The organism is Pseudoalteromonas sp. A41-2 (genome assembly GCF_015767615.1).
Classification (GTDB): Bacteria; Pseudomonadota; Gammaproteobacteria; order Enterobacterales; family Alteromonadaceae; genus Pseudoalteromonas; species Pseudoalteromonas lipolytica.
The window spans coordinates 2,240,374-2,355,716 of sequence record NZ_CP065231.1 but is presented as its reverse complement, the minus strand read 5'-3'; the positions used below and the strand labels follow the sequence as shown (position 1 = coordinate 2,355,716).

Here is a 115,343-nt window from a genome sequence, read left to right as displayed (position 1 = left end):
AAATAACGACTCAATAAATTAGCGATAATAGGGCTTGTTTCACTGAGGTCTCCCTGTTGCTGATACAGTAATTCGTCACTCGGTAAGGAGGCGAGTGTTCTCGCATACAGGGCAAAATCGATAGGCTTCGAGGTGTTGGTTAGCCTTTTAATCGTTACCGATGAGGTTGAAATAGGCACCGAAATCATAAGTGTTTGATAATGTTCGGTCGCTTTTAGGTTTATAAGCCAATTACGCTCACCCGCGGTTAACTGAAATTGGGTGTCTTGTTGTGTTTTTGCAATAAGGGTTAACCACGGCGTTGCACGTTGTTGAATGCTTAAATCGAACTCAATGGGTTGGTGTCCAAGGTAGGTTAATTCGCGCACTTGTTGATTAATACGTGGGTAAAACCGCTCATCAACGAGGCGTTGCTCCACTAATTCGCTAATGGTTTTGCTATGCATTTGTAGTGATGAATGCTCTGTGCTGCCTGTGAGTTTTGATTGCACTGTCATCATCGATAATAAGTTGTAATGACGTTTTATAGAAAGCGGGTTGTTTTGTGTGTACACATCATCGCTAAACACACTAAAAGAGTGTGTGTTATAAACCGATTCAATCGCTTCATTTGCGGTTGTTAGCCAATAGGGGAGTAACAGTTTTTCTTGTTCTTTTTCGGCTGCGCGGTCATCATAAATAGCGCGGTGGCTTTGCTCTATTTTAATATACGCATTGGTGTGACTTTTAAGAGTTAAATACTGCCCAGCCGCAATGGCAAGGTAGTCACTGTTTACAAGTCCAACATCGTATTCGCTAAATTCAAATGCTTGGCTATTTATGGTATTTACTCTGGCAACCAGTTCGTTATCAATAGATGCGTACACCACACCATTAGGATCGGGCTGCTGCATATTTTGACGTACAGAGATCGTTAGTTTTTTTGCGGCAGGAAAAAACAGCTTCACTTCTTCATTTTTTTTGAGCGCATAATACCGTTCATTTCCTTGGGCTGAGCTTAGTTGTATGGAAGGAGCGGCTATTTTTATGGCGCGCCTAAAGCTGTCTCTTGCGCCTTGGTAATGGCCTATCATGGCAGTAAATTCAGCACGCTCGTCGAGATGATTTTGTATGGCAATAATGCGGTTATGCCCAGTGGCTGGCAGCTGACAGCGTTTGGTATTACAAAGTAAGTCGCTGTGAACGCGTAAGCGTTGTTGTAAATACTGCGTGTTCCCTGCACTTAGAATAAACTGATTTAAAAGTGCGGGGGCTATTTCAAGCCAATGACCTTCTGGTAGCCACAAATAACGGTGCTGTTTGGCATCAAAAGTTAGGTGCTGCGTTGTCGCCAAAGGCGATAAGTGTGGTGATGTGTTTAACCAAGTAGGGGGCATCAGCACGGCGTGTTTTGGCTGTGAGGCTTTGGCTGGCTGACATAGCAGCAGCGTTATACTAACGAGAGCAATTACGAAGTAAGGCATTGTTTAAACAGCTTTAATAAGTGGTTATCAGTAATTAATTTTTCGCGAATTTCGCGGCTTAATTCAATATGGATAAATTGACTATTGCTTGGCGCAAGGGTTGTGAGTATATTTTTTGTTCCTCCAAGCTCATAAATATCTCGGCCATAGAGCATCACAGTAACGTTTAGTTTTTCATTTAGGCAGTCGGTGATATTACGTGTAAATAACGATGCATTTTCACGACCTTGACTGACAATAATGTCGGCTTTTCTGCCTTGATTAGTTTTACGTTTTTCTTTGGCGAATCCATGTAATTGGAAAATGGTAAAAGACTCAACGGTATCCGCATAAGCTAAAATAAATGCATTTGCAGCACTTTCTTTATATTTACCAAAGTCAATCAGCACGCCATTTGCGTCGCGACTTGTGCGGTGCTTGGTATTGGTAAGGAGTACCTGGCAGTCATTAAATAGGGAGCGTGCAATATCTAAAGTATGCAGGTCATAGAAGCGGTGTGGGGCATACGCAATACAGGCATATCCGGTTTCTTTAAAATGTATTTCACCGCCAGAATCTAATGATTCCTTTGCGTATAACCCCCCATCCTTTAACGTGAAATGGGAAGGGACGGCCTCGCTATTTTTTAACCACTGTTGAAAGTCGGTATGAAGTTCAGAGATGTTTGATTCAGCTTGGCATGCCGAGACCAATAACCCCATGATAATGATGATAAACTTAATATTCATTGTTCCACCACCTTACTTTTTGCTCCCCCAGCGGGTACTCCTGAAGTATCGATAACCAGACTGTCTCAGATGCGCTAATTGTCAGTGAGTGCAGTTTATTTATGTCACTTGATACCGTATGCGTGACGCTAGGGTAGCTATTTAATTGGCTATTTTTTGGATGAATTAGAAACGCGTTAAGTAATTCTGAGCTATGCAATTGAACACGCTGTTTAGCGATACTGTACTCGCTGGTTAATCCTGATTTGTAATTAGCTTTTTCAAGAATGTTAAACTCAATAGGCTGTGCACTGCGCGAACGAAACAGCTTAAAGACCACACTCATTGGTTGTTCTTGCGCATCAAAGTTGAGTGTTAAAGGCGTATTTTTATTGAGTTGATAGAGGCGTTGTTTAATCCACGGTCTCTCACCATGCCAGTTTTGATAGGTTGCCGTTGCTTTATTTTGTAATTGTTTTAACTCAGTCGCTGACACATCTGATGCATTACGTTCTTGAGCACGGGTATTAGACAACCTAAAAATCAGTTTGTTATCACCCGTATCAGAATAACTGGCTGGGGTCTTAGGTGTGTAAAGTCCAAAGTTAAAAATTTGTGCCGGTTGTTTAGGTATAAAGTAACGGTCAGGGCTAAGTGCGAGGGCCACATTTGAAATAGGCAGTAGAGTGTAAAGCTCTCTTGGCTGATAAAAGGTCGTCATTGGCTCAACTTCAGCAGGGGGCGTAAAGGTTCGAATATTGGCAAAACGTGCCTGCTGTGTTAATTCAAAGTGATTATTCGCGCGTAGTTCGTACCACGCTGCAATATCATAAAATTGATCAATCGGCGTTGTGATATTTTGATGAGCAACTACACGCTGATAATGAAATTGTGCGTAACGAGCGCGCAACAGGACATAAGCGTCTTTATTCGCGTTTATTTGTACTCGATACGCATTAGCTGGCGTGCGCAAATAATACGAGGTGAGTAAACCAACACGCTGTCTTTGCGTTGTATCGTCTATAAGGCGATCGTAGTGTGAGACGTCGCCTTTATGCGCTAAAGAGAAGCGTTCGATTTCTGTGTGTGTTTGATCAAATAATACGACTTCTAACTGGCTTGTTTCTAAAGCGCGTACATCTAGCTTTAAGTCACTTTTGGGGTCAATATCAAACTCGACATTGCCTTGCTCATTTATTAAATAACTGCCAGCATAACTTGTTAAAATTGGGGTGTCTGAGAGAGTTTGCCATTGAGTAAGTATCGCTTCATCACTACAAATACTCACTAATCCAGCTGCAATGAGCTGTGTTTGATAGCGGTTTTCAATATCGGTAGGAGCAAAGCTGACAGGCGTCGGCGCCGAGAATTGCAGTTTGTCATACCACATTAAATGTGGCAGTTTTGCGCCTTCTTTGACGGTGAAAATAAGGCTGTCGGGTTCATCTAAGCGAACGCTGGCGCATAAACCCTCTTCGGTAAAGTAAGCACCTAAATCGTGCTGCTCAGCACTAAAGTCATAGGTCAACACGTTATAGGGGAGGCTTTCGTAGAGAATATCAGATTTAAAGTCGATATCTGGAATACCTTGCGGGGCGATTTTCTGCCACCAATAAGCCATCGCATTACTGATTTCGTTACTGGTTAAGGCATTTTCACCTAACGTTAAATAGTTTGTTGCCCGTTGACGGCGATCTAATGGTCTTTTAAGCCATGTGTTCAGAGGATCAATACTTTGTTCAGGGGTTTTAGCATGCACACGAACGACCACTCCTTGAAGATTAGCCTGTTCGGGGATCATAGTCAGCTCTAAGCTGGTTGCATGTGGGTAATGAGCTATGGGTAAGTAAAAAGATTGTCCCGAGGCAACACTCAAGGATTGTTTGTTTTCAATAATTTGCTTAACTTTTTGGCCGTCTAAGTCGGTGTACAGCTTAGACGCATGATGATAAACATCGTCTAAAATCACACGCTCTTGTTGGTCATACAGAACATACTTAATAGCGTAGTTAACCGGTTGATCAAAAGAAATCGAGTTATCAAATACGGCATTAGAAAGAATGCGCAACGAGTGGGTCCGCTGATTCGAAAAATTGAATCGCAGCGGCTTATCGCTACTCAACCATTGCACATTAGAGCGTGTTTCTTCGCCTGTGCTGGCACCAATAGGCTCAGCTGAATCGAGCCAAACAAAAAAGTGTCGACCAAAGAACAGTAGGGTGAATACCACACTGACAATAACCAGTAGCGCAAGCAAGCGTTTAATTAAATACACTGTCGCCTCCGCTCATCATAAGATTAAACCCATCTAGGTCAAATAGCTGATTTTTAGTGGGGTAATATATGGCTGTGATTTTGCTGTTGTGTTTGAACATCAAAGCATATTTATTGACATGCTCTAACTCAATTGTGTGCAGTGAACATTTATTCATTTCGTTGCATAATCGTGCCAAAGACGTGAGACGTTGGTTCGCGGCGTAGCTATCAATAATGCTCTTCATATTTTGCTTATCAAGGTCGCTTAACGCTTGCCAGTTCGACGGTGACAAAGTGGCGAGATTGATCACTGTTAGTGTTGGGGTGTTCGAAATAGCCAGTAAACGCTGTAACAAACTGCTTTGGCTTACTGAAAATTGCGTTTTGAAATCAGACGCTAACCACAAGGTTGCCAGCTCGCTATTCGCATTAAATTGTTGATAGCCCGCTTGAGGAGAGCTACCAATTTCAAGCCCTCTGGTTGCTGTTTGTCCTTCAACAACTTGATACTTAATCCCCAAAGCCGTTAACTGATTACTCAGTTGATTCATCAGTGGTGTGGCAAGCTCATTAATCTGTGTCGTCGAGAACGCGATAGCATTCGGGCGCACCCAAGAAGGCGCGCTGTGGCTTCTTATCTGAATATTTAAACTGGGTGTCATTTCATTAAAGCGTAAGTAGCTTTGATGAACGATATTAAATAACGACTCTACATTATCGACGGCTAATACATTCGCTTTTGGATGTGCATACGGATGAGCACCCGCAATTGCTAAGTAAGCTGCATTGGTTCGGCTGAACAACTCGCTGGTAACAGCCAATGTATTACTTTCAAATAAAGGGCGGGGAACACTGAGAGTGATAGACTCATGTTCACTTAACTTAAAGATATATAAGCCCTGACCTTGCTGATACGCTTGGTTTTTGTCCTGAGGGCTCAATAGTAAATAGCGGCCGCTCATTGTCTGGACGTGTTGTAATTGGTAGTTAAGTAACTCAGCAGTGCCATTAATTTGTTTTAACTGATTTAGGTTATTCTCATTGAGAGGATTATTTCCTATCTGTGCAATTAATTTATACAGTGGTTTGAGTATTTCGAACTCCCAAAGGGCCACCTGGTTTTTAGACAGCGGTTGATATTTAAAACTGCCTTTTTCACTGATATGCACAGAAAAATCATCAATGATTTGGTTAATGTCTCGTTCTAATTTATTAAACTGAAGTGTGCTGTAGCGTTTATTATCGCGATAAGCATTGGCTAATATACTCGCGTAGTTGTCGCTATCTAAAAACACCTCAAGCAAGGAGCCCGAAAATTGTGAGGTGGGTAGACTATTTACTGTTGCGCTACCAAAGAACGTTTCTTCAGACCCCATAAATTGGTGAATTTCTCGTTGGCTTATTGATGCAGGAAGTTGATTATAAATCCAATATTGGCTCTGTGATTTTGCTGGAGAATCAGTTAAAGAGACTTTAGTAAAGTGGTTAGACTCACGTACCTGCAATACTTCATCAGCGTTAAGTGCTGTAATAAATGCTTGATAGAAAGGACTTTGTTGATTCTCTTGTGCTAACGTTTGTTGTGGTGTCTTTGCGGTACCATAAACCAGCGCTTTGCTTTTGAGGTGCTGAAATATAAGCCCTGCTGAATCACTTGCTAAACTTTCGGTGATAGGAAATGGTACGGTGATCAATAAAGGCGCTGATTGCGGATTTTTATTTAATACGAAAAGACCGCGCTGCTGATCTTCAAACGTGTCTATTATATAAATATAGTCTTCATCACTTTCAAGTCTGAATCCTATCGGGTTAAACAGCGCGTTAAGACTGGCTATCGATTGATTATCTTTAATCGCCTGATTAACTTGGTAAACCCCATATTTAAAATCAGTGACAGCTTGATTTGCTTTATAGCTACTCACGGTGACTTTGTTTGACTGTGCGGTATATAAATAACTTTTGTAACGGCTGATTTGCTGGTCAAGGGTGAATACGTGGTGACTTTGAATGTCTGAAGTCTCAGTGTGTTTTGACAGCATTGACGGAACAAGCATCACAATAAAACCAACCAAAATGGCAAATGCCCCCCCAACGACTGAAGTTTGAAACGTTGCCCTGATCACCAGCCCTAATGCGTTTTTTTGGTAAATTTTGAGTGCAAGTAAGGTGGCAAGCATATAACCAAATGCAAACGTATCGGTGACCTTTATAGCGGGGAAATACCACACCACAATGTAGTTGAGAATAAGTTTATACACGAAGCCAATAGTGAAGAAGAATAGCAGTAATCGAGCGCCTTCAATATTGGCGTGCTTAAGGCGAGTAAAGTGAATTAACGAGCCGCCTAACACTAAAATGACCGCTGTTTCAGCGAAAGAGGTCAACAGTTTACTGGGTTGAGTTAACTGAAGTGCTAATAAGGCGGGTAGCATTATTCCGTTAAATTCCCAGCCGTATTTTATGTTTGCTCTTGAGGCAATAAAGGCCGTGATCACTAAAATAATATAGGCCTTGGGAGCGGCAATAATGGATGCCGCAACGGCTTCGTACATAATACCTAAATTAGCAATACTGAAATTAGTAAACGGCATCAGTACGAAGCGAACGAGCACAAAGGTGATCACAAGTTGAATAAAGGTGACTTTTAGACCGTATTTGAAGCCGCCATTCCACATTACATTCGCTGTTAAAGCAATAATCACAAGACCCAAAGAGTACAGTTGTGACGCGTAGTCTAGGGTAATATCCCACTGACTTAATTGATTGGCAACGGGAGGCCACACTAACGTGTCCATACAAACACGTACTAAAATACTCAGCAATATAATGGCAAAAAACCGGTCACGACCAAACATCTCGCCATAACCACATTTTTCCATTATGTAATGGGCGCTAAATCGCATTAAGCCATAAACAACGATTGCTTCAATAATGATAACGACGGCAGATGTGGGACTGATGATGAGCAAAGGCACGATATAACCTGGCACCACAAGCCCCGTTAATGGGAAACCAAAACGTAAGTTCAATAGACAAACAACGGCCGTACCCACCCACACGGTGGTAATAACTGACTGTCCAAGGCCACTGCCTGCAGGAAAGAGAGCTAAGACAAAGTCCATTATTGCTCACTCAGGGTTTCATCAAAACCGTCGTCGAGTTGTGGCTCATTCTCAAAGGTATCGAGAAATTCAAATAAAATACCCGATACTTGAAATGGTTCACCCGAAGCGGTTTGCGATCCATCGGTATGAATCGCTTTTATATTTAAAACATAATGTTGATTATTAAGGACTGCCGGTAAATGAATATCCGCCTTATTTAATGTGACATAGCGCAATTTACCTTTGGCTACTTCGCTATCAAGGGCGCAGCTATGACATAACAAATCTAAGGCTGTCATTTCAAAAATGGTAAGCTGATGTTGTTTAGCAAAGTGTTCTAACGCTGCATTTGTTTGTACGACTTGACCGAACAGGTTAAAGAGAACTGTTGCGCAGCGTGTATGATTAAACACCAACTCTAAGGTTGTTAACTTTTGCTCCATGTCATTGAGCGAACGTTTAACTTGCTGATCGATTGGTTCATGTAGTTTGAACGAGACAAGTCTATTGAGTAAGTTCTGATTCTTCGCCTGAGTTGTTTTATAAATATGATAATGAAAGAGCAGTTCAGCGACTTGTGCTGCAAATTTGTTCACATTTTTCTCAAAGGCGTGTCGATCAAAAGTCTCATTTGGAATAACCGATAAAGCCCAAAAACCCCGAACATCACCCGCGTATACGAGGGGGACCATAAACTCTATTTCAGTGTTGAGCACATTTTTAAAAAAAGGTCGGCTAATCTTTACAATACCCAGTGCTTTTAATGCGTCACTGTACGGGGATCGTTTGTAGTCACGGCGCATTTCTTGGATATTGTCGAGTTCGCAATTGATCGCTCTTATTTCAACAATGCGATGATCATCTTCTTTTCTCGCCAAAAAAATTGATTTTTCGAGATCTAATTGCTGGCTTATTAGTTGAATTATTGGATCCCATGGAGAGGCTTGCTCAATAAAGGTTTGCGGAAAAAAACGGCCCATCATTTTCTGTTGGATATTATTTACAACCCCCGTTAGCGCTTTATCTTCAGATAGTTTTCGTACAATCAAAGCCGAAAAAAGGGTCGAAAAGATAACAATAATGTATTGGCCAACAGGGATATAAACAGCAGCAAACACGATACCAAGGTAACTGACCACGACCCAGAAAAGGCAACTTGCCAAGGCAATGACAAATGAGTAAATAACAGCCAGTTTTTGAAAGCTAAACAGCAGGCTAATTACCAGAGCAAGTTCAATGAGGGCGCTATAACTAGGTTTAAGCTCTATCACCGTGGTTGTTTTTTCGATACTGTCTGCGGCATAGGCCATAAGCAGGAGAGGATCGTTCAATCCCGTTAACTTAGGAGCATGAATATTTACATTAAACGCAGAACTTGTTTGGCCAACAATAATGACTTTATTCTTTAATTGTTCACTCATAACATCAGAGCTTAAAACCCGCTCAGCACTGAATTTAGGGAGAGCACTGACCGCTAATTTAAAATCAATTAGCCGAGGTTGCTGACCTTCATAGCCAAAAACAGTTTGCCAGATGCTATTACACAGAGACTCTTTATCATTGGCTGGGATTCGCATGTGGTAACTTGACCACATTTCAACACGTGGTACACAGTATTCGCTTTGCGTTATAGGATAATAAACACGGTTGGTAATTGAAGGTGTTATATTTTGGTTTGATAAAACGATAACGGCCTTGGGGTTATATTCAGTTATTTTTTCAATAAGTTCTGAATGGTTTTTAGCCAAGTTCTTACTTGTTATAAGTACGATATTGGTGTGCTGTGTTTCACCAAACGATGCTAACTTTTGATAGAAATAAGCATTGCTAGCTTGAAAAAGATTCAAAACATTATTTATCACCACTAAAGCAAACAAGCCAAGCGTAAGCCAAAAAATATGGTGATTCTTTAATAACAATAATCGTTGAGCGACAGCCACGCTTCTTCCTTAATCAAGTGAAGTAAAAGTGAGTGTTAAGCTTGCTGTATCATTTACAGAGACTTTTAAAAAGTCATATCCGTGCATTTTATCTGTGTTCCACTGACTGTTTTGCAGTGCAACACTTTTTTGCCATGAAATCATCGCAATATCATCAAAGCGAGTCATGGCCTCTCCCTTATTAGGAGCATAGTGCCTAAATTGTAGTTTTACACCCCGAGGTGGTTGTTTTTTTTGATCTAATGTAAATTCATCAGATGGTAATGTGAAATCGTGACTAAAGGATTGCCATGCTCTGTCACCACCTTCACTAATTAAGACCTGATGTTGTGAAAAAGCCAGATCATCTACCTCTGTGGTATAGGTGAGTAAGCTTTCTAGCTTGCCGCCGTTTTCAGATTGAATGTAGCCAAATAAAGAAAACTGCTTGCTAAGCATTGGTTGAAAATTTTCATCAGTTAGTTTCATCACACTCATTGTGTGTCTGAAGGGAATGATTGAGGGGGTATTATCAAACTCATCGCGTGTTGAGCATAAAGCTTGAATGCCATTGTGCGGGTTTTCAGTGCACGGTAAAACGCTATTACTGCTATGATCCCAGCGGCTAATTTCAAATGCATCGCTGTCGTTATCCCAATCTTCAAAGTCCCCAAAAATCATTAAATCTCGCCCAAAAGTAAGCTCATTTAAAGTGCCATTGGTGACTTCTATTGCCGATAGATAGGCGGCAGAAGAGGGAGCATACTCACGTAAATCAAGGATAGGAGTCTGTGAATTTACTTCAACGCTGACCTTGTGATTGCGTTTGGTTGCGTGTGCTTTTTTAAAGTACACCTCAGCATAATTATCGCGGGGGATAAGCGTAATATTATCGTCTGAAAATTCGGCTAGGCGCCTTAATAAATAGTGACTTAAAAAGCCCGTTGTAAAACGTGGTTTGTAATCTTCAATAAAAATAGGGTAGGCAAATGCACGCTGAACGGTTTGAGTTTGTGAGTCTAGTTCGACCATCACCGTTACCCCTAATAATGTATCGAGGCGAGCTTGATCAAACACGAGGTTACCTAACCCTAAAATGGCAGGCACATTATTATATACTGCAAAACCTTGTGCTACATGAGGATGGTGTGCAATGAGTAAGTCGGTATTTTGCGTTGATAAATCAACTAAGTGACTTGAAATAAAGCGCGAAGGAGAATAGGTGTATTCCTCACCACCATGTATTTGCGCAATAACAAAATTACTTGGGTGTATTTTTTCAAGCGTTTCTTGCACGTACTCTGCATTTGTTAAATCTGCGGCACCGCCTTTCATTGCATCGGTGACGTAAGTAAGTTCGTGTTCTTTTCCGGTAACTGTTGTAGCGGCAAAGAGTACTAAGTTGAATGTGTCGAGCTGAGCTGTAATAGGGCTGAATGCAGCAAATTCATCAAGACCTGCACCACTATACAGCAGCCCTGTGTTTGATATTTCAAGTAGTGTGTCTTCTAAACCTGTTTGTAAATAATCGTAGATATGATTATTACCAAGTCCCACGTAATCAATCCCAATTTCTGTTAAGCCTTGTAACGAATCAGGTAACGAAAAAAAGCTAAATTCTTTGGTCGGATGAACGACAGCAGGGTTACTGGTAATCGGTGACTCTAAATTGACTGAAGCAAAATCTGCGTATTTAAACAGGGAAGCAATATCTTTAGTAATTGCGATGCTATCAGCTGCGGCTGTCGCTGGACGAATGAGTGCGTCACTCACATTGGGGATTGTGGTGCCCATTGTTGCGAGACTCGGGTCTAAGTAACGACGTCCAAACATTGAATCACCCCCAAATACCAGGCTTTTACTCGTTGCAGGTTTGGCATGGAGTTTGATTTGTGTGGTTGTCGAGTTTGGGTGATTTACAAGAATACCTACTTTGGTAAAGTAACCATTCTGTTGAATTGTAATGGCATGATTACCGTAACCCAGCTTATCAATGAATACCTGACCATCATTGTCAGTCGTATATTGTTGCTCTGCAATAGTCAGAGGAATGTTACTTAAGGGAGTTAAGTCGTCATTAACTATAGTCAGCGAGACACTAGCATGGCCTGTTAAAAGTGATTCATGTGCGTCGATCACATCTTGCTTTTGTTGTTGAGGTTTATCTTCATTTGGATCTTTTACTTTGCATGCCGCTAAACCAAGACAAACAAATAAAAGCAAAAAACTCACAACTACTTTAAACAAATGATCCTCGTTTTTACTTTATTTACATTTCTTTAGGGCAATATTTACTGCGGACGCATTCTATCGACGTTAACAGATTGGAACAACCAAACATTGACTCTGAAAATTCAGATATTGTCCTCATAAATGCAACATGCCATCTACTTTTATAACCAAAACTGTAATTTTAGTGCTTTGTTTGTGCACCGAGTGTTAAGTGTAGTTTAGATTTAATACTTCGCAGATTTTTACTTTTAATTTTATACAACTAGCGCTGTGAAGAAAGGAATAAAAAGACAATAAAAAAGGCCTTTGCGGCCTTTTTGTGCGTATGGGCTTTTACAAAATGAAAGTTAGAATTTGTATTTAACACCAAGCATAGTAACAACTGGATCGATTTCTACCGTTGATGTGAGTGCTTTTGCGCCATCTGCATACACGGTTGCATCAGTATCGATATCGATTAATGCAACCATACCGTGTAGACCCCAGTTTTCATTCATCATGTAGTTGAAACCAGCTTGTGCTGCAAAACCAAATGAATCATCTAATTTTACTTCTACATCGTTTGTACCCAGCGTTGCTTTTAACGCTGCTGAAGGCTGCTCATCAAAGAACGTTGTATAGTTGATACCGACACCCACAAATGGACGGAATTTGTAAGTTGAATCTAAAAAGTGATATTGCGCGATCAACGACGGTGGTAATTGTTTAATGTCAGCAATCTTGTTGCCTGCTAAGCCACCCGTGCCTTGAACATCATGACTAAATGGGGTTGCTGCAACTAACTCAAGTACCCAATTATCATTAAATGCGTAATCGATAGTGATACCCACTTGTGTATTGTCATCACCACGTAAACCTAAAGTAGGTGCTTCGTTGATTTTTGAACTGTCGTTATCAGGGTTAACATTAATCGCACCGACGTTGACGCTTAAGTTAGCGTTTGCAACAGGAGAGAGTGCTAATAATGAAGTCAGTAATGCAATGCTTAATTTAGTTTTCATGCTGTTCTCCACGAACTACTTGTCTTGTTTGGTTGAGGCTATTATTACCGAGTCGACACAGCTAAAACCTGTTCTAGATCAAAGTTTCAAAAATGTTTGAACGAAGTGAAGCTTTTTTTTGATTTAGATTAAGTTTTTAACCAAGAACAGAAAAAAAGTAATTGACTTTTATCGGTTTTTTGAACCTCTATAGCCGCTCTTTTTTATTGTTTATTTGTATTTAGTACATCTTAATCATTACTAAAAAAGGGCCTGCAATTGTGCCCTTCCTTGGCAGAGAGGGGCATTATTCATCATGGTTTTCGCAACAGTAACGTGCTGTGCAAAGTAGGCTTATTAATGAATGCAAATGACGATAATGCATGGCGAACAGTCATTACTTTCACTTTCACATTGCGGTAATAAAAGCGCGCTGTAATACCCTTACTTATCTCAGTGGCTAGGGTTATTATGAACTGCGTACTAAATTCACACGTTGAGCAACATTTATCTGCCTATGATGAGGTGGTTGATGTTTTACAAACCTTAATTCGATTTAAATCTGTCACACCCGCACAAGCAGGAGCGATTGATTGGTTAGCAAAAAAATTAACCACGGTTGGTTTTGAGTGTGATGTGTTTAGCGATAATCAAGTAACGAATCTAATCGCTAAAGTCTCATTTGGTGATGGACCTGTAGTGGCTTTCTCAGGGCATATTGATGTTGTTCCTGCTGCACAGGGGGATTGGAAAGTTGATGCGTTTTCGGGTGACATTGTTGATGGCGCTGTGTATGGACGCGGCGCCGCAGATATGAAAGGCGGTGTAGCTGCCATGTTATGTGCAACACAGGCGCTGCTGCAACAACGCAAAAACGTGCGAGGAACCTTTTATTGGTTGATCACCTCAGATGAAGAAGGCGAAGCCGAGTATGGTTCTCTTTTAATTGCACAGAAACTGGCTCAACAAGGCGTCATACTGGATGGGTGCCTCGTGGGTGAGCCAACCAGTCATTTGCATGTTGGTGATACGATTAAAAATGGTCGCCGCGGAGCGCTTTCTGCACGTTTATTTATAAAAGGGAAAGCGGGGCATGTTGCTTATCCTGAGAACACCGTGAATGCGGCACATATTAGCGCAGAGGTCGTAAAGCGACTCATCGCCATTAACTGGTTTAAAGATGAACCAAGCTCAGAAACGACATTACAAGTAACCGGTATTAATATTGCCAATGTGGTCGATAATCTTGTGCCTGCACAGTGTGAATTAACGTTTAATGTACGTTACAGCCATGGCTATAAAAGTACCGATATAAAAAATGAAATTCAGGCTGCCTTGGCTGACTTTTCGCAGCACCTACAGGTGCAGTGGGAGCGCCCATGTGAGTCTTATTACACCCCCCATAAATCAGGCGGCTGTTTGCTCAAACAGGTTGAGCAGGCGATACATCAAGTAACAGGCACATTTCCAGTCTTAAGCACTCACGGTGGTACATCAGATGGCCGTTTTTTTGCGAGTGAGCATACGCAAGTAATTGAATGTGGTGTGCGAAACCACACTATTCATCAGGTGAATGAACATGTTCCTGTGGCCGACTTACAACTCATTGAAAAAATTTACAGCGAGCTGTTGGTTAATATCTTTAGCAATGTTAACACCTAAAAAGCTTAGATAATCGGCCGATTGGCCGATATCCACTGTGTGTTTTAGCGAGACTCGCCCAAATAGCGTTTAGCTTTACTGGCCTTTACTTTATTAAGATCAACCAGTACAAGACCATCGATACAATTATTAAACTCAGGATCGATACTAAAGCTGAGAAATTGTACGCCGCCGGGTTCGCATAATTCGGTATATTGTTTAAACAAAGTGGGGACTTGAGCGCCAATATTAGCCAGAATATGCTTCAGCTCTACAAAATCCTCTTTAATATCATTTCCTGAAAATAACTGAGTACATTGTTCACGCTGTTGTTCAGTATGACGAAATTCATTGTTGGGTATCGCTAATGTTTGCTGCGCACCGTAATAATGCTGATAGTAATGAACGAGTAAAGATTTTGCTTGTTCAGGTAAGGCATTTGATACACTAACAGCACCAAATAAATAGCGATATTGCGGGTACCTATTTACAAATGCACCAATACCAAACCATAAGTAATCGAGGCTTTTTCTGCCCCAATATTTGGGCTGTACAAAACTGCGACCCAGCTCAATACCTTGTGCGAAATATGGCGCCATTTCGTCGCTGTAACTAAATAAGCTATCGGTATACAGTCCCTTTTGGCCATGTTTTTCTATAATATCTTTTGCACACGCAAGACGATATGCACCAACTAGTTCCAGTTGTTTTGCATCCCACAGTACGAGGTGCTGATAATCCATATCGTATTTATCAATATCACGTCGCTTACCACTGCCTTCACCGACAGCACGAAAGGCTATTTCGCGTAAACGACCGAGTTCACGAAAAATCGGAGAGCTACCGCTATATTGATAAAGATAAATTTTCATTCCGTCTGATGTTTCACCGAGCAGTTCGCACTGTTCAATGGCTTTCTTTAAATCCTTAGTGGCCTCTGGGCTTGCGATTGGCGTTTGTGTTTTTAAAGGTAATGGCTTTTTAGTGATCAGGCGATAAAGCTGCTTTCTGATTAATTGCGCAATTTCTTTATCTTTTAAATTCTCAATTAAATATGACTCAGGCGGTATTGATGCACCAATTTCAAACTCTAACGATTTTTGTCGTTGTTTAAACATTTCTTTGACCAATAACAAGCTTGCTAATGGTTTGTAGATCATCGAAGTGCCATAAAATAGTGGGCTGTTTTTGGCTTTAATATAAATTGGCAAGATCGGCGCGTTGGCTTTTTTTGCCATGCGTAAAAAGCCGCTGTTCCACTTACAATCTTTGATACCTGTAGGGCTTAGTCGTGACACTTCACCAGCCGGAAATATTAACAATGCGCCTTCTGATTTTAAATGCTGTTGAATATTGGCCAGCTCTTTCTTTTTACTTGTCCCCGATAAGTTGTCGACGGGTAATAACAATGAGTGCATTGGCGTGATTGACATCAGCATGCGGTTAGCAACGACTTTAAGGTCGGGTCTAATGCTGGATAGCACTTTGATTAATGCTAATGCATCGAGCGAGCCAATTGGGTGGTTCGCAACAATAACAACATGGCCCTCACTGGGGATGTGTTCCATTTGTTTTGGTTTGTAACGTGTATCAAAGTCAAGTTCATCGAGTACTTGCTCAACAAACTCGAGTCCCTGTAAGTGAGGGTAGGCATCGCCAAAGGCAACAAACTCTTGTTCATGTAATAAATAGCCTAACCCCTTTTTTACCAACCCTTTTACTTTTGGTGAATTTTCTAACTGTGGTAAATTTGCTTCTATTACTTTATCAACACTGATCATACACACCTCAATCTTAAACGCATCTAGCGATATAAGTAGGGTAAAAGCTCGCTGTGACAGTTAAGTTGCAGTTGTGTGACTTTTTAAAGAGCGCTAACGATAAGCGGAGAACAAAATGATTTTACTTGTGGCAATCACTGGCCGAGATTGCAGTCAATTAATTGAACGATTACGTACTTTATTACCCGAAGTGGAAGTACAGTTGTGGTCAGAATGTACAGATTATAGCGCCGTTGAATTTGTATTGGCGTGGAATGCGCCTGCAGACTTATGGGCGAAACTCCCTAATTTAAAAGCTGTGTCGTCGTTTGGTGCAGGCGTAGACAGCATTGACTTAACGGCGATTGCACCCTCTGTTCCTGTGGTACGTATTGTCGACGAGGCCCTTGCCAGCGATATGGCTGAATATGTGTTGACCCATGTATTAGCGCAAAAATTAAGATTGAAAGAATATTTTTTAAAACAATCACAAGGAGCATGGAAACCCAAACGAGCCTATGCACATCAGCATGTGGGTATTTTAGGCTATGGTGAGCTTGGAAAGGCATGTGCCAAACGTTTAGTGGCGAATGGTTTTACGGTAAGTGCATGGTCAAATAGCGAAAAACAAGAACAACAGGTTACTTGTTACCATACAGAAAATGGCTTGAATACAATGCTAAAACAGGTTGACTACTTGGTGTGTTTGTTGCCTCTTAATCAACATACTACAGGCATTATTGATGCTGCATTATTAAGTAAGCTGCAAAATCATGCGGTGCTCATTAATGTCGCCCGTGGTAAGCATGTCGTTGACGCCGATTTGCTGGCGGCTTTAGATAACAATTCCTTACGTGGCGCAACGCTTGATGTGTTCGCTGAAGAGCCTTTACCTGAAGGGCACCCATTTTGGTCTCATGATAAAATTACACTCACTCCTCATTGTGCTGCTTTATCGGATATAAACACGGTAACTGAACAAATTGCAGGTAATGTAAAAAGATTACTAAATGGGGAATGGCTAGTAAATCTGGTTGATAGAACAAAAGGTTATTGACATCTAATAAATTATTTTATTAAACAGCTTGTTAACATCTGTAACTTTGCTATGCTGTTGGTGGACAATAAACCAACAACAATAATAATAAGAGGTGTTATGAAATCTAATCAAGGTGGGGCAAAACTTAGCTTAGTGGTGGTGTCTGTAATCGTATTAGGTATATCTGCATGGTTTAATCAAGCCAATGCTGCAGGTGTTGACGTACCAGAAATTGTACAAAGTCAATCATAACGTTTTAAGAGGTGCTTCGCAAAGTGAGCGTTGCACCTGATTACATCTAAATTATGTTATTAACTTCTCTTAGAATGGCGCTCTCTATTCTCGTGCTTTTTCTCATCTGACTTTTTGATCATTACATAGGTAGCACCGTTGCCACCATGCTGCTTAAGTGCGCTGTGAAACGCAAGTACAGCGGGTATTTCTTGTAGCCACTTATTGGTGTAGCTTTTTAAGATACCCGGTTTTGATTTATTTTTAATACCAATTCCATGGCGAATTAACACCACGCGAATATTGCGCAGGTGGCAATCATTAATAAAATTGAATAAGGTGCTACGGGCATGTTGGAGTGCCTGTCCATGCAAATCTAGGGTTGCATCAAGCTGATATTTCGCTAAGCGAAGATTTTTATAAACTTGGGCTTGAACGCCATCTTTCTTGAACGCTAAAACTGCGTGTGGATCAAGTAATTCAACGAACTCACTGCGAAGGTAGTTTTCATCGATTGCGAGATCAGACTCAGCGGCTTTACGTTTTTCTTGTTGTGACAGAGAAGGGCCTTGCTTGGTGGTATCGAGTTTTACAGTATCGTGCTTGAGAGGCTTTACATCTTCCATAGAAGAGAGAAATAAGTCGAAGTCGTTTAATGACATAAGGCACCTCTAAAATATCTTTATACGGAATATATGGTATCTCAGTTCAGTCATATTGTAAGTAAAAAAAAGCCCAAACATAGCGATGTTTGGGCGTAAAGGATGATAGAAGCGTTAAAGTGTTCTATCAAATAATCTTGGGAGAAGATTAACCTTGATTAATATTCAATTGGCCAAAAGTGTAGACCTTGAATAAATAAAATGTGTTGATCAACACTAAGCTCATATTTGAGATCACACTTGATGACATCAGATCTAAACTAAACGATAAAAATAATAAACTACACGCGCTAATAGCAGCAAAACGCAATAAGGTTAACTGATTAATAAAAAAAGCACCTAATCCTAGTGCAAGTAACGTAAAGTTTAAAAGCCAATCTAGCTCGTTTAGCATGGTCGTATCTAATAGTGTCTGTGTTGAAAAAGGAGCGCCATTATGGTGATCTTTTACACAGCTTTCAACCAAGTAATTTTTTATTTTCAGATTAGATTTTTTAATCCATTATTAGCTTTTTCATTGCCGCAAAAAAACCGCTTTGCTCTGTTACACGGTATTTTTGGCAGCTCGCAGGGTCGCGTTTATCTTGGCATAAGTAAATCACATTACGGCTAAGGTCTGCACGGGGTATAAGGGTTGAGTCAAAGAGGTTTGCCCCGAAGCCAAAAACACCTGGCCAATACACGCTTTGAGATACCATCCCTAGTTTTTCATAGGTAATGAGAACGGGCTTGGGCGTAATTAGCATAATTAATACAACAGCGGCAATTGCATACCAACGGCTTGCACTTTTTTTAACCGGTTCGGAGGCGCCAGCCTGCTGCACCGTTTGGGGGGGGACACGTTGCGGGTTTGCAGGTCGTCGTTTTGTTGTCGATGTTGGTTTTTTTCGTGCTGGTGTTTTACCTAACAGCGATTGTTTTTTTATTTTATTAGACATAAAGCTTATCTGGCCTTTTATACATAGCTCTCTATAATGAGATTATAACGAAGTTTTTGATATAATAATCAAATTCAGATCATATAACACTGATTGTCTTATTGCGTCACAGAGTTACATTCAATTAGTGTGAACCTTTATTGCTTAAGAGGAATAGTATGGATACGCAGCTTTCAATTCTTATTGTTGACGATGTGGGAACAGTCCGTAGCTTTTTAAATCAAACGCTCATGCACTTGGGGATTGATGACGTGCGTGAGGCTTCAACGGCTGCGCAGTGTTTAAGTGAATGTAAAGAGAAAGAGTTTAATATCATTTTTTTAGATATTGAATTGCCAGATGGCGATGGTAAAGAAATTATTTCTCATATTAACGACATTTCACCAGAGGCGAATGTGGTGATGGTGTCAGCCCATTCAACAGTTGAAAATGTGAAAGATGCAATTGATAAAGGCGCTAAAGGGTTTGTTGTTAAGCCGTTTACACCGAAGAAAATTGCGGCAATGTTGAAAAAGTTCTACCCAGAGCTGGAAATTGTGTAACGTCAAATTTCAGGTAAAAAAAAACCGGCAAAAGCCGGTTTTTTTATATCTTTCAAAAACAAATTATAGCGCTTTGATTTTAGCTGCTAAACGGCTCTTATGACGAGCTGCTTTGTTTTTGTGGATTAGACCTTTAGTTGCGTAACGGTCTAGGATAGGTGTTGCAACAGCAAATGCTGCTTGTGCAGCTTCTTTGTCGCCCGCTTCAATTGCAGCAACTACTTTTTTGAAGTAAGTGCGCATCATTGAACGACGGCTTGCGTTATGTTGACGATTTTTTTCGCTCGTGATAGCGCGTTTTTTTGCAGACTTGATGTTAGCCAAGGTTTGCTCCTAACAATCTTAAAATAAGCTTAATTTAAAGGCCGTGGAATATGCCTGTTTTTATCATGAATGTCAATGAATTTTTGACAGCTCAAGAAAAACTGCTCCTTATAACGAACATCAATTTGCCGCTTTAGCAGTTAATATCGCCATTGTAACAAAGCGTCGTGTCCGAGCCTAGTGCTTTAGAGATATTTTAGGCATAATCGCCCATCTTAAAGGTTTTTTGATAATAGGTTTAAGGTGGCAAAAGGATTATTTCGTTCCGGGATGATTGTCAGTGCGATGACGATGATTTCGCGTATTTTAGGGTTAGTTCGCGATGCGGTTGTTGCTAACTTGCTGGGTGCAAGTGCGGCAGCTGATGTGTTTTTATTTGCTAATAGAATCCCTAACTTTTTACGACGTCTATTTGCCGAAGGCGCATTTGCACAGGCATTTGTGCCCGTATTGTCTGAAATAAAAGAGCAGCAAGGTGACGACAAGGTTAGACTCTTTGTCGCGCAGGCTGCGGGCACTTTGGGCACAATTTTGCTGCTCGTCACTTTATTTGGTGTGATAGCCTCGCCAGTGATTGCCGCTTTATTTGGTACTGGCTGGTTTATTGATTGGTGGCAAGGGGGAGAGGATGCCGCTAAGTTCGAATTAGCGAGTGCGTTATTAAAGCTCACGTTTCCGTACTTGTTTTTTGTGAGTCTTGTTGCTCTTAGTGGCGCAGTAATGAATGTGTATAACCGCTTTGCCGTGGCCGCATTTACCCCTGTATTATTGAATATTTCAATTATTGCCTGTGCTATTTTTCTGCATGATAAATTTGCAGTAGGTGCTTATGCATTAGCAATTGGGGTGTTCATTGGTGGCTTGGTGCAACTGATTTTTCAGCTGCCATTTTTGTATCGAGCGGGCATGTTGAGCCGACCTAAGTGGGGGTGGCAAGACGAAAATGTCGTGAAAGTACGAAAGTTGATGTTACCGGCCTTGTTTGGTGTATCGATTAGTCAAATTAATTTATTGCTCGATACCATGATTGCCTCAATGCTTATGACAGGCTCTATTGCGTGGCTTTACTATTCAGACAGATTGATAGAGTTCCCTCTTGGGTTATTCGGTATTGGTATTGCAACAGTGATTTTACCGGCACTGTCTAAACTACATAGTACGAAAAGCACGCTTGATTTTCAGCATACGCTTGATTGGGGGGTGCGATTTGTTATTTTCTTAGGTTTACCAGCCATGTTTGGTTTAATGGTGATAAGCCCGGTGATCATCACGGTGCTTTTTGACCATGGTGCGTTTCAAGACGGTGAAATTGATCACGTTCAAGCGGTTAGTTATGGCGTGATGGCGTACTCGGTAGGGTTAGTCAGTTTTATGTTAATCAAGGTGTTAGCGCCTGGTTTTTACTCGCGACAAGACACTAAAACCCCCGTGAAAATAGGCATAAAAACCTTGGTTCTAAACATGGTATTTAACATCATGTTAGCGCCTTTTATTGGTTATTTAGGGTTAGCTTTAGCCACGTCTATGTCGGCCAGCTGTAACGCGTTTTTACTTTATCGGCAGTTACGCAAAGAAGGGGTTTATCAGTTTTCTTCAATGAGCGTCGGTTTTACATTTAAGTGTTTGTTTTCGAGTATTTTGATGGCGACTGCGGTATGGTATGCAGGTCAGCACTTTGCATGGCGAAGCTGGCACTTTAGTGAACAAGTTATGTTGTTGGCAGGGCTGCTTGTGCTGGCTGTATTGGTATACTTTGTTGTGCTCTTTATTTTAGGAATACGACTAAATACGATAAAAAGTGTTGCAACTACTGAATCCAACTAAAAAAAAGATTATAATCGGCGCTTCAAGCCCGATGAACATGTTTTGGGCGTGCTGACAAAGGCAAATAGGTGGCATGGAGTTAATTAGAGGTATTCATAATATTCGCGCACAACACTATGGTTGCGTGTTAACGATTGGGAACTTTGATGGTGTGCATTTAGGCCATGCTGAAGTGATTAAAGGCTTGCTACTTGATGCGCAAAAACATCAGTTACCCAGCACTGTTATGTTATTTGAGCCTCAGCCACAAGAGTTTTTTGCTAAAGATAACGCACCCGCTCGATTGACACGTTTGCGTGATAAGCTTCGATTGTTAGCAGAGCTGGGTGTTGAACGCGTAATTTGTATTAGTTTTAATCAGCAGTTTGCTAACATGGAAGCAGAGCAGTTTGTTAACGAAGTCTTGGTTGATAAGCTCGGCGTGAAAGCGCTCACTGTCGGTGATGATTTTTGTTTTGGAAAACGTCGCAGTGGTGACTTTGCGTTGCTAAAAAATATGGGTGCAGCGCTGAATATAGATGTTAAAAGTACGGCCAGCTTTCGTCGTCTTAATGACAGAGTAAGTAGCACACTAATCCGCCATGCGCTAGCAGCAGGGCAATTAGAAGAGGCTAAAACGATGCTGGGTCATGGGTATGCGATTTCTGGACGTGTTATTCACGGTTGGGCAAAAGGCCGTGAGCTTGGTTTTAGAACGGCAAATATTGCCTTGAAACGTCAAGTATGCCCAGTAAATGGCGTATTTGCGGTGAAAGCGACCGTTGGCAATGAACAGCTGTTTGGGGTTGCAAATATTGGCAACAAACCCACATTTAACGGGACACGCGCATTATTAGAAGTTCACCTTTTTAACTTTGCGCAGGACATTTACGGACAATTTATGCATGTGGAGCTTGTAAAAAAGCTTCGCGATGAGAAAAAATTCGAGACATTAACACAACTGACGGCGCAGATTGCAGATGATGTAACCGCCGCTAAGCAGTGTTTTGGTTTAAATTAGGTAGCCGATACGGAAAGTAGGATTAATGAGCGACTACAAACATACTTTGAATTTACCGGAAACAGCGTTTCCAATGCGCGGCAATTTGGCACAACGTGAACCAACTATGCTTAAAACATGGTATGAAGACGATCTATATGGTCAAATTCGCAGCGCTAAAAAAGGTAAAAAAACCTTCATTTTGCATGACGGCCCTCCGTATGCAAACGGTGACATCCATTTAGGCCACTCTGTAAACAAAATTCTTAAAGACATTATTGTTAAGTCAAAAACCTTGTCTGACTTTGATGCACCTTATGTGCCTGGTTGGGACTGCCATGGTCTACCTATTGAATTAATGGTTGAAAAGAAAGTTGGCAAGCCTGGTGTTAAAGTGTCAGCGGCTGAGTTTCGTGAAAAATGTCGCGAATATGCTAAAAAGCAAGTTGAAGGTCAAAAAACAGACTTTAAACGCTTAGGGGTATTTGGTGATTGGGACAAGCCTTACCTGACCATGAACTTTGACTTTGAAGCGAATGCAATCCGTGTATTAGGCCGTATTATTAAAAATGGTCATTTACACAAAGGTGCTAAACCGGTTCATTGGTGTACAGATTGTGGTTCAGCACTTGCTGAAGCAGAAGTTGAGTACCAAGACAAACAATCACCTGCTATCGACGTACGCTTTGAGTTTGCAGATCAAGATGCCGTTATTAACGCATTTGAACTTGCCGATGGTCATCAAGGTACAGGCGCTGTAAGCACTGTTATCTGGACAACTACACCGTGGACACTTCCTGCCAACCGCGCAGTGGCTGTTCATGAGAAGCTTGAGTATGCATTAGTTCAAGTTGATGACGAGGGCGCGCAACAGCGTTTGATCTTAGGCTCTGAACTCGTTAAAGATGCGATGGATCGTTACGGTTTCAATCATTACCATGTACTGGGTTATGTTAAAGGTGCTGCCTTAGAAAACTTACACGTTGCTCACCCTTTTTATGACTTTACAGTGCCTGTGATTGTTGCTGATCACGTAACGACAGATTCGGGTACGGGGGTTGTTCACACTGCACCTGGTCATGGTCAAGAAGATTTCGCGGCTGGTCTTGCATATGGTTTAGAAGTAGCAAACCCGGTGGGTGCAAATGGTGTTTATTTACCTGATACGCCACTGTTTGCAGGTCAACATGTATTTAAAGCCAACGCGAGTGTTATTGATGTATTAACAGAAAATAACGCGCTGTTGCATCATCATGCACTCAATCATAGTTACCCACATTGCTGGCGTCATAAAACGCCAATCATCTTCCGTGCGACACCACAATGGTTTGTAAGCATGGATCAAGCGAACCTTCGTCAAGATTCATTGAGTGAAATCAAAAAGACAGAGTGGTTACCTGAGTGGGGTGAAAGCCGCATTGCGAACATGGTTGAAGGCCGACCTGATTGGTGTATTTCACGTCAGCGTACATGGGGTGTACCTATTGCGTTGTTTGTTGATAAAGACACAGGGGCGTTACACCCGAATACGCAAGCATTAATCGAAGAAGCGGCTAAGCTAGTTGAAAAATCAGGTATTCAAGCGTGGTACGATTTAGACCCCGCAACATTACTTGGTGATGACGCTGATCAGTACATGAAAGTACAAGATACCTTAGATGTTTGGTTTGATTCAGGTGTGACTCACGCGTGTGTTGTTGATGCACGTGAAGACTTGACGGGCCCAGCAGATCTTTACCTTGAAGGGTCTGACCAACATCGTGGTTGGTTTATGTCGTCAATGATGACATCGGTTGCAATTAATGGCCATGCACCTTACAAGCAAGTGTTAACGCACGGCTTCACCGTTGATGAAAACGGCCGTAAGATGTCTAAGTCACTGGGTAATGTTATTTCACCGCAAAATGTGATGAACAAGCTGGGTGCTGATATTCTTCGCTTATGGGTTGCATCAACTGACTTTACCGCAGAGATGACGGTTTCGGATGAAATCTTCAAGCGCTCGGCAGATCGTTACCGTCGTATCCGTAACACGAGCCGTTACTTACTTGCTAACTTAAATGGTTTTGATCCAAAAACAGATCACGTTGCTATCGACGATATGGTTGAACTAGACCGCTGGATTGTTGGTCGTGCTGCCGAGTTACAAGATGAAATTTTAGCTGCTTACGACAAGTACCAAATGTTACTTGTAACGCAAAAATTAATGAATTTCTGTACGGGTGAGCTTGGTTCATTCTATTTAGATGTAATCAAAGACCGTCAATACACAGCGAAAAGCGATAGCCATGCACGCCGCTCATGTCAAACAGCGCTTTATCACATTGCAGAAGCAATGACGCGTTGGATGGCACCAATCTTAAGCTTCACTGCACAAGAGATTTGGGAAGCATTACCGGGCGAACGTGATAAATTTGTATTCACATCAGTGTGGTACGATGGGCTTAAAGCCTCTACGCAAGGTAAGTTCAGTAACGATGATTGGCTCACAATTCTGAATGTACGTGATGAAGTGAACCGCGTATTAGAAGCGGCGCGTAAAGAAGACATCATTGGTGCGACTTTACAAGCAAATGTCAGTATTTATGCAACTGAAGCGTTAAGTTCAAAACTTGCCGCATTAGGTGATGAATTACGCTTTGTATTATTAACTTCTGGTGTCACTGTTGAAACGGTTACTGAACAACCACAAGGTAGCCAAGCAACTGAAATTGATGGCTTGTTCATCAACGTTACAGCAACAACGGCAGAAAAATGTGAACGTTGTTGGCATTACTGTGATGATGTAGGTGCTGAGCCTGCTCATCCTGAAATATGTGGCCGTTGTGTTAGCAATGTTGATGGCGACGGTGAACAACGTCAGTTCGCATAGGAGTTGTTTGTGAGCAAACTAGCCGGAAAAAGTGGCTTAGTATGGTTATGGCTGAGTCTACTACTTTTAGTAGTAGACCATGCGACAAAAACACTTGTTGTAAATACTATGACCTACAAAGAATCTATTGAAATTTTGCCATTCTTTAATTTTACCTATGTGCATAACTATGGTGCTGCCTTCAGCTTTTTAAGTGATGCTGGTGGTTGGCAACGCTGGTTTTTAAGCTTAATTGCTGTGGTTATTAGTGTGCTTTTAACATGGTGGTTAAAACGTTTACCTGCCAGCAATAAGGTGTTGTGCTCTGCGTATGCACTTGTACTCGCGGGTGCGATTGGTAATTTATACGATCGTATTGTTTATGGTTATGTCATAGACTTTTTGCATGTGTATTATGAAAATTGGCACTTCCCAGCATTCAATATTGCCGACAGTGCAATTTGTATCGGTGCAGCATTACTTTTATATGATGCCTTTACAGGCGAAAGTCCTAAGGAGCAAAAAGCATGAGCCAAGCAGTAATTGGTGAAAAGTCTGAAGTGATCTTCCATTTCTCAATTAAATTAGAAGATGGCTCAGCAGCTGATTCGACGAAGGTGCACAATAAGCCGGCAAAATTAAGAATGGGCGATGGTAGTCTAACCGCCAACTTTGAAAAGTGTTTGTTAGGCCTAGCCGCAGGCGAGAGTAAGTCATTTGAACTTGAACCTGAAGATGCCTTTGGGCAACCAAACCCAGATAATATTTACTATGTAGACCGCAGTAAGTTTGGCGCTGACACTCCAGCTGAGGTGGGGAACATTATTGCCTTCACTCAACCTGATGGCACTGAATTACCAGGACTTGTCCGTGAGGTACAAGGTGAGTCTGTAACGATTGATTTCAATCATCCACTTGCTGGCCAGCGTTTAACCTTTGAAGTCGATATTTTAGAGGTAACAGGGTAATGGATATTTTATTAGCTAACCCACGTGGTTTTTGTGCAGGTGTTGACCGCGCAATCAGTATCGTTGAGCGAGCACTAGATATCTTTGAAAAGCCTATTTATGTGCGACACGAAGTGGTGCATAACCGCTATGTAGTAGACGGTCTTAAAAACCGCGGTGCTGTATTCGTTGAAGAACTTGATCAAGTTCCTGATGACAGCATTGTTATTTTTAGTGCTCACGGTGTATCTCAAGCGGTACGCAGTGAGGCTAAGCGTCGTGAATTAAAAGTTTTCGATGCAACCTGTCCGCTAGTTACCAAAGTACATATGGAAGTAACGCGCGCGAGCCGTAAAGGCATCGAGTGCATTTTAATAGGTCATCATGGTCACCCTGAAGTAGAAGGCACCATGGGGCAATATAATAACGAAGCAGGGGGGATCTACTTAGTAGAAACACCGGAAGATGTTGCAAATCTGACGGTTAAAAATCCTGACAATTTATTTTATTGCAGTCAAACAACCTTGTCGGTTGATGACACTGCCGATGTTATTGATGCTTTACGTACAAAGTTTCCTGCAATTGATGGTCCGCGTAAAGATGATATATGTTATGCGACACAAAACCGTCAAGATGCGGTGCGTGACTTAGCAGATAAAGTTGATGTGTTACTGGTTGTGGGAGCTAAGAATAGCTCAAACTCAAATCGTTTACGTGAACTTGCAGATAAAATGGGCACTAAAGCGTATTTAATTGATGATGCAAGTAACGTTGAAGCTGATTGGTTTAACAACGTCAATGCCGTAGGGGTTACTGCGGGCGCATCTGCACCAGAAGTGTTAGTGCAGCAAGTAATTACTCGTCTAAAAGAATTGGGTGGAAACCAAGTTGTTGAAAACCCTGGCGAAGAAGGGAATATAGTATTTGCCGTTCCTGTTGAGCTACGCTAATCTAAACGAGTAGTTAACAACAGATACTAGGAGAGCCCATGAGCACACAGCCAAATCAAAACGGCTTGTTGATTGCGGCTCTTTTTCAATCCCGAGGTGTGCTTGCTACACTCGTGGTAAGTCAAGTTATTGCTATTTTACTAGCGTTTGCCCCTGCAACCGAAGGCGATGTATGGCTTCGTCTTGCCATTTTCAGTTTCTTTTTGCACTTAATCTTTCTGACAAGTGTTGCCGCACTGTATATTTTTAGAAAATACTTGGCACGCTGTTCTAATAATTTCCAACTACTTATCCTGACTATTTCATTATTGCTATCAACGTGTTTTTACAGTGTGGCTGTATTATCTCTCTTTGCAGATATTTATTATATTGAATCAGCAGGCTATTTTATCGCGAGTAATGTACTCATAATCTTTTTAGTGGCGGCATTATTTAGTCAATTTGTTGTTATACAAAACCAAAAAGAGCTACAAACCAAAGCATTAGCGCATGCTGAGTTAGATGCGTTACAAGCACGTATTCGTCCACACTTTTTATTCAATAGCTTGAACACAGCTGCCGAGCTAACGCATTATGATGCCGAAGCCGCCGAGCAAGCTATTTTGGCTTTAGCTGCGTTATCACAAGCTGCAATGAAAAGCGGTAAAGCGATTTCTTTGCAAGACGAGCTGATATTATGTGAGCAATATATTGCACTTGAGCGTTGGCGTTATGGCGAGCGATTAACGGTTAATTGGCAGATGCCAGCGTGCGTCCCAGACGTTGAAATTCCGTGTCTAACGATACAGCCTATTATTGAGAACGCGGTGTATTATGGCCTTGAACCGGCTTCTGAGGGCACAAAAATTACCATAGAGATGCATATAACCGATAAAAGCTATACGTTTATTATTATTAATCCTGTGGTTGAAAATGCAGAGCAGCGCCGCGCTGGCAATGGCATGGCACTTGAAAACATTCGCCAAAGGTTGGCGCTGTTTTATCACTATCGCGCCAAGCTAACCACCACACATCGCGATAGTGAGTTTAGAGCTAAACTCGTTATTCCAAGGCAGGAAATTACATGAGCAATGTTTTGATTGTTGACGATGAACCGCTCGCTCGGGCACGTGTTAGGCGTTTATTAACCATGCATCCTAACTACCATGTTGTTGGCGATGCAGACAATGGTGAGCAGGCGGTAAAGCTGTGTAAAGAGTTGCAACCAGATATCGTGTTATTAGATATTAATATGCCAAAATTAAGCGGCTTAGAGGTCGCAAAGGCATTAAAGCTGCTTGCTATACCTCCGGCTGTGGTGTTTTTAACGGCCCATTCTGAACATGCTCTAGAAGCATTTGAGTTAGCGGTAGATGGCTATTTAGTAAAACCTGTAACCGAGCAAGCACTTACAAAAACCTTACTGCAACTTAGCAAACTAAATCGTACACAAGTTAATAGGCCTGTTCATTCACATATCACTTATCAGTTAGCGGGTGCTATGCGCCGAGTCAATATCGACGATGTGGTGTGCTGTGTTGCAGAGCAAAAATATACGCGACTCATTTTTGTTGGCGGTGAAGCTATTATCGAGCATAGCTTGAAACAGCTTGAAAGTACGTACTCACAACAATTATTGCGTATTCATCGTAATACCTTGGTTAATAAGCTGCATATACAGAGCCTTCATTGCTCTGTGTCAAGTGGTCATCATTTAAGAGTGCGACATTATGATGAACCTCTCACCATTAGCCGCCGAGCACTTAAAACCGTAAAACAAGCGATGGGTGAATAGTTTTATCACACAGTTTTACGGTGCCAATTTTCGATGCTTTTTAGTCGGTATGTACGGACCGCTTATCAATTAATTTGACCGTTCATCTAAACCCTCATTGCTATTTATTATTGTCCTTTTATGCTTATTGTATGGAAATCTATGAGCTGATTTTAATATGACACGGCATTCACATGTTCAAGGCTTTACCTTAGTTGAAGTACTTATTGCTTTTGTGATTTTAAGCTTTGGGTTGTTAGGCGCTGTAGCGCTGCAGGCAAAAGCTAAGCAAGCTAGTTTTGATTCAATGCAGCGTGCTGCAGCGGTGGCGTTAGGGAACGATATTATTCAACGGATGCGAGCAAACGATTCCACAGGATTTGCAGCCCTCTATAATGGCACTTTCACAAGTGACACTGCGTTAAATACCAATTTACAATGCTACAACGCAGCGTGTAATGCTCAGCAACTTGCAGCCCTTGATAAACAGCAATGGGTGCGGGCTATCCAAGCGCGTGAAAATACCGGGGCGCTAGATGATGCAACGGTGTGTATCAAGAGCACGCCTGTCGCAGCGGGTAATGCAAGTGAATTTAATATTAACGTGGTGATCAGTTGGCAAGGTCGACAAGCAATTAAAGCAAATGCAGGTACGTCGGCAATTGAATGCGGTGCAGCCAATGATAAGCGTCGTTTAATTGTACTTGAAAGCTATATTTACTTAAGGTCTTGATATGAGAAAGCATGCAGGATTTACGTTAGTTGAAATGATGGTTGCGCTATTTATAGGCGGACTTGTTTTAGGTGGCGTTATGTTCACCTATATTAGTATGAAAGTGACCACGCGTGACACCATGACAATTGGTGAGTTACAAGAAACAGGCCGATTAGCGATTAATATTATGCAACGTGATATTGAGCAAATAGGCTTTTGGGGAACGTTTTATGAAGACTCGTTTTCGCCAGCAAATACAGAGTCAACCGCTAATCCTACTCCCGATTGTTCTCAGGGGCTTAACAATGGCAGTTTCCCGGTTAAAACAGCTACGAGTAACTTTCGCTCGGTGTATGCAGTGTTAACCGCGACTGGTGATGCATTAGGCTGCATAAAAAACGCTAAAAAAAATACAGATGTTCTGCAGTTAAAGTTTCTTGAAGGTTTGCAAATTCGACCTGATGATACAGGTGCTGGCAGTTATTACTTTGTTGCCGAACAAGAAAGAGCTCAGTTTGTACAAGGGCCAATTGATGGTGCCTCACTTAATGTTAACGCGACTGTGTGGCGTTATCGTCATCACGTTTATTATATCTCAGAGCAAAATTACACAATAAATGACCAACCTGTCACTGTGCCCGTTTTAATGCGCAGACGTTTAAAACCAGGCTCAGGCATGGTTACAGAAACGATAATGGAAGGTGTTGAGGACATGCATTTTGTATTTGGTCTCGATACAACCAATAATAGTCGTGTTGATACGTATAAAAGTATTAACCAAATGACGAATACTGATTGGGAAAACCGTCATGGCATCTTAACTGTGCAAGTTTTCCTATTAGTCAGAGCGCTTACCCCAGATGGCGATTTAAATATTCAAAATCAAACGTATACCTTGGGTGAAGATCAAAGTAGTAGAGAGCTAACTTTTACTGATAATTACCGTCGAGCATTGTTTACCACGACTATTCGCTTAAATAATGTGGGAGCTAATTTATGGCGTATATAACGTTAGCAAAAAGACAACAAGGCGTTGTGTTAATTGTTGCTCTTATTATGGTTGTCGCGGTTACAGGCATTGCAGTTACTCTCATGAGTAGCAGTAGTATTGACATTAAAATCACCAATGCAGCACAAGAACGTGAAGCTGCAGAAAATGAGTTAATTGGCACGGTACAGCGCGTAATAGCCAACCAAGCTGCTGCAGGGGCAAATAGTGCCTTTTTTAAAAGAGCATCAGCAATACCTGGCGGAGTTCATGATTTTGGGAATATTGGCGATGCATCAAGTTCGATGGTTAATTTAAATAACGGCCCGAGTGATATTCCTTGTCCACGCAAGTTTAATTTTACAGCGGGTGTGTCATGCAACATGTTGCAAATAGATACGTCAATTACCTATGGCTCTAAAAGTAATCACACACTCACAATCACAACGGGTGTTGCTCAAGAGATGGTAGGCCGTAATTCAGGCCGTTAACGGAGACTCATGATGAAAATGAAAACGTTAGTGCGCAGTATACTGACTGGTTTTGTAACCTGTATGGTTACTGCAGTGTATGCTGAAGACATTGAGCTATACGTTAACTACAATGTTAGCAAAAATGAAAAACCGCGTGTTTTACTTATTTTTGACACCTCTGGAAGTATGGCATTTTCCTCTACAACAGGTGATGATTGTGGGCAAGATCGTAATGGCTGGATTGTCTGTAGTGATAGCCGTTTGGCTGCAGCAAAAAATGCAATGAATCAATTAATTGATACAAATCCGGATATTGACTTTGGGTTAATGCGTTACAGAGAAGTAAGTGGTGGTTATGTATTAAAAGGGATTGGTAGCCCTGCATCTGAAATTAAAAATTCTATTTCGAACTTACCTGCCAACGGAGGCACGCCACTGGCTGAAACACTCTGGGAAGCTTACTTATATATAACAGGCAAAGACTTGTTATACGCACAAAATGTAAATGGTAGAGACACTAGCATTGAATCAGCAATAAATAATCCGATAAAAAAGCAGGAGTGTAGATGGACTTGGTCAGGATATCGTTGTAAAGATGTCTGGATAGATAATTTTACTTATTCATATATCTCTCCCTTTGCTGATAGCGTCGCAGAAGCCAAACGATGTGATAACTCCGTTAATATCATTTACATGACTGATGGAGACCCCTCTACAGATAATGACAATGACAGTGATACAGATATTAGTAATCAACACAACTCATTATTTGGTAATGCTTTGGGGAGAAATGATTATATTTACAATAATTATCTTCACCAATTAGCCAAGGTGATACATGGTACAAAAGATATAAAAGTAGATTTATATCCTGCCACACCTGATATTCATGAAACAGGGCGTCTTTACACCATTGGTTTTGGCTCTGGTATGAGTGCTGAGGGCCAAAATTTATTGAAAGCAGCCTCAGAAACCTACGGTGGAGGCAAACATTTAGTGGCAGGCACTCCTGAAGAGTTGGTAAAAGCGTTGAATCAGGCTGTTTCGGCTATAAGAAAAGTGAATGATACTTTCACATCACCGTCCATTGCCAGTAATAATGTAGACCAAACACGTAGTCGTGATGGTATTTATTACGCGATGTTTTTTCCTAAAGAAGGCGCTCGTTGGCGAGGAAACCTCAAAAAGTTAAAAGTATCGGGTGATGAAATTGTTGATTTAAACGGTAAACCAGCACTTAATGAAGATGGCCTGATTGACGATGAGGCAAAAACGTTTTGGTTGCCTGTAAATGAAAGTGCAGATGGGAATAGCGTAGAACAAGGTGGGGCTAATTTGATGCTCTCTAACCTTTCATCGCGGACCATTTATACCGATGCCGGGAGCGCTGGATTAGTTGATTTTACTAAATCTGCAGTTTCCTCGGCACTAGGTGGCGACTTAGCGGCAGCGTTAAAGTTTAATTTAACTACAGCAACAAGTGTCAATTCGTTGACTCTTGGGCTCTTATCGACCGAGTTAGATAAAACGATTAAGTGGAGCCGAGGAATAGATGTGGATGATGAAGACGGTGATGGCAGTACCAGTGATCAACGACAAGATATTTTTGGTGATCCTCTGCACTCAAAACCTGTGACAATTGATTACGGTAATGATGATGTGCGCATTTTAATTGGCACCAATGCAGGTTACCTACACTTTTTTCAAGATAAAAATGATGTATTAAAAGAAAGCTGGGCTTTTATACCCAGTAGCTTATACAAAATTATTAAACCATTACGAGAGAATCAAGAAAAATCAAAGGTCTATGGTGTTGATGGACCTATTTCTGTGTTCTTTGATGATAAAAATGGTGATGGAGTTGTAAATGGCACTGATCGTGTTTGGGCGTTTTTTGGCTTAAGACGTGGCGGCAATAATTATTATGGACTGGATATTACAAACCCAGATTCACCTCGACTCATGTGGGGGGGACCGATTATTGGTGGAACGGGAGACTTTAAAGAACTTGCGCAATCATGGTCTAAACCTACGGTGACATACATTAACTTAAAAGGGTATGAAAATCGACCACTGCTTGTTTTTGGTGCAGGGTACGACACCAATAAAGACAATGTTCTGCGTACTGAAGACACAAAAGGGCGCGGTATTTATATTGTTGATGCACAGAGCGGCAAAAAAGTGTGGGCTTTAACGTCGAGTGAAAATGGCTTTGCAGGTAAACACAGTATTGCTTCTGATATTAGTGTTTTGGATTCTGATTATGACGGTTACACTGATCGATTATATGCATCCGACACAGGCGGTGATGTATGGCGTATTGATATGCCTTCAAATAGCCCAACGAGCACAGAAAGTCCTTGGACACACTTTAAACTTGCGAGTTTAGGCAGTGCACTTGCATCTCAAGATCGTCGTTTCTTTTATAAACCGATGGTTGCGAGAACAATGTTTAGTAAGGTCTCTGAAGCACAGACGTAAATGGTAAGTCGGTTAAAACACGTATTGATACCCCCTTTGATGCAGTATTACTAGGTAGTGGGAATCGCTCTAAACCAACGGGCACCACAACGAGTGATCAATTGTTTATGATCCGCGATATCAATACAGTGACGCGCTCATTCCAAAGCGATGAGATTCCAGCGGCGATCACCCAGGCTAATTTAATGAATATGGATGCTGACCCGTTTGGTAATGCACTTGATAGTGTAGATAAATTTACCGATTTAGAAGTTGAATTAGGTCAATACCATGGTTGGTATTATACCCTTCCAATGGCTGGTGAAAAATCACTGGCAGCAAGTACGGTTATTGGAGGAGTCGCTTATTTCACCAGTTACGCACCCGCTTCTTCAACAGAAACAGCGAATCAGTGTTCATTAACGGGAGGCTCAGGGGGATTATATGCGTTCCACTTACACTACGGTACAAAAGTGTATGATAGTCTAAAATTTACGACCTCAAATGATGTACCTGATACACCTCAGCTTTATTTCGGTGTTGGTGATAGCTGTGTTGATAGTAATAACAATGGTTTTTGTGATGGAAGCCCGGATGCTGATAACCCAGATGAGATTAAGGATACAGACGAAAAAGTCAAAGAGATGAGTCAGTTCTTAACCATAGGACCAGGTCTTAAAGGCGAGCAAAACCCCTTTAAAGTGAAAGAAATACAAGGTCCGGGTTTAACGGTTAAAGATGGAAAAATACAACTGGTTAATGATGCAACTCCGATTGGTTTTGGTTTTAAAACACAGCAAACCTATATTTATAAGCGAGAAGTAAATGACAAGAGTAACTAATAAAGTAAAAGGGTTTACCTTAATCGAACTGATGATTACCGTGGCAATTTTAGGCATTATAGCCAGTATTGCGTTACCAAGTTACTTTGAGCATGTTAAACGCACTGCCAGAACAGAAGCCATTACTGCATTACTTGATGCTGCCAATAAGCAAGAGCAGTTCTTTGTCGATAACAGGCAGTATACAACAACTTTGGCTAACTTAGGGGTCAGTGCTACAACTGAGAATAATTTTTATAAAATTTCAGTTGTTGTCGATAACAGTGCCGGTACATTCGCGTTTACTGCCACACCTGCAGCAGGACCCGTTTTGCAAGATGGTGAATGTGCAACATTAACTATTTCAGATACAGGATTAAAAACCTCAACGGGCTCTGCGAGTGCGAGCACCTGCTGGGGTAAGTAATCCCTCATTGAATAATTGAAATATCAGGATTGGCATTTGTTGGTGTCTTTTAGCCGAGTACGCCCAATAGAGCTTATTGAAATAGCAAGCCCTTTAAGGCTTGCTATTTTGTATTCAGGGCAGTACACAAAGGTGCCATTATTAAATCCCACAGGCATGCCATCTGAACGAAATGTGATTGAATGGCGGGGGTAAGTTAGCATATCAAGTTTATCGACTGCTTCAAGTTCCCAAATAATAGTATCACCTTCATCAAGCACTCCAATATCGCCCCTGTCGACAAATACGGTGAGTGCTTTGTGCCAATGCTCTCGATTGCATTGATTTTCTTGTAGCCCACAAAAAGTAACGTATGTGCTGTGGGTTTTTGCGTTATGGCGGCTTACGCTTAATGCGCGTTTAACTAAGTGAGTGCGGTTTTCTAGGCGACTTTTAGCTAGATAAGGCTTATATTCAAACAGCGCAATATTCATAAGTATTGCGACTATTGATAGCACCACTAAGCTTTCAATGAGTGTTGCACCATTTCTATGGTGCAACGTGTTTAAGGTCTCCATCCGTGAAGACTCCAAATTGTGACAGTTTAATTAACTATAGCTGGACCTAAAATGGTGTCAAATTATGGGGCTTAATCACAGGTATTTGTTGTATCACCTAGGTATAAAGCAGTGCCAGATTTAAATACCTGCAATGCTTTGTTGTTATCATTTGCGCCAGAAGGACAAAAAGTAAAGGTACCTGGATCAGAGGTGATCATACCGCTAGTATCAAAGATAAGTGCGTTATTGCCACTGAAACTCAGTTTACTCGTTTTAGGGATTTCTTGGAGGACTCTCAAAGTGGTATCGCCATTAGCAGGGTTATAACTGCCATTCTGATCTGAATCAAAAAATACAAAGACCGTGCCTTGGTCCCAATCATTAGAGCAATTCATTTCTGTATTACTCTCAATATTAGCTGTTGCTCCACTACAGACTACAACAATTGCATCGCTACTGGTGGCTTTTGCCCGTGCAAAGCTAATACTGCGCTTTAATTCTTGTAAGTAGCTTTCGGCGCGGTCATTTTCTAGCAAATCAGAGCTATCCCACAGTGCTATGGCAGCCACAATGCCCACGATTGCAATGGTGACCATCAGTTCGAGGAGTGTAAAGCCCTTTTGTAATGATTTCATTGTTGTCTCTACTTTTAATACTTTATTTAATAATATCATGATTGTTGATTTTATCACCGTATTTCATAGCTTTGTTTGCTATAGAGAGCCGTATTGTCTAAAATCGAGGCAATCAAGAAATAATAAGTAGCCTTAAAATGAAAAAAATCGAAGCAATTATTAAACCATTCAAGCTTGATGATGTTCGAGAAGCATTATCAGAGGTAGGCATCACCGGGATGACGGTTAGTGAAGTTAAAGGTTTTGGCCGTCAAAAGGGGCACACAGAACTTTATCGCGGTGCTGAATACATGGTTGATTTTTTACCCAAGGTAAAACTAGATATTGTACTAAGTGATGAAGACGTAGATAGAGCCATTGATGTGATTGTTAAAACGTCACAAACGGGCAAAATTGGTGATGGTAAAATATTTGTCACAGATGTTGAGCGTGTTGTGCGTATTCGTACCGCAGAAGAAGATGAAGACGCAATTTAACGAAATAGCAGTCACACACACTGTAAAAAAGGCGCCAAATTTGGCGCCTTTTTAATGCTTATTCAGCGCTTAGGTTATTTACGCTTATTTGCTTCGCGCGTTTCTTTAGCATGCGCACTTAGCCCAGGTAAACCTAGCTTCTCGTAGCTTTTCTCCATGATCTCTAATGCTTGATCTAGATAACTGCTTTGCGAGTAGTGTTCAACGACATATTTACCTCGGTTTGCAGCGGCAAGATAAGCTTCACGCTCGTAATAGTACTCTGCTACTTTTAGTTCATAACGCGCCATTTTGTTAAGTAACCATACTAAACGTTTTTTCGCTTCTGGCGCATAAACGCTATTTGGGAAACGTTTCAGTAAGGTTGATAAATCGGTAAATGCAACCCGAGTGCGATTTGCATCTCTATCCGCACGGTCTACACCAAAGTATTCTTGGAATGCGTTTTTGTCTGCTTTGATATTAACCAAGCCACGCATGTAGTACATGTAATCTAAATCTTTGTGATTTGGGTTTAAACGAATGAAACGGTCAATTGTTGCGAGAGCTTGTTCAGTATTGCCTGCTTGATAATGTGCATACACGAGATCCATTTGTACTTGTTTTGATAGTGGACCAAATGGATAGCGTGAATCAATAGCGCTTAATAACTCAATAGCTCGTGCATAAAGGCCCGAATCTAACGTTTGTTTCGCATCTTCATATAAAGCTTGTGCAGATTTATTCGGAACGCGTTGAATATCTTCTTGATCAGGAGCAGATGAACAGGCTCCTAGGCCAAGTAATGAAACTGAAAAAACAATGGCGAACGCACGTTTCCCTATTTTATTTATCATTTTATTTATTACCTTCGATGTCTTCGGCTAGGCCAAGTGAGGAAAACCGAGTAAACTATACATACAATGCTAATTAAAGCGATTCTAACCCAGTCGAGCAAAGCTTGCACTGGTAAATTGGGTAAAGTTACTAATGTCAGAGCAAATTTCTCTCCAAGCCGAGGTTCCAATTGACCTTGGCGGTAAACGTCTAGACCAAGTATTGGCGCAATTGTTCCCTGATTATTCTCGTTCACGTATAAAAACGTGGATTTTGGATGATAAAATCACCGTGAATGGTGAAATATTAAACACCCCGCGTGAAAAATTACTCGGTGGTGAACTGGTCAGTGTTGAAACAACCATTGAAGCACCGCGCGAGTACGAGGCACAAAATATCAAATTAAACATCGTTTATGAAGACGATGATATATTAGTAATCAATAAACCGATGGGATTAGTGGTACACCCAGGGGCTGGTAATCCAGACGGTACAGTATTGAATGCCTTGCTTCATCATTACCCCGATATAATTAACGTGCCGCGTGCAGGTATCGTGCACCGTCTTGATAAAGACACCACAGGTTTAATGGTGGTAGCAAAAACAATTCCTGCGCAAACGCACTTAGTGTCTGCACTGCAAAAGCGTGAAAACTTCACACGTGAATATGAAGCAATTTGTAATGGCACTATGACGGCAGGCGGTATGATTGAAAAGCCAATTGGCCGCCATGCAACAAAACGTACTCACATGGCTGTTCATGAAATGGGCAAACCTGCGGTGACTCATTACCGTGTTGCTGAAAAGTTTCGTGCACACACACGCTTACGTTTACGCCTAGAAACTGGCCGTACTCACCAAATTCGTGTGCACATGGCGTATTTAAACCATCCACTGGTTGGTGATCAGTTATATGGCGGGCGCCCACGTCCACCGAAAGGCGCAACGCCAGAGCTATTTCAAATGCTGAGAGACTTTAAACGTCAGGCATTGCATGCGGTTAAATTGTCAATTGCGCACCCTATTACAGGTGAGTTAATGACATGGCAGGCACCTATTCCAGACGATATGGCCGCTATGACAGAAGCATTGCGAGCTGATACGAAAGCCAATCCAAATATTGAGTATTAAACACTATGATTACGCCAACATGGACTGCCCCTGACACTATTGGAGCCCTCAGTACAACTCGTGAAAACGGGGTATCTAAGGCGCCGTTTAATAGCTTTAATGTAGGGTTTCATGTTGGTGATGATGAGCAAGCTGTGCAGACAAATCGCACTGCTTTAACGAGGCAATTGCCAAGCCCTGCTGTGTGGTTAAATCAAGTACATAGTGCGGATGTGGTGGTGGTTGATGAACGCGTTGATATTCATTCAGTAAGTAGCGCAGATGCACTTTATACTCGCCTAAAGCAGCAACCGCTTGCCATCATGACGGCCGATTGTTTACCCGTGCTATTGTGTTCAACGTCAGGGGATGAAGTTGCTGCGGTTCATGGTGGGTGGCGCGGATTAGCGAAGGGAATTCTTGCCAACACACTGAGTAAGTTTAAGGCTGAGCCTGCTGACATCATTGCCTGGTTTGGTCCTGCTATCGGGGCTTTGCAGTTTGAAGTCGGGCAGGATGTTAAAGATTGTTTTTGCGATCAAAACCAGATTCATCAGCATGCGTTTACTGCCCAAGGTGAAAAATACTTAGCGGATATTTATTTACTTGCCAAGCAGCAACTCAGTCAGCTTGGTGTTGTGGGTATTTATGGCGCAGAGTATTGCACCTACTCACAGCCATCATTATTTTTTTCGTATCGACGAGATGGTCAAACAGGGCGAATGGCAAGCTTGATCTGGCGCAAATAATCGCACTTTTTAGTGATTAAATTTTCATCTCTTACTTGAACAAACTACATATCATACCCATTAATTAAGCAATTAGTTTTTTTAATAGGTAAACCTTCATGCGTTTAGATAGATTTACAAGTAAATTTCAATCTGCGCTTTCAGATGCGCAGTCATTAGCACTTGGGCGCGATCATCAATTTATTGAACCCGTGCACTTAATGTATTCATTACTTCAGCAAAGTGGCTCTAGTGTTCGTGCACTCCTTGCGCAAGCTGGCGTGAGTGCAGACGAGTTAAATACAAAATTATCACAAGAAATCGAAAAGCTTTTTAAAGTAGAAGGCGTTGGTGGCGACGTACAGCTATCGAATAATATGGTTTCGTTAATTAACTTATGTGATAAATATGCTCAAAAGCGTAAAGATAAATATATATCGAGTGAACTTTTTGTACTTGCTGCGTGCGATGATAAAGGCCCGCTAGGAGATATATTTAAAGCGCTCAATATTACTTCAACAAAAATTGAAGCGGCCATAGAGGCTATTCGTGGCGGTCAAAAAGTGGATGACCCGAATGCGGAAGAAACCCGTCAGGCATTAAAAAAATTCACCATCGACCTTACTGAGCGTGCCGAGCAAGGTAAGCTTGATCCTGTGATTGGCCGCGATGACGAAATACGCCGTACCATTCAGGTTTTACAACGTCGTACGAAGAACAACCCCGTGTTAATTGGTGAGCCAGGCGTGGGTAAAACAGCCATTGCTGAAGGCTTAGCACAACGTATTATTAATGGTGAGGTACCCGAAGGGCTCAAGAGCAAACGCGTGTTGTCGCTTGATTTAGGGGCATTAGTTGCGGGTGCTAAGTACCGTGGTGAGTTTGAAGAGCGTTTAAAATCAGTTTTAAATGAATTAGCCAAAGAAGAGGGCCAAGTAATCCTCTTTATTGATGAAATTCATACCATGGTTGGTGCAGGTAAAACGGATGGTGCGATGGATGCAGGAAACATGTTAAAACCCGCTCTTGCACGTGGTGAGCTTCACTGTGTGGGAGCCACAACGCTTGACGAGTATCGCCAATACATTGAAAAAGATGCAGCACTTGAACGTCGCTTTCAAAAGGTATTCGTAGCAGAGCCATCGGTAGAAGACACCATCGCGATTCTTCGTGGTTTAAAAGAGCGTTACGAGCTACATCACTCTGTTGATATTACCGATCCGGCAATTGTTGCAGCGGCGCAGCTATCGCACCGTTACATTAGCGATCGTCAGTTACCCGATAAAGCGATTGATTTGATTGATGAAGCGGGCTCGTCAATTCGTTTACAAATTGACTCTAAACCAGAGTCACTTGATAAACTTGAGCGTCGTATTATTCAGTTAAAACTCGAAGATAATGCACTTGCCAAAGAAAAAGATGAAGCAAGTCAAAAGCGTCGTACTGAAATGCAAGAGCTAATAGCTGAACTTGAAGTGCAGTATCGTGAGCTTGATGAAGTATGGAATGCCGAAAAAGCTTCTTTGCAAGGCACACAAGTGATTAAAGCGGAGCTTGAACAAGCTCGTTTAGACTTAGAAGTCGCGCGCCGAGCAAGTGATTTACAACGGATGTCTGAATTACAGTATGGCCGTATTCCTGAACTTGAACGCAAGTTAGATCTTGCATCGCAAGCAGAAATGCAAGAAATGAGCTTACTTAAAAACCAAGTTGGTGAAGATGAAATTGCAGAAATTTTATCGCGCTGGACAGGTATACCCGTCTCTAAAATGCTGCAAGGCGAGCGAGAAAAACTACTGCAAATGGAAGATCAACTTCATCACAAAGTCATTGGCCAAGATGAAGCCGTGGTTGCTGTAGCGAATGCGATTCGTCGGTCACGTGCAGGGCTTGCTGATCCAAATCGCCCAATAGGTTCTTTTTTATTCTTAGGCCCAACAGGGGTAGGTAAAACAGAGCTTACTAAAGCGCTTGCAAGTTTTATGTTTGACACTGAAGATGCCATGGTGCGCATTGATATGTCTGAGTTTATGGAGAAACACTCAGTAGCACGCTTAGTGGGAGCACCGCCGGGTTACGTTGGATATGAAGAAGGTGGCTATTTAACAGAAGCTGTTCGTCGTCGTCCATACTCTGTTATTTTACTTGATGAAGTAGAAAAAGCGCACCCCGACGTGTTCAATATACTTTTACAAGTGCTTGATGATGGCCGTTTAACTGATGGACAAGGTCGTACCGTTGATTTTAAAAATACGGTGATCATTATGACCTCAAACTTAGGATCAGACATCATCCAAGAGCAAGCTGGTTCGAACGACTATGCAACGCTAAAAGAGAAAGTGATGGGAGTGTTGGTAAGCCAATTTAGACCCGAGTTTATAAACCGGATTGATGAAACGGTGGTATTCCATCCACTTGCGAATGATCATATTAAAGAAATTGCCGATATTCAGTTAGGTAAACTGCGTGAACGCTTAACCGAAAAAGGCTATCTTCTTGAGGTAACTGATGCTGCCCTTGACCGTATAGCACAAAGTGGTTTTGATCCTGTCTATGGTGCACGACCGTTAAAACGTGCAATTCAACACACCATAGAAAACCCGCTAGCGCAGCGCTTGCTTGGAGGTGAATACCTACCTGGCGCTATTATCCATATTGATGCAGATGAAAACGGGTTGGTTTTTTCAACCCGTTAATATCGGCAAATAAAGAAGCCGCATCAAATGATGCGGCTTTTGTGTTTGATTAAACAATTTAAATAAATCGCTTATTTAAGAAACACTAAACTTTAAACGTTAATAGCATATCGTTTACTTTGCGCGACCCCTCAACGAGTCCTGCGGCATCTTTAGCTACGTTATAGCTGAGCTTTAAGTTCTCTTCGCTGTGTCCTTTAATACTTTCAACGTTTTCACGTATATCTGCACTGACAACTTGTTGCTCTTCGGCTGCGGTAGAGATTTCGGTCGCCAAACCAGAAATTTCATTTATCTGTGCGAATATACTCGCAAGCTCAGCTTGAGTATGTGTGGTTGTTTCAACACAACTATCAGCTTGTTGTTTAGTTGACTGCATTACTTTAGACCAACTAAATAATGTATCTTGAATTTCTTTAATTGAACTATGAATTTGCGCAGTGGCATTCTGTGTTCGTGAAGAAAGTGCACGCACTTCATCGGCAACGACAGCAAAACCTCGACCATGATCACCTGCACGGGCAGCTTCAATTGCGGCGTTTAAGGCAAGTAAGTTTGTTTGCTCAGCTATACCTTCAATTTCAGTCATCACTTGGCCGATTTTATCGGCTTCACTGGCTAATGAATTAGCGGTTGTTGCTGCTTGTTCAACTTGGTTAGCAAGGTCTGATACCATCGCGCTATTGTCTTCAATATGCAGTTTGATATCTGTACAGCTTTGGTATGTATCATTTACTTTTTCAGCTGTATGGTGCGTATTTGCTGATATTTCACCAATGGTTGCGCTCATTTGTGTCATTGCAGTCGCAATATCACCTAAACGCTGACCTTGTGCCGCTATACCCTGCTCAGTAAGCGATGACTGCGTATCTAAGTTTGTAGCGATATTCTTAAAGGAGTAGGTCGAGTCTTTAACGCGACCCAGCACTGTTCGTAATTTTGCAAATAGCATCTGCTGGTTATATTGCGCAATACTAAATGGGTGTGCACCGCAATACACATAGCGTGACACAGAATCAAACTCTGCACGCTGTGATTTAAGTGCTGAAGGAGTCACTATTAACTCATCATAATTAAGCGCAGCAAGCAGTAAAATAATGGCAAGTGTCGCTAATACAGCCATCAACGATGTGGTTAAACCAAGTGCAATAACCCCCGCAAGAATAATAATCAAAGACACTATTTGTCTTAGTGACACATTTTCGCGAAACGAGGCGATTGATTTGCCATCATTAATCTTTTGATACAAAGCCGTAGCGCGTGTTTTCAAGTGTTCAGAGGGTTTTGTACGCACTGATTGATAGCCGACTAATTGTCCATGTTCGTAAATGGGTGTGACAAAGGCATCAACCCAATAATAACGTCCATCTTTACAGCGGTTTTTTACCATGCCTCGCCAAGAGTGGCCTTGTTTAAGCTTTTCCCACATTTCTTTAAATGCGGCTTTAGGCATATCAGGGTGGCGCACTATGTTATGGTTTTTACCTAATAGCTCATCTTCGGTATAGCCCGCTATGTTACAAAATTCTGTGTTTACGTAGGTAATTACCCCACGTAAATCGGTTGTCGAGACAAGCTCCTGTTGTTCAGAGTATGTCACTTCTTGATTAATGATTTCTTGCCCACGACGCATATGAGTCCTTGAAATATACTTTGTTACGGTGTGCGGATTATAATCTCAGAAAAATGTAAGGGAAGAGGGGACAAGCTGATTACTGCTAAAGTTTTAGAAATTTTATTCATCCCTTGATCTAAAACAATAACTTGTCTGATAAATTATGCTTAAACTAACCCTTTTGTATTGCATGAAATGAATGTCAAAAATAATCGGTCTTCCTGATGGGGGTGATGAAGCAATTTAGCATCAATGAAGTGCCCTCAAACCAATTGTATAATAGTATTCACAATGGCAAGATGAGCTATGAGTGACGGAGCATAAAATCAAACAACTATTTACTCTTGAGTATTTATTTTTTGCCCCCATACACTTAGGATTAAAGCCACGCGGCTCGAGGAAGCATTTTTGATAAAACATAATTTAAATAAAACGCTAGAAGCGTTAAAAGCACATTTTCCACACGCAATAAATGGGATTAAACGTGGCATCGAGCGAGAAGCATTAAGGATTAAACCAAATGGTGTTATCTCAAAACAGGGTCATCCACAAGGAGTGGGAAGCGCTTTAACCAATGACCATATCACCACTGATTTTTCTGAGTCTTTATTAGAATTCATTACGCCTGTTAGCACATCGGCTGAGCAAACATTAGCGCAGCTTAAAGATTTGCAAAAGTTTACCTTGTCACAGATGGATGATGAGCTGCTATGGCCTATCAGCATGCCATGCTTTATTGATAATCAAGATGACATTGTGCTGGCTCAGTTTGGTGACTCAAACATAGGGCGCATGAAAACGTTGTACCGAGAAGGGTTAAAGAATCGGTATGGCAGCATGATGCAAGCTATTGCTGGTGTGCATTTTAATATCTCTTTTCCTGATGAGTTATGGCAGAGCTTGCACGCGTTGAGTGCCAGTGAGCAACCACTTAGCACCTTTATTTCAGATGGTTATCTGGGGCTTATTCGAAACTTTAAGCGTGAGCTTTGGTTAATAAGTTACTTATTTGGTGCGTCACCTGCATTATGTAGCTCATTTTTACAAGGGCGAGAAACTGATCTGCCATTTAAAAAGTTGGGCAAAGGCACATTGTACCTTGAGGTTGGCACCGCACTGCGATTAGGTAATTTAGGTTACACAAACAGCGCTCAATCATCGTTGCGAGTGATGTATAACTCGCTTGAGGAATACGTAGCAGGTTTGAAAGCTGCCATTCATACGCCTTCTGATATTTACGGTCATATTGACGACTATACCCGTGCTGAACCAAAGCAGCTTAATAAAAATATCTTACAGATAGAAAATGAGTTTTACTCGCCAATTCGACCAAAACGTAATGCTACATCAGGCGAAACACCGACAGATGCCCTATTACGAGGGGGCATTGAGTACATAGAAGTGCGTGCACTTGATGTAAATCCATTCAGTGAAACAGGGATCGATTTACAGCAAATCCGTTTCCTCGATGTCTTTTTAACGTATTGTCTTTTAAGCGAATCTCCAACAATGGATTGGCAAGAGCAACAGTTAAGCACACAGAACCTTGATGCGGTAGTTAATGAAGGGCGTAACCCTGAATTACAATTAACAAAACAAGGTGAAGCAGTTAGCTTGGTTGATTGGGCATCGACTATTTTTGAGAGTCTAATCCCTGTTGCGCGTTATATGGACAGTGCGTATGGCGTAAGTTACTACAGCGAAACAATTCATGAGCTGTCGAGCTGGGTAACTGAGTCAAGTAAAACGTTTTCAGGGCGTTATGTTGCAACACTTGCAAAAGAAAACCAAGATAACGGCCAGTTTGCTTTAGCACTTGCACAGCAATATAAAGAAAATCATTTAGCCGCGGATTATCAGTATTACGATCCGGCTTTTTTAAGGGAACAAGCCGTCAATTCGATTGCAAAAGAGCGTGAAGTAAAAGCAGCAGATACGCTATCTTTTACGGCCTTTTTAAATGATTACTTTGCTAAAGCTTAGCGGCTTTTAGGCATAAAAAAACGCAGCCTAGGTTGGCTGCGTCAAAGATTCTTCAGGGATGAAACAATGCTATACTGCTGCATTCATAAAGTCAGACTGACTCAATAAGAAAAAGTTCAGCGAGATATTAAAAAAAATGAAAAAAAATTTAATTATTTTATCGCTGGTCGCTTCTATGGCGGGTTGTGCCACGGCTCCACCAGAGCAACCGCATGATATTTGTAAGATTTTCGAAGAAAAACCTGATTGGTATTATGATGCACGTGATGCACAAGAAAAGTGGGGCTCGCCAAAACATGTGCTGATGAGCATGATGTATCAAGAAAGTTCATTCCGTCATGATGCCGCTCCACCGATGGAATACTTTTTATGGATCATTCCTATCGGCCGAGCAAGCTCTGCCTATGGTTACTCGCAAGCAAAAACACCTACGTGGTCAGACTATATTCGTGAAACCGGCAACAGTGGCGCTGACAGAGATGACTTTGATGATGCCATCGATTTTATGGCTTGGTTTGTTTATAAAACACATAAAGTGAATGGTGTATCAAAGTGGGATGCTTACGCACAATACCTAAATTACCACGAAGGGTGGGGCGGGTATAAGCGCGGTACCTACAAAAGCAAAAAGTGGTTAATGAGTGTAGCTAATAAAGTAAAACACCGTGCGAGCCGGTATGGTGCTCAGCTTAAACAGTGTGAAGATGAGCTTGATAAAAACTGGTTTGAGCGCTTATTTGGTTAAACAGGTACAAAGATAAAAAAGCCCGTAACTACGGGCTTTTTTATTGCATTCAATTGCACTATAACATTAAATTGCACTATAACATTAAAGAGTACCCACTCTGTTACTGTTAGGTACACTTGTGCATGTGATTACTTGCCAGGAAATTGGTGAATATGCACATCGCGCTGCGGGAATGGGATAGTGATATCTGCTGCATCGAAAGCAATTTTCACTTTTTCATAGAGGCCAAAATACACAGGCCAATAGTTATCAGAATCAACCCATGCCCAAACGAGCATACCAATGTGGCTGTCACCATGTTGACTAACATGCACAACAGGTTTCTTCGCTTCTTGGTCTTTAAGCACTAATTCGTAGTCATTAAGGACATTCAGAAGTACTTCACGGGCTTTATGAACGTCATCGCCATAGCTAATACCAAATTCAATGTCGACACGGCGAGTGGCTTCCGCAAACTTATTCTTCACGCAGCCGTTTGACAGGGCCCCATTCGGGATGATTATTTTTTCATTATCGTAGGTAAGCAAAATAGTGACGAAAATCTGAATTTCAACGACTTTCCCCATGTAACCTTGTGCTTCAATAACATCGCCCACTTTAAAAGGTTTAAAGAATAAGATCAGCACACCACCTGCAAAATTAGCCAGACTGCCTTGCAATGCCATACCCACAGCTAAACCTGCAGCACCGAGCATTGCGATGAATGAGGTGGTTTCTATGCCAATCATTGAGGCGACAGAAATAAGTAATAGTATCTTCAGAATGACAGAAATAAACGACACTAGAAAGTGTGTCAGGCCTGCTTCAAACTTTACTTTATACATTGATTTTTCGGTCATCTTGGCAATTCTGCCAATTAGCCACCAACCAATAACAAGCACCAAAATCGCTAAAATAAACTTTGGTCCATACGTCATGAGTAGCTCAATTGCTTGGTTATATACTTTTTCGATCGATATTTCGTCCATTTTTGCTCCATGTAACGAGACGTTAAAATATGCAAGCCATAGTAGACGAATTAGCAGCTTAATGTGTGTTTATAGGTATGAAATAGGAAACTTCGGGGTAGAATTATGAAATAAGCTATAAAAAAAGGAGTAGCAAGCTACTCCTTATCTGTTATTCAGTTCGTTTACTGGGAATAACTTTCACCAGTTTTACCATATTCTCTTTCACTTCCAATACTTCTATTGGGTAGCCTGCTATTCGTAGGCTTAAATTCGAATCTGGGATATCTTCAAGGTATTCAACAATTAAGCCACTCAAGGTTTTAGGGCCATCGATAGGTAATTCCCACCCCATCTCTTTATTTAGATCACGGATGTTTGCACCACCATCAACAAGCACTGTGCCATCATCTTGAGTTGTCACTTCTTCACTTGGAGTACGTGTTTGCGTTGTGGTGAAATCACCTACCACTTCTTCAAGAATGTCTTCAAGAGTTACAAGGCCTTGAATATCACCGTATTCATCAACCACTAAACCAATTCGTTCTTTTGATTGTTGGAATTTCAAAAGCTGTGTGTTCAGCGAGGTACCTTCAGGGATAAAGTAAATCTCGCGGACCGCACGCAGTAATGATGGTTTATCAAACTGCTCTTTCGTCAATAGACGAAGTGCATCACGTGAGTGAATAAAACCAACCGCATCATCAATTTGATCGCGATAAAGTAATACGCGAGTATGCTGTGCATGTGTTAGTTGGCGACTGATTAGTTTCCAATCGTCATTAATATCAATGGCGACAATTTCGTTGCGTGGGATCATGATGTCTTCGACGGTCACTTGCTCTAAATCTAAGATAGACGTCAGCATGCTTTGGTGACGTGCAGGCAATAAGGCACCCGATTCATTAACCACGGTTTTTAATTCTTCTTTACTTAAGCTGTGCTCCTCGATTTGCGCGGTCGTAATACCAAATAAACGTAACATACCATTGGTCAGCCAGTTTACCATTACAACGAACGGGAAGAGTATTTTAAGCAAGCCTTTAAGCACGATAGAGCTAGGAAACGCGACTTTTTCAGGGTAAAGAGCCGCGAGCGTTTTTGGTGTAACTTCAGCAAAAATTAACACCACTAAAGTCAGAGCACCTGTCGCAATAGCCAAGCCAACGTCACCGTATAAGCGAATACCAATAATCGTCGCAACCTGTGCTGCAGCGATATTAACTAGGTTGTTACCAATCAAGATCAGACCAATAAGTCTGTCTGGGCGACTTAAGAGTTTACTGACGCGTTTCGCTGCGCGATGGTTTTCTTTCGCAAGATGGCGTAAACGAATACGGTTAATTGACATAATTCCGGTTTCAGAACCCGAAAAATAAGCAGAAATAAGTATCAATAATCCCAATACGATAAACAGGGTACTAGTCGATATGTCGTCCAACGATGGATCCTTTTTTTATAAACCAATGCATATTAAGCTAGAGAGAGCTTGCTGAGTCAAGTTAAAACTTATTTAGTATCACTTCTTGAATGAAACGGCTGCCAAAATAAGCAAGTGATAGGATAAATGCAGCTATCATGATCGAAAATACCACGGGTTTTCCTCGCCAACCTTGGCGTAAGTGACCAAGCGTAACAACCGTGAAAATAAGCCACGCAATCAATGATAAAACCGTTTTATGGATAAACTCACTGGCAAACATACCGTCTAAGAATATAAAACCAGACAGAAGTGCGAAGGTGAGTAAAATAGTGCCTAAAGTTAATAGTTGGTAGAGCTGACGCTCGACCACCATTAGCGGGGGTAAATGGCTGTGCACAATGGCTAAATCTTTACGCTTTAAGCGCTTATCAATAAAGTAAAATTGTATAGCGTATAAAGTCGCGATAATAAGTACGCAATAAGCTAGCAAAGATAGCGAGATATGTGTCACTAAGCCTAGTTCTACATCAATGGTATGAATAATCACATGATGCGGTATAAATAGGCTAGCAAGCGTTAAAATAGCTGCAAAGCCATAAACAACAGGCAATAGCAACGTTGCAGGAAACTTAAGCGACACCGCCGTGACAGACACCACAATGACCCAGCAGGTTAAAAGTGCCACATTAACAATGCTTAAATCTTGGCCGTCTGCTCGAAAAACAGAATTCACCAGTAATAACATATGTGCAAGGATTGCTACGGTGCTTAAAATCACCGTGAGCTTTTGGCTTGGGCCTTGTTTGTGAAAAAGGCGTGAAAGCACATGCGACGTTGCTAACACATAAAACAAACTAGCAATAATAGTTAAACTAATAATCATCGTGTTTTGGCCACTTAATTTATATCAATAAATCCTTGTCTCATTGATGCCATTGTATTTTATAGCAAGGCAAAAGCATAGAGTTTGTAAAAAGAAACTCAAACAGCGCACTTGAACACTGTATTGTCGACCACCATTTACGGTATACTGCTAGGAATTGAAATTTAATATTGCCTGTATTGCAACTTAAATTGTGTTTTTTGCGCGCTTTACAGGTGAAACACGTTTTATCGGAACCTTTACATGTTTGAGAATCTCCAAGAACGCTTAGGTAAAACCTTAAAAAATATCAGTGGCCGCGGACGCTTAACTGAAGACAATATTAAAGATACATTACGTGAAGTCCGCATGGCATTTTTGGAAGCGGATGTTGCGTTACCCGTTGTTCGTGATTTTGTTAAGCAAGTTAAAGAACGCGCAGTTGGCGTTGAAGTAACTAAAAGCTTAAGTCCAGGCCAAGTGTTCATTAAAATCGTTCGTGAAGAGCTTGAAAAAGCCATGGGCGAAGCTAATGAAGAGCTAAGCCTGAATGCGCAGCCGCCAGCAGTTGTGATGATGGCGGGTTTACAAGGTGCCGGTAAAACGACCAGTGTGGGTAAACTTGCTAAGTTCTTAAAAGAACGCAAAAAGAAATCTGTGCTTGTGGTGAGTGCTGACGTATATCGTCCTGCGGCAATCAAACAGCTTGAAACTCTAGCTACTGAAGTAGGGGTTGAGTTTTTCCCAAGTGATATTTCGCAAAAGCCTGTTGATATTGCCAGTAATGCGATTGCCCACGCGAAGAAAAAGTTTATTGACGTTGTTTTAGTTGATACAGCGGGCCGTTTGCACGTTGACAGCGACATGATGGATGAAATCAAGGCACTACACAGTGCGATTAATCCTATTGAGACCTTATTTGTTGTTGACGCAATGACAGGTCAAGATGCTGCAAATACAGCAAAAGCGTTTGATGAAGCATTACCACTCAGTGGTGTGATTCTAACGAAAACTGATGGTGATGCCCGTGGTGGTGCTGCTTTATCTATTCGCCATATCACCGGTAAGCCGATTAAGTTCATGGGTGTGGGTGAGCGCACCGATGCTCTTGAACCATTCCATCCTGACCGTATAGCGTCGCGTATTCTAGGCATGGGTGATGTACTTTCATTGATCGAAGAAGTCGAAATGAAAGTCGACAAGGAGAAAGCCGCTAAAGTTGCTGAAAAAGTATTTAAAGGCGATGGCTTTACACTTGATGATTTTGCTGAGCAGCTGCGCCAAATGAAAAACATGGGCGGTATGATGTCGATGCTTGATAAATTGCCAGGTATGCAAAATTTACCCGATGCAGTAAAAGGGCAAATGGGTGATAAAACATTTGTGCAAATGGAGGCGATTATTAACTCAATGACGCCAAAAGAACGCGCCCGCCCTGAAATCATTAAAGGCTCACGTAAAAAACGTATTGCAGCGGGTTCTGGTACTCAAGTACAAGAAATCAATAAATTGCTTAAGCAATTTACGCAGATGCAAAAGATGATGAAGAAAATGAAAGGTAAAGGCGGCATGATGAAAATGATGCGCGGCATGAAAGGGATGTTACCACCAGGTATGATGGGTGGCGGACCTAAGTTTTAATTTTCAAAAAGTCCGTTTCGTGTAAAAAAGGAGCAAATAGCTCCTTTTTTAATGGATAAATTATGCCGAACTTAGGCGCAAATGTAAGATTTAACGCACAGATCAGTGTTTAATCAACTAAACTTACATTTTGCATCACTTCTTACTTGCAATGTTGCAAAAAACTCGTACAATTCCCCAGCTCCCCGTACTGGGGAGTAAATCTTATTAATGAAAACAGTCAATCTATTTAGAGGACGGTATGGTAACTATTCGTTTGCAACGTGGTGGCGCTAAAAAACGCCCTTTCTATCAAATTGTGGTTGCGGATAGCCGTTTCTCGCGTGACGGTCGCTTCATCGAGAAAGTAGGTTTCTTTAACCCAATCGCTTCTGGTCAGGAAGAAAAAGTACGTTTAGATTTATCTCGTGTTGAACACTGGGTAGGTCAAGGCGCATCTCTTTCAGATCGCGTAGCTAAATTAGTTAAAGACGCTCGTAAAGCGGCTTAATAGGCGTAAGTGTAACCATGAGTCAAGAGAACACCTCGATAATTGTTGTAGGAAAGCTCGGCGCCCCCTATGGTATAAAGGGCTGGCTTAAGGTGCATTCATTTACTGATGATCCCGAAGGGATCTTCGATTTCAGCCCATGGTTGATAGGGCAACAAGGTAAATGGCAGACCTTAGAGGTGGTCGACTGGCGTCGCCACAACAAAGGCTTTATCGCTAAAGTTGCGCAAGTAAACGATCGAGACCAAGCAATGGCTTTCACCAATGTTGAAATCTCTGTTGACGCGGCGCAACTACCAGAATTACCGCAAGGTGAATTCTATTGGCGAGATCTCATTGGCATGTCTGTTGTAACCGATAAAGGTTACGACTTAGGCACGGTTGATGACCTAATGGAGACAGGTTCAAATGATGTTTTGGTTGTGAAAGCAAACAAAAAAGATGCATTTGGCCAAGCCGAGCGTTTAATTCCTTTTTTAACAGATTCTGTTATTAAAGAAGTTAAACACGAAGCAAGAGAAATTACCGTAGACTGGGACCCAGGGTTTTAATGTCACAAACGAGTTCGTTATGGGTAGGGGTGATAAGCCTTTTCCCGGACATGTTTGATGCTATTACCACTCAAGGGGTAACAGGTCGCGCAGTTAAAAATGGTTTAATTGACTTTAACTGCTGGAATCCACGTGACTACGCTACTGATAAGCATAGAACCGTGGATGATCGTCCTTATGGGGGCGGTCCCGGCATGTTGATGATGGTTGAACCATTGAAACAAGCCATCCTTGACGCTAAAAAAGCGGCAGGCGATGGTGCAAAAGTAATTTATATGTCCCCGCAAGGGCGCAAATTAGATCAGCAAGGTGCGGCTGAATTAGCCAACTCCGATAAACTGATTTTGATTGCCGGTCGCTATGAAGGTATAGATGAGCGAATCATAGAGTCATATGTTGACGAAGAATGGTCAATAGGTGATTTTATTCTGAGTGGTGGTGAACTACCCGCTATGACATTAATTGACGCTGTTGCGCGATTAGTGCCTGGTGTACTAGGTCACAATCAGTCAGCAGAGCAAGATTCATTTTCGGATGGATTGCTTGATTGTCCTCACTATACACGGCCAGAAACATTGGATGATAAACAGGTGCCTGCTGTATTGCTCAGCGGAAACCACCAAGAAATTGCTAAATGGCGCTTAAAGCAGTCATTAGGTAGAACTTGGTTACGTCGTCCTGACTTGTTGCATAACCTAGCTCTGACTGAGGAGCAAGCGGCACTTCTTGCAGAATTCGAGCAAGAGTACCAACAAGCTTGTGGCTAGAAGACAGTTACACCTAGGAAAGTGAGAAATATAATGGCAAAAGTAAACCAAAATATTATTAAAGCGCTTGAAGAAGAGCAGCTTAAAACAGACGTACCAGCATTCGGCGCTGGTGATACAGTAGTTGTACAGGTACGTGTAAAAGAAGGTAACAAAGAGCGTCTACAGGCCTTTGAAGGTGTTGTAATCGCTAAGCGTAATCGTGGTCTTCACTCAGCTTTCACAGTTCGTAAAATCTCGAGCGGTGAAGGTGTTGAGCGTGTATTCCAAACGCACAGCCCTCTTATCGACAGCGTAACAGTTAAGCGTCGCGGTGCAGTTCGCCGTGCGAAGCTTTACTATCTACGTGAGCGTTCTGGTAAATCTGCACGTATTAGAGAAAAACTTAACTAATACGCGCTGTTTATCAACGCAAAAAAAAACGGGTTGCAGCCTTCGGGTTGCAACCCGTTTTGGTTTTAAGGGAACAATTTTTCTATTGTATTAATTCGCTTAATTAAGAGAGCAGTTTTGAAGCGATAAAACGTCATTGATAACAAGGCAAAAATGTCGTTATTTAGTCATTCTCGGCAATAGCTCCTGCATTGCTCTACCTTCTGCATCCATGCAGTTGTAAATCAGACATTTTTAACGCAGGTAGCGACAGGTTTAATCCCTCAAAATGATGAAGCATTATTGTGGATTGAAATTAGCTGGCTTCTTCTTATTTTACTTTTCACACCTCTTTCAATAATTCCCGTACAGCAATATTTGAACTGGCGTATTTCCCCCGTGTGATTAGCCCCAAGGACTTTGTACTTTGCTGCTTATGCTGGTACTATATTTCGTATTAAAAGGTTTACTTTTTTGTATATTTTAGTTTACGTTTTGGGTTTGAGGTGTGGTAACAGTGGATAAGCTAGCAGAATTAAGAGCAGGGATCGATGAATGTGACGCGCAATTAGTCGCGTTATTAGCAAAGCGTAATGGTATTACAGAGCAAATAGGGGCTATTAAGCAGCAAACAGGGGCGCCATTACATGCGCCTGACCGTGAAGCCGATTTGCTGGCAGCTCGTCGCCAAGAGGCAATGAGTCAAGGCGTTAACCCTGAGCTTGTTGAAGATATCCTGCGTCGTATGATGCGAGAAGCGTATCAAAATCAGCAAGGGAGCTTGGCCTGTTCTGCTCCTCAGCTATCTCCGATTGTCATTGTGGGTGGTCAAGGGGCTATGGGGCAATTATTTGCCCAACAATTTATTCGTTCTGGGTATGAAGTCCGTATTTTAGATAAACAACAGCAGGCTGATAGTGAAGCTATTTTAGCAGGCGCAAAGTTGGTGTTAGTGAGTGTGCCAATCAATGCGTTAGAACAGGTAGTAGCAGCATTACCAACGCTTGATGATGAGTGTTTATTGGTTGATATAACCTCGGTGAAGCAAAAGCCATTAAAAGCATTAATGGCAGCTCATTCAGGCCCTGTTGTTGGCTTACACCCAATGTTTGGCCCCGATATATCTCATTGGGTAAAGCAGACTGTTGTGGTATGTGAAGGGCGTAATCATGAAGTTGCGCAAGGATTATTGGCACAATTACAAGTGTGGGGCTGTCAGGTAGTGGAAATGGATGCTAAAAAGCATGATGAAGCAATGCAAATTATCCAGGTCATGCGCCACTTAACGACTTTTGTTTATGGTCAGTTTTTAGCAAAACAAAGTCATACACTCGCAGAACTGAGAAGTTGTTCATCACCCATTTATCAGCTAGAACTCATGATGGTTGGTCGTTTATTTGCGCAATCGCCAGAGCTTTACTCTGATATTATGCTTGCGCAATTTGATGATGTCGAAGCCTTATTGGCTAACTACCAAGATACGTTTGCGCAAACATTAGAAAAATTAAAAGCGGGTGATAAAGCCGCTCTTATAGATGCCTTTGCAGAAGCTAAAGCGTATTTTTCAGATGCAACGGCACATTTCTTGACACAAAGTCGTAGCTTATTGAATAAAGCGAATGATGCTAAAGTGCTTGATTAACACTGTCGCTTAAGTAAAAGCGAGCACATTGTTTGCTGCTCGCTATACACTGTTTATTAGTGACCGCCTAATGAGCCAGGTAATCCAACCGAATGGTGTTGAATAAGTCCCCATTGATAGAGTAATTCAGTCATATCAGACAAACTAAATAACGTCATACTTAAACCTACTACAGTCAATACGATTGTATAGGGCAGTGCCATAAAGACCATTCGTCCGTAAGAAAGCCTGAGCACGGGGGCGAGTGTCGAGGTGAGTAAAAATAAAAATGCAGCTTGACCATTTGGTGTCGCCACACTAGGCAAGTTAGTCCCTGTATTAATTGCAACGGCTAACAAATCAAATTGATCACGACTGATTTGCCCCGCCTCTAACGCGGCAGCGACTTCATTAATATAAACTGTACCAACAAATACATTATCGCTCACCATAGAAAGCAATCCATTCGCAATAAAGAACATCACCAATTGTAACTGTCCTTCAAATGTCAGCACCCAACTGATAACCGGCGTAAACAAATGTTGGTCGATTATTACTGCAACAATTGAAAAGAATACACACAGCAGAGCGGTAAAGGGGAGTGCTTCTTCAAATGCTTTTCCTAACTGGTGCTCTTCAATGATCCCTGCACTGGCAGTGGCAAAAATAATCACCGATAAACCAATTAACCCGACGGTTGCTAAGTGTAAAGCAAGTCCAATGATGAGCCACACCGCTATTACTGCTTGAATAGCCAAATTGACTTTGTCACGCGTTGTTCGTTTTTTCTCAAGCTTTTTAGCATGCTCAGATAATATGGTGTGAATAGGAACTGGCAATTTAGCACCGTAACCAAATGTCTTCGTTTTTTCGAGTAGAATAGTTGTCGCTACACCTGCAATCATTACAGGCAAGGTGATAGGGAGCATGCGAAAGAAAAACTCTCCGAAAAACCAGCCAGCACGTTCTGCAATAATTAAATTTTGCGGTTCACCAACCATGGTGCATACGCCCCCTAATGCAGTGCCTATTGAAGCATGCATCAACAAATTGCGTAAAAATGCCCGAAATTCTTCCAATTCTTGACGATTGACAGGACGCACTTGATTATCGTCGTTTATATCATGTTCACTGCTGGAGTCTTTCCCCGATGCAACTTTGTGGTAAATGCTGTAAAAACCCATTGCAACGGCAATAACAACCGCCATGACAGTCAGGGCATCAAGAAATGCAGATAAGAATGCAGCAGCAAGTGTAAAAGACAGCGACAGCACTGTTTTACTGCGAACTGAGACAACTAACTTAGTGAAAATATACAGTAACAGATCTTTCATAAAGTAAATGCCCGCAACCATAAAGATCAACAGTAAGATGACATCCACATTTTGAACTATTTCATGTTCAACCTGACCCGCTGAAGTCATTCCAATAAACATCGCTTCTATCGCCAGAAGTCCACCGGGTTGAAGCGGGTAGCATTTTAATGCCATAGCAAGGGTAAAAATAAACTCTAGTACCAGCACCCAGCCAGCAATATAAGGGTTTAATTGAAATAAAATCGGATTTAACAATAAAAAAGCAAGAATGGTGTATTTATACCATTGTGGCGAATTCCCTAAAAAGTTTTTAAAGATTGCCGGCAGAACTCGTTGCTGCATTGCAGTACCTTATTAGATGGGATGATAACGCTAATAAGTTAATTCACTTAGCGTTAACAGTAAATATGCTGTTAGTGTAATTTTAGTATAGCTAAAGTACGATAACGATTGTTAATTATTAACTTAAGTGTGGTTTATTAATACTAGGCTAATTATTTCGTTATTATCTTTAGATTTTTATGTACACTGGATGGACTTTACTTGTTAGTTACAGAGCATCTGGTACAATCAGTGGGTTGATCGCTTTGTGCGATAGAAGTATGTGCTAACTCAAGTGGAAATTGAATGAGAATTTTTAAAGCGAAAAGTCCAGCAGGTTTTGCTGAAGAATACATTGTTGAATCTATTTGGAATGGTGACTTTCCGCCTGGCTCAATTCTTCCAGCAGAACGAGAGTTGTCAGAGTTAATAGGTGTTACACGTACCACTTTGCGCGAAGTACTACAGCGTTTGGCGCGTGATGGCTGGTTAACTATTCAACATGGTAAACCAACTCGCGTTAATAATTTCTGGGAAACCTCAGGTCTTAACATTCTAGAGACGTTAGCACGACTAGATGAAGACAAAATGCCAGAGCTTACTGATCAACTTCTATCGGCTCGCACTAACATTAGTGCCATCTACACTCGTGCTGCAATAAAATTAGCACCTGAACGCGTGATCGAAATTTTATCGCAAAGTGAGCAGCTTGAAGACAGCGCGCAAGCATTTGCAGACTACGATTACAAAGTGCATCATGAACTTGCTGTCGCAGGTAACAACAGAATCTATGTACTTATCTTAAATGGCTTTAAAGGTTTTTACTCAAAAATCGGTTGCCATTACTTCTCTGATTCGCGTACACGTGAGCTTGCTCGCCAATTTTATAAAGATTTAACCTCGCTTGCTGAGCGTCATGAACACGACGGGGCTATTTCGCTTATGCGTAAATACGGCCATCAAACGGGTGAAATCTGGCAGCAGATCCGTGGTGATATGCCAGAAGATATTATGGACTAACAGCCCTTAGTTATGCGCCTTTTTATATTTGAGAACCCAGCCTTAAGCTGGGTTTTTTGTATTTATTTAACAATAAGGTGGGTTCATAATCACCCTGCATCATAAGGTAATTCGATAGGCAAAGCGCATATCTTTTTTATATCAATTTTTCCGATTGCATATATCGTTTTTTTCGATTGTTCATTTGCCTGTAACCTCTTTAAACTATCTTGCTAAATATCGATACTTACTCTTGGTTTTTGTTTTTTCGGAACCATATATATGTGAGTATTGCGTAGGCAATTGGAAATAAACTCAAATATTTGGAGATAAAAATGGGTGTATTAGTTGGCCGTCAGGCACCAGACTTTACTGCAGCAGCTGTTCTTGGTAACGGTGAAATCGTTGAAAACTTCAACCTAAAAGACACTATCAAAGGTAAAAAAGCAGTTATCTTCTTTTACCCGTTAGACTTCACTTTCGTATGTCCTTCAGAGTTAATCGCTTTCGACAAGCGTTTTGAAGAGTTCCAAAAGCGTGGCGTTGAAGTAATCGGTGTTTCTATCGATTCACAATTCTCACACAACGCATGGCGTAACACTGCTGTTGCTGACGGCGGTATTGGTCAAGTTAAATATGCACTAGTTGCAGACGTTAAGCACGAAATTTGTCAAGCGTACGACGTTGAGCACCCAGAAGCAGGTGTTGCTTTCCGTGGTTCTTTCCTAATCGACGAAGAAGGTACAGTACGTCACCAAGTAGTTAACGATTTACCATTAGGCCGTAACATTGATGAAATGCTTCGCATGGTTGACGCACTAGCGTTCCACAGCGAGCACGGTGAAGTATGTCCAGCAGGTTGGACTGAAGGTAAAAAAGGTATGGATGCAAGCCCTGAAGGTGTTGCTAAATTTCTTTCTGAAAACGAAGGCGACCTATAATTTAGGCCTTTGTTGAAAGTATTTAAAAAACCCGCCAATTGGCGGGTTTTGTTTTATCTGGTATGCGTTTAGTTAAAGCGCATTGTTAGCTTAGTATAGAAATAACGTCCACGAGGGTTATGCACGCTTGATACATAGCCATATAAGTCGCTATCACCATCACCAATTGCAAATGGAGGATCTTCGTCAAATACGTTATTAACGCCCACAGAGAGTTTTAATTTTTCTGAGAAGTTATACGCAGTTTGTAAATCAACCAGTGTTTGAGAGTCAACCATGCGTGATGTGTTGCTATCAAAGTCTAGGTTACCGTCAAAGTCGATATCAGGGGTATCTTCAAACTCACCGATGTAACTCACATTCACATTCGTATTAAAGTCACCCATTTCCCAGTTAGTGCTGAATATCCAACGATTTTCTGGGTAACGATATTCACCCGTATAATCACGGCCATCTTTCTTAAATTCATTTTGGTATGCCCATTCAAGATTGAATTTTAAGAACCCGTAGTCATTCATTGCATGCGTGTAATTAGCAGAGACATCAACACCAGATACTTCTTGTGAGGATACATTTTCGAAAGTGCTATGTACTTTTTGAATAACCCCTAAGCTTAGGCCGCCTTGAGGCGCAAGTCGTACACACACTGTGCTATTTTGATCATTACAATTTTGATCGTAAATAGGGCCGAATTCTTGCTCATCAATTTTATTGTCTTGCGTTATGCTCCACACATCAATACCGAAACCAAATTCAGCTGTGGGTGCCCAAATAAAGCCAACGTTCCAAGATTCAGATTCTTCAGCTTCTAGGTTTGGATTACCTGCAAACTGAATGTTGTAATCAAGTGCATTACAATCAAGCCCTGTCGCTTGGCATCGGTAAGTATCTACAAAGAACTGACTTTCTTCTGAGGGACCTAAACCAATTTGCGCTAATGAAGGTGCTCTGAAACCTTGTGCCCAAGAACCACGAACAGTGATTGAATCGGTTGGTGCCCAACGTACAGCTACTTTTGGATTGGTTGTTGAGCCAAAGTCACTGTAATCATCATAGCGACCCGCTAATTGTAACTCTAGGTTATCTGCAAGCGGGATTGAAAACTCAATATACGCAGCATACTGGTCACGCTCAGCTGCTGCTGACACTGACTCGGTACCAAAAATTAAACCACGTTGAAATTGATCATCAGGAATATCACTTACATCTTCCTCACGGTATTCAATACCGGCGGCCATCATAACGACATCATCACCAAAGCTAAATGCTTCACCACTGATATTGGCATCGAATGAGGTCATATGCGACTCACCACGGCGCACCAGACTTGTTGTAATTCTGTCGATAACCGCAGGGTCGTTATAGGTGCCACCAAATGGATTGTAATTACCCGCATCAATTTCTTGCTGAAGAAAGTCGGTACGCACCCAGCCCTGGCTTCTACTGCCTGTTTGCATTGATTTACTGCGGCCTTTTTGAACGGCTGTCTCCCAGCTCCAATCATTAATTTCACCTTTTAAGCCAGCCACAAAACGCAGTGTATCTGATTCGATATCCCATTGGCGAGGACCTGCATCAACGGTACGATACCGACCAATTTCAATATCTTGACCAAAAGGATTGTTTGGGTGACTTGCTGGTACCGTGAGTCCTGCGTCTTCATCAAGAGGAGTGGGAGCACCCGCTGCCTGTGAGGAGTTATGCTGTACTGCCATTTCCATAAATGCAGTGATGCCATTATCAAAGTTATATTCAAACTGTGAAATAGCGCCAACACGTTCAGACGCCGGTGTTATATAGCCATAGGGGCCATAGTCAAATAAACAGCTACCACTGGCGGTTGCATTTTCTGCAGGGCAAGATGGGTCAATTGTTTTTTCGCCATCGACGTAAAAGTAGCCTGGAAAACCACGCGAAGAGCGGAAATCCATACCACCATATGGTTCTTGGTTAGCGGTGCCTAGGCGTCCCATTTCATCTGACGATAATGCCGTATTATTAAAATAATCAATAATAACAGACGCACTACTTTTTTCTGTGCTTGTTCCCCATACTAAACTCGCTGTTTTTTCTTCATAATTAGGTCCGTCAGTACCACCATAACCTAAGTTGACCTCTAGACCATTAATGTCTTTTTTAAGAATAATATTAACTACACCAGCAACCGCGTCAGAGCCATAAATAGCAGATGCACCGTCTTTTAAAATATCGATACGCTCGATTGCAGAAACAGGAATAGAGTTAATATCAACAAATGAGTTGGTAATACTTTCTGCGAAAGCACTAATAGCAACACGGCGTCCATTGATAAGTACTAAGGTTGCATCCGAACCTAAGCCACGTAAGCTCACGGCAGCAGCGCCATTTGCTGTTGAATCTTGGTTATTCCCACGGGTTGAAAATGTGCCATTACCGGCAACTGGCATACGCTCTAAAAGCTGTTGTAGGTTGTCATAACCCATATTATCAATATCTGCGCGACTGATTGATTGGATAGGTGAGGGTCCCTCAATATCTGAGCGTTTAATACGTGAACCGGTTACTTCGATGCGCTCAACTTTTTCAGCGCTTTCTGATGATTCGGCAGCAACTGAGGTGAAAGTTGTGCCCGCTAATGCGGCAATGGTAAAAACAGTAAGAGGTCGTCGAATAAAGTGATGAGTTTTCTTCATAAATTTCAATCCTTGTTTAATTGTGAGATTTTTGTGAAATAATCACAGTAAAGATTGATACCATGTAAATGGTTGGTTTTGAAATACTACAAAAGAATGAGGTTGACACGTGGAAACGTTTCAAAATGTTAAAAGTGAGGTAGAGTAAGGGGGTCAGAGCCTAACAGAAAGTTAGGCTCAAGCAGGGATTTTATGCTTTATGTTTCATCAGGCGTTCTTTTTCACGCGCCCAATCTTTGTTTTTCCCATCTTCACGTTTATCGTGCATCTTTTTACCTTTAGCGAGGTGGAACTCCAACTTCACCCAGCATTTTTTCCAGTACATGGCAGTGGCGATCAGTGAATAACCATCACGCTCTGTTGCACCGATAAGACGATCGATTTCACGTTTGTTCAAAAGTAATTTGCGATACCTAAGCGGATCACAAATTACATGTGTTGAAGCACTGTTGAGAGGCTGAATTTGACTGCCAAGTAAAAATGCTTCGCCGTTTTTAATGTGAATATAAGTCTCAGAGATGTTTACTTTACCAGCTCGGATACTTTTTACTTCCCAGCCCTGTAGTTCAACCCCTGCTTCAAACTTATCGTGTAAAAAATACTCATGACGCGCTTTTTTGTTAAGCGCGATAGTATTGCTTGTCGATTTAGATGATTTTTTCTTAGCCATAGTGGTTCATATTATACGTAAAAACAGCGTTTTTACATCGCTTTTTTAAGGCTTTATACAAATAATCCCGTTACTAAAATTTGGGGAAATAGCCAAAGCTTGCTAAAATTCGCCGACACAGTTGGGAGTGAATATGCCACAAATAGAAAAAAGTGCGCTGGTAATGTACAGCAGTAAAGAAATGTTTGATTTAGTGAACGATGTTGATGCGTACCCTGAGTTTTTACCACATTGTTCAGACGCTAAAATTATTGCACAACAACCCAGCGGTATGACGGCCAGTTTAGAAATATCGAAAGCGGGTTTAAAAAAGTGGTTTACCACAGAAAATACCTTTATTGATGAGCAAACCGTTGCTTTACGTTTAGTTGATGGTCCTTTTAAAAGCTTGCAAGGGAAATGGCATTTTTTACCTTTAGACGATAAAGCGTGTAAAGTGCAATTACACTTAGAGTTTGAATTTGCGAGTAAACTAATTGAGCTTGCTTTTGGTAAGGTGTTTAACGAAGTGGCAAAGAATATGGTGAATGCTTTTACCCAACGTGCGAAAACGGTGTATGGAGTCCGCTCATGATAAGTGTTGAAGTTGTATTTGCGTTACCTACAACCGCGACAAGTTTACTTGTCGAAGTACCAGAGGGAACCACTGTTGAGCAAGCTGTTATTAAATCGGGCATTATCGAAAAGTGCCCCGAAATAGATGCAAATAACCTCACATTAGGTGTGTGGAATCGCACTTGCAAGTTAACACAAGAGGTTAAGCAAGGGGATAGAATTGAAATTTATCGCCCATTAATTGCAGACCCCAAAGATGCACGCAGACGTCGTGCAGAGAAAGCCAAAGAAGAAGGTAGAGCTAATAAAGTTACCGGTGGGCGCCCACTGAATAAAGCATAGTAACCTATTGAAAGTGAATCACTTACTGCACGTTCTAAGCGGTGGTTTTATCTATTTAGCATACAAAAAAGGGTCGCTTTTGCTACCCTTTGTTTTTATATTTACTCTTGTTCAAGTGGGGTATTGAACTCACTTGGTTGCTCATAATCACCTGATATTGACACGAGCTTATTATCTTCAAAATTAACCGTTAACGATTTGCGTTGTTCATTGCTACGGCCTAGATTAAAAACATAAAGATAATGCCAAGTATTCTTGTCGAATGAATCTTCTGCAACCGGTTTACCAAGTACGTAAACCACTTGCTCACGAGTCATATTAACGCGAAGCTTATCAACGTCAGATTGTTCTAAAAAGTTACCCTGAGGAATGTTGATGCGATAAACCCAACTAGAACACCCAGCGGTAGCACTTAAAGTAAGGGTAAGTACTAACCAAAAAGAAAAAGTTTTAAACGACTGCATTATTTGTTTGAATCCTTATTTTTTATACACTGCATGATACCGATTAGTCACAGAAGGTAAAACCCTTTTCAATAATTGTTTTACTGAAACATGATTAATGCTCACGAGGCACAGATTTGACCACCGACACGACAAAAAGTTTACCTGAATCAATAAAAAAGCGCGACAGTTCTCAATCACACTGGCATTTGTATATTGTGCAGACTCGTTTTGGCCACTGGTATACAGGGATCAGCACCGATGTTGAAAAACGTTTTGCAGCTCACCAAGCTGACAAAGGGGCAAAAAATTTAAAAGGAAAAGGACCTTTAACCTTAATTTATCAGCAACCGGTTGGCTCTCGCAGCGAGGCTAGTAAGCTTGAGATTCAGGTTAAAAAGTTAAACAAAGCGCAAAAAAGGCAGTTTGTTATCACAGCCAAGTTACCTGGTTAGGGCACTAACAAACTCTGCAATTTTGCTCACTGCGTGTTCAAATAACCTAAAGTCAATGTGCTCTAGGGTATCACTCGGTTGATGATGGTGTTTATCGTGTCCCATGCCAAAATAAATATAAGGGACACCTGCTTTTGCAAACGAATAGTGATCGCTGGCTCTTCGCCAATCAACGTTAAGATCAAATAATCGATTAAGTCGGGCAGATGAACTGGTTGCAAAAAATGTAATGTTTTCATCAGAAAGTCCAGTAATTACTGTTTTATACTGCGCTATTGATTGGCCGTCTAAAAAGGCATAAATGCGAGGTTTTCGCTTGTTAACCACGAGCATATCCAGATTAATATTTAATGCGATATCTGCGCTGTTTAATTGTGACACTAAATAGTCACTGCCATGTAAGCCATTTTCTTCTGCATCGGTGGCAACGAACATTAATTGGTTCTGATGGGGCTTATCGGCGAAATACGCTGCTAAATAGAGTAAAGCAGCAACACCGCTGGCATTATCGTTTGCGCCAGGATAGAGCTTAGTCCCGCGTTGCCCTAAATGGTCATAATGTGCAGTAAAGATAATCTTTTTACATTGAGTGCAAGCGGATGGTTTAGTTGCAATGATATTGCGGGCAGTGGCTTTTTGATAAAAAGTTGCGGGGTATTGAAATGTTTGTTCTTGAACTTCATAGCCTAATGAGGTTAAGCGGCTTGCAATGTAATCAGCGGCACGCTTTGCGCCGATTGTATTGGTTTTCCGACCATAAAATTGCGTTGAAGTAAGCGTTGTGACATCTTGTTTTAAATGAGAGTCAGCTGGCAAACGCAGCATCACAGTAAAATAAGCTACTGGTAATCAGTAAGCTTTGCAGTATGCGAACGCAGTGCCTGTAGTTTACTTTCATAACGCTGTTTATCATGATCAAAATCTGCTTTTATTGTTCGCCATGGTCAGGTATTTTTTGGCTAGTTTCAAGTCACCTAGCTGAAAATATATACGTGCAAGGCCAAAGTCACTGTCATGTAAGTTACTATCTAAAGTGCGTGCTTTTTTAAAATGCGCTATCGCATCTTCATAGCGCCCAGTTGCGTAGGCATCATTGCCAAGCGAAATATGATAATACGGATTAGTTTGACGCTTTTTATCTAGCTGTGTGAGGATGGCATCACCCTGTTGTTCACGATTCGTCAAATTGTAAAGCAGTGCTAGGTTGCCCAAAGCCGTGTTGTTATCAGCATCTAAGGTTATGGCATATTGGTAGGCTACTTCTGCCTCTGGGTAGAGGTTTGTTAGCCTTAAGAGCACACCTAAGTTCCCCCAAGCTCCTGAATAAGCGCTATCTGTATTGATAGCAGCTTTGTAATAACTGTATGCACGACCATAGTCATGGCTAAGCATGGCCGAAACCCCTTTGTTGTTATAAAACATGGCGGTGATACGTGCTTTATTAATATGACTGGTTTTAAATGCTGCCTGACGGCTATTTGGATCAAAATCAATCACTAATGAACGCGAACCAGGATAAATAATCGTGCGGTTTATGGCGTGTTTGTCGTGTTCTCTTACCTTTAAATTTATGTGTCCTGTCAGTAAGCTAAAGCCATTATTTCGTGCCCAATACTCTGGAATGTGAACCTTTTGAAATTGCCCTTCAAGACCAAGATACTCGGCTAAGCTGTACGCTAATATTGATAAAGAGAGGCAGTTGGCATTTAAATCAGCATAGGCTTGATTCGCGGTTAGTGTCGCGCCTGATTGATAAGACAATGAGGCATCACCATTTTCTAATAAAAAGTGCAGTAAGCGTTTAGTTGTCTCGAGTGAGCGAGTGTCTTCAGGAAAAGCACTGTCTAACTGACGTTTAATACGCGGAGTTAGCGCAAAAATTTCTTCCTGACTTTCGACTTTTGAAAGCCTAAATTCATCAAGCTCAGTGAGTGCTAATGGCGCAGGGGCCAACTGCTTAGGTGTATTATTACATGCTGATAAAAAGCAAAGACTTGATAATAGAGCAATCGTAGGCGCGTTCATAAAGCCCCCTTTAATTAACAGCCTAGGGAATCACATGTCTGTAAGTATAGGCTGTAATTAAAAAAGGGTCAGTGTTTACTGTTACAAAAGGTGTCAGCGTTTATCAAAGGTCGCAACAAGATCGTCTAGCGTTTGCGCACTGCTTGCTAAATCCTTTATTGCTTGCTCAGTGTCAATCTGCTCATGCATCACGGTATCGCTGATATCGCTAATTTGCTCAATATTGCGTCCGACATCAGCAACGACATTGCTTTGCTCCTCTGTGGCCGTCGCAATTAATGTTGCCATATCATTAATCTCATTAGCTGCATTGGTGATCGTGTTAAGCAACTCAACAGAGCTTTGCATGGCATTAACACTCAATTGAGCGCGTGATTTAGAATGATTTATATGTTCGACAACAAGATCGGATGTGCTTGTTAATTCACTGATCATCGTTTGGATTTCATTCGTCGATTGTGAGGTTCTGCTGGCAAGTGCGCGTACTTCATCTGCAACAACAGCAAAACCACGACCATGCTCACCAGCGCGAGCAGATTCAATCGCGGCGTTAAGCGCTAAAAGGTTTGTTTGCTCAGAAATACCACGAATAGCATCAACAATGCTGGCAATTGCCTGCGTTTTGTTTGCAAGTTCGTTAACTTGTTCCGTAATGTTGTCGATGTCGGTTGCTAATTCAATTATTGCTTCTTTACTTTGGGTCACCTGCGTATGACTTTGTTCGGTACTGTGTTTACTGGTTTCTGTCAGTTTTGCGGTATTCGTGGCGCTGGAGGCAATTTCTTGTACCGTCGCGCCCATTTGATTAATTGCGGCAGCAACTGAAATTGTCTGTTCTTTTTGATTATCAAGTGCTTCAGAGTTCTTTTGGGCCTGCTTAAATACATGGGCCGCGCTTTGTCTTATTTCGCGACTTTCTTGCGCTACTTGCATGATGGCCGTTTCAATTTTTGAAATGAATTGGTTAAAGCCCGTGCTTAAGTTAGCCAGTTCAGGCTGCTCAGATTCTGGCAAACGGTATGCTAAGTTTGCATCACCAGAGCCTAAACGCATGAACAGCTCTGCCATTTTTGATAGGGGGGATGACAGTGTTTTTGCTAATAAGAAACCTGCGAAGCTGGCAACTAGCGCAATGACAATTGCAAAGCTGATTATCTGCCATTGTAACACTTGAATACTGGCAAATACCTCATTTTTGGGCACTTGAGCAATGACAAATAAATCGGTATTTTTAATTGGGCTGGCAGCAAGCAGTGTTGCTTCGCCATTCAGGTCGAGTTCGTGTAAATTAAAATCTTGATTGGTTAGTAAAGAGTCTGTAATACCTGGCTGGTACACCGAATCTAGTTTTGCCTTAGCCACTTTACTGGCATCTTTATGTAATTGAATTAAGCCATTTTTATCTGCTATGAACACAAACCCAGTTTCTTCAATCTTAAACCTTTGTAGCATGGCTTGCATGTCATCAATGCTTTTTGCCAATCCTGCAAGACCAATACCATTGGTTTGCTGGTGGTTAACAAACATTTTTACATCAGTGGGCGACTCTTGATAAATACTGATAGAAAAAGGCACTGATGATTGCGTGAAGTCAAAAAACCAACTGTCTTGCTCTTTCGTAAGCACACGTAAAAAACCATCTTGATTCCAATATTGTGCAGTTTCACGATTGGCCCATGATGCCGTGGCTAAATCATACTGTTTAACAAGGCGGTTGAGCTCTTTGAGCAGCGTATTATCGTTATTATTTCCTGAGCGAGCCCATTCTAAAACGAACTCGTTGCTAGAAAGCTGTTCTGCAGCGCTGATCATTTGGTTTATATCGTGGGTGATATAGTTATCAATTGCTTGCAATTTACTTGGCAGTTCAGATTCAATCATACGGTGTTCGATGATTTTTTTTGCACTGTAAAGGGCTGTTGCACCGATAAGTGCTGCAACGATAAGAGCAATAGAACTGCCTAGTAGAGTTATTTTTTTGGTAATGGTAAGTTGATTTAACGCCATGAAAGTGTCTTAGTTTACAACAAATAAGAGAGTAATTTTAGCATACACTTTGCAGATGACGAATAAATGTAGGGACAAAAAAAAAGCCCAAAGCATATGCAATTGGGCTTTGTTTCTAACAAGCGAAACTTACTTTCCAGGGTTAAACAATTTTCTTCATTGCTGACATGTAACCGCGTAGTTTACTGCCTACCACTTCCACAGGGTGCTCTCGAAGTGCTTTATTCACAGCGATCAACGTTTGGTTATCAACCTGATTGCTGGTGCTATCAAGGCCTTTACCAATGACATCAGTATCCATGTTTTGCATAAAGTCTTTTAGCAGTGGTAAACACGCATGGTTGTATAAGTAACAGCCATATTCTGCGGTATCGGAAATAGTTCTGTTCATTTCAAAAAGTTTTTTACGCGCAATCGTATTAGCAATTAGTGGCGTTTCGTGCAGTGATTCATAGTAAGCCGATTCAGCAATGATGCCCGCTGCTGTCATGGTTTCAAATGCCAGTTCAACGCCAGCTTTTACCATTGCAACCATTAGAATACCTTGGTCGAAGAAGGTTTGTTCATTGATCTCTTCATCAGTATTTTGTTGCTTTTCGAATGCTGTTTCTGCTGTTTCTGCGCGCCATGCGAGTAATTTTGCATCATCTTCAGCCCAATCAGCCATCATGCCACGAGAAAACTCGCCGCTGATAATATCGTCCATGTGCTTATTATAAAGAGGGCGCATGATTGTTTTTAGCTGCTCGCTTAACTCAAATGCCTTTACTTTCGCAGGGTTCGATAAGCGGTCTAACATGTTTGTTACACCACCATATTTTAGTGCTTCGGTGATTACTTCCCAGCCGTATTGAATCAATTTAGAGGCATAACTAGGATCAATCCCTTTTTCAACCATTTTGTCAAAACACAGTAATGAGCCGGTTTGTAACATGCCGCATAAAATAGTTTGCTCACCCATCAGGTCTGACTTAACTTCAGCAATAAATGATGATTTTAGTACACCTGCGCGGTGGCCACCGGTGCCAGCCGCGTATGCTTTTGCTTGTGCTAAGCCATGTCCTTGCGGATCATTTTCAGGGTGAACAGCGATAAGCGTAGGGACACCAAAGCCGCGTTTGTACTCTTCGCGTACTTCAGAGCCTGGGCATTTAGGCGCAACCATAATGACCGTTAAATCTTCGCGAATTTGCATACCTTCTTCAACAATGTTGAAACCATGTGAATAGGCAAGGGTCGCGCCTTGTTTCATAAGTGGCATGATGGCATTCACAACGGATGTATGCTGCTTATCAGGTGTTAAGTTTAATACTACATCGGCAGTTGGGATAAGTTCTTCGTATGTACCAACAGTAAAACCGTTTTCAGATGCATTTAAGAATGATTGACGACGCTCAGCAATAGCCGACTCGCGCAACGTATATGAAACATCTAAACCTGAATCACGTAAATTTAAACCTTGGTTAAGACCTTGTGCGCCACAACCGACAATAACGAGTTTTTTCCCTTTTAAAGCGTCTACGCCATCAGTAAATTCTGATGGATCCATAAATTCACATTGCGCTAATTGCGCTAACTGCTCACGTAAAGGAAGAGTGTTGAAATAATTCGCCATTGTTAGTGTCCTATTAATACTAGTTTGTTAGAAAACAAAGAGTCGTTCTTTGTATGGGTTAACAGTATGCAATTTTAAACCTTGCGTAAAATGATATATTTGCATTAAAGTATTTCATAAAATGAAATGGTGAGATTATGGATCACAAGCATCTGCATTACTTTTTAGCATTGGCGAAAACATTACACTTTGCGAGGGCCAGTGAGCTGTGTCATATCAGTGCTCCGACACTGAGCCGAAACATTAAGCAGCTTGAGGAGGAGGTTGGCGTCGTCTTGTTCAATCGAGATAATCGCACGGTTAAATTAACTCGAGAGGGTGAGTCTTTTATTGAATATGCTAACGCAACGTTAGCGAATTGGCACCGTTTCAAAGCGAATGTACAAGAGCCACAGCAGCATATATACGGTAATGTGAGTATTTATTGTTCGGTCACCGCCTCGTATAGTTTTTTACATCAGATATTAGAACAGCTACGGATGCAGCATCCCTATATTGAAATAACTTTAAATACGGGTGATCCAGCACTGGCTATTAATCGGGTTTTAGATGGTCATGAAGCCATGGCCATTGCAGCAAAACCTGCTAAGTTACCTGGGCAAATAGCATTCACCAGTATTGGTTACTCGCCTTTGGTACTCATTGCTCCTAAAATTGTGTGCCCTATTAGTGAGCAGCTTAAAGATGAAAATAATATTGCCTGGTCAAACCTTGAGTTTATCGTGGCAGAGCAGGGGTTATCTCGACAACGTTTAGAGCAGTGGTGGCGTAAGAAAAGCATTCATGGTCGAATTTATGCGCAAGTAGCGGGGCATGAAGCCATGGTATCAATGGTGAGTTTGGGTTTAGGGGTGGCAATGGTGCCGAAGATCGTGCTCGACAACAGTCCGCTAAAAGATAAAGTTCAAATTATTAGTGATGCTGAACAAACTATTCCCGGTTTTGATATTGGTTTAGCGGTACTCAATAAAGAGCGGCATGACCCGGCACTGAATGCGATTTGGAGTATTGCGCAATCGTTAACTCAACAGGCAATCTAATACTTTTATGCTCGCTTATTTGGTTGGGTGTATGAGTTTGATTTGGTTCTTTTGGTTGTTCTGTTTTTGTATAGGTATATTATTTTTTTATAGTTATTTAGTATGGTTTTTTAAAAGTTTAACTCGTGGTTTGTACTGGTTTATGTCTGTTAAATTGCTTTTTTATTGATTTTTTTCAATGTGTTGCTACCGTAATTTAAAATAATAAAAATTCATGGCAACGACACATGGTATTGTCTGCTCAAGCCGCTCATTCTTTAGGTTATTCTAGCCACTGTTTAAAGCTAGCCATTCCATTAATGGTGAAATATAAAATTCCCATAACGCCGCTTAATTATGCAATTTGGTATTGCTATGTTAGTGACAAGAACCATGATTTAAATAAAGAGCTGGATGGCTTTATTAGCAGATTTAATGGCTGTAGTTATGAGCAAGCTAACTACTTATTTAACAAGTACCTTTCAGCCAATGACCTATCCTTATTTTATCAGCTTTCGAATAGTTTTGATGATGTTGTAGGGCAAGTCCAACATGATTTAACTGCAGCGCTTAATCAATCAACGCAGTTTAATCAGGTATTATATGCATGCAGGGGGAAGTTACACGATGCTGATATTAGTAAAGAAAGAGGCTTCGATGATGTACTTCACTGTGTTGAGCGTTTAACTAACGAATCAGCCGCATTACAAAATCGCACGCAAGATTTTCAAAATCAACTAGCCCTAGCATATGCAAAAATTATAACGCTAAAACAAGAGCTGATTGATTCAAAAAGAAAGGCTGAAAAAGATACGCTCACTGGGCTTTTTAATCGCGGCAAATTTGATGAAGATATTACCGTTTTTTGTCAGCGTGATGATTTAGCCGAAATCGCTGTGCTAGTGATGGTCGATATTGACCACTTTAAAGTATTTAACGACACTTTTGGTCACCAAAAAGGTGATCAAGTCTTACGTGCTGTTGCGGTAAAATTACTGAAGTATGTCGCAAGTGTTGGTCAAGTTTATCGTTATGGGGGAGAAGAGTTCTGTTTCACTGCGCAGTTTACCAGCATCAGTGATATGACTAACTTTACTCAACAGCTGCGTTTAGCCATCACAAAATTACACATTAAAGATCCTGCTTCCACGACTGTACTGGGTTATGTTACCGCAAGCTTTGGTGTTGCAATTAAATCAACAAATAGTCAACCAAATCAACTCATTAAAAAAGCTGATAAGGCACTTTATCTCGCTAAAAAGCACGGTCGTAATCGCATAGAAATTATTGAAGAGTAACAAAGTGACAGACTTACTGCGTATAAATGTATCAAATTTGTGAATAGTTGTAACTTGCTAAGGACAGTTTATTCACAACTTGGTAGTATGGTGTCATTGCATAATTCTCTTTGGTCGTAACAATAATAATGAAGTCTCAGACGATCAGGATGTGCGTAATCGTTTTTTCTGTGCTGCTTTTGCTTTCAAGTAAAGTCTATGCCGATGAATCAACACGCACTGAACGTGAAAGCCGTGTGGCTAGTCAAGAAATCGATATTAATCGCTGGCACGTAAGTGTTAATGCGGGTATTGGTGTCATGACGAACCCGCTACATGGTGGTAAAAATTTACCCTTAGTAGTGCTACCTGAAATAGCCTATTACAGCGAAAAGTGGTTTTTTGATAATGGCCGCCTCGGTTATTCTTTTCATGAAAGTGCTTCACACGTTGTTAATTTTGTGACCGAGTTTAATCCTGAAACTCGCTTTTTTATTGATTTTCATCCAAGTAATGTGTTTGCACTGCAAACATCAAATAGCTTCATGGTTGAATCAACGACCAGTGACGAACTCGTTGAGAAAAGGGCGACAATTGACGATGTACGTAAACGTCGTTGGGCACTTGATGCGGGCGTGAGCTACCACTACGTACGCGATAACCATATTTTCTCTTTACAAGCTTTAGCTGATGTATCTGGGGTCTACCAAGGAATGCGAAGTGCATTACAATGGCAAGCACATTATCAAGTCGATGACCTTGAAATAATGCCGAGCATGGGCATTTGGTACAAATCAGCCAAACTAAATGATTATTTTTATGGTTTATCTGCCGAAGAGTCTTCAAATGGGGTAATTGGTGTTGGCAGTAGCTGGCAACCTTATGCTAAAATCGACGCCCGTTGGCCTCTGAGTGAGACTAACTCTCTTCGTTTTCATTTAGCATATTACGACTACTCAGCCGTGGATGACAGTCCGCTTTTTGAACACACGTATTCAATGACTGCTTTTATAGGATTCAATCATATTTTTTAATATGAAGTATTTTGTTTTAAGTCTGTGTGTGTTTGTTGCTGTTATTTGGGGGTTCCCGAGTCACGCACAAGCGACTCACTTAGCTATCTCACCCAAAGTGTGTGTTGTATTACAGCAGCATGATTTTTGCGATCTTCAGTTAAAAATAAGTTGGCAAGTGGCGCAGCCTGAAGATGTGTGTTTGTACCAAAATAATCAGCAGATTCAATGCTGGAAGAACACTCGAAAAGCGCAGTTACATCATAAAGCGCGTGTTCAGGTTGAAACAATATACTCCTTAATCAATCCGCACACGGGGAGTAAAATTGCAACAGCTAAAGTTGAAGTGCAAAGCACTGAAGCAAAAACAACGAGACGCAGATTACGCTCACCGTGGAGCTTATTTTAATTCAGGAGCAACCAATGGCAAAGATTTTACTTGTTGAAGATGATCTCGGTTTACAACAGTTAACACGGGACTATCTTCAGCATAACGGGTTGGATGTTGCGGTCCTTGAACGCGGCGATGAAGTGTTTGATTACCTTGAAAACAACCCGGTAGATTTAATGATTCTAGACGTTATGTTACCCGGTAAAGATGGCTTTAGTGTATGCCGTCAGGTACGCGATAAATATAGCCTACCGATTTTAATGCTGACAGCAAAAGGTGAAGACTTTGACCAAGTTATTGGTCTTGAGCTTGGTGCTGATGACTACGTCATTAAGCCGGCTGAGCCGCGTGTTTTACTTGCACGAATTAATGCATTACTTCGCCGTGGCCAAGCAACAAACAAAACCCCTGAAGAAATTACCTTTGGCGATTTAAGCATTGATAAAACCAGTCGCATTGTTACACTCAAAGGTAATGAAATTACACTTACGTCTCATGAATTTGAATTGCTTTGGTTATTAGCGTCAAATGCAGGTGAGGTGCTAAGTCGTGAGCATGTTCATCAACATATGATTGGTCGTCAATACGATGGTTTAGACCGTACAGTTGACGTACGTGTATCACGGATCCGTAAAAAGCTGGGTGATAACAGTGATAAGCCTTATCGTATTAAAACGGTGTGGGGACAAGGTTATTTGTTCGTATCTGATGCATGGGAAATGTAAGTATTAATGGGGAAACTGTTTGCAAGCTTATACCTTTATATAATAGTTTCTTTGTTTCTGGTTAGTGGGGTCATTGAGCAACTTTGGCCCTATGAAGATACTCAACAACACATCGCCCTCGACCAAGAGTTTGGGAAATCTCTCTGGCTCTTAAGTCAAACAGAAGAGGGGCTAGAAAAATTACAGCAAGCGTTTAATAGCGAACGCATTAACCGTAATGATGTCGCTCTACCTGAAGAATTAAACGCCAAGTTAAACGTTGATAAACACCTTTATCTTTTTAACCACCAGCAAGAAGTCATTTGGTACATAGCACTGAATGATAAGCAGTTGTTGCATGTGGGTCCTTTTTCAGTGTCCAATCCAAGTTTTAGCTCGGTTTGGCCTTACTTTCTATTATTAACCGTGATTGGTGTGCCTGTAGGCTTATGGAGTTTCTTACTGTGGCGCGACTTCAATAAGCTGACACTTGCTTGTGAGGCGGTCGGTGGCGCACAAGATTTTGAACTTCATGATGCGTCTAAATCATTTTTCTTACCAATCACCGATACCTTAAGCGCGATGCAAGAACGCATCCAATATTTGCTTGCAGCCCAACAAGAGCTTACTTCATCAGTTTCTCACGAGTTTAGAACGCCTTTAGCACGGTTAAAATTTGCGGTTGCTATGCTTGAAGAGCAAATAGAAAATGAAAAGTCATTCGATTACATCGATAACATGCAAGCAGACATTGCTGAGCTTGAAGCCTTAGTGTCAGAAATGCTTGAATATGCCCGCCTTGATTCCCATCAGCCAAGTTTAACGCGTCGCCCTTGTGATTTAACGGCATTGATTAATAGTGTTGTGAATAAACTAGAGTTTGCCACTGACATTGATGTGCAATTGAATGCGCCGGCAGAGCTCTACTACGAATGTGATGAGCACTTTATGGCACGCTGCATTCAAAATTTACTGGGGAATGCTCAAAAGTACGCAGCCCATAAAATTCAAGTGAGTTTGCAAGAATTTCCTGATTATATACAGCTCAATGTTGAAGATGATGGCCCCGGTATTGCCCCAAGTGAGTGGCAGAGTGTATTTAAGCCATTTACACGTTTAGATAAGAGTCGAGATAAAAAAACCGGTGGATTTGGTTTAGGTCTTGCTATCGTGGCAAAAATTGTAAGCTGGCATCAAGGGCAATCAGAACTGGGGAATTCTGAGCTGGGTGGGGCAAAATTTATTATTCGCCTCTATAAGCTAGACTATACCACTGTGCATTAATACGTCATCATTTTGAGTGACTAAACCTAACGCTTGACGTCAGTTGTGTTAAAAACTTCTGGTTGGCGACTGCATGTGTAGGAAGTCGAACAGTGCAGGAGCAATTGCCAAGGCACCTCAATTACAAAATATTACCTTCGTTATTACACGGTTTTTTACGTCAGCATAACTCTCTTCGTTAAGCTAACGTGTAGTCACTCATTAGCAGACATAAAAAAAGCGCCTTAGGCGCTTTTTCTGTGGTTAAAACCAAAAATAAACAAGTAGCAAAGTAATAGACTACGTTCAAAAGTAAAAGTTCACGAAAATTGAAATTATTTTTCATCTAATAATGGCATCAGCATTTTCTCTAAACCATTGAGTTTTACTTCGTACATCATTGCTAGTTGCGCGCCAAGTTGTGTGTCTGGAAATCCTTGCTGTTTAAACCATACAAGATAGGGTTCAGGTAGCAATAAGAGGGGGCGACCAGCGTACTTTCCAAACGGCATTTTTGTATTTATCGCGAGCTTTAATTGGGCTGTATCCATTACTGTCTCAATTGGACTTATATTTATTATGAATGATACGGCAAATAGGAAAGAGAAAATAGGCTGTGACGGGCAAGAAACAGCCTATTTAGTGAGGGAGGTAGGCCCTCGGAATGACTACTGCAAAATAATACTGAATGCTAATGTAGTTGTTGGCGACTCTTTTTCGAAAACCCAAGCTGCTTGAGCCTCGTTACGATAGTCGGGTCGTCAATTCGCTCAGGTGTTTCACTGTCACGAAGAAAATGATCACGCGGAACTTGATAAACATCGAGCATCTTGTTGAATAGCACAGTTCTAATATCCATCGCTGTCATGCCATTTTGTTGTAACTCATCAAGCTGCTGTTGAATATCTACAAGTTTCCCGGAATGTGCATCATCCGTGTTTGCTAAAGATTCTCTGGTAAACTTATTTTTCATTTAAACAACCTTAAACAGTCTAACAGTAGTGCATAAATCATGAAGTACGCAAGCAGACTGATAAACTTTTTTTGTGTTAAAAATAGATACTTAGCGTAGTATCTAAGCCCAGTTTACTCCTTTTTTGACAATGATTGCTAATTTGCATGTAAAGCTTTGTAAATAAGAATGACCTAGGGTGGGTACGTCAGGTATGGGGTTAATTTCTATGTCTAAGCAAGTATATGAATATAATGAAAATAATTCTCAGTACCATAATTAGGTGCTGAGAATTATTTTTTACATCAAGAAAAAAGTTTTTGTTTTACATGTTCAGCAAAGCCACTACCGGCTTCTAAATAGAAGTTATAGGTTGAATCTACGCCCATATCTTCTAGTTCTTTTTGCTGATCTGGGTAGTTCGCAATAGCAGTAACTTGGCCTTGATAACCCGAGGCACGTAACTGTTCAAGGGCAAAAATATTCTGCATATGTTTTGGCATTGCGAGCATAACCATGCCCACATGAGAATGATTTACGCGTTGCCAAAAATCAGGGTCAGTCGCATCTGCTATGAGTACCCGTCGGCCACGCTTAATATGTTTTTCTACCACATCGGGCTTAATATCAATACCTGCAACGAGATTAGGGTGTGTTTGACTAATCGTTTCGTACGCACCAGTGCCAATACGACCCATGCCAAAAATAACAATTTTTGTGTCATTTAGGTTTACTGGTAACTCTTCGGCAAGTCGCGTATCGCTTTCAAATTTGAGCAGCCAGTTTTCTAGTTTGACATAAATTTCGTTTGAACGTTTGTTTAAAGGAGACGCCAATATAAAGGTAACAGATACGGCAATAGCCATTACAGCGAGCCATTCACTGGTGATCATATTGCTACTTGCTGCAACAGCACACACAATTAACCCAAACTCACTGTAGTTAGAGAGGCTAAAAGCACTTAACAGTGAGGTACGCGCGCGTAGTTTAAAGAGATTAGTCAGTACATAATAAAGCGCCACTTTGATAGGTAATACAAATACAATCACCATGGCAACTAACACGGCATGAGTCGTTAGTTCTGCATTTAAGCCAATATTTAAGAAAAACCCTACAAGAAGAATATCTTTCAAATTAAGTAGTGATTTTGATAACTCACCGGCTTTCTTGTGCGACGCAAACATCATACCGATGATAAGCGCGCCTAAATCACCTTTAAGGCCTGCAAATTCAAATGCTTGATATCCAAGTACGAGTGCAAAGAAAAAACCAAATAAAGGCAATAGTTCACCGTGTTTTGAACGGTTGAGCACCCAAAACATAAGGGGGCGTAAAACAGGTAAGCCTATTAATAGTGCCAGTGCCCACATATTAGGTGCTTTGCCCGTACTAATGGCTAAGAAAATAACCGCGAAGATATCTTGCATCACTAAGATACCGATAGCGATTTTACCGTGTAGGCTTGCCATTTCTCCGCGCTCTTCAAGTACTTTAACTGCAAATACAGTACTTGAGAAACTAAATGCAAAGCCAACGAGTAAGGCACTTTGCCACGTGAGCTGATCAAAAAGGGGCAGTGCAAGCGCACCCAGCAATAGCATAAAAGCACTGAATAACGTGCTACTAAGCACAATGTGAATTGAGGCTGGTGCCCACACTTGGGGTTTTATTAAGTTAGAGACTTTCAGTTTTAGGCCGATGCTAAACAGAAGAAGTGTTACACCTAAGCTTGCGAGAGTATTGAGTAGTTCTGTTGTTTTGTAGCCATATAAGTTGAGGGCGAAGCCCGCCAACAAAAAACCAATAAGGGGAGGAAGCTTTAGCTGATAAACAGCAAAGCCACATACAAACGCGGTAGCAAAGTATATAAGTTCCATAATTCTTCTTTTGACTTCATTTGTTATGAGTGTAGCGAAATATTCTATATTGGAAAACACTAACGAATATAAAGAGTTTAAAAAATAAACACTTTTGCGTTATTTATTGATTAATGCGCCAAAAGTAACATTTTTTCGCTGACATTAGCTTTTAATTGTGGTTAAGATGCAGTAACGAAGGAATTTAAGCCAATTTGTTATAGAACCTGGCTTAAGGAGAAAAGATGTTTAAGAAAATCCTTGCATCAGTTGGTATTGGTGCAGCAAAAGTAGACACTGTACTAGAGACAGAACATTTACAACCCGGCCAAAAATTTAACGCTGTCATTGTGATTAAAGGCGGGGATGTTGAACAGGAAATCGCGGGCTTAGACTTAGCGTTAATGACGCGCGTGAAGGTACAAAGTGATGATGGAGATTACTTCACCAATCACATTATAGAAAAGTGGCGTATTAACGAGATTGGTACAATTGCCGCGGGTGAAGAAAAGCACATTCCTTTCGAGGCGCGTTTACATTCTGAAACGCCAATGACAGAGATCAACGCAGGGTATAATCAGTCGCATGTTTGGATTGAAACAGGCTTAGATATTGATATGGCACTTGACCCAACAGACCGTGATTCGCTCCATGTGTATCCGAATGATGCGGTAAGCACCTTAATGCAAGCAATGGACAAGCTTGGTTTTAATTTGGTGAAGGCTGATGTCGAAAAAGGGTACTTGCGAGCGCCTACCTTTCAATCACATTCAGGTTGCTATCAAGAACTAGAATACAGACCGAATAGCCGCAGTTTATTTGGATTACAAGAAATCGAATTGTCTTTTGTGCCTGAAGCCCATAAAACACATGTGTTGATTGAACTTGACCGTGCCTTTAGAGGCGATGGATATGTTGATTTAACCATTGAACATGATCATGTGAATTTATCGCAATTGTGTGATCAGCTTGAGCGATTGTTCGCATAATACGCTAAGCTAAAAACCTAGAAACCCAGCTTTGGCTGGGTTTTTTGTTATTAAAGGGAGAGTTATGTTTTCAATTAAGACTTATGGTGCGTTAAGCAAAGATGAGTATTGAGTATACTTCGTGCCAGAGTGGATGTATTTGTGGTAGAGCAAACCTGTCCATACCCTGAAATAGATGATATTGATAACCATCAAGAAACGTTGCACTTGTGTTTATTTAAGGACAATAGGCTTGCGGCTTATGCTCGTTGTTACCCAAAAAATACTGAATTGAGTGCATTTGGGCGGGGTGTTAGTGACTGCTGATTTTCGCGGTCAAGGTCTGGCAAAACAGTTAGTGCAAACGGCCATTGATACTTGCCAGCAACATTGGCCTGAGCGAGCTATTACAATTGGCGCGCAATGCTATTTAGTCGATTTTTACCAACAGTTAGGTTTTAAGTGTGTGGGTGAAGATTACCTTGAAGATGGAATACCACACCAAGATATGTGTTTGCAGTAGCCACAGGGCTACTGCAAAATTTGTTAACTTAACAGTGAGTTTGCAAACACGAGTGCGATGGCAATGGGGCATACAAACTTGATATACCAAGGCCATACTTTCCAAAAAAAGCTATTGCCGGCTTCTGGGCAGCCCTGTTGAATCTCTTTTAGTAACGCACTGCGATGCCAAATCCAGCCAACAAAAATACAGCACATTAAGCCAAGCAGTGGTTGCGCTATTTTTGTGGTCAGTGTGATCACAAAGCCAAATAATGAGCCAAGGTTAAACACAATAGTAAAACTGACGAGCGCAATTAACCCGCCTATTAACCACGTTGCTTGCAGACGTTTCAGTGCAAAACGTTCAACAGCGTATGATACCGGCGCCTCAAGCATCGAGATTGACGATGTTAATGCCGCAATACTCATTAGTGCAAAAAAGGCGAAGCCGACAAAAATACCCACATAGCCCATGCTCGTGAATAGGGCCGGTAACACTTGGAATACCAATGTATCTTCAGAAAGCAGGGTGCCCTCAGCTGAGAAAATTTGCACACCTTGCGCTTGCGCAACATACATGGCTGGAATAATTAATAAACCCGCGACAAACGCAATAAATACATCAATCAACGTGACATAGGCGCCAAGTGAAACGAGGTTTTCTTTTTTACTTATATACGAGCCGTAAATGATCATTACGCTGGTGCCTAAAGACAGTGAAAAGAAGGCTTGTCCTAGCGCGTTGACTAACAACTCAGGGTTCAAAATAGACGAAAAATCAGGCACTAAATAAGCTTTAAGACCTTCAACAGCACCTTCTTGTGTCATTACGTAAATGATCAACATAAACAGAATACCCAGTAACGCAGGCATTAAGCGCTTTGACCATTTTTCAATCCCGTTTTCGACACCTTTTGAAATAATAGCAATCGTTAAAATAATAAACGCGGCGGTAAAAATGATGTTTCTTGAGAGTGACTGCTCACTTAGCCAGGTCTGGGCTTGCACTTGCCCTGTTAATTGAGCAATGGGTTCAAGTGTTGCGCTTAACATCCATCCGGCAACAATGGCATAAAAACTGAGGATTAAGCCTGCACAGATAATGCCCCCAAACCCAACTAAAAACGCAAACTTCTTTTGCCACGCTTGATTGGTTACCTTACGCAAAGCGCTAACCGCATTTGCTTGACCATGACGTCCTATGACAAGCTCTGCCATTAACGCCGGATAGGCTAAACAAAATGCTAAAATTAAATAAGCAACTAAAAATGCGGCACCGCCATTACTTGCTGTTTGAGTGGGAAAACCCCAAATGTTTCCTAGGCCAACCGCAGAGCCTGCAGCTGCCATAATAAATCCAAAGCGAGAGCTGAACTCCCCGCGTGATGCGCTCATATTATTTTTACTTCTCTATTTGTGACGGCGCTGACAATCTACTTGAATTAACGCTAAATAAAAAGGGTTAATGACGGGCAATTTTGCTCTATGTCTTACCGTGTGTCGTGTCAGCGTAGATTTCAATCTATTGGGCGTAACAATACGAAAGAATTAACACAATTGAAACATTTTTAGGGGCTTTTATTCTGAATTGAAAGTGTAAAGCAAGCGCCACCGAGCTTTTTGCTCTTAGATACACTGATGGTTCCGTGGTGCCAATCTGCGACTTTGGCTGCGATTGCAAGGCCAAGCCCGTAACTTTCTCCATCACGGTTACGGTGAGTTTGTTCTTGGAAAAAGGGACTAAATACTTTATGCCAGTTTTGCTCATTGACCCCTGGTCCGTCATCTTCTACGTTTATCACCACGAGCTCTGGTGAGCAGTGCGCTGTAATGAGGATGTCTGAGTGTGCGAAATCGCATGCATTACTTAATAAATTTACAATTGCGCGAGCTAACCAATGAAGATCAGCGCAAATATATCCTGTCTTAATATCATGCTCTAAACGTAAAGCGCGTTGCTCTAACTTTGGCTCTACTTGATGGATTACAGTCAGTAAATAACTGTGTAAATCTGATTCATTAAAAGTTAACTGGTTCGCTTTTTGTTCTAACGTTGCAAATGCGAGATAACTTTTTAGCATAGACTCCATTTGATCAAGGTCTTGTTCCATGCGTGCTAAATACTCAAGACGTTTTTCTTCATTTGGACAGTCTTGTGCGGCTTCTAAACCAAATCGTAAACAGGCAATAGGCGTGCGGATATCATGAGACAAGCTCGACGCCATTAATTTATTTTCGTCTAATAGCTTCTCAATTTGGCTCGCCATTCGGTTAAATGTCAGCTCAACATCTCGTATATACGTGAAATGAGACACATGAATACGGCTGCTTAAGTCTCCTTTAGCAAATCGTTTTGCCGCTTCATTTAATACTGTTAAGCGTTTTGCGAGAGGGGTAATAATAAAGCCCATAAAAACACACAAACCAGCATAAAATAAAAGCGTAAGTAACACGTCGTTGCCTTGGTCGTGTATAGGGTCTTTACCAAGGCGCATTTTTAGATGATGTGCTCCAAGAGAGGCTTCACTGTGCAGTAAATAGTAACCTTGTTGATCTTCAAGAATTAAGCCGTTAGGTTGGGTTATTTGCTGCAGTAATGAATGAGGCAGTGCGAGAGATTGGGTGGGTCTATATTCAAGTTGCACATTAAAGTCGCTGTTTAACTGTTTTATTGCCCGTTCACGCTCGGTCGGGGCCATAGCAGCCAGTTGTTTAGCAAAGCCTTTAATCATTTGTGTTTGGTTATAAAACTCATCCTGTGGCGTATGAGTTTGCTGACTAAAGGCGTCAATTAGCCAGCCCAATACAATAATTGAGATAAGTGCGCTGCCAAGAAGAGAAATATAAAACTTTTTCACAGGTTTAAATCTATTGCCAAGCCGTGGCGACCAGTAGATAACCTCGTCCCCAAATTGTTTTTATTTTTTCGGGATGTTGAGGGTCATCACTGAATTTTTTCCGCAATGATGAAATAAGCACATCAACGCTACGGTCCAAACCGTCGTATTCTCGCCCTTTTGTTGCTTTAAAAACGGCGTCTCTTGAAACAACTTGGCCTGCATTACTCGCAAGGTAGTGCAGTAATAAATATTCGGCACTTGATATATGAACTTCTTCATCATTAAAGTAAACCGTGCGAGAATCGGTATGAATCGCTAACTTGCCTACTGTAATAATACTCGATTCAGTGGCTGAGTCTTGTTTGTCAGACTGAGAACGAAGAGCCGCTTTAATACGGGCGAGTAATGCTCGAGGACGCACTGGTTTCATCATGTAATCACTGGCACCCACTTCTAGACCAATAACCTCATCCATTTCATCATCTCGGGCGGTCAGCATAATAATGGGGGCATGATAAAACTGCCTTAAGTCGCGACAAACGCTGATGCCATCTTGCCCTGGTAGCATAATATCCAGTAATACGAGGTCGGGCGGTGAGGTGCGAACTTGTTCAACAACGAGATCGCCACGCTGGCAAAGTGTGGTATTGTAACCTTGCTCTGTTAAGTATTCGGCTACCCAATTCGCCAAAGAAATATCATCTTCAACGAGTAAAATTGTTCCGTAATGCTCCATTATCTACTCCTAATAGTTATACCAATCCGCAAAAATACTTAATCATTTTGAGTGATCAAACCAGTCGCTACCTGCGTTAAAAATTTCTGATTTAGAACAACTAAATAACTAAATTTTTGCCTTGTTATCAACGCGGTTTTATTGCCTCAAAATAGACCACTTAATTAAGCAGAATGGTATTAGAACAGTCGCCAACGACGTTTTTTCTGACGGTTTTTATATACCCACTGTAACTGTATTTCAGTAGAGGCGACAATTTTTCCATTATCACTATTAATCAACTCAAATCCGACCGTTTCTGTAGAGTCAAACTCATACCTAAACAGCCCTTTGTGCTGCATAAGCCAGCATTGAATAATATGTTTGCTGTCGGAATTACGTAAACAGTAGTTTCCTATTTGCTGCTGTCGCCAAGAAACCTCAACATCAGCGTAACAATTTCGTCCTTCACGCAGTGCCACACAGGTATCAGGTATTGCAACAAGAGTATTGCTATCGGCTGTCTGTTCTTGTGCATTGACGGGTGCAATGGGTAAGGCGAACAAAAAGTAGTATTTAAAAAACATAGCGCAGGCCTACCTTGGCTTTATGCTGATACTCTTGCGATATAATAGGGCTTTGATGAATGTCATTTGAAAACCAAGTTGATAACCAACCCGTTAAAAAGACCCAGTGCTGATTAAGCGGGTATTCCGCATGAAACTCAAAAATGAGACTGTATGATGTATCTGGGATATACAGAGGTCTGTCAGCGCGTGATTCGGGCTGCGAAATCCCAAAATAGTAATTGGTAAAGTCACTTGAGTAGGCACTCAAGCCAACACCTGAACGAAATTCCCAGTTTCGCCATGGAATGATCTGACTAAAAAATGAATTCATTACCCAGCCATTATGAGTGCCAGATACATCGTGTAAATATTCAAAAGAAATGTGTGAATTTTCAAAGCGGCGGGACAGGCGAAGACCAACATCAAAATCATAATTACGGCGTTTTATTCCCTCAAGTTCCGCGATAACATCGTCGCCGTAAAACGTTAAACCTGTTTCGTCAAACCCTGATTGAACATTCGTCCCGACAATATCAAGACCCCACTCAAATTTATCTATAATGCTGTAGCCAAGAGAAAGGCCACCACTTAATTGGCTTTGGTCGTAATCGAGGTAAAATTTCTCGTAAGAGACAGCAAGATGGATATCGGGCTCAAATCCATCATTATAGGAGTCCATGCCAACAAGGTATGAATCTTCAGCATAATACCCTGCACCAATTCCCCAATCCCAGGCAAAACCTTGGCTTGGTTCGAGTGTATTGTCGGCGTAATAACGATTACTTGCTTGGCTCGACGTGCTAAAAATGCATAAGTAGATAAATAAAAGGGCGCTGCAGGCTCGCAAGTTTGTCATCCTTGTTACTAATAAAAATAAGCTCGTACTAGGATATAGTATATTGTTAATGAGTTCCCGAAATCTGTAAAAAAATGTAGGGGTGTAATCAGGTGTGTTAAAAAGTGTGGCTTAAATTAAACGCTGCTTTCCTTGAGGGTAGTAGGTAAGAAAAGCAGCCACATTAACAGTGTGAGCGTTTATAGATGACTCACTGGACTTTAATTTTGTCGATTAAAATACTGGTGAGGTAGTATTGCATCATCGGTGTCAGCGCGCTTATCTCTGTACGATTACACGGGCCTTGTTCTTTCGTTAGAGCTGTCATACGTGAAATAGTTTGATAAGCAGGTATCTCAATGTTTTTGTTAATGCGCTCAAGACGAGCTTGCTCAGTGTTTTGCTCATGAATGAAACTGGCAACTTCGAGTTCATTTTTAATCATTTGCTGCTGTTCAAAGCTGTAAATAAGTGGCTCGCGGTGAAAGCTTGCGCTATCGATAGACGATTTTGCAAACCAAACTACATCACCGGTTTTTTTATGTGTTAAACGCATACTCACTTGTCCAAGCATTGTTGCACACTGCTTAGTTGGGAACTGAACCGCGATATCATCGAATAAAGGAAATGGTTTTTGTGGTTTTACGAGTGTGTACTCAGTGTCAGCAACCAACTCTAAATCTAATTGATGGATTGAGAGCGTGTAATCCGCTTGACCTTCATCAACAACCTTTAATTGTTTTGCCACTAACGATTCAGAAATTTGTGAATAAAGCGTATCTGTCACGCTCGTTTTGTCGGCAACAATCGTCACTGTTTGATTTTTACTGACAGTATGAGCCGGTAACTGCACAGACTTAACTTTAGGTGCTGCATGGTCTGTTTCATACTTTATTTGATAACGTTGGCTTTGTAGCAATGGCTTTTCTGGCATTACTAACAACGGAGCTGGTTCTGGTCTTAGGGCACAACCGGCTGAAATTAAAGTAAAAAGCAAAACGACAAGTAAGCGCATAAAAATAAGTCTACCCATGAAAAAAGTTAAGATTGTGCGCATTGTACGTTAGTCGAAGCAAAAGTTCATGATATTATGTTATGAGAAACTTCCGAAACAGATTAAAAAAATAAATAATGAAGTACTCAGCACCTATTATCATTTGTCTATTTTCATTTCTTTTACTGCTTTCTTTTAGCAGTCAGGCTGCAGGTAGCGGTTCACAATGGCAGACATTTTTAGACGATTACAATACGTACTTATCTCGAAAATTAAGAAGTAAAGGTATTCCAGGTGGAGCGCTTTCAATTGTCAAAGTCGGAGAAGATGATTTTGTGCGGGGGATAGGCCGCACAAAAATAGACAATGGCCGAAAGGTTGATAAACACACGCGTTTTCGTTTGGCATCCGTATCAAAAACTTTTGCAGGGTCATTAACCTCAAAACTTGCTGCGCAGGGGGAGTTTAATATCGATGATCCTCTGAGTAAGTTTATTCCTGAGTTTTCCAATACCGTTTATAAAGATGATTTAAAAATTTACCATATTTTAAGTCATTCAAGCGGCTTAGTGCCGAATGCGTATGATAATCTGATTGAATCGCGAATGAGTTACCCTGATATCGTCGAGCAACTGCTGAGCGTGCAACCAATATGTAAGCCGGGTGAATGTTACGGTTATCAAAATGTGATGTTTAGCTTAATTGACTCGGTGATTTTAAAGTCGACTCAAATGGACTACACGCATTGGATTTCTGAATATATCTTTGCCCCCCTTAAAATGGTCGATGCGAGTGTGGGTTATGATGGCATGGTCCGCGACGATAATTTTGCTCACCCTCATGTTCGTGGCCGAAAACGGTGGTATACATCTCGGTTAAAGAAAAATTACTACAAGGTTGCAGCTGCCGCAGGGGTTAATGCCAGCGCAAACGATATGGCTATTTGGCTTAACGCGCAGCTAGGTCAATACCCCGAAGTATTGCCTTTAGATGCACTAATCAAACAAACCCGACCGTATACACACACCAAAAAAGAGACGCGTCGAAGAGTGTGGCGCAGTCATGTTAAAGATGCATATTACGGGCTTGGATGGCGGGTATACAACTATGATGATGAAGTACTTTATTATCATAGTGGCTGGGTGCAAGGTTACCGAAGTGATTTAGTGGTGTTTCCTTATTTAAATATTGGTTTTAGCTTAGTACTCAATGCCGAGACAGGATTGATCAACGAATTAACCACCGAATTTATAAATCGGACGCTTAAGTTCGTTAGAGAAGATAAAACGCTTAAGTAATAAAATTTAGTTACAAAAAAGCCAGCTCTGCGCTGGCTTTTAGTTTATTGCATGACTTTGTTGCAATATTAGCCGCGAGGAAGCTGAATTTTTTTCTCTTCGCTTTGGCGATAAAGCACAATTGTATGACCAATTGTTTGTAATTTTTCTGCGCCGGTCTCGCGAACAATTGCATCAAAAATCAATGCTTTAGTCTCACGCTCGTCGGTAGGTACTTTTACTTTGATAAGCTCGTGAATATTAAGTGCGCTTTCGATTTCAACTAAAACGCCTTCTGTTAAACCGTTTGCACCAAGTAATACAACTGGTTTTAAACTGTGTGCTTGACCTTTTAAAAACTGCTTTTGTTTGTTCGATAATTTCATGATGTTACAAATTTTGCTGAATATGGCTTGAATTAAGGGTATTCTAACGCCATCTAGAGAATATTACTAATTAGTTACGTATTAATTTTATGGCAAACAAAAAACATTCAGCCAGTTCTAAGCGTTGGTTGAAGGAACATTTCGACGATCCTTATGTTCACGAAGCGCAAAAGAAAGGTTGGCGTTCTCGTGCGGTATTCAAATTAGACGAAATTCAAAATAAAGATAAATTAATTAAACCGGCTATGACAGTGGTTGACTTAGGGGCCGCACCTGGTAGCTGGTCTCAGTATTTAGCCGAAAAAGTAGGTGATAAAGGGCAGGTTATTGCCTGTGATATCTTACCGATGGATTCTTTAGCCGGTGTTGATTTTTTGCAAGGTGACTTCCGTGAAGAAGCTGTGCTTGATGCACTATTAACACGTATTGACGGTAAAAATGTTGATGTCGTTTTTTCTGATATGGCACCGAATATGAGTGGCAATACATCAGTTGATCAAGCTGGTAGTATGTATCTTGTCGAACTTGCGCTCGACATGTGTCATCAAGTTTTGAAGAAAAATGGCGCTTTTTGTGTCAAAGTATTCCAAGGAGAAGGATTTGATCAATACTTACAGGACGTACGTAATAGCTTTAAGGCGGTAAAAATTAGAAAGCCCGATGCTTCGCGTGCCCGTTCTCGGGAAGTTTATATAGTGGCGACAGGCTACAAACTGTAGTACAGTTGTGCTGCGTTAAGTTGAATTTAAATTAATTGGATACAAGAGGTTAACCCCTTGAGCGATATGGCGAAAAATCTAATACTCTGGCTGGTCATTGCAGTTGTGCTAATGTCAGTGTTTCAGAGCTTTAATGGTGGTGATCAAGCAGATCGCCAAACAAGTTATACTCAATTTGTTAGTGACGCACGTAGCGGCGCTATTCAAGAGGTCTCTATTGAAAGCACAACTGGCACCATTACAGGTACCAAAACAAATGGTGAGCGCTTTCAAACTATCATGCCAATGTATGATAAAGACATTTTGAATGATTTATTGAAAAGCAATGTAAATGTTAAAGGTGTTAAGCCTGAAGAGCAGTCTTTCCTCGCCAGCATTTTAATCTCTTGGTTCCCAATGTTACTGCTTATTGGTGTGTGGATTTTCTTCATGCGTCAAATGCAAGGCGGTGGCGGCAAAGGGGCGATGTCTTTCGGTAAGAGCAAAGCCCGCCTAATGAGCGAAGATCAAGTTAAAACTACGTTTGCTGATGTTGCCGGGTGTGATGAAGCGAAAGAAGATGTCACAGAGTTAGTGGACTTCTTACGTGACCCATCAAAATTCCAAAAGCTGGGTGGTAGTATCCCTAAAGGCGTACTTATGGTAGGTCCTCCGGGTACGGGTAAAACTCTTTTAGCGAAAGCGGTTGCCGGTGAAGCAAAAGTACCATTTTTTACAATTTCAGGTTCTGATTTCGTAGAAATGTTTGTTGGTGTGGGTGCATCACGTGTCCGTGACATGTTCGAACAAGCGAAAAAAGCAGCCCCGTGTATCATCTTTATCGACGAAATTGATGCGGTAGGCCGTAAACGTGGTGCAGGCATGGGGGGCGGTCACGATGAACGTGAGCAAACTCTAAACCAAATGCTAGTAGAAATGGACGGCTTTGAAGGTAATGAAGGTATTATCGTTATTGCAGCGACAAACCGCCCAGATGTACTTGACCCAGCGTTATTACGACCGGGTCGTTTTGACCGCCAAGTTGTGGTTGGTTTACCTGATATTCGTGGTCGTGAGCAAATCTTGAAAGTGCATATGCGTAAAGTGCCATTAGGCGATAACGTAGAGGCCGCTGTAATTGCACGAGGTACACCTGGTTTCTCAGGTGCTGACCTTGCAAACTTGGTAAATGAAGCGGCGCTATATGCAGCGCGTGGCAACAAGCGTGTTGTTAGCATGGCTGAGTTTGATGCAGCAAAAGATAAAATCATGATGGGCGCAGAGCGTAAGACCATGGTGATGAGCGAGCAAGAAAAAGAGATGACCGCTTATCATGAAGCAGGTCACGCGATTGTGGGCCGTATGGTGCCAGAACACGACCCTGTTTATAAGGTGTCTATTATTCCACGTGGTCGTGCACTAGGTGTTACGATGTACTTGCCTGAACAAGACCGTGTGAGTCACTCTAAAGAGTTACTAGAGTCAATGATTTCTAGTCTTTACGGTGGTCGTATTGCAGAAGCACTGATTTATGGTGAAGACAAAGTAACCACAGGGGCAAGTAACGATATTGAGCGCGCGACAGACATCGCACGTAAAATGGTTACTCAATGGGGCTTAAGCGAAAAGTTAGGTCCACTGCTGTATGCTGAAGATCAAAACGAGATGTACATGGGTGGCGGTGGAAGCCGTGCCATGAGCATGTCAGATGAAACTGCAAAAGTTATCGATAGCGAAATTCGTTTGTTCTCAGATCGCAATTACCAACGTGCTGAGCAAATCTTAAAAGACAATATTGATATCTTACATGCGATGAAAGATGCATTAATGAAGTACGAAACAATTGATGCGGGTCAGATTGACGATTTAATGGCTCGTCAGCCAGTGCGCGAACCGCGTGACATGCATGACCGTCGTCCAGATGATAAAAAACCAGCGGCCAAGGCTGAACCTGTTGCTGAAGAGTCAAAATCGGATGATTCAGTAAAAAAGGATGAAACAAACCTTGATGACAAAGCTGAATAATCGTTAAAATACGTTTAGCAAAAGCCCCGCTTGCCGGGGCTTTTTTGTAGCGACATAAAAAATCGTTTAGGTGCAGCACCTAAACATTCGCCATGGAAGCAGTATAGGTGATAGATGACCACTGTTAGTTTACCTCGAGGCCGCACTTTACACCTCGATAGCCCTGTTGTGATGGGGATCTTAAATGTCACTCCTGACTCTTTTTCAGACGGCGGCAATTATTGCCAACTAGACAGCGCTGTCAAACAAGCTCATACACTCTTAGAACAAGGCGCAAAAATCATTGATATTGGCGGTGAATCGACACGCCCTGGTGCCCCTGACGTTTCATTGGAAGATGAGCTTGACCGTGTTATCCCTCTGGTTAAAGCGCTCAGAAAAACAAGCGACTGTATAATTTCAATTGATACCAGCAAAAGTGAGGTCATGCGTCAGGCTATTTTAGCGGGTGCAGATATCATTAATGATGTTAGGGCATTACAAGAGCCCGGTGCTATTGAAGTATTATCTGCATACCCTGACGTTGCAATTTGCTTGATGCATATGCAAGGACAACCTCGCACGATGCAAAGTAATCCACAGTATGAGGATTTATTTGCAGATATTAATGACTTTTTTTCCGAGCGTATCGAAGCATGTGAGCAAGCGGGGATTCAGCAACAACGTATTATTTTAGATCCCGGTTTCGGTTTTGGGAAAACGCTCGCGCATAACTACGAAATTCTTGATAGGTTTGACGAGTTTAATCAATTCAATTTACCGGTCCTTGCGGGTTTATCACGCAAATCCATGATTGGTAATTTATTAAATAAAAGCACGGATGAGCGTTTAGCTGGCAGTTTAGCAGGTGCTTTAATTGCTGCCCAAAATGGGGCAAAAATCATTCGTGTGCATGACGTTTCAGAAACTTTAGATGTGTTGACCGTATGGCAAGCATGTAAGAAAGGAATTATAAATGAGTAAAACAAGAAAATATTTTGGCACGGATGGCGTTCGTGGCATGGTGGGCGAATACCCTATTACTCCAGAGTTTGCATTAAAACTTGGTTGGGCAGCTGGACGCGTATTATCAAAAATTGGTACCAAGAAGGTTATTATTGGTAAAGACACGCGTATCTCTGGGTATATGTTAGAAACTTCACTGGAAGCAGGTCTTATTGCTGCAGGCATTGATGTTGTCCTACTTGGCCCTATGCCGACCCCAGCGGTTGCTTATTTAACGCAAACTTTCCGTGCTGAAGCTGGCATCGTTATTAGTGCATCACATAACCCTTATCATGATAATGGGATTAAATTTTTCTCTAGTCGTGGTTTGAAGCTAGCGGATGAAGTTGAGCTTGAAATTGAAGCCATGATGGAAGAGCCAATGACTTGCGTAGCTTCAGATAAATTAGGTAAAGCACGTCGTTTAGAAACGGCTGATGGCCGTTATATTGAGTTTTGTAAAAGCCAATTCCCTCAAGGTTTATCATTAGAGGGTCTAAAAATCGTATTAGATTGTGCTAATGGCGCAACTTATCATATAGCCCCGTCTGTTATGCGTGAGCTTGGTGCAGAAGTCATTTGTCATGCGTGTGAACCAAATGGTGTCAACATTAACCTTGAATGCGGTGCAACTCACGTTGAAACACTCAAGCGCAAAGTACTTGAGCATGATGCCGATGTTGGTATTGCGTACGACGGTGATGGTGACCGTGTGATGATGGTTGACCACAACGGACGTGTCTTCGATGGTGATGACATTGTTTATATTATTGCATGCCAAGCCGCAAACGACGATATGTTGGGTGGGGGTGTTGTTGGCACTGTTATGTCGAACATGGGGCTTGAAAATGCATTAAAAGCGCGTGGTATTGATTTTGCTCGCAGTAAAGTTGGCGATCGTTATGTCATGGAGCTTTTGCAAGAGAAAGGATGGAAAATCGGAGGCGAAAGCTCAGGCCATGTATTGAATCTTGATTTAATTAGTACTGGTGACGGTATTATTTCGAGTTTGCAGGTGTTAGCTGCCATGGTTGCACAGAATAAAACACTGCAAGACTTAGGTGCTGGCTTTACAAAATACCCGATGAAAATGATCAATGTTCGTTACCCTCAAGGTACGGATCCAACGCAAGCACAAGCTGTTATCGATATTGTGGCACAAATCGAAGAAAAATTAGGTGATACAGGGCGTGTTCTACTTCGCAAATCGGGGACAGAACCTGTTGTTCGCGTAATGGTAGAGGCTGATCAAGAGAAAACAGTACTAGACAGCGCACAAAAAATTGCTGAAATTGTCGAATCTGTGAGCAAACAAACCGAGGGATAACAATAACCTCTTGTAACTTTGGGCAAGTCGAGTTAGTATCTTGCCCGCTTTCTAATGTGGAGTGGAAATATGGCAACACGTAAGCCAATGGTAGCAGGCAATTGGAAAATGAACGGTTCGTTAGAACTTGTTGAACAATTAGCAAACGCTATCAAAAATGTTCAGTCTGATGAACTTGATATTGTGGTGTTTCCACCATTCCCGTTGATAAGTTCGCTGCAACAACAAAATGTTGTTGTCGGTTCGCAAACGGTCTCAGAAAACCAAGCGGGTGCGTTTACGGGTGAAGTAGATGCTCAGCTGATTAAAGACTTAGGCGCAACGTATACCTTAGTAGGGCATTCAGAGCGTCGCAGTATTTATGGTGAATCTGATGCGGTAGTTGCGGATAAATTTGCTCGCGCTCAACACGTTGGTTTAACACCTATCTTATGTGTTGGCGAAAGCGAAGAACAACGTGAAGCGAATGAAACCGAATTAGTGGTTGCAGCACAAATTGATGCTGTAATTAACAAATTAGGTGTAGCAGCACTGAAGAATTCTGTGGTAGCATACGAGCCCGTTTGGGCCATTGGCACAGGTAAGACTGCTTCTCCTGAGCAAGCGCAAGCTGTACATAAATTTATCCGTGAGAAAATTGCTTCTGCGGATAGTGATTTAGCTGAACAGCTAACCATCTTATATGGTGGTAGCGTGAATGAAAAAAATAGCGAATTATTATTTGCACAACCAGATATAGATGGCGGCCTAATAGGCGGCGCAAGTCTAAAAGCAGAATCATTTACTGCTATTTGTGAAAGTGCAAAAGGGACCGTATAAGATGTACGAAATTTTATTAGTAGTTTATTTAATTGTTGCTTTAGCGCTTGTTGGTATGGTTTTAATCCAGCAAGGTAAAGGCGCTGATATGGGTTCATCATTTGGAGCAGGTGCGTCTGCTACAGTGTTTGGCTCATCAGGTGCAGGCAACTTCATGACAAAAACAACAACAATTCTTGCAACGATTTTCTTCGTGTTAAGTATTGTTTTAGGTAACCTGACTGCCGGTCAAATTAAAAAGACGGACGAGTGGGAAAACCTAGAGGCTGCGCCAGCTGTTGAAACTGTTACTCCAGCACAAACTGATGTGCCAGTGACAGAAGAGAAAAGCTCTGACGTACCAAATTAATTAGCGTTGCTAATTATTGTTAAGCGATTTATCTCCTCAGTAAATCAAACAGCTTAACATCATACAGAATTGTATGCGGATGTGGTGGAATTGGTAGACACGCCATCTTGAGGGGGTGGTGGCTTCGGCCGTGGGGGTTCAAGTCCCCCCATCCGCACCAAATTTAAAAAGCCGTGACCTAAAAGTCACGGCTTTTTTCGTTTCGGTATGTTTTTGCACTTTTTTGGTGCTGTTCGCCCTCTGTTAATACTCTACCTCATTGATTTGTAAGATATATATAACTTGGTTCTCTCCTTGCTTGTTATCTTGTGTGTGTTCACCAGAGGATGCCATTATGGCAAGAATGAGTTATTTAAGCGCAATAGAACGATATGAAGAATACCAAGGGCTGATTCAAAATTTATTGCTTTCAATTCTGGCAAGTGTGCATACAGCGCTTGCTCAAAAAAAAGATGTTCAACCCCTCATTAAGCAGTATCCCTTTTTAGAGTTGCAGTATTGTTTAGATGAGCAGGGGATTCAGCTAGGTAATAATGTGTGCTTTAAACCCCAGTATAAGAAAGACTTAGCTAATAGAGGGGCAGGGCAAGATTTAAGCGCTCGACCCTACTTTACAGCGATATCAAACTCGACAGAGGCACATTTCACCTCACCCTATGTATCAACGGCCACGAGGCATTTATGTATTTCGGTTATAAAGTCTGTTCAATTCAAAGAAGGCGCTCCGTGTTACGTCGTTATTGATGTGTGCCTCACCGAACTTATCGAGTTCATCATGGGGGATACGAAACGAGCGAATATGACGGCTTACTTTAAAGTAGGGTATGGGCTTATTGTCGCTTGCTTATTTTGCTTGGTATTTTATTTATTATTTAAAGTATTCGAGGGCATGTTTTCTTTGGTTACGAGCGAGCAGGCACATTCAGATCCTCTAAAGCCCTTTACTATTATTATCTTTGTTACCTTAGCCCTTGCTATTTTCGACCTAGGAAAAACGATTTTAGAAGAAGAGATTTTAATGCACAAAGATATCTTTCGTCACAGTTCAACACGTCGCACTATTACCCGTTTTATCTCAACCATTCTTATTGCAGTGTCAATAGAGGCGTTACTTACGATGTTTAAAGCCGCTTTGGGTCAAACAGAATATGTGATGCCTGCGGTATTGATGATGTTTGCGGTGGTGGGTTTGTTAATCGCATTGGCTATTTATGTCTATTTAGGTGCGAAAGCCGAAGGCATATTAACCCAAGTTCAGCGTGCCAAAATTAATACCTCTTTACAATAATTAGACGGCGAAAAACACATAACTTAAAGCAATACCGTCACAGGGCGCATGAGCCCTATGACGGTCGTTTTTATAACGAACCACCTACACCAATGCTTGGGTTAACATAAACAGGGCCCACTTTAAATGGGGCGTTTACATTAAGGCTTGCATAAGGTGAACATGCATTTAATAGAATAGCTGCTGCGACTACTGTGATGACTTTAATTAAACGCTTTTTCATTTTATTTCCTCTTGAATGACCAGACCTGCACCCGCTGGGTCTCTAATAATAGCAACACTTCCTTTGCGAACGGTTTCATTTGGTGCCATTAATATAACCCCGCCTGCAGCCGTTACTTTAAGTAATGTTGCATCAACATCGGCGACTTTAATGTAGTTAACCCATGTGTTACCGATTTCAGCATCGGGCTTTTTAACAAAGCCAATGGCAGGTTTATCCTCGACAGCGAGGTAGCTGTAATTGAGCTGTTGCAGTGATTTTTCCTTAGAAGAGTAATTGCCGAGGCGTTGGTAAAAAGCTTTGCTTTGTATTGGGTCATCACTCCATACTTCTTGCCAAATCCACCCATTGTCATGTGTGCTCACTGTGGGGTCGCCGTTCACAGTATTAATTAATGAAAATACAGCGCCTTGAGGGTCTTCTAATACGGCAATTGTGCCTCGCCCTTTGATTTCAGTGCTTTTTACTAATACTTTACCGCCTGCAGCAAGTGTTTTATTCGTGGCATCAGTTATATCTTGGCTACTGATAAGGCTTAACCAGAGGCTTGCATTTTGTGTGTTATCTAACTGTGCCATGCCTGCAATTAATTTACCGTCGAGTTTGGCGAAAGTGTAGCTGTCATTTACCTGTTCAAATTGCCAGCCGAACACCTTGCCATAAAAAGCTTTAGACTCCGCTAAATTTGGCGTAATCAAGTCATGCCACACCACATGGCCCGTGTTTTTTGTACCAGAGTCACTAATAGCGGGGAGTTCATTGGAGGTAAGTTGGCAGCCCGTGAGGGACACCGTCGATACAGCAACAATAATCGCAGCGCGTAATGGGGATAGTAATTTCAAAGTATGCTCCTTGCAAAATAGGGTCAAGTAACAGCATAGACTATTTTTTGTTTATTATTCAATCAAAAGCAGTGCACTTTAATATTTTCTAAAGGAACTATGATAATGCGCATAGCGTGGTGATTATTTAGACGGAAAGTGGGTTACTCTTTGAATTTCTGCAATTATTTTTCTTTAAAAATTGGGTTTGTGTGAAAAAGTTATCCAATTTTTCATACATATTATGCATTTAGTTTATAAAAAATAATAAAATATAAAATAATTATACGTATTTTCACAAAATTGACATATAATGTCCCTCCAGAGGAAAGATGCTTATACCTAAGCGTCTTTTTTTATGCCTGCGATTTACAGGTAAAAATACACACACGGTATCCTTTGGAGTTTTAATTGAAATTACGTCATTTCTCACAATTAAGTGTGGCTGTTGTAGCTGCCTTATCTTCATCAGCTTTCGCTGAGCAAGAAAAAACCACCGCGAAACAAGATGCATTCGAAAAAATAGAAGTCACAGCTCGCAAACGCACAGAAAGTATTTTTGAGTCGCCAACAGCGGTTACTTCAATCGGTGAAAACCTGATTGATAAAGCCAATATGAGCAACTTAGAAGATATTGGTAAATACGTGCCTAATTTAAATATTACCCGTTATGGTGTGGGTAATGCAGCGCATGCCTCTGTGTTTATTCGCGGTATTGGTTTACAAGATCACGTGATCACCACAGATCCTGGCGTAGGCGTATACTTAGATGGTGTCTACCTTGGGCGTCAAATGGGCTCAAACTTATCACTCCCGAATGTAGAGCGTGTTGAGGTGTTGCGAGGCCCACAAGGTACTTTATATGGCCGTAATACACTTGGTGGTGCAGTTAACATTATTACTAAACAACCTGGTGACGAAGGGATTGTAACCACAACGGCTAAAGTTGGAAGTCGCAATCGTTTAGCGGGTGATGTTTATTTTAATAACAGCCTTACAGACACTGTCAGCATGTCGGCCAGTGTGTCGTACAAACAACGTGATGGAGTCGGTGAGGCAATTAACCTTGTTAATCCAGCAAACGAAATTGGTGAAGAGCAAGAGCTAAGTGGTCGTATGGCGTTGAAATGGCAAGCTAACAGCGACTTATTTTTTGTTTTCTCTGTTGATGGCGTCGACAATGAATCAGGTCAATCACCTTACACAATCGAGTTAACGGCACCGTTGGACGCTAATGATCCATTTAATGGTGATTTTCCACTTTTAACTGAAGACATGCTACCAAGTAATCCAGATGATTTAGCAACGACTGTCGCAGGAATCGAATCAACGGCTTACTCAGGCTGGGGGACATCATTATCAGCACATTGGGACATTAATAATACTTACACGACTAAATTTATCACCAGTTACCGCAGCTCAGAATATGAAGGCGGCCTTGATGATGATGCCGTGGCACTTAATTTATCTGAATTCCCAGAAGAGGGGGGGGCCGATCAGTATTCTTTCGAAATCCACTTAAACGGTAGCTACGATAATATGGATTTTGTGTCTGGTTTGTATTTCTTTAATGAAGATGGATTTACAAGCTCAGGGCCTTTTGTATTTAGCCCATTCAACACGCCAGACGGATTATTGAATGATGGTACAACGGCTTCATTTGGTAATTATGGTTATTTTGATATTAACCAAGAAACAAATTCATACGCAGCGTATATCAACGCAAGTTACGATTTAAGTGACGACTTAACAGTAGGCGGTGGTCTTCGTTATTCAAAAGACAAAAAAGAAGCCGATGCACAATTTCCAAGCTTTGCAACGCGTAAATACGTAAGTGCTGACTTTGATGCGGTAACATGGGACGTAAACGCGTCTTACCAGCTCAGCAATAACATGAACCTGTATGGGCAAATTCAAAAAGGCTATCAAACAGGTGGCTTTCCGCCACGTCCATTTGGTGGTCCTGATCAATTTGTCTCATTTGATGAAACAAAAGCGATTAACTATGAGCTAGGCTTTAAAGGTCAAGTGCATGAAGATATTTCTATGATGCTTGCTGTTTTTGTCACAGATTATACCGATTTAGCACTGCCATTCTCTGATCCAACAGCCGGGGGGGGGTTTGTAACGATTGTTGAAAATGCTGGCGAGTCAAAAGCACAAGGTATCGAGCTTGAAACAACGATAGCATTTACGGATGACTTTACACTGCGTAGTGCGATTGGCTACTTAGATTCAGAGATCACCGAGGTTGACGAAGGAGTGCAAGGCATTGGTAAAGGTGACTCACCTGCATTAACTCCGCGCTGGACTGTTATGCTTGCCCCATCGTACTTTGTTGACTTAAGCAACGGTGGTACGGTGGCGATTAACGCAAACTATTCGTACCGCAGTGACATGCAAGGCCAATCAGTTTACAACCAAAGTGAACATATTGAATCGCGTGAACTTGTTGGGTTTAACATTTCTTATTTAAACCCTAATGGCGACTTTGAAGTGACGCTATACGGTGAAAACGTATTGAATGAAGTTTACGATGTTGGTCGTTTACAGCAGTCAGGTTTTGTTGGTGTTATGCGCAGTAATGACCGCAGTGAATTTGGCTTAAAGTTCAAAAAAGAATTTGAGCTTTAATCGCAAGGTGAATGAAAAAGGGTAAGCATGGCTTACCCTTTTATTTTTTACAGTTTAATTCTTTTCTTGTTCAAGCTTTTCGCGGGCTGCTTTTAATTCTTCAGCCAACTCTTTTGCTTTTTGCTTGGTTTTTTCAGAAAGTTCACCAGCGGCTTCTTTACTCTCGATCCATGCATCTATGGCAATTTCTTTACCGTTGTCATACATGCTTAAACCCATTTCTTTGCTTTCTGCTAGCAGTGCTTGTAATGAGTCATCGTTAAACTCACTGGTTGCCTCTTTTACATCTTTCCATGCATCATTGACAGCTTGCTTAACTTCTTCTTTCGCTTCGGCTGCGTCTTTTTTTGCTTCATCAGCATCTTCACACCCCGTTAGGGCAATACATCCTAGTAAAACTAAACTTGCTAATTTTTTCATATTTTTCTCTAATGGTTAATTAACACCATAAGCAGTATAAGCATTTAAAAATGAATATAGCTAGAACAACACGGCTAAGTTTTCGTTTAATGGACGAAAATGATGCAGAATTATTATATGAGCTTGATAACGATCCTCAGGTAATGAAATATTTAACCCGTGGCAAAGTATCAACAATGCAAACAATTAAAAACACTTTTATTCCCCGTTTAAATGCTTTTCGCAATGAACAAAAGGGCTGGGGGCTCTGGCAGGTAAGCGTTACCGACAACAACATGTTTATTGGCTGGGTGTTAGTGAGGCCAATGGGATTTTTTGATAAGCCAGATTATAGCGACCTTGAAATTGGTTGGCGTTTTAAACGTGTTAGTTGGGGGCAGGGTTATGCATCTGAAGCCGCTTTGAGTGTTGCATTGGCGGTTAGTCAACACCCCGAAGTTAAAACACTCTCAGCAACAGCCCTAAAAGACAACCTTGCATCGATTAGTGTAATGAAAAAGCTAGGGCTAAAATTTATAAAAGAATACCAGCACCAAGATGAACACGGAGAATTACCAGCGGTGCTTTATTCATGTCCGAAAGCAGAATTAACCTCACTTAAGCGTAACTAATTGACCTTAGTAGTTTGGCATGTATAAATGAGTGTAAAAACGTCAAAAGGAATTAGTATGCGAACTTTAAAAAAATACACGGTCAGTGTCTCGCTTCTCGTTGTATTATTTTTTCATCCGCCATTATTAGCCAAACAAGCGGCTGTGGCGATGCCAGACAGTTACAGTAGCGATACTGCACGGGCAATTTTAGAGCAAGGCGGGAATGCCATTGATGCAGCCATAGCAGCCCAATTTGTGTTGGCTGTCACGTTACCTGAGGCCGGTAATATTGGGGGCGGCGGTTTTATGCTGATTCAAAAAGACGGCAAAGGTGACTTTATAGATTACCGTGAAACTGCCCCCGCAGCAGCTCATCGCGATATGTATCTCGATGAAAAAGGGAATGTGATAGACAACATGTCAGTGTATGGTATTCACGCAAGTGGTGTGCCGGGCAGTGTTGCCGGAATGTGGCTAGCACACCAAAAGCATGGCAGCTTAGAGTGGAAAACCCTCGTAGATCCTGCGGTAAAGTTGGCAGAAGACGGTTTTATTGTGCACCCGAAACTTGCTTCAAGTATCCAAAAATATATTTCGCGAATGCAGAAAAAGTCGATAAAAGTTAACTTTGCTGATTATTTTTCTGATGCTAAAGCTAATAAAACCTTTAAGCAACCAGAGCTTGCGGCAACGCTTAAGCGCATTCGTGATAATGGCAAGGCGGGGTTTTATGAAGGCGAGACAGCTAAAATAATTGCCACGTTTATGAAACAGCATGGCGGTATCATTTCAGAGCAAGACCTTAAAGACTATCAGGCCAAATCGCGTATGCCTATTAAAGGTCATTGGCGTGGTTTTGAAGTGCTTACTTCACCGCCACCCAGTTCAGGGGGCATTGCTATTTTACAATGGCTAAAAATGTATGATCTTGCTAAACCAACAGGCCCTTTAGAGCATAACTCGACCCGCTATGTGCACATTCTTGCAGAAGTCGGCAAACGAGTCTTTGCTGATAGAGCAGAGTATTTAGGCGATCCTGATTTTTACGATGTACCAAAAACAGCCTTACTCGCGGATGATTATCTCGCTAAACGTGCAACGGGTATTCGTGATGATGTAATTTCGACAACTGAAAACATCAAACCAGGTTTACATGAAAGTGAGCAAACAACACATTTCTCAATTATTGATCAGTGGGGTAATGCGGTCGCAAACACAACAACAATCAACTTAAGCTTTGGCAGCGGTGTGGTTGTTTCTGGAGCAGGCTTTATTCTTAATGATGAAATGGATGACTTTAGTGCTAAACCAGGTGTTATGAATGTTTTCGGTGCATTAGGCGGTGAGGCCAACGAAATTCAACCACACAAACGGATGTTAAGCTCAATGACACCCACCATTTTATTACAAGACAATAAAGTGAAAATGGTAACCGGTTCACCGGGCGGCACCACCATTATTAGTTCAGTGTATGAATCAATCTTAAATGCGGTAGAGTTTAATATGTCTGCTGAGCAAGTCGTAAATAGCCCGCGATTTCATCATCAACTGTGGCCTAAAAACGTGATAAGACACCATAAAGGGCTTGAGCCAAAGGTTATTAAAGCGCTTGAAAAAATGGGCTACAAACTTGATGAGCGTCACTTTGGTGATATGCATGTGATCATCAATAAAGATGGCAAGCTCGATGCCGCATCTGAAGAATCTGGTCGTGGTAAAGCGATGGTATTTGATACCCTTAATTCGTCTAATTAAGTGAGCAATTTTTAACGCAGGTAGCGACCCGTTTAATCCCTCAAAATAATGAAAAAAGGCACCAAAGGTGCCTTTTTTCAGTGTGTGATTTTTATTAACCAATAGCAGGGATTACACCAGCCATCTGTAAACCTTGGGCGCTAATGATTAGCACACCAAATAAAGCCGCCAGTACTAAACCAACATTACCCCCTTTTACTTGGTAACCTGTTTCAGGTTGGCTTCGGCGTTGTTTGTAAACCATGGCGACAGGCAAAAATACGGCCAGAATAACCAAAGCAATCGCAGCGTAGCCAAGGGCCATAATAAAACCTTGTGGGTAAAATAATGCAAAACCAAGGGGCGGTACAAAGGTAATTAATGCCGTTTTAATACGGTCTTTGCTGCCATCACCTTTTTTAAAGGCATCGGCAAAAAAATCAAATAAACCCAAGCTCACACCTAAAAATGACGTGGCGAGTGCTAAATCTGCGAAAACATTGACCGCAGTCGCAACATGAGGGTTATGTGCAATACTTGCTACACTGCTAACAAAGCCAGATAAACCTTGGCTTTGCATTAAGTCATTTTGGCTCATTATGCCTTGGCTCAACAGTTGCCAAAAAATGTAAATGACGAGTGGTAATGCGGCACCTGCCACCATGACTTTTCGTAAAGTCTTAATGTCGAGACCCACATATTTAACAATCGATGGAATGGAGCCATGAAAGCCAAAAGATGTAAATACCACCGGAATAGCTGAAAGAATTAAACCTTGTTCAATAGGCATTTCGAGTAGGTGCTGGCCATGCACATACGGTGTGAGCATATAAAATAAGCTTGCCAGTACGCACACTTTAATTGTGAAAAGCACTCTATTAAGCTTATCAACCTTACTTGTGCCCAGTGTTACTACGGTACCAATGACCACGGCTAAAATAACGGAGCCAACTTGGGGGGCCAGCGAGAGTGACAAGCCATTATTTAGCTTTTCTTGCAACTGTGCACCACCGCCTGCTATGTATGCGGCGCATAGGGCATAGAACAAGAACATAACTGAAAAGTTAGCCACCCATTGCCCTCGCTTGCCCAACCAAGATTTAGCCAAGGTGTTGAGTGTCGCGTCTCTGTCTGCATATTGATGAAGCTCTAACATTAATAGAGCCGTGTAAGTCATTAAAAACCAAATTAATAAAATGAGTGACAGCGCGGTGGTGAACCCAAGCCCCGCAGAGGCGATGGGCAATGCCAGCATCCCTGCTCCTATGGTGGTGCCAGCAACAATTAACATGCTACCTATTGTTTTATTTTTAAGCACTTTTTGACCCTTAAACTTCGTGAGAGGCATGCAAGATATAACTTGTTTAATAAAACTTAAATAGTTTTGTTATAAATCAAAGAAACTTATTGTAACTTATGATTTACAAGCACGGTTAGGCGCGTAAATATTAGGCTTAATTTTATTCTACATTGTCGTAATTTTGAGTTGACAAAATAATCATATAGGCAGATTCTTAACGCTCTTCTACTTACTTTTTTATGATGATGATGCAGCTAAATAAACGACCAAATAATCGCAGTATGCGTCTGGCAACGCCAGCCGTGTGGTCAGTTATGTGCTGCGGTTAATTAAGTAAGTTTTACTAACCGCGTTCAAAGCGGTTGGCCATTCTTTGTTTTTTTCCTCCGCTTTTTTCGCCTTATTAAAGGAATAAGCTTGTGCCAGTTAAAGCCTCATATTTTTTAATGGTGGTGATTTGGTCTACAACCCCTCTAGGTATTGTTTGGAGTAGTGAAACCGTTGCGCCCACATTGGCAGTCTTGTTAAGAATGCTGGTGGGTCTTGTGCTTGCTGCATTGGTGGTTGCTATCGCTAATATCCGTGTGCCTTGGCATCGTCGCGCCTTATTCTTATATGCATACTCGAGTATCGGCATATTTGGGGGCATGCTACTGAGCTATATGGCCGCCAAAACAGTGCCTTCTGGCTTAATATCGTTAATGTTTGGTTTGGCACCTATTTTATCGGGATTACTGGCGCAGAAAATTTTAAATGAGCCAAAATTCAGCACACTAAAACTCGCTTCACTTGGGTGTGCACTAATCGGTCTTTTTTTAGTAAGCCAGCGTCATATTCAAGGTGGGGTAGAGCAGCTAAGTGGGTTGCTGTATGTATTTATGGCGGTGTGTTTTTTCAGCCTAAGCGGGGTGATGATCAAACGTGTTCGAATCGCTATTCACCCAATGGCGACGACATTCGGTGCTTTAGTCTTTGTAACGCCTTTATTTTTTATAACCTGGTTATTGGTTGATGGTCAACTCAATAGCGAGCTTTGGAGCGTAAAGTCGCTTTACTCGATTGTGTACTTAGGAGTGTTTGGATCGTTAATCGGTGCATTGGCGTATTTTCATGTTTTGCAAAAACTGAATGCCAGCACGGTAGCCCTGACCACCTTAATTACACCAAGTTTTGCTATTGCAATTGGCGGAATATTTAATAATGAGCCGATTGATCAAGCACTGATTGTTGGCGCAACTGTCATTATGATTAGCTTGGCGTTTTTTCAATTTGGTGACAAGTGGCTTAAGCGCTTTAAACGCGTTAAGCCAATTAAAATGAATTAGCAGTGTAGTCGCCGTATAACGGCGACTACATTTTTGCAATTTGAATAACCAAGCGACGGTTTGTATTTCGCCCTAAAATATTGTCATTAGTGGCAACATGGCGTTTTTCACCAAACCCTTCGGTATCCACTTTATTTTCATCGATGCCTAAGCTCACAATATACTCTTTGATTGCTTTAGCCCGCTTTTTAGAAAGCTCAAGGTTATTCCAACGACCACCGTAGCTATCGGTATAAGATGAAATTGAAATAGCAGAAATACTGGTGTCATATTTGAGGTATTCGGCTATTTTATCTAAGCGTTTTTGAGATGATTTTGTCAGCTTACTGGAGTTAGGTTCATAGTTCATTACCGTGAATGAGATATCTTCAAAGCTGTAAGGCAGCATGGCATCTCGGCATTGTAAAAAAGCCCAATAGGCTTGTTTAAAATTAACACTCGACAAGCCTACGGCAATTTTATCGGCACGGTTTTGCCAATCTTGGTAATAAAAAGTAGGCTGATAGCCTTTTTCGAGCTCTGTCAGCATTTCCCAAGCCGTTTTATTGCCTAGCTCACCGTCAAATTTACGTAATAATTTCATATTCGCAATATCGCGTGCTGGTAGGCCTGCACGCCAACTGGGCGGCACAGCTTTTAAACCAGCAATACTGTAATTTTCTGGACGTACAACCATGTCGAGATTAAAGTTGACGTCTTTATTCTTGCTGGCAGAAGTGCTAAAAATGGCTTCGCCATAAAAAGGAACTTCATGATTTAATTGGCATTCTAAGCGCGATGTTTTAACCATTTGCCAATTTGAAGTATCTGCGGTAGCAGTGTATTCGCGCATGGCACTGCTTGCATGCGTGGCTGCAAACGTTGTTAAAAGGCCGAGGCTTAAAGAAAGTAATGAAAGCTTCATCACAGTAAATCTCCAACAAATCATCAATGCCAAATAATTGGCAAGTTTTATAGCAAGCAGTCCAAAACTGCCTGACAGCGTGTTAGCTCATTAAGTTAAAGCAATTATTGTGCCTAAAAAGCCTGTAAGAATCTGTGATTTAATCGCTTTTGCTCTAGCAGAGCAGCTGTGGTTTTTGACATAATAGCCAGCTTACACTGGCAAACCAAGAAGACTATGGAAAATACTGAACAAACTCTTTTCGCAAAACGCTTTCGTGGCTTTTTCCCCGTGGTTATTGATGTTGAAACGGCAGGGTTTAATAAAGACACTGATGCGTTACTTGAAATCGCTGCTTCTGTTTTAAAAATGGATGACGATGGAGTGTTAAGCATTGACCATACGGTGCATTTTCATGTTGAGCCATTTGAAGGCGCGAATATAGAGCAGGCCGCGATTGATTTTAATGGCATAGACCCATTTTCGGCGTTACGCGGTGCGGTGCCTGAAGAAGAGGCCATTAAAGAAATCTGTAAAGCCGTACGTAAAGCACAAAAAGCGGCAGGTTGTCAGCGCTCAGTGGTGGTTGCGCATAATGCGGCTTTTGATCATGGCTTTTTAAATGCGGCGATAGAGCGTTGTAAAATTAAACGCACACCGTTTCATCCGTTCGTGAGTTTTGATACGACCTCTCTAGCGGGGCTTGCGTTGGGGCAAACTGTATTAGCGAAAGCCTGTCGTGCAGCGGGTATTGAGTTTGATAATAAACAAGCCCACTCAGCGCTCTATGATACAGAGCGCACAGCAGAATTATTCTGTCTAATTGTTAATCGTTGGCAACAACTAGGCGGATGGCCATTGCCAGAGCAAGCTGAAGAGAGTGAAAAGCTAGACTCAGCCGCTAAAACGACTGAGTAATTTTCCCTTCGAAGTATCGCACTAAGTGGGGAGGGTAAATACGTGAAAAATGTTTACTCTCTTGTGCTATTTTCAGCTCAACGCCCGGATGCATTAACTCATTCACTTTTAAGCGACTGGTTGCCAACAAACGCGCAATCTTTTGCTTAACAAGGTATTTCTTTTTCTTAGTGCTTGCGGTTTTAATTTTTATTTGTTGTTCACTGGCTGTTATTTTATTGATGTAATGCGCACGTTGAGCTGCATTGGTTATTTTATTCGCTTTTTTTCGAGCTTGTTGTAAGGCGGCTGCTTTACTGGCAAGCAGCTTTTCAAAGTCATTGATTTGTTGTTGCTTTTGTCTTAAATCATGCCAGTACTGCGCTATAAAGACACGGGTTTTAGTGCCTGATGGCGCACCTAGCTCACCGGTTTCGATACGCATTGCATCTAAAATATTCCCGCCAATAATTTTGCCGCGAGGGTTATTCGCTTTACCGACACGAATTAGACGACGTGCACTTAAATCACAGTGCAGAGCTTGACGCTCTATAAACAGATCTTGCTCACTTTTAATATGGCAAAACTGTGCATACCCAACCGAAATAGTGCGTGTTGCGCTTATATTGCATGTAAAGTGATCTTCATTTTCACGGTGCCGGCCAATGGCCCCGAGCATAATAGTGACTTCGCTTTTACTTTCGATTGTTGCTGATTCAACAAATCCCAGTACTGTAATATCACCTGTAGCTTTAACGCACATACCATCTTTAACATCGCCACTAATGATAACACTGCCATCAAACTCAACATGGCCTGTACTGATATCAACATGATGAAAGCACAACACATCGTCTACGCGCATGCCGCGGGGCAGTGCAACGGGCACTCCTTTGGTGTCGGCAATGAGTAAATTACTGTTCATCGGATCAAGGCGGGTCCCTTCAAAGGGCTCTAGGGGGTAATCTTTACCTGCTTGCGCGGGTAAAGTATCGCCAAATACAGTAAAGCCATTTTCACCCGCAGTTGCAGGAATACGTTGCATAAGTGGCGCACCGGGCTTAACCGTGATAATCGCGCCCAAGTTTCGCATATCAACTTTGCCACCCGATGTGGCTTGTGGGCTAAGAACGCGATCTTGTGCTGTTGAACATAATCGGACAAACCGTGCATCGTTCCCATCTTTTGGGTTACGGCCATGCGCAACAATAGCACTGTAGTGCGCACCAGCAGGTTGTTTAAACTGCTGACCTAAAAAAGTATCAAGCGCAGAGTGACTTATGCCGCTCTTAACTCCCGCAGCAGATAGCGCTGCTTGTGCATCATCCATACTCACAACTTTGCCACCACGTGCTGTTGTCAGGCTCGCTTCTGCAATCATATTTTTTTCATCAACGGTGATTTCAATATGTGCATCAACGGCTTTTGCAACAACCAATGATTGATTTTGATATTGACTGCTAGGTGTAAAAAGTTTGCCAATATTGGCATCAACAAGTTCACAGTCTGCGTAAGACGATTGCTCAATTAACTCAATGAGTTGTGAACTCGTTATGGGAAAGCCAGCATCGCGCGGATGCTCACACAAGGATACATATCCACTTTGCTCATCGAACAAAAACATCGACATCAAGTAAGTCCTGTAAAAGAGGCCTGTTATTATTATTTTTTCGTTGCTACAGGATTGTTTTAAGAAGAGGTAACAACGTCTCCCATTTCAGCACAACTTTTGTATGATGTTAAGAACTTGTATGCTTAATATGTGAAAATTCGTATAAAAACTGACTTTTCCTGTTTGGTTTTTCAGCACTCAAAGGGGTTATGCCAAAATAACCTGATTAATGCCTTGAGTATAAAGGGTTTACTCAGTTATACTTCACATACACTCTGAATGAGATACCAAATTCAGGGGCTGATTAGGATTCGACGGAATTCAAGACGCCCGAGGTGCATGTCGAGGTGCGGTTGGCCTCGTAAAAAAGCCGCAATTTAAAGTAATCGCAAACGACGATAACTACTCTCTAGCAGCTTAGGCTGGCTAGCGCTCCTTCCATGTATTCTTGTGGACTGGATTTTGGAGTGTCACCCTTACACATGATCGCGACGGAAACCCTGGCCGGGGTTGAAGCGTTAAAACTAAGCGGCCTCGCCTTTGCAGATCGTGTTCGTCCGAGCTGTAAAGGTTAACTAAAAGACGATACTAAGCATGTAGTACCAAAGGTCGAGGCTTTTCGGACGGGGGTTCAAATCCCCCCAGCTCCACCAAACATAAAAGGCCGCTCTCAGAGCGGCCTTTTTTATTGCCTAAAATACACCCCTAATTCATTGATTATAAAGGGTTATTCACGTTAAATCACACAACTAACTGAACGGCATCGATGATGGGTTTGTTTTCAACATCAATCGTTTCGATGATGTGTTTATGAAGGCGCTTTTTATGTTCGGCAAATATAGGGCGTTTTTTATCGAACTGGCTGGCAAATTCGAATGCGGTATTAAACAAGCTTTCGCTGTCGGGGCAGGCTTGTTCGATGACGTGGTCTGCAACAAGCTCGCTTGCTGTAACCCGGCGTCCTGTCAATTTCATTTCGTTAAAGCGGTAATAAGGCATCGATTTTTTTACAAATTCAATCATGCCTGGTAAAAACGGAATCGATAAATCAACTTCAGGAAAACAGAAAAAGCCGCGGTTACTTTGCATAAATCTAAAATCGCAGGCGCACGCTAAAATAGCCCCATTACCAAATGCATGGCCATTAATAGCGGCAATAACTGGCATTGGGTAAAGTAACAAACGCTTAAATACGGCATCCATAGCGTGCATAAAACCACTTACTTCTTCATATTTTTGTGCTTTTAAAGCGGGCATTAGCCAGTCGGTGTCTATACCTAAACTCCACGATTTTTCATCACTTGAGGTAATAATCAGTGCTTTGTGTTCTGAGTTCGCTTCAATGTCATTAAGGCAATTTAAAAATGCTTCTGCAAACGTGGGATTATGGCGGTTTTCACCTGCGGTCATTGTGAGAATAGCAACACTGCCTTGTGTGCTTACGTTTATGGGGGTCATGGTGTGCCTTTATCGTTTTCTTTTGTTATAGATATAGTTATATACCATCAGTTGCACAAAATAAACCTCTAGTCCGACCAGTTTGAGTGCTGAGGAGGTTCTCCGCTTTTAGTCGAAATGCAGTTTCAAACAGTCGCTAATACTATCTTGCCATGGTAATTTTAGTCTAAACACTCTATTTAAAGCGCGATAATGGAACTGGTAAGTTGGGATTTCTTTAGTGGGGGGTTGTTAAGCCCGATCAGCACAATTATCTTAATTATATTGGCAGGTTTTACCTCGATGGTGTCTGCTGCATTTGGTGCTGGTGGCGGATTAATGTTGTTAGTCATTATGGCGTCAATGATGCCTATGAGTGTGGTGATCCCTGTGCACGGCTTAGTGCAGCTGGGCTCTAACGCGAACCGCTTTTTATATACTTTTAAGCATATCGATGGCGCTATGTTTTTATATTTCTCGTTGGGAGGAATCTTTGGTGCACTGGTAGCGTCAACTATCGTCACCGCTATTCCGCTTGAGTTAATGAAAATAGTGGTGGCAGCTTTTGTGCTCTATTTGCTTTGGGGTGTGACACCTAAGATCAGAGAAACATCAACGCTTTGGCGCATTTTAGCAGGGCTTTGGACCTCGTTTATTTCGATGTTTGTGGGTGCCAGTGGGCCGCTGGTTGGTAGTTGTTTGTATGTAAATAACTACAATAAGCTGCAATTTACCGCGACATTTTCGAGTTGTATGACGCTGCAGCATACTTTAAAGGCTATTTTGTATGGTGCTGTCGGGTTTGCATTTTGGCAGTGGTTGCCGCTTGTAATGTCGATGATTATGAGTGGTGCAATAGGCACTTGGCTGGGTTTGAAGCTATTGCACCGTATCTCATCAGATAAATTTAAACAGATTTTTCGCTTAGTACTGACGTTACTTTCCCTGCAACTTGCGTGGCAGGGAATCTATTTTGTGTTTGCTTAGTTACCTGCTAATAGCTCGTCGAGTGGTTTGTCACCATTAAATAACTCGAATAGTTGCGATTTATCAGGTTTATGACTGGCGATATAAACCAGTGCATCAGCAACATCTTCTCGGTTTATCACGGCATCTTGGCGTGTTGCAGGACGATTTATGGTGAATAATCCAGACGCCGATTCGTTAAGGAGTGTGCCTGGTCTTACTATGCTGTAATGTAAGCCACTGTGTAGTAGATGCTCATCGGCCATGTGCTTAGTCACTAAATAAGGTTTGATGCTGCTTTCAATGCCATCGGGATCATCAGCGCCAATGGAGCTTACCATGATAAAGTGCTCAACCTGTGCATCAACTGCATAGTTAATTGCTTTTACCGCAGCCCATAAATCAATGAGCAAGGTTTTATCGGCACCGGTTGCACCACCAGAGCCGGCACTAAAAATAACTTGCTGTACCCCTGTAAGTGCGCGACTAAAATCATTTTCTAGATCCTGCTCAACAATGCTCAGGTTTGGGTGCTCAATATCAGTCAATTTGCTTTTATCACGTACTAATGCCACGACTTCATGCTCTTGAGCGAGCATTTTTTGGGTGGTCATTTTACCTATTTGTCCGCTTGCACCTATGATTAGGGTTTTCATACCAAACTCCTTCCAGTTGCGTTAACTTTTACGTGTAACTTACTACTTTGGGGTGTGATCTTAATTTTAAAGGGACAAATTAAACTAATTTGTAATCGGCTTGAAAAAGAAGGGGCCTTTTTAGCCCCCTGTCTTTTTAGATTTTATTACGAATTAGGTCGCGAATAATAAAGCGAGCAGGGTGAATTGCTTGGCTAACACGTTCGCTAAAAGGTCTGGGTTCATTGTTTAAGCAGGCGACCAAGTGTTCGGCACACAGTGGCGCACTGCACAGACCTCTTGCCCCAAACCCTGTAAGCACATGCAAGCCTTGTTGAGGTTTTGCTAAGGGCTGATATTGGTAACGTTTTCCGAGTCTTAAATTCGCAAAGGCATTGACATAATCGTCTTGCTCCGCCCACTCGCCAGCCATTGGTAGGTGATCAATAAAGCTGCATCTTACTGCTGCTTTGGCTGCGGTAATTTCGCCTAATGATGTGGCAAAGTCACTGTCTTTATAGAAGCTAAGCAGTTGTTCTCGGTTTGTTTGGTTGTCTTGCTCTTTCACTTCGCGGCTTTTTGAGTTTTTCTCAAATGTTGCCCCCATGCAGTGATGCTCTTGAAACTCAGGGGTAAAATATCCTTTATGACACAGCACCGTTTTTAATTGTTTGGATTGCTCACTTGCCTCAACATGCGATACCTGACCACGCACACCCACAACGGGCAATGCCTGGGTTTGTTTAAATTGGTCGCTATGCTCGCCCGCACATATTATTACATCGCTAAATGGACCAAATTGCTGTGTTTTTGTATGTAACACCCAACCTGATTCTGTTTTTTCAAGTTGTTCAATATGGCAGTTAAAATGGGTTTTAATTGGATTGAGTGAGTATGCCTTATTAAAGAGGGCGGTCACTAAGGCAGGCGGGTTTACCCAGCCACCTTGTTCAAAGAATACGCCAGAGTAGCCTGTGTTTACTCCCGCAATATCATCGCCTTCAGTCGCACTGACATTGCGCATTAATTCAGTTGGCCAAAGCGCTTTGTCGGCTAAATTTTGGTGTTTATCGGCCAAGCCCTGTTTTACTGCGTGTTGCAATACACCACACCATTGGTGAGGGTAGTCGAAGCCGAGTAATTGTTGATATAGGCGTTTTGCGTATAAAAAGCTATGCGCAAACATTTCGCTGTGCGGTGAGTTCTTGGCTTGCAGGTGCGGGGTAAACAGCGCCCTGAACATTGTGTGAGGCCCCCATAGCAAGTGCGTCATCTTGGCAAAAAAGTGTCGTTGTAATGCCCCTTTTTGCTAAAGAGTACATCACACTACTACTGGCGATGCCGCCACCGATAACAGCAACGTTATTTAATGTACTTGCATGATGAGAAAAATACGCAGGGCCAGATTGCTGCTCTGTGGGTGTTGTTAAGGTGCCAATCAGCATTTCACGTTTTTTGCCGTAGCCTTTGGCTTTGGCCATAGCGAAACCGGCTTCAATTAAACCGCGTCTAACAAATCCTGCAGCTGTGAACGTAGCTAGGGTGGCATGTTCGCGTGAAATTGCACGCATCTTATTAAACACACTTTGCTGCCACATATCGGGGTTTTTACTCGGCGCGAAACCGTCTAAGTACCATACATCAACAACGCCTTCACTTGGATAACTCATGGCATCAATGCTGTCTTGTACGTCACCAAAATAAAGGTCGAGTACGACTCGCCCGTCGGCAAATTCTAATCTGTGGCAGCCAGCAAGGTTAATGGGGTATTGAGCAATTAACTGGGCACTAAATGTGTGTAAGCTAGGCCACGCTTTTAGTGCATGGGCAAGGTCATCACGTTTAATTGGAAATTTTTCGAATGAGATAAAATGCAAGCGGCTAACCGAGCTATTGTCACTTTTATTTACACTAAGGTCGTGTTGATTTTGAACTTCTTGCTTGTCATGCTGCCTATCAAGGTGAGCAGCAAATTGCTGCCAGGTATTTAAAAAGTTAAGCCCTGTACCAAAACCCGTCTCGGCAATAACAAAATGCGCGCGGTCATGATTTTGTAATCGTTGCGAGATATTGTTTTGTTGATAAAACACATAATGCGATTCAGCTAAGCCATCGTCATTGGAGAAGTAAACATCGTCAAACTGATCGGCGACGGGTGTACCAAGGTGATTAAAATGTATATTTGCGTTTTTGATCATGGTTTAACTAAATAACTACAACTTTTTTTCATTATTTTACGTGTTTTCTTTGAAATAGTCTGGCGTTATTTATAAGCTACACATTCAGAGTACATGTGTACGCTAGAAAGCTGACCACTTAACGTGTATTTTCAGCGTAAAATAGAACACAATTTAGTATAGAGCTAAGGTAATTACCCATGAGAAGAGCCGTTATTACGGGCATCGGTGTTGTTTCAAGCATCGGTAACAACAAAGAAGAAGTATTAGAATCATTAAAACAAGGCCGTAGTGGTATCGCGTTCAACCAAGAGTTTGCTGATTACAACCTACGTAGCAACGTTTCAGGCAAAATCGATATTGATGTTAAAGAATTTGTTGATCGTAAAGCGATGCGTTTTATGGGCGATGCAGCAGCATATGCTTATATTTCAATGGCACAAGCAATTGAAGATGCAGGCCTTAATGAAGAGCAAGTTTCAAACGAACGCACTGGTTTATTAGTGGGTTCGGGTGGTGGTTCATCTAAATGGCAAGTTGAAGCGGCTGACATTCTGCGTGAAAAAGGCGTGAAGCGTGTAGGTCCATACATGGTACCGCGCACGATGGCGAGCACCACGTCGGCATGTCTTGCAACACCATTCAAAATTAAAGGTGTTAACTACTCAATTAGTTCTGCTTGTGCAACATCTGCACACTGTATTGGTCATGCGGTTGAGCAAATTCAACTTGGCAAGCAAGATGTGATCTTTGCGGGTGGTGGTGAAGAGCTTCACTGGACACTGGCGATGGAATTCGATGCAATGGGCGCATTGTCGACTAAATATAACGAAACTCCTGAGAAAGCATCGCGCACTTACGATGCAAACCGTGACGGTTTTGTTATCTCTGGTGGTGGCGGTATCGTTGTCGTTGAAGAGCTTGAGCATGCACTTGCTCGTGGCGCACACATCTACGCTGAAATCACAGGGTATGGTGCAACTTCTGACGGTTACGACATGGTAGCACCATCAGGTGAAGGTGCGGTACGTTGTATGAAGCAAGCAATGCAAGGCCTTGAAGGCGGGATTGATTACTTAAATACGCACGGTACTTCAACCCCAGTTGGTGATGTTAAAGAGCTTGGCGCAATTCAAGAAGTGTTTGGCGGTAACTCACCGATGATCAGTGCAACAAAAGCAATGACGGGTCACGCATTAGGTGCGGCAGGCGTTCACGAGGCTATTTTCTCGTTGTTAATGCTAGAGCACAACTTTGTTGCACCTTCTATCAATATTGATGAGTTAGATGAGCAAGCAGAAGGTCTAAACATTGTTACTGAGCGTAAAGACGTTGAACTGAATACAGTAATGTCTAACAGCTTTGGTTTCGGTGGCACAAACGCCACACTAGTAATGAGCAAATATAAAGGTTAAACCTCTCCAGTATTTGCCAAAGCCGAGCGTTTGCTCGGCTTTTTCGTTTCTAACTCCGCACTGTATTCTTTGCCTTTTATATTTATTAAGCGTGAGTCTGTATGAGCAGTTACGCTATCCGTATAGCTATATTTTCGTTACAATAGCGCCACTTTTCTGCTTCTCGGACACACAGATGAAAATTCTTGCAGATCAAAATATGCCATTGGTTGAGCAGTACTTTGCCGATTTTGGTGATGTTGAGCGATTTGATGGCCGTAACTTACAACCTGAGCAGTTGGCTGGGGTTGATATACTATTAACTCGATCAGTGACAAATGTTGATAACGCGTTATTAACTCAGGCAGATAAGTTGAAGTTTGTTGGTACGGCAACCATAGGTGTTGACCACATTGATACTGAACTACTGGCAGAGCGCAATATTGCATTTAGCAGTGCGCCGGGCTGTAATGCCGTTGCTGTAGCAGAATATGTTATTAGTAGTTTATATGCTTTATGCCAAGAAAATGCTGAGTCACTGCAAGGTAAAACCATTGGTATTGTTGGGGTAGGCAGCATTGGTAGTTGTCTGCGCGATAAGTTAAACCTACTGGGTATGAACGTATTGCTCTGCGATCCTCCTAAGCATGAGACGGGTGAATTGGTAGAACATACTGATTTTGATACCCTTCTTGACACTGCCGATATAATTACGTTTCACGTGCCGTTGGTGAAGCAGGGGCCGCATAAAACGTTGCATATGTTAAACAAACAACGTTTAGCGAAGCTTAAAGATGGCACGACGCTTATTAATGCAAGCCGTGGTGATGTTATCGATAATCAGGCTTTGCTAGAGTTATTTGAGCAAGGAGCGAAACTTGATTGCGTGCTTGATGTTTGGGAAAACGAGCCAAATATACTTACTCCGCTGCTTAATTATGTGCGTTTTGCGAGTGTGCACATTGCAGGCCATACCCTTGAAGGAAAAGCCCGTGGTACTCAAATGTTGTACCAAAAAGTGTGCGAACTTGAGGGTGTTGCAGCGCTGAAGTCGCTGGAAGATTTTTTACCTGAACCAATTAGCCATGCTGTCTCGCTCGGTGAAACCTTTACGTTAGATGACATAGGCCGCTTAGTACACCTTATTTACGATGTTCGTCGTGATGATGGCATCTTGCGTAGTAAGTTAAATCAAGAAGGGTTTGATAGCCTACGGAAAAATTACCCGCCACGACGTGAATTTAATACACTGTCGGTGGCTGCAAACAGTGCCTGTGAAGCCGCTTTAGCTGCACTGGGATTTAGAATTAACGAATAAAGTCAGTACTTTATTCATATGAGGAAAACACATGTCGCAAAAATTTAATGTTGCTGTCTTAGGCGCCACAGGTTTAGTGGGTCGTCAAATTATCGAAACTTTAGAAGATCGTAAATTTCCGGTTGGCGAGTTGTTCTTGCTTGCGAGTAGCCGCAGTGCGGGTGAGGAAATACAATTCCGTGGTGAATCGATTGAAGTACTCGACGTAGAAGGATTTGACTTTAGCCAGGCACACATAGGTTTATTTTCAGCTGGGGGAAATGTTTCTGAAAAGTACGCTCCCATTGCTGCAGACGCAGGGTGTGTGGTGATTGATAATACCTCGCATTTTCGCAATGACTTCGATGTACCATTAGTGATACCTGAAGTGAATGCATCGAGCTTAGCGGATTTTAGAAACCGCAATATCATTGCAAATCCTAACTGCTCAACTATTCAAATGTTGGTCGCGTTAAAGCCTATTTACGATGCATACGGTATTGACCGTATTAATGTATCGACTTATCAGGCTGTGTCGGGTGCGGGCAAAGAGGCCGTTGATGAACTTGCTAAGC

102 protein-coding genes, 1 tRNA gene, 1 other RNA gene and 3 pseudogenes (2 of these 107 only partly in view) are annotated in these 115,343 nt (G+C 41.6%); 61 read left to right on the top strand and 46 right to left on the bottom strand.

Annotation, left to right across the window (positions count from 1 at the left end; translation table 11 throughout):
• From IT970_RS10760 to IT970_RS10730, 7 genes are all read right to left on the bottom strand, one after another.
• A protein-coding gene (locus IT970_RS10760; RefSeq protein WP_196857317.1) for a hypothetical protein crosses the window boundary here: on the bottom strand, positions 1–1,463 show its 5' end (the start). The gene continues 2,812 nt to the left of window position 1, outside the view; the window shows 1,463 of its 4,275 coding nt (coding positions 1–1,463); its start codon is at positions 1,461–1,463; its stop codon lies off the left edge, out of view.
• The gene (locus IT970_RS10755) at positions 1,448–2,191 is read right to left on the bottom strand and encodes a hypothetical protein (RefSeq protein WP_036966995.1); all 744 of its coding nucleotides are present in this window, start codon (positions 2,189–2,191) and stop codon (positions 1,448–1,450) included. The genes IT970_RS10760 and IT970_RS10755 overlap by 16 nt, the downstream gene beginning before the upstream one ends.
• Complete coding sequence (locus tag IT970_RS10750; RefSeq protein ID WP_036966998.1) at positions 2,181–4,445, bottom strand: hypothetical protein; 2,265 nt, start codon at positions 4,443–4,445, stop codon at positions 2,181–2,183. The genes IT970_RS10755 and IT970_RS10750 overlap by 11 nt, the downstream gene beginning before the upstream one ends.
• Positions 4,432–7,548, bottom strand: coding sequence for a poly-gamma-glutamate biosynthesis protein PgsC/CapC (locus IT970_RS10745; RefSeq protein WP_196857316.1), 3,117 nt, complete (start codon positions 7,546–7,548; stop codon positions 4,432–4,434). Before IT970_RS10745 ends, IT970_RS10750 begins: the two co-directional genes overlap by 14 nt.
• Positions 7,548–9,470 (bottom strand): hypothetical protein, encoded by a 1,923-nt coding sequence (locus IT970_RS10740; RefSeq protein ID WP_196857315.1) that lies wholly within the window; start codon positions 9,468–9,470, stop codon positions 7,548–7,550. The genes IT970_RS10745 and IT970_RS10740 overlap by 1 nt, the downstream gene beginning before the upstream one ends.
• A gap of 9 nt (positions 9,471–9,479) precedes the next feature.
• A complete protein-coding gene (locus tag IT970_RS10735; RefSeq protein ID WP_196857314.1) occupies positions 9,480–11,681 on the bottom strand; it encodes a CapA family protein in 2,202 nt (733 codons plus the stop codon).
• A 347-nt stretch (positions 11,682–12,028) separates the two neighbouring features.
• Positions 12,029–12,682, bottom strand: coding sequence for an OmpW/AlkL family protein (locus tag IT970_RS10730; protein WP_074989548.1), 654 nt, complete (start codon positions 12,680–12,682; stop codon positions 12,029–12,031).
• A 450-nt stretch (positions 12,683–13,132) separates the two neighbouring features.
• Between IT970_RS10730 and dapE the strand changes: the two genes are divergently transcribed.
• Positions 13,133–14,323: a succinyl-diaminopimelate desuccinylase gene (gene dapE / locus IT970_RS10725; RefSeq protein ID WP_074989547.1), complete on the top strand. Its 1,191-nt coding sequence runs from the start codon at positions 13,133–13,135 to the stop codon at positions 14,321–14,323.
• Between the two features lie 44 nt (positions 14,324–14,367).
• Here the strand turns inward: dapE and IT970_RS10720 are convergent, their stop codons facing one another.
• Positions 14,368–16,083 carry a GNAT family N-acyltransferase gene (locus IT970_RS10720; RefSeq protein WP_036967009.1) on the bottom strand — a complete coding sequence of 572 codons (1,716 nt, stop codon included), beginning with the start codon at positions 16,081–16,083 and terminating at the stop codon, positions 14,368–14,370.
• Positions 16,084–16,198: 115 nt separating this feature from the next.
• Between IT970_RS10720 and IT970_RS10715 the strand changes: the two genes are divergently transcribed.
• Positions 16,199–17,119, top strand: a complete 921-nt coding sequence (locus tag IT970_RS10715; RefSeq protein ID WP_074989546.1) for a 2-hydroxyacid dehydrogenase — start codon at positions 16,199–16,201, stop codon at positions 17,117–17,119.
• Positions 17,120–17,218: 99 nt separating this feature from the next.
• A complete protein-coding gene (locus IT970_RS16100; protein WP_036967016.1) occupies positions 17,219–17,353 on the top strand; it encodes a hypothetical protein in 135 nt (44 codons plus the stop codon).
• A gap of 59 nt (positions 17,354–17,412) precedes the next feature.
• Here IT970_RS16100 and smrA read toward each other — a convergent pair whose 3' ends face one another.
• From smrA to IT970_RS10700, 3 genes are all read right to left on the bottom strand, one after another.
• A complete protein-coding gene (smrA, locus tag IT970_RS10710; protein ID WP_036967020.1) occupies positions 17,413–17,994 on the bottom strand; it encodes a DNA endonuclease SmrA in 582 nt (193 codons plus the stop codon).
• Between the two features lie 148 nt (positions 17,995–18,142).
• Positions 18,143–18,388 carry a hypothetical protein gene (locus IT970_RS10705; RefSeq protein WP_036969134.1) on the bottom strand — a complete coding sequence of 82 codons (246 nt, stop codon included), beginning with the start codon at positions 18,386–18,388 and terminating at the stop codon, positions 18,143–18,145.
• 100 nt (positions 18,389–18,488) lie between these two features.
• Positions 18,489–18,932, bottom strand: coding sequence for a hypothetical protein (locus IT970_RS10700; RefSeq protein WP_036967023.1), 444 nt, complete (start codon positions 18,930–18,932; stop codon positions 18,489–18,491).
• 158 nt (positions 18,933–19,090) lie between these two features.
• Between IT970_RS10700 and IT970_RS10695 the strand changes: the two genes are divergently transcribed.
• On the top strand, positions 19,091–19,474 hold the full coding sequence (locus IT970_RS10695) for a response regulator (RefSeq protein WP_036967027.1): 384 nt from the start codon (positions 19,091–19,093) through the stop codon (positions 19,472–19,474).
• Between the two features lie 63 nt (positions 19,475–19,537).
• Here the strand turns inward: IT970_RS10695 and rpsT are convergent, their stop codons facing one another.
• Positions 19,538–19,798, bottom strand: coding sequence for a 30S ribosomal protein S20 (gene rpsT, locus IT970_RS10690; RefSeq protein WP_036967030.1), 261 nt, complete (start codon positions 19,796–19,798; stop codon positions 19,538–19,540).
• Between the two features lie 285 nt (positions 19,799–20,083).
• Between rpsT and murJ the strand changes: the two genes are divergently transcribed.
• The 13 genes and pseudogenes from murJ to IT970_RS10625 all read left to right on the top strand — a co-directional run bounded on the left by murJ (position 20,084) and on the right by IT970_RS10625 (position 34,986).
• The gene (murJ, locus tag IT970_RS10685) at positions 20,084–21,622 is read left to right on the top strand and encodes a murein biosynthesis integral membrane protein MurJ (protein WP_442960260.1); all 1,539 of its coding nucleotides are present in this window, start codon (positions 20,084–20,086) and stop codon (positions 21,620–21,622) included.
• Positions 21,623–21,695: 73 nt separating this feature from the next.
• The gene (ribF, locus tag IT970_RS10680) at positions 21,696–22,622 is read left to right on the top strand and encodes a bifunctional riboflavin kinase/FAD synthetase (RefSeq protein WP_065978564.1); all 927 of its coding nucleotides are present in this window, start codon (positions 21,696–21,698) and stop codon (positions 22,620–22,622) included.
• A 25-nt stretch (positions 22,623–22,647) separates the two neighbouring features.
• Complete coding sequence (gene ileS / locus IT970_RS10675; protein ID WP_065978563.1) at positions 22,648–25,473, top strand: isoleucine--tRNA ligase; 2,826 nt, start codon at positions 22,648–22,650, stop codon at positions 25,471–25,473.
• Positions 25,474–25,482: 9 nt separating this feature from the next.
• A complete protein-coding gene (lspA, locus tag IT970_RS10670) occupies positions 25,483–25,983 on the top strand; it encodes a signal peptidase II (protein ID WP_036967038.1) in 501 nt (166 codons plus the stop codon).
• Positions 25,980–26,420 carry an FKBP-type peptidyl-prolyl cis-trans isomerase gene (gene fkpB / locus IT970_RS10665; RefSeq protein ID WP_036967041.1) on the top strand — a complete coding sequence of 147 codons (441 nt, stop codon included), beginning with the start codon at positions 25,980–25,982 and terminating at the stop codon, positions 26,418–26,420. The genes lspA and fkpB overlap by 4 nt, the downstream gene beginning before the upstream one ends.
• A complete protein-coding gene (gene ispH, locus IT970_RS10660) occupies positions 26,420–27,349 on the top strand; it encodes a 4-hydroxy-3-methylbut-2-enyl diphosphate reductase (protein ID WP_196857313.1) in 930 nt (309 codons plus the stop codon). The genes fkpB and ispH overlap by 1 nt, the downstream gene beginning before the upstream one ends.
• Before the next feature lie 38 nt (positions 27,350–27,387).
• Positions 27,388–28,416: a sensor histidine kinase gene (locus IT970_RS10655; protein ID WP_036967049.1), complete on the top strand. Its 1,029-nt coding sequence runs from the start codon at positions 27,388–27,390 to the stop codon at positions 28,414–28,416.
• Positions 28,413–29,123 (top strand): LytR/AlgR family response regulator transcription factor, encoded by a 711-nt coding sequence (locus IT970_RS10650; protein ID WP_036967053.1) that lies wholly within the window; start codon positions 28,413–28,415, stop codon positions 29,121–29,123. Before IT970_RS10655 ends, IT970_RS10650 begins: the two co-directional genes overlap by 4 nt.
• Before the next feature lie 157 nt (positions 29,124–29,280).
• Complete coding sequence (pilV, locus tag IT970_RS10645; RefSeq protein WP_036967056.1) at positions 29,281–29,835, top strand: type IV pilus modification protein PilV; 555 nt, start codon at positions 29,281–29,283, stop codon at positions 29,833–29,835.
• Position 29,836: 1 nt separating this feature from the next.
• Complete coding sequence (locus tag IT970_RS10640; protein WP_036967059.1) at positions 29,837–30,826, top strand: PilW family protein; 990 nt, start codon at positions 29,837–29,839, stop codon at positions 30,824–30,826.
• Positions 30,814–31,296 (top strand): pilus assembly PilX family protein, encoded by a 483-nt coding sequence (locus IT970_RS10635; protein WP_196857312.1) that lies wholly within the window; start codon positions 30,814–30,816, stop codon positions 31,294–31,296. Before IT970_RS10640 ends, IT970_RS10635 begins: the two co-directional genes overlap by 13 nt.
• 18 nt (positions 31,297–31,314) lie before the next feature.
• Positions 31,315–34,580 (top strand): annotated as a pseudogene (locus IT970_RS10630) (PilC/PilY family type IV pilus protein).
• A complete protein-coding gene (locus IT970_RS10625) occupies positions 34,564–34,986 on the top strand; it encodes a type IV pilin protein (protein ID WP_036967068.1) in 423 nt (140 codons plus the stop codon). Before IT970_RS10630 ends, IT970_RS10625 begins: the two are co-directional and overlap by 17 nt.
• A 23-nt stretch (positions 34,987–35,009) precedes the next feature.
• On the opposite strand, the gene IT970_RS10620 is transcribed toward IT970_RS10625, so the two are convergent.
• Entirely contained in the window at positions 35,010–35,543 is a 534-nt protein-coding gene (locus tag IT970_RS10620; protein WP_036967071.1) for a GspH/FimT family pseudopilin, read from the bottom strand.
• A gap of 71 nt (positions 35,544–35,614) precedes the next feature.
• Complete coding sequence (locus IT970_RS10615) at positions 35,615–36,160, bottom strand: GspH/FimT family pseudopilin (protein ID WP_036969138.1); 546 nt, start codon at positions 36,158–36,160, stop codon at positions 35,615–35,617.
• A 137-nt stretch (positions 36,161–36,297) separates the two neighbouring features.
• Here IT970_RS10615 and glnB point away from each other — a divergent pair, with 137 nt between their 5' ends.
• Positions 36,298–36,636 carry a nitrogen regulatory protein P-II gene (gene glnB / locus IT970_RS10610; protein WP_036967074.1) on the top strand — a complete coding sequence of 113 codons (339 nt, stop codon included), beginning with the start codon at positions 36,298–36,300 and terminating at the stop codon, positions 36,634–36,636.
• Positions 36,637–36,710: 74 nt separating this feature from the next.
• On the opposite strand, the gene IT970_RS10605 is transcribed toward glnB, so the two are convergent.
• Positions 36,711–37,472 (bottom strand): outer membrane protein assembly factor BamD, encoded by a 762-nt coding sequence (locus IT970_RS10605; RefSeq protein ID WP_065978560.1) that lies wholly within the window; start codon positions 37,470–37,472, stop codon positions 36,711–36,713.
• Positions 37,473–37,605: 133 nt separating this feature from the next.
• Between IT970_RS10605 and rluD the strand changes: the two genes are divergently transcribed.
• The 3 genes from rluD to clpB all read left to right on the top strand — a co-directional run bounded on the left by rluD (position 37,606) and on the right by clpB (position 41,986).
• Positions 37,606–38,583, top strand: a complete 978-nt coding sequence (rluD, locus tag IT970_RS10600; protein WP_036967080.1) for a 23S rRNA pseudouridine(1911/1915/1917) synthase RluD — start codon at positions 37,606–37,608, stop codon at positions 38,581–38,583.
• 5 nt (positions 38,584–38,588) lie between these two features.
• Positions 38,589–39,311, top strand: coding sequence for a peptidoglycan editing factor PgeF (gene pgeF / locus IT970_RS10595; RefSeq protein ID WP_075593728.1), 723 nt, complete (start codon positions 38,589–38,591; stop codon positions 39,309–39,311).
• 98 nt (positions 39,312–39,409) lie between these two features.
• Complete coding sequence (clpB, locus tag IT970_RS10590) at positions 39,410–41,986, top strand: ATP-dependent chaperone ClpB (protein ID WP_065978558.1); 2,577 nt, start codon at positions 39,410–39,412, stop codon at positions 41,984–41,986.
• A gap of 85 nt (positions 41,987–42,071) precedes the next feature.
• Here clpB and IT970_RS10585 read toward each other — a convergent pair whose 3' ends face one another.
• Positions 42,072–43,619 carry a methyl-accepting chemotaxis protein gene (locus IT970_RS10585; protein WP_196857311.1) on the bottom strand — a complete coding sequence of 516 codons (1,548 nt, stop codon included), beginning with the start codon at positions 43,617–43,619 and terminating at the stop codon, positions 42,072–42,074.
• Between the two features lie 390 nt (positions 43,620–44,009).
• Here IT970_RS10585 and gshA point away from each other — a divergent pair, with 390 nt between their 5' ends.
• Both gshA and IT970_RS10575 read left to right on the top strand, forming a co-directional pair.
• A complete protein-coding gene (gene gshA / locus IT970_RS10580) occupies positions 44,010–45,584 on the top strand; it encodes a glutamate--cysteine ligase (RefSeq protein WP_196857310.1) in 1,575 nt (524 codons plus the stop codon).
• A 136-nt stretch (positions 45,585–45,720) separates the two neighbouring features.
• Positions 45,721–46,329, top strand: a complete 609-nt coding sequence (locus IT970_RS10575) for a transglycosylase SLT domain-containing protein (protein ID WP_036967095.1) — start codon at positions 45,721–45,723, stop codon at positions 46,327–46,329.
• A 131-nt stretch (positions 46,330–46,460) separates the two neighbouring features.
• Here the strand turns inward: IT970_RS10575 and IT970_RS10570 are convergent, their stop codons facing one another.
• From IT970_RS10570 to IT970_RS10560, 3 genes are all read right to left on the bottom strand, one after another.
• Positions 46,461–47,300, bottom strand: coding sequence for a mechanosensitive ion channel family protein (locus IT970_RS10570; protein WP_036967099.1), 840 nt, complete (start codon positions 47,298–47,300; stop codon positions 46,461–46,463).
• Between the two features lie 151 nt (positions 47,301–47,451).
• The gene (locus IT970_RS10565) at positions 47,452–48,720 is read right to left on the bottom strand and encodes an HlyC/CorC family transporter (protein ID WP_141687232.1); all 1,269 of its coding nucleotides are present in this window, start codon (positions 48,718–48,720) and stop codon (positions 47,452–47,454) included.
• A gap of 61 nt (positions 48,721–48,781) precedes the next feature.
• Positions 48,782–49,585 carry a cytochrome C assembly family protein gene (locus IT970_RS10560; protein ID WP_036967105.1) on the bottom strand — a complete coding sequence of 268 codons (804 nt, stop codon included), beginning with the start codon at positions 49,583–49,585 and terminating at the stop codon, positions 48,782–48,784.
• A gap of 243 nt (positions 49,586–49,828) precedes the next feature.
• Between IT970_RS10560 and ffh the strand changes: the two genes are divergently transcribed.
• The 6 genes from ffh to tyrA all read left to right on the top strand — a co-directional run bounded on the left by ffh (position 49,829) and on the right by tyrA (position 55,027).
• Positions 49,829–51,205 carry a signal recognition particle protein gene (gene ffh / locus IT970_RS10555; RefSeq protein ID WP_036967108.1) on the top strand — a complete coding sequence of 459 codons (1,377 nt, stop codon included), beginning with the start codon at positions 49,829–49,831 and terminating at the stop codon, positions 51,203–51,205.
• 241 nt (positions 51,206–51,446) lie between these two features.
• The gene (gene rpsP, locus IT970_RS10550; RefSeq protein WP_036967110.1) at positions 51,447–51,695 is read left to right on the top strand and encodes a 30S ribosomal protein S16; all 249 of its coding nucleotides are present in this window, start codon (positions 51,447–51,449) and stop codon (positions 51,693–51,695) included.
• Positions 51,696–51,712: 17 nt separating this feature from the next.
• A complete protein-coding gene (rimM, locus tag IT970_RS10545; protein ID WP_036967112.1) occupies positions 51,713–52,246 on the top strand; it encodes a ribosome maturation factor RimM in 534 nt (177 codons plus the stop codon).
• The gene (gene trmD / locus IT970_RS10540; protein ID WP_196857309.1) at positions 52,246–53,013 is read left to right on the top strand and encodes a tRNA (guanosine(37)-N1)-methyltransferase TrmD; all 768 of its coding nucleotides are present in this window, start codon (positions 52,246–52,248) and stop codon (positions 53,011–53,013) included. Before rimM ends, trmD begins: the two co-directional genes overlap by 1 nt.
• A 33-nt stretch (positions 53,014–53,046) precedes the next feature.
• Positions 53,047–53,406, top strand: coding sequence for a 50S ribosomal protein L19 (rplS, locus tag IT970_RS10535; RefSeq protein WP_004587324.1), 360 nt, complete (start codon positions 53,047–53,049; stop codon positions 53,404–53,406).
• A gap of 496 nt (positions 53,407–53,902) precedes the next feature.
• Positions 53,903–55,027 carry a bifunctional chorismate mutase/prephenate dehydrogenase gene (tyrA, locus tag IT970_RS10530; protein WP_036967115.1) on the top strand — a complete coding sequence of 375 codons (1,125 nt, stop codon included), beginning with the start codon at positions 53,903–53,905 and terminating at the stop codon, positions 55,025–55,027.
• A gap of 56 nt (positions 55,028–55,083) precedes the next feature.
• Here the strand turns inward: tyrA and nhaB are convergent, their stop codons facing one another.
• Complete coding sequence (gene nhaB, locus IT970_RS10525; protein ID WP_065978553.1) at positions 55,084–56,664, bottom strand: sodium/proton antiporter NhaB; 1,581 nt, start codon at positions 56,662–56,664, stop codon at positions 55,084–55,086.
• 285 nt (positions 56,665–56,949) lie between these two features.
• Between nhaB and fadR the strand changes: the two genes are divergently transcribed.
• Complete coding sequence (gene fadR, locus IT970_RS10520; RefSeq protein ID WP_036967119.1) at positions 56,950–57,663, top strand: fatty acid metabolism transcriptional regulator FadR; 714 nt, start codon at positions 56,950–56,952, stop codon at positions 57,661–57,663.
• 314 nt (positions 57,664–57,977) lie between these two features.
• Complete coding sequence (locus tag IT970_RS10515; protein ID WP_036967121.1) at positions 57,978–58,583, top strand: peroxiredoxin C; 606 nt, start codon at positions 57,978–57,980, stop codon at positions 58,581–58,583.
• Positions 58,584–58,651: 68 nt separating this feature from the next.
• Here the strand turns inward: IT970_RS10515 and IT970_RS10510 are convergent, their stop codons facing one another.
• Both IT970_RS10510 and smpB read right to left on the bottom strand, forming a co-directional pair.
• A complete protein-coding gene (locus IT970_RS10510) occupies positions 58,652–61,255 on the bottom strand; it encodes a TonB-dependent receptor (RefSeq protein WP_118844450.1) in 2,604 nt (867 codons plus the stop codon).
• Positions 61,256–61,445: 190 nt separating this feature from the next.
• Positions 61,446–61,925: an SsrA-binding protein SmpB gene (smpB, locus tag IT970_RS10505; protein WP_036967136.1), complete on the bottom strand. Its 480-nt coding sequence runs from the start codon at positions 61,923–61,925 to the stop codon at positions 61,446–61,448.
• A gap of 133 nt (positions 61,926–62,058) precedes the next feature.
• On the opposite strand from smpB, the gene IT970_RS10500 reads away from it, so the two are divergent.
• Together IT970_RS10500 and IT970_RS10495 are read left to right on the top strand one after the other, a co-directional pair.
• A complete protein-coding gene (locus tag IT970_RS10500) occupies positions 62,059–62,499 on the top strand; it encodes a type II toxin-antitoxin system RatA family toxin (protein WP_036967139.1) in 441 nt (146 codons plus the stop codon).
• Positions 62,496–62,822 carry an RnfH family protein gene (locus tag IT970_RS10495; RefSeq protein ID WP_036967142.1) on the top strand — a complete coding sequence of 109 codons (327 nt, stop codon included), beginning with the start codon at positions 62,496–62,498 and terminating at the stop codon, positions 62,820–62,822. The genes IT970_RS10500 and IT970_RS10495 overlap by 4 nt, the downstream gene beginning before the upstream one ends.
• A 101-nt stretch (positions 62,823–62,923) precedes the next feature.
• On the opposite strand, the gene IT970_RS10490 is transcribed toward IT970_RS10495, so the two are convergent.
• Positions 62,924–63,286, bottom strand: a complete 363-nt coding sequence (locus tag IT970_RS10490; protein WP_036967144.1) for an outer membrane protein assembly factor BamE — start codon at positions 63,284–63,286, stop codon at positions 62,924–62,926.
• Positions 63,287–63,402: 116 nt separating this feature from the next.
• On the opposite strand from IT970_RS10490, the gene IT970_RS10485 reads away from it, so the two are divergent.
• Positions 63,403–63,720 carry a GIY-YIG nuclease family protein gene (locus IT970_RS10485; RefSeq protein WP_036967146.1) on the top strand — a complete coding sequence of 106 codons (318 nt, stop codon included), beginning with the start codon at positions 63,403–63,405 and terminating at the stop codon, positions 63,718–63,720.
• On the opposite strand, the gene IT970_RS10480 is transcribed toward IT970_RS10485, so the two are convergent.
• The 4 genes from IT970_RS10480 to ilvC form a co-directional block, all read right to left on the bottom strand.
• Entirely contained in the window at positions 63,709–64,545 is an 837-nt protein-coding gene (locus IT970_RS10480; RefSeq protein WP_231387332.1) for a M28 family peptidase, read from the bottom strand. The genes IT970_RS10485 and IT970_RS10480 overlap by 12 nt on opposite strands.
• A gap of 90 nt (positions 64,546–64,635) precedes the next feature.
• The gene (locus IT970_RS10475; RefSeq protein WP_231387274.1) at positions 64,636–65,745 is read right to left on the bottom strand and encodes a tetratricopeptide repeat protein; all 1,110 of its coding nucleotides are present in this window, start codon (positions 65,743–65,745) and stop codon (positions 64,636–64,638) included.
• Between the two features lie 93 nt (positions 65,746–65,838).
• Positions 65,839–67,752 carry a methyl-accepting chemotaxis protein gene (locus IT970_RS10470; protein WP_036967152.1) on the bottom strand — a complete coding sequence of 638 codons (1,914 nt, stop codon included), beginning with the start codon at positions 67,750–67,752 and terminating at the stop codon, positions 65,839–65,841.
• A gap of 142 nt (positions 67,753–67,894) precedes the next feature.
• Positions 67,895–69,367 (bottom strand): ketol-acid reductoisomerase, encoded by a 1,473-nt coding sequence (ilvC, locus tag IT970_RS10465; RefSeq protein ID WP_036967155.1) that lies wholly within the window; start codon positions 69,365–69,367, stop codon positions 67,895–67,897.
• A gap of 137 nt (positions 69,368–69,504) precedes the next feature.
• On the opposite strand from ilvC, the gene ilvY reads away from it, so the two are divergent.
• The 6 genes from ilvY (at position 69,505) to IT970_RS10435 (ending at position 75,055) form a co-directional block, all read left to right on the top strand.
• A complete protein-coding gene (ilvY, locus tag IT970_RS10460; protein ID WP_118844447.1) occupies positions 69,505–70,407 on the top strand; it encodes an HTH-type transcriptional activator IlvY in 903 nt (300 codons plus the stop codon).
• A 227-nt stretch (positions 70,408–70,634) separates the two neighbouring features.
• Positions 70,635–71,684 carry a GGDEF domain-containing protein gene (locus IT970_RS10455; protein ID WP_075593721.1) on the top strand — a complete coding sequence of 350 codons (1,050 nt, stop codon included), beginning with the start codon at positions 70,635–70,637 and terminating at the stop codon, positions 71,682–71,684.
• A 149-nt stretch (positions 71,685–71,833) separates the two neighbouring features.
• Positions 71,834–72,697, top strand: a complete 864-nt coding sequence (locus IT970_RS10450) for a MipA/OmpV family protein (protein ID WP_196857307.1) — start codon at positions 71,834–71,836, stop codon at positions 72,695–72,697.
• 1 nt (position 72,698) lies between these two features.
• On the top strand, positions 72,699–73,085 hold the full coding sequence (locus tag IT970_RS10445; RefSeq protein ID WP_036967167.1) for a DUF3019 domain-containing protein: 387 nt from the start codon (positions 72,699–72,701) through the stop codon (positions 73,083–73,085).
• A 14-nt stretch (positions 73,086–73,099) separates the two neighbouring features.
• Entirely contained in the window at positions 73,100–73,792 is a 693-nt protein-coding gene (locus IT970_RS10440) for a response regulator (protein ID WP_036967170.1), read from the top strand.
• A 6-nt stretch (positions 73,793–73,798) separates the two neighbouring features.
• Positions 73,799–75,055 carry an ATP-binding protein gene (locus tag IT970_RS10435; RefSeq protein WP_196857306.1) on the top strand — a complete coding sequence of 419 codons (1,257 nt, stop codon included), beginning with the start codon at positions 73,799–73,801 and terminating at the stop codon, positions 75,053–75,055.
• A gap of 314 nt (positions 75,056–75,369) precedes the next feature.
• Here IT970_RS10435 and IT970_RS10430 read toward each other — a convergent pair whose 3' ends face one another.
• The 3 genes from IT970_RS10430 to IT970_RS10420 all read right to left on the bottom strand — a co-directional run bounded on the left by IT970_RS10430 (position 75,370) and on the right by IT970_RS10420 (position 77,863).
• The gene (locus IT970_RS10430) at positions 75,370–75,585 is read right to left on the bottom strand and encodes a DUF3820 family protein (RefSeq protein ID WP_065978107.1); all 216 of its coding nucleotides are present in this window, start codon (positions 75,583–75,585) and stop codon (positions 75,370–75,372) included.
• Positions 75,586–75,725: 140 nt separating this feature from the next.
• Positions 75,726–76,007: a hypothetical protein gene (locus IT970_RS10425; RefSeq protein ID WP_036967185.1), complete on the bottom strand. Its 282-nt coding sequence runs from the start codon at positions 76,005–76,007 to the stop codon at positions 75,726–75,728.
• Positions 76,008–76,291: 284 nt separating this feature from the next.
• Positions 76,292–77,863: a cation:proton antiporter family protein gene (locus IT970_RS10420; protein ID WP_036967189.1), complete on the bottom strand. Its 1,572-nt coding sequence runs from the start codon at positions 77,861–77,863 to the stop codon at positions 76,292–76,294.
• A 224-nt stretch (positions 77,864–78,087) separates the two neighbouring features.
• Here IT970_RS10420 and IT970_RS10415 point away from each other — a divergent pair, with 224 nt between their 5' ends.
• Positions 78,088–78,831 carry a sporulation protein gene (locus IT970_RS10415; RefSeq protein WP_036967192.1) on the top strand — a complete coding sequence of 248 codons (744 nt, stop codon included), beginning with the start codon at positions 78,088–78,090 and terminating at the stop codon, positions 78,829–78,831.
• Between the two features lie 108 nt (positions 78,832–78,939).
• Positions 78,940–79,333: pseudogene (locus IT970_RS10410) on the top strand (GNAT family N-acetyltransferase).
• 23 nt (positions 79,334–79,356) lie between these two features.
• Here IT970_RS10410 and IT970_RS10405 read toward each other — a convergent pair.
• The 6 genes from IT970_RS10405 to IT970_RS10380 all read right to left on the bottom strand — a co-directional run bounded on the left by IT970_RS10405 (position 79,357) and on the right by IT970_RS10380 (position 85,288).
• Complete coding sequence (locus IT970_RS10405) at positions 79,357–80,709, bottom strand: sodium-dependent transporter (protein ID WP_074989701.1); 1,353 nt, start codon at positions 80,707–80,709, stop codon at positions 79,357–79,359.
• Between the two features lie 173 nt (positions 80,710–80,882).
• On the bottom strand, positions 80,883–82,172 hold the full coding sequence (locus IT970_RS10400; protein WP_196857305.1) for an ATP-binding protein: 1,290 nt from the start codon (positions 82,170–82,172) through the stop codon (positions 80,883–80,885).
• A 10-nt stretch (positions 82,173–82,182) separates the two neighbouring features.
• On the bottom strand, positions 82,183–82,890 hold the full coding sequence (locus tag IT970_RS10395) for a response regulator transcription factor (RefSeq protein ID WP_036967204.1): 708 nt from the start codon (positions 82,888–82,890) through the stop codon (positions 82,183–82,185).
• Between the two features lie 179 nt (positions 82,891–83,069).
• On the bottom strand, positions 83,070–83,456 hold the full coding sequence (locus IT970_RS10390; protein WP_036967206.1) for a DUF3019 domain-containing protein: 387 nt from the start codon (positions 83,454–83,456) through the stop codon (positions 83,070–83,072).
• A complete protein-coding gene (locus IT970_RS10385) occupies positions 83,446–84,294 on the bottom strand; it encodes a MipA/OmpV family protein (RefSeq protein WP_036967207.1) in 849 nt (282 codons plus the stop codon). The genes IT970_RS10390 and IT970_RS10385 overlap by 11 nt, the downstream gene beginning before the upstream one ends.
• A gap of 190 nt (positions 84,295–84,484) precedes the next feature.
• Positions 84,485–85,288 carry a hypothetical protein gene (locus IT970_RS10380; protein ID WP_074989710.1) on the bottom strand — a complete coding sequence of 268 codons (804 nt, stop codon included), beginning with the start codon at positions 85,286–85,288 and terminating at the stop codon, positions 84,485–84,487.
• Positions 85,289–85,404: 116 nt separating this feature from the next.
• Here IT970_RS10380 and IT970_RS10375 point away from each other — a divergent pair, with 116 nt between their 5' ends.
• Positions 85,405–86,565, top strand: a complete 1,161-nt coding sequence (locus IT970_RS10375; protein WP_036967213.1) for a serine hydrolase domain-containing protein — start codon at positions 85,405–85,407, stop codon at positions 86,563–86,565.
• A gap of 68 nt (positions 86,566–86,633) precedes the next feature.
• Here IT970_RS10375 and yhbY read toward each other — a convergent pair whose 3' ends face one another.
• Entirely contained in the window at positions 86,634–86,930 is a 297-nt protein-coding gene (yhbY, locus tag IT970_RS10370) for a ribosome assembly RNA-binding protein YhbY (protein WP_036967216.1), read from the bottom strand.
• Between the two features lie 89 nt (positions 86,931–87,019).
• Between yhbY and rlmE the strand changes: the two genes are divergently transcribed.
• The 8 genes from rlmE (at position 87,020) to IT970_RS10330 (ending at position 94,420) form a co-directional block, all read left to right on the top strand.
• On the top strand, positions 87,020–87,649 hold the full coding sequence (rlmE, locus tag IT970_RS10365; RefSeq protein WP_036967218.1) for a 23S rRNA (uridine(2552)-2'-O)-methyltransferase RlmE: 630 nt from the start codon (positions 87,020–87,022) through the stop codon (positions 87,647–87,649).
• A 66-nt stretch (positions 87,650–87,715) separates the two neighbouring features.
• On the top strand, positions 87,716–89,653 hold the full coding sequence (gene ftsH, locus IT970_RS10360) for an ATP-dependent zinc metalloprotease FtsH (protein WP_065978102.1): 1,938 nt from the start codon (positions 87,716–87,718) through the stop codon (positions 89,651–89,653).
• Between the two features lie 114 nt (positions 89,654–89,767).
• Positions 89,768–90,616, top strand: a complete 849-nt coding sequence (gene folP, locus IT970_RS10355) for a dihydropteroate synthase (protein ID WP_118844443.1) — start codon at positions 89,768–89,770, stop codon at positions 90,614–90,616.
• Positions 90,609–91,964, top strand: a complete 1,356-nt coding sequence (gene glmM, locus IT970_RS10350; protein WP_036967223.1) for a phosphoglucosamine mutase — start codon at positions 90,609–90,611, stop codon at positions 91,962–91,964. The genes folP and glmM overlap by 8 nt, the downstream gene beginning before the upstream one ends.
• Before the next feature lie 69 nt (positions 91,965–92,033).
• The gene (tpiA, locus tag IT970_RS10345; RefSeq protein WP_036967226.1) at positions 92,034–92,783 is read left to right on the top strand and encodes a triose-phosphate isomerase; all 750 of its coding nucleotides are present in this window, start codon (positions 92,034–92,036) and stop codon (positions 92,781–92,783) included.
• A 1-nt stretch (position 92,784) separates the two neighbouring features.
• On the top strand, positions 92,785–93,132 hold the full coding sequence (gene secG, locus IT970_RS10340; RefSeq protein WP_036967228.1) for a preprotein translocase subunit SecG: 348 nt from the start codon (positions 92,785–92,787) through the stop codon (positions 93,130–93,132).
• A 75-nt stretch (positions 93,133–93,207) separates the two neighbouring features.
• Positions 93,208–93,292 (top strand) — tRNA-Leu (locus IT970_RS10335).
• Positions 93,293–93,466: 174 nt separating this feature from the next.
• Complete coding sequence (locus IT970_RS10330) at positions 93,467–94,420, top strand: general glycosylation pathway protein (RefSeq protein WP_180310968.1); 954 nt, start codon at positions 93,467–93,469, stop codon at positions 94,418–94,420.
• Positions 94,421–94,490: 70 nt separating this feature from the next.
• On the opposite strand, the gene IT970_RS10325 is transcribed toward IT970_RS10330, so the two are convergent.
• Both IT970_RS10325 and IT970_RS10320 read right to left on the bottom strand, forming a co-directional pair.
• A complete protein-coding gene (locus tag IT970_RS10325; protein ID WP_162898041.1) occupies positions 94,491–94,643 on the bottom strand; it encodes a hypothetical protein in 153 nt (50 codons plus the stop codon).
• Positions 94,640–95,485, bottom strand: coding sequence for a VOC family protein (locus IT970_RS10320; protein ID WP_074989697.1), 846 nt, complete (start codon positions 95,483–95,485; stop codon positions 94,640–94,642). The genes IT970_RS10325 and IT970_RS10320 overlap by 4 nt, the downstream gene beginning before the upstream one ends.
• 390 nt (positions 95,486–95,875) lie before the next feature.
• On the opposite strand from IT970_RS10320, the gene IT970_RS10315 reads away from it, so the two are divergent.
• Complete coding sequence (locus tag IT970_RS10315; RefSeq protein WP_196857304.1) at positions 95,876–98,098, top strand: TonB-dependent receptor; 2,223 nt, start codon at positions 95,876–95,878, stop codon at positions 98,096–98,098.
• Between the two features lie 54 nt (positions 98,099–98,152).
• Here the strand turns inward: IT970_RS10315 and IT970_RS10310 are convergent, their stop codons facing one another.
• Complete coding sequence (locus IT970_RS10310) at positions 98,153–98,518, bottom strand: hypothetical protein (RefSeq protein WP_196857303.1); 366 nt, start codon at positions 98,516–98,518, stop codon at positions 98,153–98,155.
• Positions 98,519–98,568: 50 nt separating this feature from the next.
• Here IT970_RS10310 and IT970_RS10305 point away from each other — a divergent pair, with 50 nt between their 5' ends.
• Positions 98,569–99,129 (top strand): GNAT family N-acetyltransferase, encoded by a 561-nt coding sequence (locus tag IT970_RS10305; RefSeq protein WP_196857302.1) that lies wholly within the window; start codon positions 98,569–98,571, stop codon positions 99,127–99,129.
• Positions 99,130–99,186: 57 nt separating this feature from the next.
• A complete protein-coding gene (gene ggt, locus IT970_RS10300; RefSeq protein WP_196857301.1) occupies positions 99,187–100,866 on the top strand; it encodes a gamma-glutamyltransferase in 1,680 nt (559 codons plus the stop codon).
• Between the two features lie 94 nt (positions 100,867–100,960).
• Here ggt and IT970_RS10295 read toward each other — a convergent pair whose 3' ends face one another.
• Entirely contained in the window at positions 100,961–102,163 is a 1,203-nt protein-coding gene (locus IT970_RS10295) for an aromatic amino acid transport family protein (RefSeq protein WP_176714534.1), read from the bottom strand.
• A gap of 401 nt (positions 102,164–102,564) precedes the next feature.
• Between IT970_RS10295 and IT970_RS10290 the strand changes: the two genes are divergently transcribed.
• Entirely contained in the window at positions 102,565–103,470 is a 906-nt protein-coding gene (locus tag IT970_RS10290) for a DMT family transporter (RefSeq protein ID WP_036967245.1), read from the top strand.
• A 25-nt stretch (positions 103,471–103,495) separates the two neighbouring features.
• Here the strand turns inward: IT970_RS10290 and IT970_RS10285 are convergent, their stop codons facing one another.
• Entirely contained in the window at positions 103,496–104,374 is an 879-nt protein-coding gene (locus tag IT970_RS10285; protein WP_036967246.1) for a flagellar protein MotY, read from the bottom strand.
• Positions 104,375–104,590: 216 nt separating this feature from the next.
• Here IT970_RS10285 and rnt point away from each other — a divergent pair, with 216 nt between their 5' ends.
• Positions 104,591–105,271, top strand: a complete 681-nt coding sequence (gene rnt / locus IT970_RS10280; RefSeq protein WP_118844439.1) for a ribonuclease T — start codon at positions 104,591–104,593, stop codon at positions 105,269–105,271.
• Here rnt and IT970_RS10275 read toward each other — a convergent pair.
• Positions 105,255–106,880 carry a FapA family protein gene (locus IT970_RS10275; RefSeq protein ID WP_196857300.1) on the bottom strand — a complete coding sequence of 542 codons (1,626 nt, stop codon included), beginning with the start codon at positions 106,878–106,880 and terminating at the stop codon, positions 105,255–105,257. The genes rnt and IT970_RS10275 overlap by 17 nt on opposite strands.
• Positions 106,881–107,158: 278 nt before the next feature.
• Between IT970_RS10275 and ssrA the strand changes: the two genes are divergently transcribed.
• Positions 107,159–107,515: a transfer-messenger RNA gene (ssrA, locus tag IT970_RS10270) on the top strand.
• 88 nt (positions 107,516–107,603) lie between these two features.
• On the opposite strand, the gene IT970_RS10265 is transcribed toward ssrA, so the two are convergent.
• A complete protein-coding gene (locus tag IT970_RS10265; RefSeq protein WP_118844437.1) occupies positions 107,604–108,320 on the bottom strand; it encodes an enoyl-CoA hydratase/isomerase family protein in 717 nt (238 codons plus the stop codon).
• 192 nt (positions 108,321–108,512) lie between these two features.
• Here IT970_RS10265 and IT970_RS10260 point away from each other — a divergent pair, with 192 nt between their 5' ends.
• A complete protein-coding gene (locus IT970_RS10260; protein WP_118844436.1) occupies positions 108,513–109,286 on the top strand; it encodes a sulfite exporter TauE/SafE family protein in 774 nt (257 codons plus the stop codon).
• On the opposite strand, the gene IT970_RS10255 is transcribed toward IT970_RS10260, so the two are convergent.
• Positions 109,283–109,921, bottom strand: a complete 639-nt coding sequence (locus IT970_RS10255; protein ID WP_196857299.1) for an SDR family oxidoreductase — start codon at positions 109,919–109,921, stop codon at positions 109,283–109,285. The genes IT970_RS10260 and IT970_RS10255 overlap by 4 nt on opposite strands.
• A 136-nt stretch (positions 109,922–110,057) precedes the next feature.
• Positions 110,058–112,098 (bottom strand): annotated as a pseudogene (gene mnmC / locus IT970_RS10250) (bifunctional tRNA (5-methylaminomethyl-2-thiouridine)(34)-methyltransferase MnmD/FAD-dependent 5-carboxymethylaminomethyl-2-thiouridine(34) oxidoreductase MnmC).
• Positions 112,099–112,277: 179 nt separating this feature from the next.
• Here mnmC and fabB point away from each other — a divergent pair.
• The 3 genes from fabB to IT970_RS10235 form a co-directional block, all read left to right on the top strand.
• Positions 112,278–113,492, top strand: coding sequence for a beta-ketoacyl-ACP synthase I (gene fabB, locus IT970_RS10245; protein WP_036967312.1), 1,215 nt, complete (start codon positions 112,278–112,280; stop codon positions 113,490–113,492).
• A gap of 175 nt (positions 113,493–113,667) precedes the next feature.
• On the top strand, positions 113,668–114,789 hold the full coding sequence (locus tag IT970_RS10240) for a 4-phosphoerythronate dehydrogenase (protein ID WP_036967315.1): 1,122 nt from the start codon (positions 113,668–113,670) through the stop codon (positions 114,787–114,789).
• A 31-nt stretch (positions 114,790–114,820) separates the two neighbouring features.
• Positions 114,821–115,343: the 5' portion of an aspartate-semialdehyde dehydrogenase gene (locus tag IT970_RS10235; protein WP_075593707.1), read on the top strand. 494 nt of this gene lie beyond the right edge of the window; the window shows 523 of its 1,017 coding nt (coding positions 1–523); it begins with the start codon at positions 114,821–114,823; its stop codon lies beyond the right edge, outside the window.

Coding starts and splice junctions, on each gene's coding strand:
- trmD (WP_196857309.1), top strand. CDS start 52,246: ATGTCACAAACGAGTTCGTTATGGGTAGGGGTGATAAGCCTTTTCCCG.
- IT970_RS10495 (WP_036967142.1), top strand. CDS start 62,496: ATGATAAGTGTTGAAGTTGTATTTGCGTTACCTACAACCGCGACAAGT.
- IT970_RS10430 (WP_065978107.1), bottom strand. CDS start 75,585: ATGGATACAGCCCAATTAAAGCTCGCGATAAATACAAAAATGCCGTTT.
- IT970_RS10285 (WP_036967246.1), bottom strand. CDS start 104,374: ATGAAGCTTTCATTACTTTCTTTAAGCCTCGGCCTTTTAACAACGTTT.
- IT970_RS10480 (WP_231387332.1), bottom strand. CDS start 64,545: ATGCTGCGTTTGCCAGCTGACTCTCATTTAAAACAAGATGTCACAACG.
- IT970_RS10655 (WP_036967049.1), top strand. CDS start 27,388: ATGAGCACACAGCCAAATCAAAACGGCTTGTTGATTGCGGCTCTTTTT.
- IT970_RS10500 (WP_036967139.1), top strand. CDS start 62,059: ATGCCACAAATAGAAAAAAGTGCGCTGGTAATGTACAGCAGTAAAGAA.
- IT970_RS10405 (WP_074989701.1), bottom strand. CDS start 80,709: ATGAGCGCATCACGCGGGGAGTTCAGCTCTCGCTTTGGATTTATTATG.
- IT970_RS10420 (WP_036967189.1), bottom strand. CDS start 77,863: ATGGAACTTATATACTTTGCTACCGCGTTTGTATGTGGCTTTGCTGTT.
- ggt (WP_196857301.1), top strand. CDS start 99,187: ATGCGAACTTTAAAAAAATACACGGTCAGTGTCTCGCTTCTCGTTGTA.
- fkpB (WP_036967041.1), top strand. CDS start 25,980: ATGAGCCAAGCAGTAATTGGTGAAAAGTCTGAAGTGATCTTCCATTTC.
- IT970_RS10650 (WP_036967053.1), top strand. CDS start 28,413: ATGAGCAATGTTTTGATTGTTGACGATGAACCGCTCGCTCGGGCACGT.
- IT970_RS10445 (WP_036967167.1), top strand. CDS start 72,699: ATGAAGTATTTTGTTTTAAGTCTGTGTGTGTTTGTTGCTGTTATTTGG.
- glnB (WP_036967074.1), top strand. CDS start 36,298: ATGAAAAAAATCGAAGCAATTATTAAACCATTCAAGCTTGATGATGTT.
- nhaB (WP_065978553.1), bottom strand. CDS start 56,664: ATGCAGCAACGAGTTCTGCCGGCAATCTTTAAAAACTTTTTAGGGAAT.
- IT970_RS10440 (WP_036967170.1), top strand. CDS start 73,100: ATGGCAAAGATTTTACTTGTTGAAGATGATCTCGGTTTACAACAGTTA.
- IT970_RS10575 (WP_036967095.1), top strand. CDS start 45,721: ATGAAAAAAAATTTAATTATTTTATCGCTGGTCGCTTCTATGGCGGGT.
- pgeF (WP_075593728.1), top strand. CDS start 38,589: ATGATTACGCCAACATGGACTGCCCCTGACACTATTGGAGCCCTCAGT.
- IT970_RS10730 (WP_074989548.1), bottom strand. CDS start 12,682: ATGAAAACTAAATTAAGCATTGCATTACTGACTTCATTATTAGCACTC.
- rnt (WP_118844439.1), top strand. CDS start 104,591: ATGGAAAATACTGAACAAACTCTTTTCGCAAAACGCTTTCGTGGCTTT.
- IT970_RS10255 (WP_196857299.1), bottom strand. CDS start 109,921: ATGAAAACCCTAATCATAGGTGCAAGCGGACAAATAGGTAAAATGACC.
- IT970_RS10510 (WP_118844450.1), bottom strand. CDS start 61,255: ATGAAGAAAACTCATCACTTTATTCGACGACCTCTTACTGTTTTTACC.
- IT970_RS10305 (WP_196857302.1), top strand. CDS start 98,569: ATGAATATAGCTAGAACAACACGGCTAAGTTTTCGTTTAATGGACGAA.
- IT970_RS10625 (WP_036967068.1), top strand. CDS start 34,564: ATGACAAGAGTAACTAATAAAGTAAAAGGGTTTACCTTAATCGAACTG.
- IT970_RS10615 (WP_036969138.1), bottom strand. CDS start 36,160: ATGAAATCATTACAAAAGGGCTTTACACTCCTCGAACTGATGGTCACC.
- ftsH (WP_065978102.1), top strand. CDS start 87,716: ATGGCGAAAAATCTAATACTCTGGCTGGTCATTGCAGTTGTGCTAATG.
- IT970_RS10705 (WP_036969134.1), bottom strand. CDS start 18,388: ATGCTAAACGAGCTAGATTGGCTTTTAAACTTTACGTTACTTGCACTA.
- smrA (WP_036967020.1), bottom strand. CDS start 17,994: ATGTCATTAAACGACTTCGACTTATTTCTCTCTTCTATGGAAGATGTA.
- IT970_RS10435 (WP_196857306.1), top strand. CDS start 73,799: ATGGGGAAACTGTTTGCAAGCTTATACCTTTATATAATAGTTTCTTTG.
- IT970_RS10330 (WP_180310968.1), top strand. CDS start 93,467: ATGGCAAGAATGAGTTATTTAAGCGCAATAGAACGATATGAAGAATAC.
- IT970_RS10490 (WP_036967144.1), bottom strand. CDS start 63,286: ATGCAGTCGTTTAAAACTTTTTCTTTTTGGTTAGTACTTACCCTTACT.
- secG (WP_036967228.1), top strand. CDS start 92,785: ATGTACGAAATTTTATTAGTAGTTTATTTAATTGTTGCTTTAGCGCTT.
- ilvC (WP_036967155.1), bottom strand. CDS start 69,367: ATGGCGAATTATTTCAACACTCTTCCTTTACGTGAGCAGTTAGCGCAA.
- IT970_RS10475 (WP_231387274.1), bottom strand. CDS start 65,745: ATGAACGCGCCTACGATTGCTCTATTATCAAGTCTTTGCTTTTTATCA.
- ribF (WP_065978564.1), top strand. CDS start 21,696: ATGGAGTTAATTAGAGGTATTCATAATATTCGCGCACAACACTATGGT.
- IT970_RS10310 (WP_196857303.1), bottom strand. CDS start 98,518: ATGAAAAAATTAGCAAGTTTAGTTTTACTAGGATGTATTGCCCTAACG.
- glmM (WP_036967223.1), top strand. CDS start 90,609: ATGAGTAAAACAAGAAAATATTTTGGCACGGATGGCGTTCGTGGCATG.
- fadR (WP_036967119.1), top strand. CDS start 56,950: ATGAGAATTTTTAAAGCGAAAAGTCCAGCAGGTTTTGCTGAAGAATAC.
- IT970_RS10380 (WP_074989710.1), bottom strand. CDS start 85,288: ATGCGCTTACTTGTCGTTTTGCTTTTTACTTTAATTTCAGCCGGTTGT.
- IT970_RS10265 (WP_118844437.1), bottom strand. CDS start 108,320: ATGACCCCCATAAACGTAAGCACACAAGGCAGTGTTGCTATTCTCACA.
- IT970_RS10260 (WP_118844436.1), top strand. CDS start 108,513: ATGGAACTGGTAAGTTGGGATTTCTTTAGTGGGGGGTTGTTAAGCCCG.
- IT970_RS10470 (WP_036967152.1), bottom strand. CDS start 67,752: ATGGCGTTAAATCAACTTACCATTACCAAAAAAATAACTCTACTAGGC.
- rluD (WP_036967080.1), top strand. CDS start 37,606: ATGTCAGAGCAAATTTCTCTCCAAGCCGAGGTTCCAATTGACCTTGGC.
- IT970_RS10585 (WP_196857311.1), bottom strand. CDS start 43,619: ATGCGTCGTGGGCAAGAAATCATTAATCAAGAAGTGACATACTCTGAA.
- IT970_RS10375 (WP_036967213.1), top strand. CDS start 85,405: ATGAAGTACTCAGCACCTATTATCATTTGTCTATTTTCATTTCTTTTA.
- IT970_RS10720 (WP_036967009.1), bottom strand. CDS start 16,083: ATGATCAGTGTTGATAAAGTAATAGAAGCAAATTTACCACAGTTAGAA.
- murJ (WP_442960260.1), top strand. CDS start 20,084: ATGACGATGATTTCGCGTATTTTAGGGTTAGTTCGCGATGCGGTTGTT.
- IT970_RS10275 (WP_196857300.1), bottom strand. CDS start 106,880: ATGTCGATGTTTTTGTTCGATGAGCAAAGTGGATATGTATCCTTGTGT.
- IT970_RS10325 (WP_162898041.1), bottom strand. CDS start 94,643: ATGAAAAAGCGTTTAATTAAAGTCATCACAGTAGTCGCAGCAGCTATT.
- IT970_RS10395 (WP_036967204.1), bottom strand. CDS start 82,890: ATGGAGCATTACGGAACAATTTTACTCGTTGAAGATGATATTTCTTTG.
- IT970_RS10390 (WP_036967206.1), bottom strand. CDS start 83,456: ATGTTTTTTAAATACTACTTTTTGTTCGCCTTACCCATTGCACCCGTC.
- IT970_RS10635 (WP_196857312.1), top strand. CDS start 30,814: ATGGCGTATATAACGTTAGCAAAAAGACAACAAGGCGTTGTGTTAATT.
- ilvY (WP_118844447.1), top strand. CDS start 69,505: ATGGATCACAAGCATCTGCATTACTTTTTAGCATTGGCGAAAACATTA.
- folP (WP_118844443.1), top strand. CDS start 89,768: ATGACCACTGTTAGTTTACCTCGAGGCCGCACTTTACACCTCGATAGC.
- ispH (WP_196857313.1), top strand. CDS start 26,420: ATGGATATTTTATTAGCTAACCCACGTGGTTTTTGTGCAGGTGTTGAC.
- tpiA (WP_036967226.1), top strand. CDS start 92,034: ATGGCAACACGTAAGCCAATGGTAGCAGGCAATTGGAAAATGAACGGT.
- smpB (WP_036967136.1), bottom strand. CDS start 61,925: ATGGCTAAGAAAAAATCATCTAAATCGACAAGCAATACTATCGCGCTT.
- fabB (WP_036967312.1), top strand. CDS start 112,278: ATGAGAAGAGCCGTTATTACGGGCATCGGTGTTGTTTCAAGCATCGGT.
- ileS (WP_065978563.1), top strand. CDS start 22,648: ATGAGCGACTACAAACATACTTTGAATTTACCGGAAACAGCGTTTCCA.
- rlmE (WP_036967218.1), top strand. CDS start 87,020: ATGGCAAACAAAAAACATTCAGCCAGTTCTAAGCGTTGGTTGAAGGAA.
- IT970_RS10640 (WP_036967059.1), top strand. CDS start 29,837: ATGAGAAAGCATGCAGGATTTACGTTAGTTGAAATGATGGTTGCGCTA.
- IT970_RS10515 (WP_036967121.1), top strand. CDS start 57,978: ATGGGTGTATTAGTTGGCCGTCAGGCACCAGACTTTACTGCAGCAGCT.
- dapE (WP_074989547.1), top strand. CDS start 13,133: ATGAACTGCGTACTAAATTCACACGTTGAGCAACATTTATCTGCCTAT.
- IT970_RS10450 (WP_196857307.1), top strand. CDS start 71,834: ATGTGCGTAATCGTTTTTTCTGTGCTGCTTTTGCTTTCAAGTAAAGTC.
- IT970_RS10240 (WP_036967315.1), top strand. CDS start 113,668: ATGAAAATTCTTGCAGATCAAAATATGCCATTGGTTGAGCAGTACTTT.
- IT970_RS10715 (WP_074989546.1), top strand. CDS start 16,199: ATGATTTTACTTGTGGCAATCACTGGCCGAGATTGCAGTCAATTAATT.
- IT970_RS10570 (WP_036967099.1), bottom strand. CDS start 47,300: ATGGACGAAATATCGATCGAAAAAGTATATAACCAAGCAATTGAGCTA.
- IT970_RS10620 (WP_036967071.1), bottom strand. CDS start 35,543: ATGGAGACCTTAAACACGTTGCACCATAGAAATGGTGCAACACTCATT.
- pilV (WP_036967056.1), top strand. CDS start 29,281: ATGACACGGCATTCACATGTTCAAGGCTTTACCTTAGTTGAAGTACTT.
- IT970_RS16100 (WP_036967016.1), top strand. CDS start 17,219: ATGAAATCTAATCAAGGTGGGGCAAAACTTAGCTTAGTGGTGGTGTCT.
- ffh (WP_036967108.1), top strand. CDS start 49,829: ATGTTTGAGAATCTCCAAGAACGCTTAGGTAAAACCTTAAAAAATATC.
- rpsP (WP_036967110.1), top strand. CDS start 51,447: ATGGTAACTATTCGTTTGCAACGTGGTGGCGCTAAAAAACGCCCTTTC.
- IT970_RS10700 (WP_036967023.1), bottom strand. CDS start 18,932: ATGTCTAATAAAATAAAAAAACAATCGCTGTTAGGTAAAACACCAGCA.
- IT970_RS10745 (WP_196857316.1), bottom strand. CDS start 7,548: ATGGACTTTGTCTTAGCTCTCTTTCCTGCAGGCAGTGGCCTTGGACAG.
- IT970_RS10560 (WP_036967105.1), bottom strand. CDS start 49,585: ATGATTATTAGTTTAACTATTATTGCTAGTTTGTTTTATGTGTTAGCA.
- IT970_RS10695 (WP_036967027.1), top strand. CDS start 19,091: ATGGATACGCAGCTTTCAATTCTTATTGTTGACGATGTGGGAACAGTC.
- IT970_RS10415 (WP_036967192.1), top strand. CDS start 78,088: ATGTTTAAGAAAATCCTTGCATCAGTTGGTATTGGTGCAGCAAAAGTA.
- IT970_RS10385 (WP_036967207.1), bottom strand. CDS start 84,294: ATGACAAACTTGCGAGCCTGCAGCGCCCTTTTATTTATCTACTTATGC.
- IT970_RS10605 (WP_065978560.1), bottom strand. CDS start 37,472: ATGATAAATAAAATAGGGAAACGTGCGTTCGCCATTGTTTTTTCAGTT.
- rimM (WP_036967112.1), top strand. CDS start 51,713: ATGAGTCAAGAGAACACCTCGATAATTGTTGTAGGAAAGCTCGGCGCC.
- IT970_RS10425 (WP_036967185.1), bottom strand. CDS start 76,007: ATGAAAAATAAGTTTACCAGAGAATCTTTAGCAAACACGGATGATGCA.
- IT970_RS10755 (WP_036966995.1), bottom strand. CDS start 2,191: ATGAATATTAAGTTTATCATCATTATCATGGGGTTATTGGTCTCGGCA.
- rplS (WP_004587324.1), top strand. CDS start 53,047: ATGGCAAAAGTAAACCAAAATATTATTAAAGCGCTTGAAGAAGAGCAG.
- clpB (WP_065978558.1), top strand. CDS start 39,410: ATGCGTTTAGATAGATTTACAAGTAAATTTCAATCTGCGCTTTCAGAT.
- IT970_RS10455 (WP_075593721.1), top strand. CDS start 70,635: ATGGTATTGTCTGCTCAAGCCGCTCATTCTTTAGGTTATTCTAGCCAC.
- yhbY (WP_036967216.1), bottom strand. CDS start 86,930: ATGAAATTATCGAACAAACAAAAGCAGTTTTTAAAAGGTCAAGCACAC.